Genomic DNA, 115,343 nt, shown 5'->3' with positions numbered 1-115,343 from the left:
CAGAGCTCGGTTTTCTTCTTTCTAATGCAGATATCGACGTTCTACCCCACTTAGATTTTTATCTTATCGGCCCGTAAACAATATAAATCCGTAATCTCATTCTTTACGTAAAAATACAGAGATACAGCATTTATTCAGGCATCTGTAGCCCGTCAAAAACGCGCAAAAAGCGTAGCTCGATTTGCTAATGCTTAGGAAAACAGGCTGAACCGGTTTGGGATTAGGCACTGATTCGACGCTTAAACAACTGAAAAGCACTCTTTAAGGGGTGTTTTTTTGCTATCTAAATCCATTATTCCCTACTCTCTCGGGTATAACTTCTGTTGCTGGCTATACATTTCTTATCCGAAATGAGCAAAAACAGCCCATTAAGTATAGAAAAACAACAAACGATATTTTTTTTGCAATTTAATGTTGACCTCCAAGGCGAAAAGCCTTTTAATACACCTCGTCGCCCGGATAGCTCAGTCGGTAGAGCAGAGGATTGAAAATCCTCGTGTCGGTGGTTCGATTCCGCCTCCGGGCACCACAATTTATTAATTGTTGGTGCTTAGCACGAACAATAGTTAAAGAATAAAGTGTGCCGACTTAGCTCAGTAGGTAGAGCAACTGACTTGTAATCAGTAGGTCACCAGTTCGATTCCGGTAGTCGGCACCATTTATTTAAATGAATAATTCCCCCTTAGTTCAGTTGGTAGAACGGCGGACTGTTAATCCGTATGTCGCAGGTTCGAGTCCCGCAGGGGGAGCCATATTCAATCGATGAGTGAAAACTTGTTGATTAAAAAAGGCGCCGACTTAGCTCAGTAGGTAGAGCAACTGACTTGTAATCAGTAGGTCACCAGTTCGATTCCGGTAGTCGGCACCATTATTCCCCCTTAGTTCAGTTGGTAGAACGGCGGACTGTTAATCCGTATGTCGCAGGTTCGAGTCCCGCAGGGGGAGCCATATTCAAGAAGCCAAGTCGAAAGACTTGGCTTTTTTCGTTTTTAACTGCGACTTACTTGTTCCAAGTAAATGTCTCAGAGCTGGCCGCTCGCGTTGAGTCCCGTGGGGAGAGCTATATTTGAAAAAGCCTCATCACTTGATGAGGCTTTTTCGTATCTGTTGTTTCGGTTTGTCTCAGCTCTGCACGTCACCTCTCTTCACACATGAAAATAGCAAACCGAAAACAAGAACTACGAAACTAAAAAAAGGGCTGGCACGTTAGCGCCAACCCTTTCTAAATAGCGATATTTCTTGCGGCTATTACTCAGTACCACCTACGGTTAGAGAATCCAGCTTCAATGTTGGTTGTCCGACGCCCACAGGCACGCTCTGACCCGCTTTACCGCAAACACCCACACCTCGGTCAATACTAAGGTCATTACCGACCATAGAAACTTGCTGCATCGCTTCAATGCCTGAACCGATCAGAGTCGCACCTTTCACAGGGCGAGTAATCTTACCGTCTTCAATCAGGTACGCTTCTGATGCAGAGAACACGAATTTACCTGAAGTGATATCCACCTGACCACCACCAAAGTTTGGCGCATAAAGGCCTTTCTTCACCGTAGAGATAATCTCTTCAGGTGTATGTTGACCTGGGAGCATGTAGGTGTTGGTCATACGCGGCATTGGAAGGTGCGCATAAGACTCACGACGGCCATTACCTGTCGGTGCTACACCCATCAAACGCGCATTGTGCTTATCCTGCATGTAACCTTTAAGGACACCGTTTTCAATCAAGGTGTTGTATTGGCCTGCCACCCCTTCGTCATCGATGTTAAGAGAACCGCGTAGGTCTTTCAATGTGCCGTCATCAACAATAGTACAAAGCTCAGAGGTGACTTTCTCACCAACCTTGCCGCTAAATACCGAAGATTCCTTACGGTTAAAGTCCCCTTCCAACCCGTGACCTACCGCCTCATGAAGCAGGACACCAGGCCAGCCTGAGCCTAATACAACCGGCATCGCACCCGCTGGTGCAGCTTCAGCTTCAAGGTTAACTAGCGCCATACGAATCGCTTCATCAGCGTAGTGATAGGCGACTTTGATACCCTGCTCGTCAGTCAAGAAGAAGTCATAACCAAATCGGCCACCACCACCAGCACTACCTCGCTCACGACGTTCACCACGCTGAGCCAGTACACTGATAGACAAACGCACTAACGGGCGAATATCACCTGCATAAGTGCCATCTGTTGCCGCGACAAGCATTTGCTCATGCACACCACTCAGGCTAACCGACACTTCTTTGATCAGCGGCTCTTTAGTTCGAATGTAAGAATCCAGTTCTTTAAGCAGCTGAGTCTTTTGTTCTTTCTTCCAGCTTTCGAGCGGATTCACTGCTGCGTAAACCTGCTGGTTGTCACTGCGTTTAAATGCCTGAACCTGAGCACTTTGGCCTTGTTGAGCAATACCACGCGCAGCGATTGCGCTCTGCTTCAGGCCTTCAAGTTGGATTTGATCTGAATACGCGAAACCCGTTTTTTCACCAGCGATTGCACGAACACCAACCCCGCGATCAATGTTAAACGAACCATCTTTGATGATGCTGTCTTCCAGAACCAAAGATTCATGCCAGCTCGACTGAAAATAGATATCTGCGTAGTCAATCTGACGGGTAGCAATGCTCGATAAGGTCTCTGCAATGTCCTGCTCGGTCAGACCTGCCGAGTTTAGCAATGCGTCTTCTACTTGGTTTATTGTCATACTTCGCTCTTAAACATGTAAATGGTTTTGGAACCGGGTGTGGTTGAGAGTCGGCATCGCTGCGCGGATTTCCTTGACTCTGTCTAGGTCAATATCGACCAGCAGGTTTTGCGGTTGTTTGTTCAAGCTGGCCACAACCTCTCCCCATGGAGACACTACCATAGAATGCCCCCAAGTTTCTCGGCCACATGGATGGACGCCTGTCTGGTTCACAGCGATAACCCAGCTTTGAGTTTCAATTGCGCGAGCCCTGAGTAAAGGCTCCCAATGAGCCTCTCCCGTAACCGCAGTAAATGCCGCGGGAACCAGCAATACGTTAGCACCTCTCTGCGCCAGTTCACTGTATAGCTGTGGAAAACGGACATCATAGCAGATTGTCAGCCCCAAATGAGCGACGGGCGTATCGACTGACACAATTTGTCGACCTGGGCGGAAGGTTTCTGATTCACGATAGCGCTGGTGCGCATCTGCTACGTCAACATCAAACATATGCAGCTTGTCATAATGAGCAATCAATTCCCCGTGCCGGTCGAAGACCAGAGAGGTCGTCGTCACACCATCATCACAGCGAATCGGCATACTGCCCACAACAAGAAATACCTGCGCATCTTTTGCAATCTGTGACAGCTGGCTTTGAATTAGCCCTTGATTAAGCGGCTCAGCAAACGTGTGGTAATCGGTTCGACTGCCAAAGACCAAGCTGTTTTCGGGTGTCACTACCAACTGCGCGCCCGCCTCTGCTAGCGTAATGACCTGTTGCTGAATATAGGCCAGATTCTCTTGCGCATCTGGCCCTGATGTCATCTGAATTAGTCCCACTCGCTCCATGAGTGATTCTCCTTATTCAATCGATTCGCGTAAATTTTCCGGCAGTTTAAACTCACCTTTGCTTCGCGACAGCTCTTTAACCACTGGCGCATCCAATGGGCCTTTGACTTCGTAATTAACCTGAGTAAAGACCTCGACCACAGGTGAAATTACCGTGGTGATAGCCAAAACATACAAAGCAGTTTGCGGCGTAACAGCAAAGGCGGTGAGAACTGGAATACCCGATGTGATATCCGGAACAAAGTTTACTTCAGCATCGACTGTTCTTGAGTTGAGGTTTGCCAGGCCTTTGATCGACATGTCCCCTGCAACGGCATCCATCTTGATGTCATTGGTCAGGAAGATGCCGTTTTTGATCTCACCACTGCCGGTGATGGAGTCAAAGGCCATACCGTTATCGAACACATCGCTAAAATCGAGCTGCATTTTGCGAATGATAGAATCGAGACTGAATAAGCCCAGTAGACGCGCCGCTCCACTGACATCTGAGATTTGGCCCTTACCCAGCTTCGTCGAAACATGACCTTGCAGAGTATTCACCTTCATCGACCACGGTGAACCATCCCATTCCACTTTAGAATCAATTTCAAACGGAGCCTGCTGAATACCTGACGTGATGCCAAACCGCTCCATCACATCACTGTTATTGTCACCTGACATCACAATATTAAATCTAGTATGACTCTTATCTTCCGTTAGAAGCCAAGAGCCATTCATATCTACTTTGTTAGCTCCGCTTTGGAAAGACAATTTCTTCCACTCTAAACGGTCCCCTTGACGCTGTAAGTCTAAGTGCGTCTTACCCACTTTGTAGCCCTGCAGCCAGAAATCATCGATAGTTAGAGTGATATTTGGAATTTGCTCATGGAAAGAGCGTTCGAAATCACTGATCAGTTCTTTCTGATCTTTGCCTGCTTCAAACAGGGTCGTGTCTTTGTATTCAGCGTCTAACGCTGGGATATAAACATGCAGCCTATCGAGAGCGACAGAAAGGTCGTAGGGCTCAATATAGCTAGCTTCCCCCGCCGCTTCCTGACTATCTAGACTCATATGCCAGCCAAGGTTTTTACGCTTTGCTGTGAAATCGACGTCATTCCACTCAATGCCCGCAAGAGTCAACTCACCAACATCCAATTCAACTCGATCAGGAGTAGGAATCTGCGGCGTGTTCATACCGTCGAGCACTGCTTTACTGGTACTGGAAGTAGAGCGAGATAACAACTCTGCCCACTGGTCGATATCAAACTTGTCTGTGCGTATCTGAGCCTGATGCCCTGCTACTGGGCTAATTTTGAAGCTGCCCTTACCCAATATTAGGTTGGTTGCCTTCAGGACAGGCGTCTCAGGACGAATATCAATTTCGGTTTGATACTTAAGTCCTGGCAGTTGCAAGCGAGCGGTAATGCTTTCCTGATTGCCAGAAGCTTGCATGCTTGCCTTACCCGATTGGTATAGCTCTTTATTCAACGGATAAGGATAGTGACTACTTACCATCTTCAGGTCGGCACTGGTATCAAGCTGATAGGTGAAGCCAACATCATTAAGTTGAATATCGACCCCCATACGCCACGGCGCATGACCGTCCAAAGGTCCCATCCAACGACCACCAACATATGGGGTCAGTGGTTTCAAATCCCAGTCGCCAACCACATCGATGTTAACGCCGTAACCCTGACCGGCATTTTCGCCGGCAAAGTCTATCGCTACCGGCTGTTTTAATAGGTGTGCAGACAAACCTGCCGCGCTGACGACGTCATTATCAAACTTAACACGACCTGACACCGTTTCCAGCGTCATAGGAGGTGTTTCAATCGTGACCTGATTTTCATCTAGATCCGCATAGCCCCAAGCACGGGCTTCTTCGTCAGAACTGAATGGAATATTAAGCTGAAAGCTCGATGTCACTTTGCCGTCAACCTGGACAGCAGTTAATGCCGCGCCAACTGAATCGACGAGTGGTGAAGCCGTCATATAGTCACGCACCGCATTACCCTGAGCAACGGCGCTGGCTTCAATTTCAATATGACCGCCAGGAGCCAATTCGGGAATGACCCCACTAATTCGCGTCGCTTTGACATCCATTAGAGTAGCGCTACGGGAGTTGAGGTACATGGAGTCATTCTGGAACAACAAATCCAGCTGTAAGTCAGTGATCGGCGGCCAAGCCGTATCAAAACTAAACTTGGCTTTCTTTAGCCCAACCCACGCCTGAAACATGCCATTGTTCTTGCGATATGGGAAATCACCCAGTTCGCCATACCAGAGCAGCTTGGCTGTATTGACCTTACCCGCCTGAATCGCTGTTGAAAGGTAATCTGTTAAATCTCGCCCAAGAGCCAAGGCGGGCAAATAACGCCAGGTTTCCCCTGCGTTATATAAATCGGCTTCTGCGTAAAATGATAAGAATGGGCTTTTATCTTTAGGGAAATCTAGGCGAAATGCGCCCAAAACTTGGAGATCTGGTGTCGCCGCCGTGACTTTATCGGCCCATAGGCTCCAACCATCAGCGCTGTTCTGCCAGACGATGTCTACCTGACCTTGCTTGATGTTCAATGGTGCCTGAAAAACATCACCGTAAGGCAGTACATCATCAATGATCTCCACGCTGGCTTTAGCTTGATGGGCGTTACCAGACACTTTTGCAGAGAGGTGATGTAGACCTGGCAGCAATTCCCATTGCTTCATCGAGCCATCTCTGAGCTGGGCTGAGTATTTCAGAGAGTCTAGGTTATCTTTTTCCATCGACACTCGAATATCTTCCACTAAACCGCCAAGGTCTAACGTTTCTAGCAGCTTAGTGGTTTGCTTCGATTCCGGCGCCAGCTTGACCAACGGAGAGATGGCTTTCAAATCAAGCTGAGAAGCATTGAGCAGCCAGTGTTCAGTTTGCCAATTGAAAGCAATATCAAGTTCTGGCCACGATTGCCCATCCGTTTGCAGCACGAGTGAGTGAGCATTCACTTGCCAGCCTTCCGCTTTGGGCTCCAGTTGTAGTACGCCTGACTCAATCAGTAGTTCATGCTCTTTGCCTTCTTTCCAAGTCAGTTCTGAAGGCTCCAATTCAACATACGCGTTGGTTGGTTTGTTGTGCTCTAACGTGATCCAGCTGTTTAAACTAACCTTGCCTTTTTCAATGCCGGTTTCTGTTTTGAGATACTTAGTCAGCCAAGGCGTAACCAGTACGTTGTCCACCGCTAAGTAAAACTCACCACTCACCTCAGCTAAGGAACCGTGATCGACAAAGTTAGCTTTGACTTGCGCCGAGTTCAGGTTGCTGTGCGCAATGCTGACTTCACCATCGGCGATATGACGTTGGCCTTGGTTCTGCCAAAACAGCTTGGCGATTTCCAGCTCTCGTATAGAGCCGTCAATGCCTTGCAGTATGATCTCAGAGTCAACTAATGAGAAGCTGTCCAGCTGGCGTAGCAATAGCTGATCCAGTTGCTGAACCACATTTTTCTGATCGCCTTGCGGTTGCATCGCCGTTTTTTCACCAGACTGCACCCACTCTATGGTACTCATATCCAGTTTAAGGTTATGAATGCTCAGGTCGGCAATCACAGGTCGCATATCAATCACAGATTGAATCAGGTCAAATTCGACTTCAACGGTTTGAGCAGAAAAGTGAATCCCACTGCTTTCTGGGGTGTTCGCCCGTACATTTTGCAATGAAATAGAAGGGTGAGTATTACGCCAAAAACCACTGATCTGATCGATTTCAAAATCCAGAGTCGAACCCTTGTTAACCCATGTTTGGATTTCATCTTGGAAACGATTGAGCTGTGGCAGCGTAATACGTAGAGTTGTTATGGCAATAGCTAAGGCGACCATCAGAGTCACCAATAGCCACAGTAATACCTGAATTAAGCGTCTAGCGGTTGTGTTCACAAAAAGCCTACATCATGACAACGTCAAATTGCTCTTGAATATAAAGAGGCTCTGCCTGAACTTTGACCTGCTTGCCAATAAAGACTTCGAGTTCTGCCAATGCGTGCGACTCATCGCCTTGCAAGGCATCCGCGACAGAAGGGGAAGCATACACCACAAATTTATCCGCCTCATACGCTCGGTTAACTCTGGTGATTTCACGAAGAATCTCATAACAAACAGATTCAACCGTTTTGACACTTCCGCGCCCCTCACAAGTTGGACAAGTAGAACATAGGATATGTTCAATACTTTCGCGCGTTCGCTTACGTGTCATTTCGACCAAACCCAGCTGGGTGAAGCCGTTAATATTGGTCTTTACTCTGTCTTTGTCGAGGGCCGCTTCTAGTGAAGTAAGCACACGCTTACGGTGCTCTTCTGACAACATGTCAATGAAATCAATAATGATAATACCACCCAGATTACGCAGACGCAGTTGGCGTGCGATAGCCTGAGTTGCTTCAACATTGGTATTGAATATGGTTTCTTCAAGATTTCGACGACCGACGAATGCACCCGTGTTTATGTCGACTGTCGTCATGGCTTCAGTTTGATCGATGATCAAATAGCCACCTGACTTAAGTTCCACTTTACGTTCCAGAGAGCGTTGAATTTCGTTCTCTGTGTCGTACATATCGAAGATTGGCTTATCACCTTCGTATAACTCCAGTTTGCTCGTCAGCTCTGGGACGTATTCTGAGGTGAATTCTTTGAGGTTTTCAAATTCCAAGCGAGAATCAACCAGTATTTTGGTTAGTTCAGTACCGACAAAGTCACGAAGAATGCGTTGTGATAACCCGAGTTCGCCATAAAGTGTCGAGCGTGTTTTGTACTTAGAACGACGCTCATTAACCTTTGACCAGAGTCGTTTTAGAAAAGCAGCATCTTGAGATAGCTCGGTATCATCCGCGCCTTCAGCTGCAGTCCGGATAATAAAACCGCCATCTTCATCACAGTAGTGACCAACGACTTTTTTCAGGCGATTACGTTCTTCTTCGCTCTCAATACGTTGTGAGACACCGACATGACTCGCCCCTGGCATAAAGACCAAGTAGCGGGAAGGTAAGGTGATGTCTGTGGTCAGGCGTGCGCCTTTGGTGCCAAGCGGGTCTTTCACCACCTGGACGACAATGTCTTGTCCTTGGCGAACCAGCTCTGAAATGTCTCTGACTTGAAACTGTTGTTTCTCATTCTCTGCCACACACTCGGTGTGAGGTACAATGTCAGAAGCATGAAGAAATGCCGCTTTGTCTAAGCCAATATCAACAAATGCCGCTTGCATCCCCGGTAGGACTCGGCTGACTTTACCTTTGTATATATTGCCGACAATACCGCGCTTTGCTTCACGTTCCACATGGATCTCTTGTAGGGTTCCCCCTTCAATCATGGCCACGCGAGTTTCACTCGGGGTCACGTTGATTAGCAACTCTGCACTCATCGGCGCACCTCAAAATTTTAAATTATAAGAATTTGTGCAAGAGCTGGTCCGTTTCGAATAATGGGAGGCCTACCACAGCATGATAGCTGCCCTCAATACGCGTTACGAAACGGCCTCCAATACCCTGGATTCCATAGCTACCAGCTTTGTCGCATGGTTCACCCGTATGCCAATATTGTTCTATCTCGTTTTCTGACAAAGGTTTAAACCATACGTCTGTAGTCACCACTACAGTTTCTTGTTGTTCTTTATTGACCACTGTCACTGCTGTCATCACCTGATGGCAGCGATCTGACAGCGACATCAGCATCTGTTTAGCATGTTCCAGATCGTCAGGCTTTTCCAGAACGGTGTTATCACAAACAACGATGGTATCTGAGCCAATAACGACAGCTTCACTTGCAAGCGCTAACCCTGCTAACGCTTTATCTTTAGACAGGCGTGCGACGTACTGCTTTGGATTCTCATCTGACGATTGACTTTCTTCGACATCAGTTCGAATAACAGTAAATGAATGACCCAATTGTGATAGCAGTTCTTTGCGTCTCGGTGAACCTGACGCCAACACCAACTTTTTCATCATCAATTACCTTACATGCCAATGTCGTCTGACTCTACGCATCAATAGGAACAGCCACGGCCACAGAATGCAGTTTATCAAGCCACTCCACAGAGACAGCAGATTAAATGTAATGTCCTGTATCAGATATTCACCTGAGAAAATCAGAACATCCAAAACCATAGACAGTAAGCCGATCAGCATCGCTTGCTGCCAAAGGGCCATATTCCTCAGCACCAAGAAATTAAGTGCCACGAGGTAAACGACAATCGACATCATCATGCCACGGATACCCAAGGTGGAACCAAGCAATAAGTCCCACAGTAAGCCCAGTATCAAAGCAGTACCGACATTGACTCGATGTGGCAATGCCAGCACCCAGTAACAGACCACCAGAAACAGCCAAGAAGGTCTTAGTACATCCAATACACCAGGCCATGGAATGGTCTGAAGGGTCAAGGCTATTAAAAACGAAAAGACAATAACCATCTTGCCTTTGAACACACTATTCGCCATTACCGTTTACCTCTTGCATATTACTTGGTAATGCCTGTTGAATCTTGTCCTGACGAGAGTCATTTGGCCAGATGAGAAGTAGATAACGCAGGCGTTCAAAATCGACGACTGGTTCAGCTTCTATCGCTGCGAATTCACGCGCAGTATCGCGGACAACATTCACTACGTGCGCCACTGGATAGCCTTCTGGGTACACTCCCCCCAATCCGGAAGTAACCAGCAGATCATCTTCCTGAATATCAAGACTGATCGGAATATGATCTAAGTTGATTCTGTCTATCTTGCTGTTGCCTGACGCGATAACACGGATGTCATTACGAATCACCTGAACAGGGATAGCACTCTGGCTATCTGTAAGTAGCAGCACACGGCTGTTGTGGGCGGAAACAAAGGTTACCTGACCAACAATCCCTTTTTCGTTCGCCACAGGCTGGCCGACATAAACGCCATCTATTTGGCCTTTATCAATGACTACTTGCTGACGATATGGTGATGTATCCACGGCCATCACTTCAGTGACTACTTTGCGCTCATCTCGTACAAACGAGGAACCCAGCAGTTTACGCAGGCGCTGGTTTTCTTCGCGATACTGATCCAACAGCAACATATCATTCTTCAGGCGCAAGATTTCACGCTTAAGCTGATGGTTGCTCTCCATAAAGTCTTTGCGAATATTGAAGCGCTCATAGACCCCATCAAACATGGTGCGAGGGACATCAGCCAAATACTGAATCGGGGCGACCATGCTGTTGAGTAAGTAACGTACCTGAGCAAATGCGCCTAAACGACTATCAGCCAGCATAAGGCTGGCTGATATAATGACTGCGAAAAACAGGCGTAATTGAAGTGAAGGTCCTCGGCCAAAAATCGGCTTCATTGAGTATGAGTTCCTTAATCGCTCGAAATAGCCTAGCGATTTGCTAGGCCAATTCGATTATTCTTCGCTGAATAGATCGCCACCGTGCATGTCGATCATTTCTAGAGCTTTACCGCCGCCACGTGCTACACATGTCAGTGGATCTTCCGCGATAACCACTGGAATACCAGTTTCTTCCGTTAGAAGACGATCAAGATCTTTCAATAGCGCGCCGCCACCTGTAAGAACCATACCGTTTTCTGAAATATCAGACGCAAGTTCTGGTGGACATTGTTCCAGCGCAACCATCACAGCTGAAACGATACCAGTCAGTGGCTCTTGCAGCGCTTCAAGGATTTCATTGGAATTTAGGCTAAAGCTACGCGGTACACCTTCAGCAAGGTTACGGCCACGTACTTCAATTTCTTCAACTTCATCACCTGGGTAAGCAGAACCAATCTCGTGTTTGATCTTTTCAGCTGTTGCTTCACCAATCAAACTGCCGTAGTTACGACGAACATAGTTGATGATCGCTTCATCAAAGCGGTCACCACCAATACGTACTGAAGATGAGTAAACCACGCCGTTTAGCGAGATAACCGCGACTTCCGTAGTACCACCACCTATATCAACGACCATAGAACCGGTAGGCTCAGAAACACGTAGGCCAGCACCGATTGCTGCAGCCATTGGCTCATCGATCAAATACACTTCACGCGCACCAGCACCAAGTGCAGACTCACGAATAGCACGACGCTCAACCTGAGTTGAGCCACAAGGTACACATACCAAAACACGAGGGCTTGGCTTAAGAACACTGTTGTCATGCACTTGCTTAATGAAGTGTTGCAGCATTTTTTCGGTAACGTAGAAGTCTGCAATCACACCGTCTTTCATAGGACGAATTGCCGAGATGTTACCTGGAGTACGACCCAGCATTTGTTTTGCGGCATGGCCGACAGCAGCGACACTTTTGCCTGCTCTGTTACGATCCTGACGGATAGCGACTACTGAAGGCTCGTCTAGGACAATACCCTGTCCCTTGACGTAGATAAGAGTGTTGGCAGTACCTAAATCGATTGATAGATCATTAGAAAATATGCCACGAAGTTTTTTGAACATATTCTTCGCTCGTCCTGAAAGAATTAGAAGATAGAAAATTGCACTAAATGTACCAATGCCTTGCCGTATCAGCAAGGCATTGAACTATAAACATGGGCTGAAACCCGCAATTTCTAACAGATTCCTAACGAAAGTCGAAAAAATCTCGTTGTCTCTAATTCTGTTCGCTCCACCAAATGACCCGATCACTCCCTCGGTATAGACCAAATTGTGTCAGTCCTGAAGTGGAATTTTCAAAACCACCATTGCCATCTTCATCATCTCGTAGCCAAGGAAACAAAGAATTCACATTGAGAGAAGTTGTAATCGTTCCAGTACTGCCAGCCCCAGGTGGAGTGAACTCTATCCAAGATTCTCCACTGCTCGCGGTAGCAGAAACTAGTGACGCATTGACCTCTGGCTGAGTAGGGCTACCGTTAGTTACAACCGTATATTCCCCTGATGTGAATACAAAGTTCCCAATAGCCCCAAAGCTGGTGCATGAGTCATCGGTATTGGTTTCAAAGCGATTGCTTTGATAGTGTTGCAATTCCACTCTCTGCCTCACCGTAGCTATCTCAGAGCCATAAGTGTCATTGATAAGCAAACGCCCCCAACGAAGGGCCATCGTTCCGTCCACGTCATCAAAGTTGATACCTTGGCAAGCACCTGAATCATTGGACTTCAAACAAACGCCATCGGAATCAGTCACATCACTCGCAGTTAATACCAGCTGGAAGCTAGCAGTGAAAGGATTGATTGGCGTCGTTTCCTTGGTGTACAAAATCATCTCATTTTCTAACACCATGGTACTGCCTGTCGCAGGTGTTCTTGTCACACTCGGTGAGGCGTCAGTGTCGAGAGCCATCGTCAGACCATTATCTGCAATGTAGTTGCGGCTTCCCCAGTTATTACTGTAGCGCCACCAATCACCGATAACATAGTTAACAATAGGTGAGCCACCAGCGGCTCTAGGATTTAGCGTCAACACAGGGTTAGTTGAATAACCAAAAGATTGGCCAATGTAGCTAAACTTCGGTGATTGAGAACAAGCCCCCAGCAGCACTGGTGTATTCAGAATATCAGTAGACGTCGCCGGAAGCTCAAAATACGCCGGAGTAAAGCGCCCGATATTCCCCGTAGAACCTAAAGTAATGGCCTTAGTAGATTTACCATAGAACGAACTTGGCGGAGTGGCGGTAAAATTAAACACCCCAACTTCAGAGACCGATTGCGTAACACTATTGGTGCCATTCAAAATCGGAACATGGTTGTAAGAGGTGGCGCTGACACTCCCTGCACTACCTGTTGAAGGTTCAACCAGACTATGTCCGAGTGTCATCCCACTGTGCTTGTAGTTAGGTGCCACTTCATCATCTTGATTATAAGCCGTCACCTTAAGAGTAAAGTTCCCTCCTGCTTTGGCGAAAACACTACAGCTAGTGTCAGCGCTGCTACAAATACCTGTTCCACCAGACGTATTTTCAGCCGTTGCGGTCAGGTACTTCGGAAAACTAACAAAATTTGAACTTCCGGTTAGCTCTAATCCTTGCTCATCGCCAGTACCATTAAATTTTGCATTGAGCTGCATGTGCCCCGCATCATCATAATTAAGCGCAACAGAAGCTTGACCGCTGCTATCAAAGGCCAGATTGAAGTTGGTTGACCCAGCCTCACTAGTTCCAATCTCTGTGCTCTCTACGGAAACCTTAGGGTTACCAATCAGATCTACACCAGCGACTGGGTCAAGATATTGACTCCAAAGGTCAACACTCTTGGTCACATTGGCAAAGCTAGGTACACACTGAGTGGCGCTATCACCCTGTTTAACGGCTTTAATCGTAGCAGTGACAGACTCAGCAGCATACTTGTCAGGTACATCAATCACAAAGCCACTATCAGAAAAAACCACATCACAGTTGTCTGCACTGAAACCACTACCGTCGTCACATAAGTTGGTCGAGAATGGTCTCGCAGGAGGTGTAGAGCCCGTCACACCCAAGGTTAAAGTCCCCGGCTGGTTCTTTCTGATAGAGAAAGTCCCTGAGCCGCCAGAGAAAGTTTTCACGTTTCCGCCTACCCATCCCCCTCCTCCAGAGACCGTCGCTGGCGACAACGTTGCCGTGACAGAACCCTGATACTGCTCTGTACAACTTGAGTTTGTACATGCGGTGATGGTGACCTCTTCTGCGTTACAAGTCGGCTCTTGGCCAGAATGCGTCAGACGAAAATGATCGATTTGATCTTCTATAGGGCGTGATTGCAGCGCACAAACCTGGAAGTTATCAATCTCGTGGATATTGGTCACACTGCCGGTAGAACCTGTAATTGAGAGCAAGAAGTCATCTGGCACCGCAGCTTGGTTGTATTGACTATCTAAGACATTGATTGGCCCGACAATAGACTGCCAGCTACCGTTACCGATCTTACGTGAAATTTCCACCTGCGATTCATTTGTGATCCGAGAATCCACCACGATCTTATAACGATGCACCGCACCAGAATTATTGTTATCAACTGTTGGCGACAAACAGTTACCATTCTGGTTAGTTTGGCCATTGTTACACGCACCAGCTAGATAACGATAGCCCGTTTCATCCACGCCGGAACCACGCAATGCTACCGACTGGCGTCGCCGTCCTGGGTCACTACCCTGCCCGCCTTCATTGGAGAAGTTACCATATTCATCAATACCCACACCGAGCCAACCACCAGCAAATCCGGACTCATTAGGTTTAAAGCCATAACCTAGAGGCCCACCAAATGCGCCTGCTCTTGGAGTAACCAATGCGTCTGAAAGCACAACACCAATACCATCCGCACCTGAACCGTTGTAGGCAAAATGATCAAACTCTATTTCAACCAAGTTGTCTTTGGCGGGGAATAGACGCTGATAAGTTGACGAAGTCGCCTGATTTTGCACCGCTTGGGTAAAGCGTAAGCGACTACTGACAATGCCTGGTTGGAAAGACCCGCTACTGGTCGACGTCACCCAGAGGTTAGAAAGGGAACCTGAGCTAAAATCATCACTAAAACACTGCAATGTTGGTGTATTGCTACAGGTATGACGCTGACGATAGAGCTGGCGTATCTGTTGAGGCGTTAAATACTGATCAAAAATCTGAACTTCATCGATAGCGCCATCAAATGCTCGGCCAGATACGTTTTGATCCTGACCAATCTGTAGTGGGTTTGAATTTGTACGGAGTTGGCGATTTAAATTGGAGCTGTAAGCTCCTTTGCGTTCACCATTGATATAAATCTGCGCGCGTGTATTTTGATTTCGATAACGAATAGTAACGAAAGTCCATTCGTTCAAAGGAATTTGTACAGTACTCGTTAATGTGCGCGTGGTACCATTGCTTTCTTGCCACCACCAGAACAAGCGACGATTACTATCCAAGTGGAATTCAAAATTGGTGTCTTTAGAAATAATGCTGTGCAGGCCTCCTGAGTTTGGAGAGCTGGTTGGATATATCCAAGCTGACACGGTCAACCTACTGCCAATATCCAGTAAACTGTTGTCAGCTACTTCAACATATTGGTTGTTGTCATGTTCAAAATAGCCATAGCCACAAGTACCTAGGCTATCAATCGCAGGTAGAGCTGGCGTTGATGTCGCCGTTAAAGCACCGTTAATCGCCCGGCCGTGTAAATTGTTACCCGACTCATCTTTGACTTCGTTAGCGGTACCACTCCAAGTAGATTCCTCAAGATGATATTTAGCCACAGGGTCAGGCAAAGGGTCGACTCCACAAGAATTCGCTGGAGATTCTTGGTACAAACAGGTGCCTTCTACTGTACTGCCATCATTGACAAATACTGTTCCCCAGTTGGGTTGCCCAGCTGTCACGTCCCCGACAATTTCCGATCCGTCTTCGAGCTTAATATGGTTGTTGGTGCTAGTCAGGTCACCAATAACAACAGAATCTTCAATCGTAATTTCACCATTAGCGCTCACATCACCATAAACGTCTGAATCCTTAACGATGACTTTATTGTTAGGTGTGGTTAAGTCACCGACGATACTGGAATCTTCAATGGTAATATCACCATTAGAAGTTATATCGCCAGTAACTTCAGAATCCTTTACTGTCACTTTATTATTTGGAGTCGTCACGCTGCCTGTGACTTTAGAAGATTCTTCAATATTGATATCACCATTGGCATAAACACTGCCCGTGACTTCTGTCCCTTTAAGCTCAACTTTATTGTTATTCGAACGAACTGCACCACCGATGTTACTGTCTTCAAGAACCACATCACCGCCAGTGATAATCCCACCGGTCATTTCAACATCTTTAAGCGACACTGCACTGCTGTTGGCATCAAAGCGCCCATAAAGCTTATTGTTACTTTCTGACCAATCGAATGAGCCATAGCTTGCTTCAAGGTCAATGGTATAAGTAGCATTACCGACCGTGTTACCACCATCGAAACTAAAGCCATCATCGGCGTCTAATATCGAATTATCGGTAGCGCGAATGGTGTCATTAGAAGATAAAGTGACTTTACCGCTTTGACACGTATATGTATCCGTGCCAGAGCCAAATGTCGCAGACCAACTCCCCGAACACGGGGGGAAGATACGCTCAGAGGGAGTCTCAGATAGGACATACTCTTGAGCAAAAGTTGGAGTAGCCAACACGGCTACTAAGATTAAAATCAACCTAGGCATCATTTCGCACTCCAACTTCTATCACTCTTTGCAATTGCCAATCTCCAACCACGCAACTTCCAGTGGAAACTAATTGAAACACCTCAACATTGTTATCCAATGTACCCAAAGAGGTACAGGTAACCGACGCCGAACATTGAGATAAACCGACTCCGTTAAAGTTAATAGTTTGTTGAGCACCAAGCTGACAGCTGCCATCTGTATCGGTTTGATAGAAGCGACTGATCTCTATCTGAGCTGCAGAGCGTGCGGCCATTTCCGCTCTTGTTCCAATCACCGCAGCAATCAGTTGATCACTACTGCGTTCTTGGTTTCGATTGGCAATCGCCGCGATAAACCCCACCACTACAACAATGATGAAAATGACCAGCAGCAAACCGCTCCCTTGCTGCCTACGGCGTGTTGTAGATAAGTGCGTCATGATCAAATCTAACCTGCTCTCCATTACCGACGAAGGTCAGCTCCATTTTGACCAGGCCATTACGTTGCAACTGTGGATCTGCGACAACAAAATTGACCTGATTAAGGTTTCCAGCCACCCTAACACCAGTACCTAATAATGCTGGAGTTAAAGTCGCTCTATCTAGATCATAGCCGGAATACCGCAGTAGCTCATTACCAACTAAGCAAAATGCGACTGGCTCTCGGTAGAAATAAAGACGGTCTGCTGGGCTCAATGTCGTAAAACCGGTGCTCACTGTCAGGTCAACATCCACCATAGACGTCATCGCACCACTGGCAGCGAAATCGACAGTGGTACTGACTTGAGCGGTTTGGCCTGAACCATCTACATCTTCTCTCAGTTCAGTACTATCGGTTGGGTACACCACAATACGTTCGCCCGCAGCAATACTTTTCACCACTGGGAGCACTCTGATTGACGAAGAAGCCGATGAAGCCGTAGGAAGATCCATATATATGGCACTGTTCGTTATCGGTAGAATTTCAATGCAGTTATTCGCTACCACTACGCTATTTGGAATCGCTTCACGAATTTCTCGACGTAACCTTTCAGTGGCAAAGCGCCCTTGCTGAATTAAGGCTTCACGATTTGATGAATCTGAGTACAGCACCAATGATTGACGCACCACTTCGCCGACAAACAGTCCAACAATACCTAACAAAGTAATGGAAACAACCATTTCAATCAGAGTAAAACCGCGCATCAAAAATTTCCTTTTGTCGCTGCAAATGGATATGTGTTTCCCTGTCGATCAGTAATTGTGACGGTAATTCGCTTATAGTGTGTCATGGTGGACGATTCTATGCCTTGCATGGTTCCACTGACGTCCTGCTCATAGAAGACAATGATGGCGACGTTATAACCTTGATATTCAGCACTGATATCCGCCCCCAGCACATCTTGGACGGCACCGTTGAGACCATCAAAGTCATCCACATCGTTGTACAGCGTTTTACTTGTCTCTCCAGAGTCTGGGCCGAGGCTAGCAGCATCAGTACATAAATCTCGGCCGACGGCGGCAACGATGACACATTCGGGTAAACCGCCATTCGGCCCCGAGTTCTGATCAAAATTACGACCTAATACTTCGTCCAATACCGCACGACCTAACTCCGCCGCTTTAACCGACGATACCTGCTCTGCACTTTGCTTACCTTTAGGAAATAGCGCAATCGACACACCACTAATCGCGATGCCAATAAGCACAATCACAATCACCATCTCCAATAACGAAAAACCGTTATGTTTAGCAGCTTGTCGGGTTCGCAAAAATTCCACCTTCTGAATTGATACAGATAAATCGACTGGTTCCGGATTGGCCTTGAATAGTCACAGTACAAGCATTAGCTGAACACTGCGAAGGGCGACCTAGACTGTCAAAGTCAATAAAATCACCCGAACTAATCGTTAAGGATACGCCGTCTTCATTAGCATCAACAAAACTACTGTCGTTAGTATTAGCAGGAAACGTTGTTGTACAAGCGCCAGACATTATAGATGCCGCCATATCAATCGCTTGATTTCCACTAACAATCCAACGACCGCATAAACTGTTTCGATTCATTGCTCTAAGCTGAGTTAACCGCAAAGACGATAAAACGGCTTCTTCCATTAATTGTGCATCAAAGCTACTTTTTCCCACGTAGCGACTAGCGGCATAGACTGAGACTACCGCAAGCAACACAATAACCATAATGAGTTCAATTAACGTAAAGCCTCGACAAGGCTTAGCATTCATAAGATACCTAAGTAGTTAATTTTTCTCATTTGATTATAAATTAGAAAAACTATCAGTGAGGGTTATTTGTGTGGGTTTTGAGAAGAATTTAGATGTTGGTTAGGTATGAGCATAGCAAAGAAAAGGCCAGCAAAGCTGGCCTCAAAAATTTAACAACCTGTAGAAGTAGTAGAAGTCGCATAAGTTGCGGCAGAGCTAGCAGCCTCTGTGTATGTAACATAACAATTCGTCGCTGCAATTCCGGCGGCATTAGTGATGGTACTATCTTCAAATGTTACCAATAACTGTCTAGAGCCTACCGTAGAACCTGATACAAATGAGTCCCAATCAGAGCTCAGGCCCGTAACTGCTGCTACAATGCCAGTGGTTGCCGCAGCAGGGTACCCGTATACAGTATCAATACCATTGGTAGTCTGTGCCGATGAAGTCGTTTCTTCACCTTCTATTGCAGACTTGCCGTATACGATACCAGCTGCACCATCGATGGCTCCTTTTAGTCCTTGTAAAGAAGCAGAACGCGCATCTCCCTGCAAGTTAAGAAAACGAGGTGCTGCAGTTACTGCCAGAATACCTAGAATAACAATCACCACCACTAATTCGATTAGGGTGAAACCGCCTTGTTTTTTCATAGTCTCTATCTCTCTATGTTAATCCGCAGTATTACTGCAATGTCACGGTCACACGACCGGTTTTAATCTCATATACAAACTGATGATTCGTACCACCTTCTTTCTGGATGTAAGTACAAGTGTCATTAGAATCATCAGCCTGAGCTGAATACTTTATATTCGTGTTGGTGTTGGCATTCGACACCGTATCCACACTCGGTGGGTTTTGTAATAGATTCCCCATCAAGTCGATACAAATCTGATCAGTCAAACTCGCCGGAAAACTCGTGTTATCTGTATTTAACCCAAACGGGTAGCCATCTCGAAAGCCAGTGTCAGCATTACTGCTGTTCTTGGAACGAGTTAACCAAAAATCCACACCATCATAATTGACAGTATTATAGGTTTCTGCGCTCACCGTCACTGAAGGACGAGCTTCCGCCTCCCACTGAGCGCGTGCTGATAGCACTCCAGTCGCGAAACCACCAGCAACGCCTTCAACGCTGGCTTTCTTCGCTTCGTCAGTCACATCTAAAAAGCGTGGCAAAGCCGCAACGGCCAGTAAACCGACGACGACAATGACAACAACAAGCTCAACTAACGAAAAACCGAACTGCTTATTATGCATAATTATAAACTCGCTATTTAGTACAACGTATTATACGAGATATCCACGATATAGCCATCACAAATATGTCAATAAAATCACTTTGCCGAGAAACCGACACTCACTGTAAATTTATTATCTACTAGTTGTATATGAATCGATTTTTCCTGATTGTAAATATAGTCACATCGATAATTATTTAATTCAGAGCGATTAACTACCTTGAGTGGAATTGAATCCATAATCCGCTGCTCTGGATATAATATCGCAAGCCATGAGTCACACTGATTACTATTTCCAGAATGCTCAGGCAAAACCCAACCAGTCTTTGAAAACGTTAAGTTTTCTTCTCCAATGGCCAACCTTTCTTGCTGACCTTTGAGCATCCACTGCTGTTTATAAAAACTCGCTCTTTCTATAATCCTCTTACTGGCAAGTAAAAAGGCCGCATCATCGACATCCTTTTCCAATTTCTCCAGCACCAAAACAAAACTCATCATTAAAATAATAATAGCCAACAGCCAGAGTACCAATCTTGAACGCTCTATATTGTTCGCCATATTAACCTTGAATAGCGTCTAACATGCCCCACATTGGCAGGAAAATACCCAATGCCAGTATTAACACCATGCCTGCAACCACTACTAATAATATAGGCTCTATTCGTGCTGTCAGCGTCTTCAAATCGTAATCGACTTCACGATCATAAAAATCAGCCGCTTCAAGTAATAGCTCATCAATTCGTCCAGTTTCCTCACCCACAGACAGCATTTGCAGTACTAAGGGGGTAAACACTTGGCTATTACTCGCCGTCGTTGAAATGGTTCCCCCAGCTTCAATCGAAGATTTCATTTCCAGCAAACGATTCTCAAGGTACTTGTTTTCTAGCGCTTCTGCTGAGAGTGCCAATGACTGATTCAAAGGCACGCCAGCTTTCAACATTAAGGCAAAGGTGCGAGAAAAACGGGAAAGCTGTGCTCGATTAACAAGATCACCAATAATCGGCATGCGTAAACGGAACTTATCCCACTTTTCTTGGCCTTTTTCCGTTCTCACCCAAGCTTTGAACGCAAAGATCAGGCTCACAATACCCGCCAACATAAACGCCCAGTAGTTGACGAAAAACTCGGAGGTCGCGATGAGAATACGCGTTGGTAATGGTAAGTCGACACCAAAACGGTCAAACATACTCGCAAACTGCGGAATAACTTTCACGTTGAGGACGAACAAAGCCACAACGATAAAACTGATAACAAAGGTGGGGTATCGCATTGCTGTCTTGATGCGCTTGCGAGTTTCCACTTCCTGCTCATAATAATTGGCCAGTTGCATCAGAGCCTGATCCAATCGACCAGTGTTTTCCCCAACATTGATCATGGAAACAAACAGCGGGCTAAAGACCTTAGAATGCATCTGCATAGACGCAGATAAGCTGCGTCCGTTGGTTAGTTCTTGGGTAACCTCTTCCAGGGCCTGTTTTAGCTGTTTGTTGGCGCTGTTTTGGGTCAAGCCTTTCATGGAACGCAGTAAAGGGACACCCGCTTTCGTCAGGCTATACAACTGACGGCAAAAGATCACCAGCACTTCCAGCGGAATTGAAGGTGTAAGCAATGATCTGATATCAAACTCAAAGGCGCGACCACCACCGCCTAAAGTAATAGAGGTCGGAATGACACCTTTATTGATCAGAGACTCAGCAGCCGCTTCTTCATTAGGCGCATCAACCTGCCCAGTAGCGGCAGTACCGTCTAAATTTCGTCCCTGATAGCTAAATACTGGCATGATTCATCCTATAAGTAGATGGCTTCAACCGAGCCGGAAGCATCCCCTTCACCAAGGTTCATGACTTCGTCCAAACTCACCACACCTTGCAAAGCCAGTTCCATGGCTGAAGCCAGTAACGGCTTATAGCTTTTAGACTGGCGGGCTACCATTGAAAAACCTACCGCATCGTTGGCGCGAAGCTTATCCATCATGTCCTGTTCCAATTCGAGCATTTCAAACACACCTATTCGCCCTTGATAGCCCGTCAGGTTGCAGTTCTGACACCCACGACCTTTGACAAAATCGGCATGTTCTTGGTTAGGAAAACGCTGAGCTAACCATTGTCTACGCGAATCATCTACCTCATCTTTGGTCTTACAATCTGGGCAAACTTTACGTACCAAGCGCTGAGCAACAACAGCTCGTACTGCACTGGCCACAAGGTAACCTGGTGCGCCCATATCCATCATCCTCAGAGCGCTATCCACCGCATCGTTAGTGTGTAATGTGCTCAAAACTAAGTGACCCGTCAGTGCAGCACGCAGACCAATTTCTACCGTTTCTTGGTCACGCATCTCACCAACCAGAATAATATCCGGGTCTTGACGCAGGAAGGTTCTGAGAATGGTTGAAAAATCGAGATCAATTTTCGAATTTACTTGGACTTGGTTAACACGAGGTAAACGATATTCCACCGGATCTTCTGCGGTAATGATTTTCTTACCGGGTTCATTAAGCTCACTCAACGCGCCATAAAGAGTGGTGGTTTTACCCGAACCTGTAGGTCCGGTGACCAGTATCATGCCGTGAGGACGGCGAAGTTGGCGCCTGAGACGAAGCAGCAGATGCTCAGGAATCCCGGAATGCTCCAATTTCCGTACGCCGGTTGACTGATTCAATAGACGCATCACTACAGATTCGCCGTGCTGGACTGGCATCGTCGACATACGAATATCGACTGATTGGCCCTTAGCACGAATGTTAAAGCGTCCATCCTGTGGCAAACGTTTTTCCGAGATATCAAGATTCGCCATTAACTTTAAGCGCAGCACCAAGGCCGGAGCGACATTGACTTCATTCAGTAGGGTTTCATGCAGGACCCCATCGATACGTTGACGTAAGCGCAATACATTGGCATCAGGCTCAATATGGATATCTGAGGCACCAACCTGAATAGCGTCTTCAAACAATGAGTTAATTAACTTAACAACGGTAACTTCGTCGCTGTCTTCGTCTTCAATATTAAAATCAAATGCTTCGGTAACCTGATGCTCTGCCTGCAACTGCTCTGCAAATGAGGCGATCTCCTTGGTACGTCGATAATAGCGATCGAAGCCGTCAACCAGTTGTTTCTCTGGCGCGATGACAAATTCAATACCGTATTGAGGCAATTGTCCAAGCAGTGCTTCCTGAGCAAACAAGTCTGCAGGGTCGCTCATTGCCACCCTCAATGTGTCACCTTGACGACCGATCACTAAGGTTCTCAGACGACGAGCATGAACTTCAGGCAAGAGCTGTACAGCGTCAACGTCAACGTTCGCTCGGCTAAGATCAATCAAAGGGACATCAAGCTGCTGAGATAAGAAGGTCAGCATCTGGTGCTCAGTTAAGAAGCCTAACTCAATCAGAGTGGCACCCAGCTTTCGACCCGTGCTTTTTTGCGCGGCTAGTGCCTCTTCGACCTGAGAGTCGGTAATAATGCCTTCTTCGACAAGTAAGTCACCAAGACGCTTTCTCAGTTTAATTTGCATCTGGTTGCTCCTCTAATCGACTAATCAGCGATAAACGATCGCGAATAAATTGTTGCGATTGACTGGATAAACCTAATTTTGTGAGTGCCTGCTGATAAGCTTTTTCGGCCTCTGGTAAGTTCAAAGCACGCTCCTGTTGGATGCCTAATCCAAGCCACCAGCGACCACTGTCTGGTTCCATTGACACTAAATTCTGGTAGCTGCTGAGCGCAATGTCGTCTTGCTTAGATTTCTGTGCTAGCGCTGCTCTCAACGACAAGTATTCCACCGGCACTTGCTGCGGGAGGTGGACTAAAGCCGTTAGCGCCGCTTCGTTTTGCTTCTCTTTCATCAGCAATTTCGCTAGAGACATTCTTAGCGCGGTATCATCTTTATCAAGTTGAATGCCTTTGCGCAGGATATCCACCGCCTTTCTTGCTTCACCTTTACCGTAATACAACGCCGACAGTTTCTGGCGAATCTTAACGCTGTTGGGCGCGTAGCGAAGCGCTTCCTGATAATGACCGAGCGCTTCTTTCAGGTTGTTATCATCAAGCGCTTTCTTGGCTCTTGTTTCCGCCTTTTCTGCTAACTGAGCCGGTGACAGTTCAATTTGCTGAATAACAACCTCACCTTGCGCAACTTGAGTTGGTTTCTGTGAAACGTTGGCCACAGCTATTGGCAAAGGCTGAGGTAGATGATCCTGAGCATCTTCCTCGATGACAGGCGCAGGTTTGGTAGGCTTATTCACGGTGCGAGATTGAGGATTATAAATAACGCCACTACTCTCAGAGGGTTTAGACGTCGGGGAGGCTATTTGGATAGCTGGCTCAACAACAGTGACGGAGACTGGCTGTTGCGACAGTTCTGGAGACTGCGAAGAAAGAGCCCACCCGCCAACAGCAAGACTTAACCCAAAGCTGCCGATCACCCAAGGCAAGACTTTGAGCTGTTTAACTGGCTTGACTTGCGCTTTGACAACTTGCTCTGGCTTATGCGAATGGTTACTAGCCAGCTCAGACAGCGCATTGTTAATCGCACTCATGATAAACTCCAGCCCCAAATTAACGGGCTTTTAAATTTCGGTTTACAGCTGTCATACGTATCGTGAATGGCGCTAAACAGCTGTTCATTATTGACGCTCAAGTTACGTTGGCTACACGCTAACACTAGGCACTTGTGACAGATTTGATTCACTAGCCTTGGAATCCCGCGGCTGGCTTTCCAAATCGCTTTTTTCTGGCTGACAGTAAAGATTCCATCCTCCCCGCCCGACTTTTCTAATCGATTGTCAATGTAGGCGACCACCTCGGCTATCGTCAGCGTTCTTAATCGAGCACTGAAGGTTATACGCTGGCGGAACTGGCGAAGGTGATGTTGCTCTAATCTCTCATCCAGTTCAGGCTGACCAAACAAAACGATCTGTATTAGCTTGTTGTATTCAGTTTCTAAGTTGCCAAACAAGCGCAGTACTTCCAGAGCTTCATCACTCAGCGCCTGAGCTTCATCAACAAACAGCACAACCTGTAATCCACGCCGAGCTAATTCAATAAGTTTAGCTTGGATCTCTTCAACTAAGTTGGTCGCATTCACTGAGTCAACGGCTAACTCGGTCGCGATGGCTCGTCTTAACTCATCACCATTAAGGGCTGGATTTGGCAAATAAACCAGCTGTACATCTTGTTCAAGTTGATTGACCAGAATCCGGCATACCATGGTTTTTCCAGTGCCTACTTCACCAGTCACCTTTATCAGCCCCTCTCCCATTTCAATTGCCGTCTGAACGGTTTGAATAGCCTCGTAGTGAGGCTCCAACCCCAGAAACAACTCGGTGTTTGGGGTCAGATGGAAAGGAAATTGAGTTAAACCAAAATGCTCCAAATACATCTACTACTGCTCATCAGGGAACCATTCCTGAAGTAAATCTCGTGAACGTTCAATTTCTTTCTGCCACGTATTCACACCAACGACTGTCGGCTTCAGTAGAATGACTAATTCTGTTTTTTCAGTATATTGCGTGGTGTTACGGAACAGGTGCCCCAAGGCGGGAACATCGCCTAAAAATGGAACTTTGGATGTTCTATCCAACGTATTGGATTTCATTAATCCACCAATAACTACCACATCACCATCTTGTGCACGAATGACCGAGTCCGATTCACGAATTGAGCTGGTCGCTAGAGGCAACGAAACGGTAGATGAGCCATTAGTGATCTCTTTATTTTCTTCCGTGACGTCAATCACCGCTGGGTGGACATGTAATAGAACACTGCCGTCATTATCAATTTGCGGCGTGACATCAAGGGATATGCCCGAAAAGAATGGCGTCAACTCAATATCAGTACTCGTGGTAGATGTTGTGCTGCTTGTATCAACATTGGTCGAGAAATCGGTCACGAAGTAGCTGTCGGTACCGACTTTGATTACTGCTTTCTGATTGTTTGACGCCGTCACACGGGGACTAGAAAGTACATTTAAGTCACCTTGAGTGGCCATAAAACTGATCACCGCATCAAAACTGCCACTGGAAATCACTAAATTTGTCTGACCGCCCAGCAACGTACCAATAGTATCCAAACCTGGCAGTGTTGCTGGCGTACCGGTTGTCGTCGGTGTTCCCTGACCTATGGTGTAATTGGTCCCGTTCGATGTGAAGGCTTTTGACCAATCGATACCTTGTTGATATCCGTCACTCAAAGTAACTTCGAGAATCTTGGCTTCCAAAATCACTTGGCGATGTAACCGTTGCTGAGAGACACCAATAAAGCTTCGCACTTCACGAATTTCATCAGGGAATGCGCGAACCGTAATCACACCCGCTTGTGGCGTAATCACGACACTCTGTCCTTGGCCTGAACCAATTAGCTGACTCACTGCTTGTTCCAGTTGTGGCCAAAAATCACTTTCACTAGTGGTCTCAATTTCCGTACCACCCTTAGATGAACTGGTATTCGAACTGCCAGTGCCGGACGTATCTGAATCGGAGCTAGAAGATGACGAGCTCGATGAACTGCTGTTAGTGATGGTCCCTGTAGTAATCGAGGTTAATGAGCGACCACTACGCTTGAACTGCAAATAATCGACCGGAATGGTTACTGTTCTTAGCCCTGCAGGATAAACCTGAATCACTTTGCCGGTTTTTTCAATTTGGTAGCCGTATAAATCACGTACGACAGATAGGACTTCATCTAAAGTCACATCCGTCAAATTAACGGTAATGTTGCCGGACACCTCTGGATGCAGTGCGACACTAAATTCAGTGCCTCTTACCAAACTGGCAAAAAAGGCTTTGGCTTCAACATCATTCGCTTGAATTCGAAAACGCTTTACGGTTTCTAGGGCAGCGAGACCACCATCCAACTCTGGCATTAGGTCTGCCTCGACAGAAGGCGGAAGCTCATCCAGACTGCGACTGCCTGACTGATTTATCGCTTCATTCAGCGCATCTTTAGCTTCAACAGGCTCTCGATGGCCCATTGAACAACCCACTAATGATGCAACAGTCATTGCTACAACGAGTTTACGCATACGATTCCAATAACCTTATTGTTTTATATCCAGAGTAAAAAGCTCTAATTCCCACTGCTTGCCTGCTCGAGAGAGCCTGACCAGTTCCGGCTCAATACTATTCACTTTATAACCATTCACCGTTTCACCGACTAAAGCGACCTGATTGTTTAACACCGCTCGACAGTGCCCAGCATCTCGACAAACAATACTTTGCAGCATAGGTACTGGTTGTTGAACAATCTTAGTTGCCGGCTTAGCCTCCCGAGGCTTTTGCCAACCAAGTGGAGCCGTTGGATCCTGAGATGCACTGGCCACAGCTGAAAAGCTCACGACAATCACAAGTAATAATCTAACCACCGATGAACTCCTGTCTTGTGCCCAATGTGTACACTTCCAGCACCAGCCGTGCGGTAGGGTATGTTTCGACGGTATAACTGAAACTCCTCCAGTAATAATTGACAGGTAGAGACTCTAGTGTGTTGAGGTAAGTGAGAATGGAGAAATAGCTCCCCGTTAATTCTAGCCTCACTGGGTGCAAGTAATACCCAGTCCGCGTCTGATTGTCGGCTCCCCCCGTAATGGGTTCCGCAGTCATAGATTCCAATGAAACTAGTTTGAGGCCTTTTGTGCCTGCTAATACATCTTCCAGTAAACGCGCCATTTGACTTGGGGAAATCAGGCTTTCAATGATCTGCGCTAATTGCTCTGACAGTTGCTGGCTTTCCGTCAGCAGCTTCTCATATTCAAGGTTAATATTTTGATTAGGATCTTTATTCAGTTTTGCCGTAGCAACTAAAACATCGCCTTCTAAGCGTTGAACCGTCTGCTTAGTTGAGCTGAGCTGGCCAGATAATGCATGATTTGCTTTCATCGACGGCTCGATCAACCAAATTAGAAGTGCGATGCTGAGAACCACCAAGCCACAAAGTGTAAGCAGCCATTTCTCTCGCAAGCTCAGAGTTTGAAATTTATCGTTTAGTTGAAGCCATAGCTGTTGCATTATTTCGGCTCCTGCTTAGTGATAAGTTCAAACGTCACAATGTCGTCATCGTTGCGACCAATACGTAGCTTTTCAAATGTCCGCCCAACTAAATTGACTTCCGACTGGAATTGATTGACCCAGTTTGGGATGGCTTTTGCTTCTCGCGCTAGCCCCTGTAAATCCATGGTATTCGCATCAATAAAGATATGATTTAGCGAGATGTCTTCCCGGCCTAATTCAGCTAGCGCACGCATCACTCCTGAGTATCCCATCTGTTGGGAGTCATCAAATTCATCAACAGCTTTTAATGAAGCGCGTTTAGCCTGAATATCCAGTTTTAGTCTCGCCACTGCGGCAACTTTGGCTGCGGATGGCTTATGCTTGGCCAAACGTTCATTCAAACTTGCCAACTGCTGCTCAAACTCTTTCTGCTGGTTCTGAAAATCTTCAAGCTCTTGCTCGAGTTGGGTTTGCTGAAAATGGAGGTAAGCAAATGAGGTCAGTAAAATAACCGCTACCGCCCCCCAAGCAAACATGACATTAGCAAGGGTAAAGTTTTCCTTCTTCGGCTTAAGTGAATCCGGATAGAGATTGACCGCTTGCTCGCCCAGTTGAGCTGAAAATTCAATCAGAATATCGCCTGATTCTCGGTCATCCTCATTTAACCCAGCGACTTTAACGCTTAGACGTTCGCCTAATGCCTCCACCAGCTCTTGTTGATCTTCTTCATCACAGCAAACCTTCATCTGATGGAGAGAGGCACCACGCAGCTGAGACGATAGGTAGTCAATTGATCGTTGCAGTTCTAATGCAATACCATCAAGCTGAAGAACGCTGGTGGCAACACCTGTTAACGGAGATGCAACCCCTCGAATGGTTCGTTGAAACGCACAGTGATGGTCAACAAAAGCTCTCACTCGGAAGCTACTTTGTTTACTTCTCTGTAGCAGCAGGAAATGAGAAAGCTCACCTGCCGACACACCCCAGACTTCATCTTCAACTAAAACACGATTAAGTTGGATATGATGGGCAGACAACTGCTGCTGTAACCCTATGATCAGGCTTTTAGGCGCGACATAAACTTGAAGTTTATTACCGACAGGAAGCTGGGCCGCATCCGCAACAATGTCCGTCACTTTTTCGCTGATTAGGTCTTTGAGTAAAAACGGTAAAGCACCCGCTAACTCAGCTTCAGGAATATTAGGCTTATCGATTTGATAGGTTTGATAAAACTTAGAATTGAGAACGATATCGAGGTGAATCTCAGGCAATTTAGCCTGCTTCAATGTTTTCAGTAGCGTCTCTTGCCAAGCACCACCTTCGACCACCACCTTCGACGGCAGCGCGTACTCAGCCAACGCTGAAAAATACAATTCACCGGGCTGAACAACGACGGTCAGTTTATGGCCGACTTTTTTGTTGTGCTTAAGCTTTTCGATCAAAGACTGAATGTTCATTTACTACTAACTTTTCGCCATCGATTACGACGACCGATCTGCACTTTACTGGTCGCCATGACTTTTTTCTCAGTTTCAACTTCAGGTAATAACTGTTGTTCGGACTGAAAATAACGTCCTTGAACACCTTGTACTCCTAAAGCCAGCATCGTTTTATACTCTTGTTTATTGTCGACACCAACGGCAATAACTTGAGTTTTAAGTCCTTCACAAGCACCTAACAGGCTGCGTACAAATAGCTGGTTTTCATCTCGCTGATCTATTTGCTTTACCAAGCTCCTATGCAATTTTAAAAAATCGACAGGTAGATCTTTTAAATAATGTGTACTGACAATTGATCGCCCAGCTTGGCCCACTGAAACCCTACATCCTAATCCGGAAATCATTTTTATTACCGGGCGCATATAATCCAAGTGTTTTACTAATCTTGCTTCTGCAAATTCAAAAATTAATAATTTTCGTTGCTCTGCTGTCAATTGTAGTAGTTCGTAGCGAAACCATTTCAGATAATCTCGGTCAGAAAACGGCACAACGTGAAGATTTACAGAGTAACATATTCTTTTCTTTGAGACTTTCAAAAATTTGACGACCGTCGAAAAAACAGCACGATCAAGAATCGACTCATAACCAACCGATTCTATTGCTGAGTTAAATCGTGACGCTTTTATTAAACCTTTATCAGGATCATTAATACGCACAAACAGCTCAGAATGTTCAAACATTCGATCTCGGTGAGAGTCTAATAAATAACAAGGCTGATGGTATATATAGAGCTTTTCAGGCTTTAGCACTAAATCGAATAGAGTACGCCAACGCACACTGCCTCGCTCATCCTCATGTGTGACAAGCTTGTTAAATTTATTCCAAGTATTGACTCGTTGTAACTGTGCGCTTTTGAGTGCGGTTTCTGCTTCATCTAAAATACGCCCCTGACTTTCACCTTCCCGATACATACTAATACCAATATGCACCCAGTTTTCTTTATCTAATGGATTGGGTGGAGACAATTTCGTCAGTTGCTTTAAGCTATTCACTGCTATTTGTGAAATATCTTTACTGCTTAAATGAGGAGCAAAAATGGCAAAATCTGATTCGTAATAGCGTGAAAGAATAACGTCAGGGTAGCGCTGAATAATATTATTCAGGTTGTCACCAATGTCGACCACAAAATCATCAGCGACAGACTTACCCGACTCTTCTTGTAGCTGATCCCAGTCATCAATTCTCAGTAGCAATACACCGCCATGCGAGCCATGCTCTGACAATGCAGCTTCAAGCTTACTGTCAAACAAAACGCGGTTTGCTGTGCCAGTCAATTGGTCGAGAAAGGTTTGTGTGCGAATGAAGGTATCAAAACGACTTCGTTCTTGGCGAGCGTCCTGCAGCTCCTCTATCAGGCAATCCAACGCTTCGCTGGCTGTGTATGGCCATTCTTTGACATCGCCCTTGGCGTATTCTTCCACTCTTCCAGCCAAGATCATTCGTCCTCGCTCCTCAAGGAGCTCAGACCCTGCCAACTGCTCTTTTAGCCATTTCACACCTCGCATCAAGCAAAAGATGATCAATGCCACCGCCAAAGTGATCGACCACAAAGCTTCAAGGGAATAGCCATAGCCAATATAGGGAGGTACCGCTTTAAACTGCAGGCGATAACCAACATTACGCTCAAGTTGATATTCCACATCATAAAGAAGCGCTTTGTCGACTTTCGACGAAGTATCCTTATAACGGTATATCACCCCGCTATCTGACAGCAGTTTCATCTCAACAATATTGGAAGCCTGAAGCATCTTAGGCATCCAACGTTGCAAGGAATAGGCGGCATCAGGGTCTTCCATCTCTTTATCCAGTACCTCAACAATTCCTTGGAGAGAATGATCGAGATACTCTTGCCCTAAGCGCTTGAAAGACAGTGTCCCACCCAAAAATAGGATGAACATCGCACTGGTCACTATAACGGTGACAAACGCAACTAGGCGAGTGCTCAGTTTTAAGGTGGGCGTATACCTCATATAAGCAGAATTCCTTTCTTGAAATAGATTGTGCTGTATCCATGCTCAGCCAGAGTACCTAGGTCGAGATACTACTAACTGATTAGTCTGTTTTTTTAACTATATAAAAAAGCCGCGAAATTCGCGGCTTTTTTCAGGATTCAATGAGTTAGAATGGGATATCGTCATCAAAATCCATCGGTGGCTCATTATACTGAGGCTGATTCTGGTTCTGCTGTTGAGGCTGAGAGTAAGGTTGCTGAGCCTGAGCAGGTTGGCTTTGTTGCATTGCTGGCTGCTGAGGTTGACCCCAACCACCTTGCTGCTGAGGTTGGCCCATCGATTGACCCGGTGCGCCGCCTTGAGCACGACCACCTAGCATCTGCATAACACCATTGAACCCTTGTACCACAACTTCAGTGCTATAACGGTCCTGACCATTCTGGTCTTGCCATTTACGGGTCTGTAGTTGACCTTCGATATAAACCTGAGAACCTTTGCGCAGGTACTCACCCGCAACTTCAGCCAGCTTGCCAAACAGAGACACACGGTGCCATTCTGTTTTTTCGCGCTGCTCACCTGTTGCTTTATCACGCCAGCTTTCAGACGTCGCAATCGTGATGTTTGCTACGGCGCCACCGCTTGGCATATAACGTACTTCCGGATCTGATCCCAGATTACCGACTAAAATAACTTTGTTGACTCCACGGCTCGCCATGATTCGCTCCGTCTAAAATTCTGTATTGATCTAAAAATAGCGCATTAGGATAACACGCTTTAGTCTGTGAACAAATTGCAATCCACACAATGAGTTCACAAACTCGTTCCCCCCACTCAAAGCAAAATTATTTTCGAGTAAATTCAACCTATTGATTGAGTGATAGATTTAATAGTTACCAGCTAATATGAAATTGAACGCAATCCTGTAAACCAAACTCGCACCCGTCAGAATTCTCATTCAATCTGCCAGCATTCCTAATTAAACCGAATGAAGAACCTTATGACTAAAAACATCTACACCAGAACCATATACTTCCTCTGTGAAGACAGCTCTAAAAGCAACCACTTTATCCACCAAATCGAGAAACAGCTTGGCATTGATATTCCCCATATTGAGCCGAACGAGCTGATGCTTGCCATGCAGCAACATAAGCATAAGATTTTGATGATTGATCATGACAACTACAAAAAGCTTAATAATCAAATCCGTGACTTGCCTTTATCGAACAAAATGTTTGAAACCATCATCTTTAATGTAGAAAAAAGGCTCACAACAGAAGAGCTATTGTGCTTCGGCAACTTAAAAGGATTGTTTTATCAAGATGACTCTATTGACGCCATCGCCAAAGGTTGTGGTGAGATCATCAACAGTCAAAACTGGTTACCCCGCAAAGTCGCGGCTCAGCTACTGCATTATTATCGTCACGTCGTACTTAGCCAGACGGCGCCAGCCACCGTGGACTTAACCTCGCGTGAAATTCAGATTCTACGATGTTTAAAAACTGGGGCATCCAATATGCAGATCGCAGAAGATCTGTTTATTAGTGAGTTTACCGTTAAGTCCCACCTTTATCAGATCTTCAAAAAACTGTCGGTTAAGAATCGTGTCCAAGCCATTGCTTGGGCTAATCAGCATATGCTGTCTTAAATCTAATCCGATGTGCAAAAACTCACGTTTTGCCTTCAACATTCATTATCCATTCACGCAAAAAGTGATAAGGTTGCGCCAGCTATAATAGATTAATTAAAGATATAGGGTTTTAACATGATCAAAAAGTGCCTTTTCCCGGCTGCTGGCTACGGAACTCGCTTTCTTCCTGCAACCAAATCTATGCCTAAAGAGATGATGCCCGTCGTCAACAAACCACTTATTGAGTACGGTGTTGAAGAAGCCATTCAGGCAGGCATGGATGGCATGTGCATTGTCACTGGTCGCGGTAAGCACTCGATCATGGACCATTTCGACAAGAACTACGAATTGGAGCATCAAATCAGCGGGACGAATAAAGAACAACTGCTGGTCGATATTCGTGACATCATCGAAAGCGCTAATTTCACTTACATTCGTCAACGTGAAATGAAAGGGTTAGGCCATGCAATTTTGACAGGGCGTGAGCTAATCGGTGATGAACCGTTTGCAGTAGTACTTGCTGACGACCTATGTGTCAACGAGCAAGAAGGTGTACTGGCTCAAATGGTCGCTTTGTTTAAGCAGTTCCGCTGCTCTATTGTGGCAGTACAAGAGGTGCCTGCTGACGAGACGCATAAATACGGTGTGATTTCTGGTGAGATGATCAAAGACGACATTTATCGCGTCGATGACATGGTTGAAAAACCAGAACCTGGCACCGCGCCAAGCAATCTAGCTATCATTGGCCGCTACATCTTAACTCCAGATATTTTTGAGTTGATCGAAAATACTGAGCCGGGTAAAGGTGGTGAAATCCAGATCACCGATGCACTTCTGAAGCAGGCCAAAGCTGGATGCGTACTGGCATACAAATTCAAAGGTAAACGTTTTGATTGTGGTAGTGTTGAAGGCTACATCGAAGCAACCAACTACTGCTTTGAAAACCTTTACCTAACAGATAGCAAAAAGTCAGAGCTTGATAAGCAAAAGACGACGAAAGAAGCTTAATCGTTTGACGTTAACCATGCTTCAAAGGCCGCTCAATTGAGCGGTCTTTTTGTTACTGTTTTTTTATCCAGTATTTTCTTTGAACATTTATCACTCTATGTAATACTTAGCCCACTTGTTTTTACATTGAGCGAGAGCAATGGATCAGATCGAAGTTCGCGGCGCACGCACCCATAACTTAAAAAATGTGAACCTAACCATTCCACGAGATAAACTCATCGTGATTACAGGATTATCAGGTTCAGGTAAATCATCACTTGCCTTCGACACCCTGTATGCGGAAGGTCAACGCCGTTATGTTGAATCGCTGTCAGCGTACGCTCGCCAGTTTTTATCTTTGATGGAAAAGCCTGATGTCGATCATATTGAAGGCTTATCACCCGCCATCTCCATTGAACAAAAATCAACGTCACACAACCCTCGCTCGACCGTTGGCACCATTACGGAAGTGTATGACTACCTGCGTCTGTTGTACGCACGTGTCGGAGAACCGCGTTGTCCTGAACATCATGTACCATTGACAGCTCAAACCATCTCACAAATGGTCGACAAAGTTTTGGAGCTTCCCGAAGGATCCAAAATGATGCTCCTTGCGCCAATTGTTAAAGAGCGTAAAGGCGAGCACGTTAAAACATTGGAGAACCTTGCTGCACAAGGCTTTATTCGCGCTCGTATCGATGGTGAAACTTGCGATCTATCCGATCCACCAACCTTAGAATTGCATAAAAAGCACACCATTGAAGTCGTAGTCGATCGCTTTAAGGTGCGCGATGATTTACAACAGAGGCTGGCGGAATCCTTTGAGACGACTCTCGAATTGTCCGGCGGTATCGCGGTCGTGGCTCCGATGGATGGAGATGGCGCAGAAGTCATCTTCTCTGCCAATTTTGCCTGTCCACATTGTGGTTACAGCATGCAGGAGCTAGAGCCTCGGCTCTTTTCCTTCAATAATCCGGCAGGCGCCTGCCACACCTGTGACGGCCTTGGCGTACAACAATACTTTGATCCCGATAGAGTTATTCTCGATGATTCTTTAAGCCTGGCTGAAGGTGCGATCCGAGGTTGGGATCAGAAAAACTATTATTACTTCCAAATGCTTTCATCTTTGGCAGAGCACTATGACTTCGATCTAAAAGCGCCATTTAAGTCTTTATCGAAGAAAATGCAAGATGTGGTACTCACAGGGTCCGGACGCACAGAGGTCGAGTTTAAGTACATCAACGATCGCGGCGATATCCGCGTCAAACGTCACCCATTTGAAGGCATACTCAATACCCTTGAGCGTCGCTATCGTGATACCGAGTCCAATGCTGTACGTGAAGATTTAGCTAAGTACATTTCAACTCGTACCTGTTCTAGCTGTGAAGGCAGTCGCTTGCGTTTAGAAGCTCGCAATGTATTCATAGGCGACACAACCTTGCCTGAGATTGTTGAGCTCAGTATCGCGGATGCGCTTAGCTTCTTTGCATCATTGGAGCTAGAAGGTCAGAGAGCGCAAATCGCTGAAAAGGTGATGAAAGAAATCAACGATCGTCTCCAATTCTTGGTCAACGTCGGTCTCAATTACTTGAATCTTTCTCGTAGTGCAGAAACGCTATCTGGCGGTGAAGCACAACGTATTCGACTGGCGAGCCAGATTGGCGCAGGCCTAGTCGGTGTGATGTATGTACTGGATGAACCGTCAATCGGACTGCATCAGCGAGACAATGAGAGGCTGCTAAAGACACTGACTCACCTGCGTGATTTGGGCAATACTGTTTTGGTCGTTGAACATGACGAAGATGCGATTCGCATCGCCGATCATGTGATCGATATTGGCCCGGGAGCCGGTGTTCACGGCGGAAGTGTGGTCGCTGAAGGAACAATGGAAGACATCATCGCTACACCTGAATCCCTGACGGGCCAGTATCTCAGTGGTGTTAAACAAATTGCGATACCTGAGCAACGCACACCTATCGACAAGAAAAAAGTGGTGCAGCTGATTGGGGCAACTGGCAACAACCTTAAAGATGTCAGCTTAACCATACCTGTCGGTTTGTTCACCTGTGTGACAGGGGTTTCAGGCTCAGGTAAATCCACTCTGATCAACGATACTTTTTTCAAGATTGCACACACTCAGCTAAACGGTGCGACGACAGCGACTCCATCTCCTTACCAGAAAATTAAAGGGTTGGAACACTTTGATAAAGTCATCGATATTGACCAGAGCCCAATTGGGCGTACACCACGTTCTAACCCAGCGACTTACACAGGCATCTTTACGCCAATCCGAGAACTATTTGCCGGCACTCAGGAAGCCCGCTCTCGAGGCTATAAACCGGGTCGCTTCAGCTTCAACGTACGTGGCGGTCGCTGTGAAGCCTGTCAGGGCGATGGGGTTATTAAAGTCGAGATGCACTTCCTACCGGATGTCTACGTCCCGTGTGATGTGTGTAAAGGCAAACGCTACAACCGTGAAACACTCGAAGTCCACTACAAAGGCAAGACCATTGATGAAGTGCTGGGTATGACGGTTGAAGATGCCCGTGAGTTCTTCGACCCTGTGCCAGTCATAGCCCGTAAGCTGCAAACGCTTATGGACGTCGGACTTTCTTATATTCGCCTTGGTCAAGCTGCGACCACCTTATCTGGTGGTGAAGCGCAACGTGTCAAACTTGCCCGAGAACTATCCAAGCGAGATACCGGTAAAACGCTCTATATTCTAGATGAGCCAACCACTGGCCTGCACTTCCATGATATTCAGCAGTTACTTACTGTACTGCATCGACTACGTGATCACGGTAATACCGTGGTGGTAATCGAACATAACCTTGATGTGATAAAAACCTCAGACTGGATTGTCGATTTGGGCCCTGAAGGCGGTCAAGGTGGCGGTGAAATTATTGCCGAAGGAACACCGGAAGAAGTTTCCAAGGTAAAAGGTTCACACACCGCGCGCTTCCTCAAGCCTATGTTAAAATAAAGAAAAGTAGTAAATTAAGCAGACCATAACATGGTCTGTTTTCTTTTGAAGGACGCAATAATCAATGGCAACCATCCATTTGGCAGGGACAAGTTTAGAGCCGCAAGCCCCCAAACTACCGCTCATTAAGCCGTTTCTTGTTTCTCTAGCGGTCGTATTTTTGCTCGCGATGCACATTTTTACGCCTAATCCGGGCGGTGCCGGGCTCGCGCTCACTTTTAACACGACGACTTGGATGGCGGTCAGTTTCTCTCTGGCGATAGGGTTGTATCAAATCGGCACCCAAGGTGTAGTCAGATACAACAAACTGACTATTGGGCTGTTTCTTTGCTGTGTATTACTCACAATCCCGGTATTTTTCCCTCACTCAGACTTTTCCCTATCTCAAGGTAAACTATTCGGCTTATGGGCAGGCTACGGGCTGTTTTTTGTCCTTCAACAGTTTCGCTTCAGCAACAAGCAGAAACAGCGTTTATTATGGTTCATCACTATCGCGGTCTTTATGCAGGCACTGTTTGGCTGGTTTCAATACCTAGTCCTACAACCTGACAACTTATTTGGCTACGATACATTACAGAATCGCCCTTACGGTATTTTTCAGCAGCCAAATGTCATGGCCAGCTTTCTCGCCACAGGATTGGCTCTGTCAGGCTATCTACTCACTCGTCATCCAAAGAAATACAACCGTCACCTCAGCGAAGTTTCGTTGCTTTATCTGATGCCAGTGGTCACCGTTCCTCTCTTGATCATCATCGCTTCTCGAACGGGCTGGCTCGGTGCATTTCTCGCCGTTGTATTGCTGCTGTCATATCTGTATCGCTTTGCGACTAAAAAACGTTTTTGGGGCTGGCTTATCGCCATCATCGTCGGTTTGGCAATAGGTTTCAGCTCAAACCTGTTCACCGATGGTGAGTCTCTAGCAACCAAGCGGGTTAACCTTGAAAGCGCGAGACAATACACCTTTCCTCAAACACTCGATATGTTAATTGAGAAGCCCTTTACCGGTTATGGTTACGGGCGCTTTGAGCCAGAATACATTGTCTATACCGCCCGTCAGCATCAGTTGAACCCCGGCTATCATCCGGGGCTTGCTTCGATGGATCACCCTCACAATGAGTTGCTTTATTGGGGAGCTGAAGGAGGATTGCTTCCGGTTGTAGCTATAGTGCTCGCTGCGGTGATGGTTTTAGTGAGGATCTACAACGCTAAAAAAGGCACTCGCCTCGCGATGTTTGCCTTATTTGTGCCAATAGTGCTTCATAGTCAGCTGGAATATCCGTTCTACCACTCTGCGATTCACTGGATAACTTTTGTGGTTCTGCTTTTCTGGATTGATCAACGCGCTCGCTCGTATCGTTTTGCATCATTCAGCATTGTGACTAAAACACTGTTCCGAGTGATGAGCTTAGTCGTGCCAATCATAACCAGCTTCTATATGCTGACAGCGCTGCACACTAACTACGTACTCACTCAGTTTGAAACATCGAATCCAAAAAATCCTGATTTACTCAGTCAAGTCAGCAACCCAATAGTTTGGAAAGACAGGTACGACTGGGATATTTATAGCACCTATCTCAATATTGGCCTTTATCGTCAGGAGGCGAAATTCATCCAGCCATACATTGACTGGTCACTGAAAATTATTAAAGAGAAGCCAAGACCCGCGTTTTATAACAACCTGATCCTAGCTTACCAAGGGCTTGGGGATAGTGAACGTGCCGAGCAAATTCGCAGTGAAGCGCAATACTTGTTCCCTGAGCGAGATTTCTCACAGGTGCAATACATTGCCCCAGATATCGATGCGCTAAAAGCGGATAATGAAAAAGTAGCCAAATAAAAAAGGCGACGCTTTGTACGTCGCCTTTCGACTCAATTTTGATGGTGTTTACTGCGTCAATGACTCTTCCAGCGCTCTCAAACAAAGCGCCACATTTTCTGCACGAGCGCCGTAACCCATAATGCCGATACGCCATGCCTTACCCGCTAATGCCCCCAAACCAGCACCAATTTCGAGATTGTAGTTTTCCAGTAAATGGTTACGAACCCCTGCGTCATCAACACCTTGAGGAATGTAGACCGCATTAAGCTGAGGTAAGCGTGACTCTGCTGCAACAACAAACTCAAAACCCAACTTTTCGAGACCCAACTTCAGCTTTTCGTGCATATCACTATGACGCTGCCAAGCATTCTCTAACCCTTCATTCTTAAGGATTAATAGAGACTCATGCAGCGCATAAAGGCTGTTTACAGGCGCAGTATGATGGTAGCTACGTTTTCCTTCTCCGCTCCAATAGCCTAATACTAGGCTTTGATCTAAAAACCAGCTCTGAATGGGTGTTTGTCGAGCCTGAATCTTCTCAATGGCCAGAGGTGAGAACGTCACTGGTGATAAACCCGGAACACAAGATAAACATTTCTGGCTGCCTGAATACACCGCATCCAGCTGCCATTCATCGACTTTCAGTGGTACACCACCCAAAGAGGTCACTGCATCAACAATCGTTAGCACACCGTGAGCTTTTGCAAGCTTACCTAATGCTTCTGCATCGCTGCATGCGCCTGTCGATGTTTCTGCGTGAACGAATGACAGAATTTTAGCATCAGGGTGGTCTTTCAGCGCTTGCTCAACTTTGTCGACCGAAACAGGAGTGCCCCATTCATCATCAACAACTATTGCAACACCACCCGCTCGAACTACATTTTCGCGCATGCGCTCACCAAACACGCCATTGCGACAAACGATCACCTTCTCACCCGGTTCAATCAGGTTAACAAAACAGGTTTCCATACCTGCACTGCCCGGTGCTGAAACAGCAATAGTGAATTCATTTTCGGTTTGAAAAGCGTATTTGAGTAGCTGTTTTAGTTCATCCATCATTTTAATGAACAAGGGGTCAAGGTGGCCTACGGTAGGGCGACTCAAAGCCTGCAAAACTTGAGGAGAAATATCCGAAGGGCCAGGGCCCATAAGAATACGGTGAGGGGGGATAAAGCTTTGAATCGTCATTGTTCGCTCCTTGAAACGGGTCTACTTTCTACTTATTTGTCTTTACATTAAAACAAATCGACACAGGCAGCAATTGGCCGAAAGTTCTCAGGTAAAACCACTGTCACAAGTTTGTTAATTAATAAACCGATTAAAGTGACACTTTCCCGTTGACAAAGGTCACATAAAAACGTTCAATGCAGACTGTATGGTGAATTTTTATGCCGCCATATGAATGCATTTTGCAGAAGAGGAGCACTACCCAGGTAGGTGTTTTGTGGAGCCACAACTCCGATACAAATCACTGAGGGGGAGTAGTGCCGAGGTAGATCAACGTTGTGGTTTTGATCTGTCGGTTGACTTGGGTTGACTCCCATCAACTGTCATCAGCTCAGTCTGGTGAAGAGCTTCTGAGGTAAACCTTACACAATAAAACCTCTCTATACGCTCACTCTCTCTTCAAGCAAGGATTACTTATTTACTTTCAGGAAGTTGTGGGAGAAATGCCGTGGGCAATTTTAACGTTGCTAAATTTGGTGGAACCAGTGTCGCTAACTTTGAAGCCATGAGTCGCTGTGCTGCGATCATTGAACAAAACCCAAACACAAAGTTAGTCGTCAGTAGTGCCTGTTCAGGCGTGACAAACTTATTAGTCGAACTCGCGAATGGAGTTCAAGATCAGACAGAACGCAGTGCGATTCTAACCAAGCTCGCCAGTATTCATGATGCGGTACTCAATCAACTAGAAGATGCGACTCAAGCGGCCAGCGAGGTCTATTCCATTCTAGATACCGTCACAAGTTTGGCAGAAGCCGCCTCGATTCAGTCAAGTACCAAGCTGACCGATCACCTTGTCGCCTGTGGTGAACTGATGTCTACACACCTGCTGGCCCAGTTAATGAGGGAACGTGGTATCAATGCGGTACGCTTTGATATTCGTGACGTACTACGCACAGATGGTAACTTTGGTAAAGCAGAACCTGAACTGGCCACTATTCGCCAACAAGCGCAAGCTTCACTTATCCCGTTATGCCAACAACAAGTCGTAGTAACTCAAGGTTTTATCGGTGCCGATGCAGATGGCAATACCACGACACTCGGTCGAGGTGGCAGCGATTACAGTGCCGCACTTATTGCAGAAGCAGTTGAAGCTCAGGGGCTGGAGATTTGGACCGATGTACCGGGCATTTATACCACTGACCCACGCATTGCACCAAAAGCCTCTCCCATCTCAGAGATCAGCTTCAGTGAAGCCTCTGAAATGGCCAATTTTGGCGCCAAGATCCTTCACCCTTCGACGCTAATCCCTGCCCTTCGCCATGATATTCCGGTGTTTGTCGGCTCCTCAAAACAACCTGAAAAAGGCGGTACTTGGATTCGCCATCAAGTCGAGAGCTCACCTCTCTTCCGTGCTCTGGCTTTACGATGCAACCAGACCATGGTGACGCTGCGCAGCGCGCAGATGTTCCACGCTTACGGCTTTCTCGCCAAGGTGTTTGAAATTCTGGCGAAGCACAAGATCTCGGTGGATTTGATCACCACGTCAGAGATCAGTGTCAGCCTAACGCTTGACCAAACCGACACATCTGGTGGTGCTCCTCAGTTACCTGAAGCTGCACGTCTTGAGCTGGAAGAGCTGTGTACGGTTGAAGTAGAGCATAACCTGTGTCTGGTCGCGCTGATTGGCAACAATATGAGTGAGAGCAAAGGTTATGCAAAACAAGTATTTGGCACATTAGAAGAGTTTAACTTGAGAATGATCTGCTACGGTGCAAGCCCACATAACCTGTGTTTCTTGGTTGATGAAGCCGATGCAAAATTGGCGATTCAGAAGCTGCACACTGAATTGTTTGAGCAGTAATAACAGAGCAGAAAACAAAAAAGGGTTGGCGCTAAAACGCCAACCCTTTCAATTTGTATCAGTGGTAAAACCGAGTGTGTTACTCACCCGCCACTTTCATAGATTCAATCAGAATCGAACCCGTCTGGATTTGTGAGCGGGTTTCAACATCATTACCAACCGCGACAATCTGATTAAACATATCTTTCAGGTTGCTGGCGATGGTCACTTCAGAAACAGGATATTGGATTTGACCATTCTCTACCCAGAAGCCTGCCGCTCCTCTTGAGTAATCACCGGTGACGATATTCACGCCCTGCCCCATCACTTCGGTGACAAGGAAGCCCGTTCCCAGTTCTTTAAGCATCTGCTCAAAGTCTTGCCCTGTCGATTGAACAAACCAGTTATGAATGCCACCAGCATGACCCGTTGGCGTCATGTCCATTTTACGCGCAGCATAACTAGTTAATAGGTATGTTGCGAGCACACCGTCGGTAATGATTTCACGATCTTGGGTTGTAACACCTTCGCTATCAAATGGGCTCGACGCTAAGCCGCGTAGCACATGAGGTTTTTCAGAAACATTAAACCAGTCTGGCAGTACCTGTTGGCCGAGATGATCAAGTAAGAATGACGACTTGCGATACAAGTTACCACCGCTGATTGCCATCACTAGGTGTCCTAATAACCCCGTAGCCACATCGGCTGCGAACATCACAGGGTATTTGCCTGTCTTGAGCTTTTGCGCATCTAGGCGACTGATGGTTTTCTCCGCCGCTTTCAAGCCAACTGACTCAGGCGTCCAAAGATCATCTTTATGGCGTGCGACTGTATAACTGTAATCTCGCTCCATGACACCACTTTCACCCTGACCAATCACACAACAGCTGGTGCTGTGGCGGCTGGAGGCATAACTGGCAAGCAAACCGTGACTATTGCCATAGACCTTCAAACCATAGTGGCTGTCGTAACTTGCACCATCGCTTTGTTTAATTTTGTCACTGAAAGATAACGCTTTTTGCTCAGCAGCAATCGCAATCTCAGCAGCATGATCTGGGTCTGGCGTATCAGGGTGAAACAAATCAAGATCAGGAATTTCTTTTACCATCAGCTCTTTAGGAGCTGGGCCTGCGCATGGATCTTCTGAAGTGTAATTGGCAATATCAAGCGCTGCCATTACCGTCTGTTGAATGGCTTTTTCACTGAGATCGGAGGTAGACGCACTGCCTTTGCGCTGACCACGGTAAACGGTAATCCCCAAAGCGCCATCGCTGTTAAATTCAACGTTTTCCACTTCGCACATGCGTGTTGACACACTCAGGCCAGTGGTTTTGGTGATCGCGACTTCAGCGCCATCGGATTTTTCCGCGGCCATTTCCAGTGCTTTCGCAACGGCGGCCTCAAGCTCAACACGTTGCTGAGCGACTTGCTGTCTTACGTCCATATCTTCTTCATGCTTAAGGTCTGTTGTCCCTAGAATAACAAGAATTTCGCTTTCTCCCCATGATTCTTGTTAAAATAGAGAAATAGATGTTCAAATTAAGGCAGAAAGATGGCCCGTAAGAATCAAAAAGCGCCATGGGAAGAAGAAGAGGAAATCATTTGGGTCAGTAAAACCGAAATGAAACGTGACATGGAAGAGTTACAAAAACTGGGTGAAGAGCTCGCCAGTCTTAAACCTTCGGTGTTAGAAAAATTCCCGTTAAGTGAAGACCTTGCAGAAGCAATTAAAGACGCACAACGCTTTAAAAATGAAGCGCGTCGTCGCCAGTTGCAATACATTGGTAAGCTGATGCGTTTCGAAGAGACTGAACCGCTTCAAGCGGCACTGGACAAAGTGCGTAACAAGCACTCTCAAGCGACTGCTGCACTGCACAAGCTGGAACAGCTGCGTGACCGCGTCGTTGAAGAAGGCGATGACGCCATTGCTGATGTAATGGAGCTATACCCAGAAGCGGATCGTCAGCGCTTGCGCCAATTGGCACGTCAGGCGGCAAAAGAGAAGAAAGCGGGTAAGCCAGCTAAAGCGTTCCGTGAAATCTTCCAAGTGCTCAAAGAGCTCAACGACGAAGAGATTTAAGCAAACCGCTTTAGATAAAAATGGGCTGATGCAAACGCATCAGCCCATTTTTTTGCTCTTAGAAATAGCTATTCACCCGCTTTAACAAACCCGCTGAGTGCAGGGTGGTTATGTTGCTGGGTTAAATGTTTAATCGTATCAGCAACCGCCACCTTTCCTTTGTCAACAAAGGCAAAATGCGAAGCGATAGCTTTAGCGTCACTGATATGATGAGTCACCATCACCACGGTAATATTACGCTCTGCGGCTAACTGCTTGACCAGTCCGAGCATCTCTTCACGTAACACTGGATCAAGTGCAGAGAAAGGTTCATCAAGCAACCAGATTGGATGAGGCTGAACAAAGCAACGAGCTAATGCGACACGCTGACGCTGCCCACCCGATAATTGCTCAGGTAAACGATCCAAATATTCCGCAATACCGACCTGCATCGCTGCATGTTCCACCAGACTGGCTTGCTCAGAGTTGAGCTTCAACCCAGGGTGCAGGCCCAATCCAATGTTTTCGCGCACTGTGAGGTGGGCAAACAGGTTATGCTCCTGAAATAGCATAGCAAAAGGACGCTGGTGAGGCTCTTTGCCCACAATCTCTAATTCACCAGCTTTGATGCTGCCACTTTCAGGTTCGATAAAGCCCGCGACCAAGGCCAGTAACGTTGATTTACCCGCCCCACTCGGCCCCATCAATGCGACCAGACTTCCCTGCTCAATATGTAAATCAAAATGGAATAGGTCCTGATAGTAATAGTAACGAACATCATTGAGGGTCAGCATAAGTCACCTTAGAGTTTGCCTTAAACAGGGTTTCAATCAGTGCAAAACAGCCAACACTGAGCAGTAACAGAGTGACTGACACTACAGCTGCCGCATCCATCTGATAACTGCCCAGCAATTGGAAAAGATACAACGGCAGCGTGCGGAACTCCTGGCTACCAAACAGGGCAATCGCACTTAAATCCCCCACCGCAAACATAAAACTGATCGCGAAAGCATGAGCCATTGGTTTTTTCAGTGCTCGCCATTCTACAACGCGAAAGCGCTGCCAGCCTTTCATCCCTAGACTTGCGCATACGTATTGGTATTGCTGCTCTATGTGCAGCATCGGCTGTGACAAGGTTTTGATCACGTAAGGCAAACCCGTCAAAGCATTCACCGCGACCACAATAAAAAACGCCAGACTAAACACATCTGTAAAAGACCGCAGTAGCAAGAATAACCCTGTAGAAATCACCAAACCGGGCGTAACAAGAATGATCGTACCCAGTAGCTCAATCTGATCCGCATGACGATTTCTTGCATTCAGTCGCAATCGACGGCTGGTCAGCAATATTGCAATCCCTGCCGAGAGCGCGATACCGCTCGCCAATGTTGCCACTTTAAGTGACGACCATAACGCCAGCCAAAATCGTTGATCCGTAAACACCGATAATGCTTCTGCGTTGATGCCACTGAGCACCACCATCAGTAAAGGTGGCAGCACCAGTAGCATACTCAGGCCAATCCAACTCCAATCCCAGATACGTGACCAGATGGAGTCCTTTGCCATATAAAGGTTATGACCTTGTGTACCAGAACTCACAGCCACAGGTTTGGTCAAACGCTGCACTGCCAACGCCATAATGCCGCACAGCAGCATCTGCCATATCGCCAGTAATGCTCCTGCCTGCAAGTCAAAATCGAATTTGATCGCTTGATAAATCGCCAGTTCTATCGTGGTCGATTTCGGCCCGCCACCGAGTGCCATTACCGTCGCAAAACTAGTAAAACACAGCATAAACACCAAGCCACACACGTGCGGCAGCTGTTGACGCAAGCGAGGCCATTCGACCCACTTAAATTTATGCCAATGGCCCATGCCTAGATGCGCACACAGTTTGTGCTGCTCAGCCGGAATAGACTCCAATGATTGCAATAGCAGGCGCGTCGCATAAGGCAGGTTGAAAAACACATGTGCCAGTAAAATACCGTTCAGACCGTAAATCGAAAATGGCAGTCTAGAATCAAACCATGCAAAAGCTGACGATAGCAGACCGCTATTGCCATAAATCGCCAGTAAGCCAAACACCCCAACCAGTACAGGCAGTACTAATGTGGTAGCAAACAGCTTAAGCAGCAAAGATTTACCAGGAAAGGTACGCCGAGATAGTGCGTGTGCAACAGGAATGGCTAAGCCAACACTGAGCAGAGTCGACAGGAACGACTGGTAAAAGCTGAACTTAGTGACATGCCGATAATAAGGATCAGACCATACCTGAGCGATATTCAGGGATGGGGCAGCAACTAACAAAGCACCGAGAGCAGAAACAACAAAGGCCGCGATAGCTATCGCGACCCAGAGTCCCAATTTTGGAATACTACGCAAAGCGTCTCCTTAGAAGGTTAAGGCGCTTTGCCACTCACGTATCCAAGATTTTCGGTTTTGCGCTACTTCTTCTGCGCTAAAGCTCAAGGCTTTTTCAGGTACCGTCAGTGTCTCAAAGCCTTCAGGCAGTGCGACTTCTGTCACTGGGTACATCCAGTTGCCCGTTGGCATCAAAGACTGGAAGTCGTCGCTAAGGATAAACGTCATAAATTCATCCGCTAACTTTTCGTTTTTCGATGCTTTTACTTTAGCCGCAACCTCAACCTGAGTGTAATGGCCTTCGGCAAAATCAGCGGCAGCGTATTTGCTGTCGCTTTCCGCGATCAGGTGATACGCCGGTGAGGTCGTGTAAGACAACACCATGTCCGACTCACCTTCAAGGAACATAGAGTAAGCTTCAGACCAACCTTTGGTCACAGTGACGGTTTTCTTCGCCAATTGTTGCCATGCAGGGGTGACGTCATCGCCATAGACAGATTTCATCCACAGCATCAGACCTTGTCCCGGTGTTGACGTACGTGGATCCTGATAAATCACTTTCAGATCATCGCGTGATTCCACCAATTCTTTAAGACTCTTCGGTGGATTGGTGAGCTTTTCTTTGTTGTAGACAAACGCAAAGTAACCGAAGTCATACGGCACAAAAGTGCTGTCTTCCCAGCCATTAGGCAGATTGACCGATTTGGTATCAACCTTGTGCTCGGCCAGTAGGCCTGTTTTCTGCGCTTCTGCCATCAGGTTATTATCCAAACCTAACACAATATCCGCTTTGCTATTGTCTCCTTCGAGGCGCAGGCGGTTAAGAATAGAAACGCCATCATCAAGAGCGACAAAGTTCACATCACAGCCACATTGCGCTTCAAACGCTTTTTCCACTTTCGGGCCAGGGCCCCAGTCCGCGGCAAAAGAATCATAGGTATAAACGGTAAGGGTGTTATCTGCTGCCAATGCAGAAAAAGATGTCAGTGTGGCAACGGCGATGGTGCTTAAAGTGGTTTTCACTGCTCGCTCTCTCCTTGGTTGAGCGGCACAGGCTTGAGGAAACATTGATAAGGCAAATGTTCAGACTCAATTCCTACGCCAGCATTATCTGGTTCAGGTACACGGGTCCTGGGCTTTGCCCAATCTCAGCTTCATCTGTGCGATGAATAGCTCCCCGATGAGTGTCGGCTGAATTGTAATCGTAATGTTATCAATTAGCCAGAATTAAGCACGCTGGTCATATCCCCAACGTGGGACAAGTCCCTGTTCAACATTAAGATGATCGAGAATTCTCGCCACCATAAAGTCGACCAGATCATCAATAGACTTAGGCTGATGATAGAAGCCCGGTGAGGCGGGCATAATAGTGACGCCCATCTGCGACAATTTATGCATATTCTCTAGATGCAATGTAGAGAACGGTGTTTCGCGCACGACCAGCAATAACTGCCCGCGCTCTTTCATCACCACATCAGCCGCGCGCTCAATGAGATTGTCGGACATTCCATGTGCGATGGCAGCGACACTGCCTGCAGAGCAAGGACACACGACCATCTGTTTTGGCGCCGCAGACCCGGAAGCCACTGGAGAGAACCAATCGTCTTTACCATAGACAACCAACTTCTCGGAGTCACAATTAAGGTGTGCGACCAATGCTTGTTGGGCAGACTCGGGATTCGCCGGCAATTTCATATCATGCTCAGTTGCTAACACAACTCGAGCCGCTGACGATATCAGCAAATGTACCTGATAGCCGGCGGCTAGCAGACACTCAAGCAATCTAAGCCCGTACGGTGCGCCAGAAGCCCCCGTAAAAGCGAGTGTAATTGCCTTGTTTTTCTCATTGTTCATACTACTACATTAATCTATTCGGCGAGTTTAGCCAGCAGCTTGTCGTGGATGCCTTCAAACCCACCATTGCTCATCACCAGAATTTGATCGCCCGGTTGAGCCTGTTCTGTCACCATCTGGACTAACGCATCAACACTATCAGAGGCATAAGCCGATTGCTGACATTGCTGGGCAATGTCCTCGACAGACCATTCAATATTATCTGGTTGATAAAGGAAAACTACATCGGCCTGAGCAAGGGACGCCGCCAATGTTTCTTTGTGCACGCCACGTTTCATCGTCGCACTACGAGGCTCAAGTACAGCTAGGATACGTTGTTTGCCAACCTTATTACGCAATCCACCCACAGTAAGTTCAATCGCCGTAGGGTGATGAGCGAAGTCATCGTAAACCGTAATCTGATTCACTTCACCTTTTAGCTCAAGTCGACGTTTGGTATTGATGAATTTCGCCAGTGACTGACAGGCTAAATCCGGAGTAACACCCACGTGACGAGCCGCTGCGATGGCCATCAAGGCATTGTCGACATTATGATCGCCCACCAGATCCCATTTCACAGTACCAACGGCCTCCCCTTGGAAGAAAACTGTGAATATTGAACCATCGGCGACTTGTTTCTCCGCTCGCCAGTCACCTTGCTCACCGCTGAACTCCGTTTCGCTCCAGCAGCCACGCTGTAATACATCGGCAATTGCATAATCGCCTTGCGGAGCAAGGATTCGACCATTCCCCGGCACGGTTCTGACTAAGTGATGGAATTGGCGCTTGATCGCTTCCAGATCATCGAAGATATCCGCATGATCAAACTCCAAATTGTTCATAACTAACGTGCGAGGATGGTAATGCACGAACTTAGAACGCTTATCGAAAAAAGCACTGTCGTATTCGTCGGCTTCAACGACAAAAAACATACTTTCGCCCAAACGCGCTGAAACCCCAAAGTTGCCCAGCACCCCACCAACAAGGAAGCCAGGTTGATAGCCACAGTCTTCCAAAATCCACGCCAGCATGCTGGAAGTTGTGGTTTTACCATGGGTTCCTGACACAGCCAGCACCCAGCGGTCATGGAGAAGAAACTCCTGCAGCCACTGTGGGCCTGAGGTGTATCTCAGGTTACTGTTGAGTACCTGTTCTACACAGGGGTTGCCTCGACTCATCGCGTTTCCGATCACGACCAGATCAGGTGCAGGATTAAGCTGAGAAGGGTCAAACCCTTCAATGATTTCAATACCTTGAGACTCCAACAATGTACTCATTGGTGGATAAACGTTGGCGTCACTGCCCGTCACTTTATGACCTAATTGACGAGCTAAAATTGCAGCACCTCCCATAAATGTGCCACAAATTCCCAAGATATGAATATGCATAAACAACCTTCTCCAAGGCGAAAACTGAGCTGACATTATGGCGATTATACGCAGAAAAGCGAACTACTTTGCTCACTGTTTTTTCGTCACACGAACGCAAATGATTGCGTGTTATGCGCGTTATTCAATTCGTATGGCTTCAAACAAGCAGATGAAAACCGTTATCAAGTCGACAAATAAAACGAGATCTCAGTCAGTTAGTTCATTACCAATAAAAAGATCTAACTCTTAGACTAGGCTTAGGCGAAATCTAAGATCCGTCAGAGATCACCAACGCCAATCCCCCTATATTGAAGCGACTTAAAGGAAAAATCATGTCTGGAATGCGCACCCTTGGCGAGTTCATTGTTGAGAAACAAGCGGACTTCCCCCACGCTAGCGGTGATCTATCATCCCTACTTTCTTCTATCCGACTTGCTGCAAAAATCGTTAACCGCGAAATCAACGCTGCTGGTCTTGGTGACATTACCGGCGCAGTCGGTACTGAGAACGTACAGGGTGAAGACCAGCAGAAGCTGGATGTTTATGCGAATGAAAAGTTTAAAGCAGCGCTAGAAGCCCGTGATCAGGTTTGTGGTGTTGCCAGTGAAGAAGAAGACGAAGCCGTTGCGTTCAATAAAGAGCTGAACAAAAACGCGAAATACGTGGTTCTGATGGATCCGCTAGATGGGTCTTCAAACATCGATGTTAACGTGTCAGTCGGTACCATCTTCTCGATTTACCGCCGTGTGTCGCCTATTGGTACCCCACCGACACAAGAAGACTTCCTTCAGCCAGGCCACAAACAGGTCGCTGCGGGTTACGTCATTTACGGCTCTTCAACTATGTTGGTCTACACAACCGGTAAAGGCGTGAATGGCTTTACCTACGATCCATCTCTGGGCACATTCTGCCTGTCTCATGAAAACATGATGATTCCTCAAGATGGCACGATTTACTCAATCAACGAAGGTAACTACATCCGCTTCCCTATGGGTGTGAAGAAGTACATCAAATACTGTCAGGAAAATGAGCCGAGCGAACAGCGTCCATACACGTCACGCTATATCGGTTCGCTGGTTGCGGATTTTCATCGCAACCTGCTTAAAGGCGGTATCTACCTTTACCCAAGTACGCAAAGCCATCCCAACGGTAAGCTGCGTTTGCTATACGAATGCAACCCAATGGCTTATATCATTGAGCAAGCTGGCGGTGTAGCGTCTGATGGTAAGACTCGTATCATGGACCTCAAACCAACCGAACTGCACCAGCGTGTGCCTTTCTTTGTTGGCTCAAAAAACATGGTCAAAAAAGTGGAAGAGTTCTTAGAACGCCATCCAGAAGATTAAATGTAAAGGCGCTTTCGAGCGCCTTTTTCACATTTTCTTGAGCAAAATCTCGCCTTAGTTGGTTTACATAAAACCGAGTTTAGCAGTAAGGTATTCCGGTCTTATATTCAGCCCGTGTGCCTCATTGAGGTACAAACTAAAAAAGGAACTTTCTTAATGAGTTTAAACAACGTACCAGCAGGTAAGTCTCTTCCTGATGACCTCTATGTCGTGATTGAAATCCCAGCTAACGCTGATCCAATCAAATATGAAGTAGACAAAGATTCAGGTGCTGTGTTCGTCGACCGCTTTATGTCTGCACCTATGTTCTACCCATGTAACTATGGTTACGTAAACCACACTCTGTCTCTAGACGGTGATCCGGTAGACGTTCTGGTTCCAACACCACATCCTCTGATGCCTGGTTCAGTGATCCGCTGCCGTCCAGTCGGTGTTCTAAAAATGACCGATGAGTCTGGTGAAGATGCGAAAGTAGTGGCGGTACCACACACTAAGCTGTCAAAAGAATACGATCACATCAAAGACGTAAACGACCTTCCTGAGCTGCTAAAAGCACAGATCACGCATTTCTTTGAGCGTTACAAAGAGCTTGAGTCTGGCAAGTGGGTAAAAGTCGACGGTTGGGAAGACGTAGAGTCAGCTCGCAAAGAGATTCTAGAGTCTTACGAACGCGCACAGAAATAATAAAAAAGAGCCAGCAATGCTGGCTCTTTTTCCATAGCTATAGCAGCTAAACACGCTGACACCAATCCCCTGATGAAATAATGGTATCGAGCATGCTACCGTCTTGATACAAGTATATCCAAGCTTCACCAAAAGGTGTCTCTATCTGCTCACGTCGATATTCGACGGGCACGTCTTCGAGTTTATCCACCCTCGCCAGAGTCTCATCATCAATCAGGTACACTTCACCAAGAATCGAATCATGACCTTCGATCACCGCGGGATAGGCACCCAAATCATATAAAGCGTAGTGCGGCGGAGTTTCGAAATGCCCTAAACATTGGCTATCGGCCAAGAAATTATGGTTACTTTCACCCTGACGTAGGGTTCCGTACACAAAGAGTAAATGCTGCATCCTGCCACCTAACTTAATGATTAATTGAACTCAAACTGATACAGCAGATCGACAGCACTGTCCAGACCTGACATTGCCTCCACATACAAATCCTGCATCAGACGATAACGCACCGTGAACTCACCCACTGAGTCAAAGATGCCAACACCATATTTAACCTGCAAGCCCGGTAGAACATAACCACTGACCGTCACTTGCGAGTCATCACCAGAGCCCGCAGTGTCAACTTGCAAGTCCTGAACACCAAACGCTTCACCAATTTGACCCACGACACGACCACTTTGTGCCAGACTCAGTCCAATCAGCGTGGTCGTCATTGAGTTGCCACCTGATTCACCATCAATATTCTGCCCACGTAGCAAGTAAGACAGTGCATTAGCCTGCGGCATCGCCGGTTCAGAGAAGATGGTCACACTTGGCTCATCAGCAGGGCCCGTCACCCTGACGCCAGCCGTTACCTCATCTTGCGTGTTGTCCGGATTTCGGATCGCGGTGATCTGGACATAAGGTTGGTCAACCGGGCCGTTCATCAGGATCTTACCTTGCTTAATCAAAAGGTCCTGACCAAAGGAGCGGTACGAACCGTCAACAATGTTCACTTCTCCGGTCACAAATGGCCCTTTGTCACGCTGAGCTACATTGAGGTTACCTGACAGTCCACCCTCAAGACCAAACGCAGACAGCTTAAAATCATCCCCAATTTTGATATTGATGTTGGTTTGGACACTGAATGGGACACTGGCGGTTTCTTGCTCTGGCTCTAACTGATCGTTAAGAATCACCTGATCTTTAGACACGCCAATCGCACTTGGTGGCAGCTCTTCCACCACTATCCGTCCCCATGGCAGTGAGATGTTACCGTCAATGCGAGCCTGTTTGGGCGAAGCGGATATAGTCATGTCAGGCACCACCTTTATTTTTGCCATAGGTGGTACATCAACCAATAACTCTTCGGCAAACACGCGCACATTGGTTTGCCAATCTTTCAGGTCTCGCCAGTCGGCATCGCCCGCAACTTCTAGTTTGCCATCAGGTGTATCGATCGCAGCGGCCAGAGTGGCATCGTAACCCGAGAAATTAACGGTCAATTTACCCGAATCAATCTCAACGGGAGTAATTTCACCTTTGAGCAAAATATCATCGACCACAAACTGACCTTGCACCTTAGGCTGCATGACTGGTCCTGAGAAAGTCAGTTCAGTGGCAATGTTTGATTTAAGCTTGCTGTAATCACCAAGAATAGGCGCAAGGAAGTCGAGGTTAAATGTGGTTAACCCAAGCCGCCCGTCGATTTGCTTATCTTTCGCTAGCACATCCGGAATATTCAGCTCACCTGAAATGTCTCCATTGTCAGCCACATCGAGCAGCCAATCAGCGTGTAGGGTATTTTCTGCCAGAGAAGCATTGAGCTTAAGTGACTCCCAGCCGAGATGCACAGGTTGCTCACTATTTTGCGTGACCGACCCCTTTGGCATTTCTAGCTTCATCATGACCTGCGGCGCTTGCTCTGGTACCCACTTCGCCATCGCAGTGGCATTAACACCACCCTCTAATTTAATCGCTTGAGGCACAAACGCTTTAACCTGATCAAAATCGAACTGTTTGATGGAGAGATGCGCTTCGCCACTTTGACCCGCACTCACATCCTGATCGAGACAGATCGAAGCATCAGCCTGTAACCAACAATGAGCCGCAACAAAAGCTTGCTGCGAGTCGATGAGAAACTCTAACTGAGTCGGTTGATTCAGATTCCACGTACCTTGCTCTGAGGTCAGCGACATGCGCTCTAACGCACCTTTCCACATCAACTCAGGCTTATCTTGCAACGCACCTTTAATCGCCAATTTCGTTGAGGCGATGTTTGACTCAAGATCCAGAGTCAATGCGTGCTGCTGTTGCTCACCATCAAAATTTAATAACACTTTATCAATCAGATAATCTTGATATTTGGCGTTGGCAACTTTGAGCTGCAATTCACCGGAAGGTAAAGGCAGTGGAGAGATCTGCCCTTGCAGCGAAACATCCTCTACTTGCACATCTTGCTGCCACTTAATAGCTTTCACATTGAGATCAACACCAACCAGAGGTTTATCCAGCTTACCAGTCAGCTTAATCTGACCTTGTGCACTGCCTTTTACATCAGGGACGGACTTAGCGATATCCGGAAAATCAACGGCTAGCTGCATGTTTAGGTTTTGTTCAACATCACCTTTTGCCGTCAGATGATTCGGTCCGTGAGATAAGACTAAGCGTGGCGTATCAATTTTGAGTTCACCAGTGCCCGCTTTATCGGAAGCAGACAGCGCACCTTCTATGTTCAGCGGGTAATCTCGCAAAATGCCGTCAATATCTAATGTTGGTAACTCAACCTGCCAACCACCTTGTTCCGTCAGTGAACCAGTAGTGGCTAATTTACCGCTGATATTCCCTTCTGCCTGCTGCCACTGTAGGCCAGGTTGAATGTCCTTCAGTGAAAGGTTTGCTGCCCAGTTAATCGGCGCTTGCCAATTGGCCATCACCGTACCACTCACCTCCCCACCTAAGGTTTGTATAGAAAGGGATTGAAGATCGATTTGGTTTAAATCCCCTTTGCCGCGCAAAGTCAGGTCAGCATCAGGCAATTGCTTACCTTTCAGAGCCGAATCGAGTTCAACACTGTAGCCGTTTAGCGAGCCTTGAGTATGCAAGTTGCGTATTGTGGCAAAATAATCACCTTGACCTTTCAACGGCCATTGAAGATCACCATCACTCAAAGTCAGTTTAAAAGGAAGTTCAGCATTCAGTGGCTGCAGTGCCGCTTCAAGATGTGCCTTTGCTAAACCGCCGAAGTCTGCCTTTAACGCCAAGTCAGCAACACTTCCCGTCGCATGCAGTTTGACTGTCTGTCCATCCGCTATCTCCTGCTTCACTTTGGCATTCAGTTCCAGATCCAACGGATAGTCGTCTGCTAAGGTCACCGTTGTACTCAGCTGACCTTCGACTTCAGGCATATCCAACTCAAGAGTATCAACTTGAACTTGGGATCGGGCCGCACTTGCCTCCAAACCCAAATGGTGTACGACCACAGGAGTGGGTTGTTGCAGCTCAAAATCATTCACATCCAATCGCACTACATCAATTTGCAGCGGTAAGGTAATGTTTGGTAAGACAATCGGTGCGTTAGCGTCCGCAGAAGGGCTCGCAGCAGGGGCTGGTTCACTAGCATCACTTGGTGCCAGTGCGACGCGAATGGAGTCGAGCGCCGTTTTATTGATTCGTAGACGATTGCCCTGAAACGCTAATCCAGTCGTGAAAGACTGCCAGTCGACCTGATTACCTAGAACATTCAATGAAATGTCGGTTAAGGCAACGCGTTTGACTTTAATGGGTACTGGCGCTGTCACAGGTCCACTTTCGCCAGCCACAGGCTCATCTGACGCTGTGCTGCTCTGCGGTAATTCCGGCATCTCAAACTTGAGGCCGTCTACTGCGAGCTCATCGACACAAACGCTAGGTTCTGTCAGACAAGCGGCATTAACTGCCAGCGTGATTGAGCGAGCTTGCACATCAACGTTAAGTGAGTCGTCTTTAAACACAACACCATTAAGCGTAAAGCGCGGGAAAATCGCCCCTGAATAGGACTCGACTTTCAACTGAGGCACAAACTTTTCAGCTCCCCAGAGCGCTAATTTAAGACCCGGAGTTGTAAACAGTACCACTGCTAAGGCGATGGCAATCGCCACCAATAAGCTGATCAATGAGATAGACAGCCACTTAGACCATTTAAAAACAACCTTGGTCATAGTTCAGGACCTAACGTGAAGTGGATTTTAAATTCATCACCCGGTGTAGCATCAAGGCCCCAGGCAAAATCAAGACGGACTGGACCTACAGGCGAGGCCCAGCGGACACCGAAGCCAGTGCCACGTTTAAAGTCGGGATTATCATTGAAGGCGTCACCATAGTCATAAAACACCGCCCCCCACCAGTTGCCATACACGCGATATTGATATTCTAAAGATGAAGTGGCGATGTATTTGGCACCCGTCAATGCGCCGCTGCTGTCTTTAGGGGAAATAGACTCATAACCATAACCACGCAAATTGTTGTCACCACCAGCGAAAAAGCGCAGTGACGGAGACAACTTATCAAAATCATCCGCTAAGTTCGCGCCTCCATCTAGGCGCAAAATGCCACGATGATTGCGCCCTGCACTACGGATCCATGACGTACCTGCCTGTAGACGAAGTACGCGTGTTTCAGACATCAGGCTATCGTCACCGTATTCGATCGTCAGGCTTTGACGATCACCCCAACGTGGCATCGCTCCGCCACGAATGCGGCTTCGGCTGTATGTGATGCCAGGCAAAAGGAATTGTCCCGAGTCATCTTGCAGACCCTGCTCATAGTTTTCCAATAGGTAGCGAACAAACACGGTTCGATGCCAACCATGGTCTAAAGACCAATGCCGCTCCAGCGCAAGATTGGATTCGAGACTTTTCGTATCACGATTGTCGACGTTTTTCATGCCGTAACGAATGCGATAGTACTCATTTAAGGCATCTTCAAGCGGAATCCGATAGCCCACCGTAATCGTCTGCTCAGGGTTAGAAAGAGAAAAACTGCTGTCAAAACTATGACCGCGAGAATTGACCCAAGGCTTCTTCCATTTCAGAGAACCTCGAACGCCCACATCAGTAGAGTAGCCCAGGCCGGTTTCCAGCTTGTTTTTTGCCTGAGGGGCCAGAGACACTTTCATTGGCAGCTCTCTGCCCTTGCCCAGCATGGACAAATCTGGTTCCACAAATACCGATGAGAACCAATCTGTGTTTGACAGGTTCTGGTTGTAAGCGCCGACCTCTGAAACTTGATAAGGGTCGCCTTGCTGATAAGGCGATAAAGAGTTAACCCGATCTTGTTCGATTTGACTGCCCGTGATCAGGTTCTCGCCAAACGAATAACGTATGCCACTATCAAAATGAAGACGGATAAAGGCTTGATTGAGATCAGGTGCAACCTCAAGACGACTGGCGGTGAAATCGCCCTCAAAGTAGCCTTTCTGCAGAGCCAGATTGCGAATCCCAGACTTCAGACCATCATACTGGCTATGGTTGAGGATTTGGCCTTCCTTAAGGCCACTTTTGCGAATCAAGGCTTTAAATGATCGATCGTCGCTGGCCTCACCACTAATTTGGATATCTACTTCTTTAATCGTGACGGGTTCGCCCGGAGTGACAGTAACAATCAGCTCACTGCCCTCATCAACAATCTGAAAAGAAAAATCAGGATGGTAATAGCCAAGCGCGTTAAGCGCTTCGGTCAGGCTCTTTTCCAATCGCGCTTGAAAGCGCAGGCTGGTGTTATACTCATCGGCAGGTATAGACGAGAGATAAGCGTCAACATTCTTTTCCAGTTCACCTGACAATCCCTCTACGGACAAATCGATCTCCTGTGCAAAAACAGGAAAACTGCTGAGAAGGAGAAGGGCTGGTAATGACTTTCTTATCATGTTCTATTTACTACCTCAAAATCGTAACGGAATAATAACGCCACTCATAAAATAAGTCTGTACGAAAACAGTCAATTAGGCGGTCTACTCTCAAGATTGTTAATTTAAGGATATTCACTATGCTCGACAAACAAACCATGATCACTGCTCAGCAGGCTTTGCCGGGGCGTGAGCAACCACTTGCTGTTGATGACACACACTTTGTCAATCAATCCAGTTTAACCGCACCACCTGCTGAAGGCTGCGAAGAAATCGTGTTCGGCATGGGATGTTTTTGGGGCGCAGAGCGTCTGTTTTGGCAACTTGAGGGAGTGATCAGTACTTCGGTGGGATACGCTGGTGGCTTTACACCTAACCCAACCTACGAAGAAGTCTGCTCAGGTCAGACAGGTCATACTGAAGTGGTGCGGATTGTTTTTGACCCTGCAGTCATCAGCCTTAACCAACTGCTGCAAAAGTTTTGGGAACGCCATAACCCAACTCAAGGAATGCGTCAGGGCAACGACTTAGGCACCCAGTACCGTTCTGCTATTTATGTGTATAGCGATGAACAGTATCAGGCAGCGATACAGTCAAGAGACGAGTATCAGGCACTGCTCGGACAAGAAACCTCATCCATTACCACCGAAGTCCTGCCTGCTGGTCGCTACTATTATGCGGAAAGCTACCATCAGCAGTATTTAGCCAAGAATCCAAATGGCTATTGTGGGCTGGGCGGCACTGGCGTGTGCTTCCCGCCAGAAAACTAAACGCTATAAAGCAAAAAGTCGCCCAATTGGGCGACTTTTCATTTTCCTACACAGGTAACACCGTAATGGCCTGATTGATTTCCTTGAAGGTGTTCATTTTCTTTTTATCTTTTATGTCTGGCATCAGGACTTTACCGTTATCAAATCTAAACTCACCAATTCCTGAAATGACAAACTGTCCCTTGAATAACGTCTTAACAAAGCGTGCCACCTGACGTGGTCGATATTTCGTAAATTCGCGCAGCATAACTACCTCAATATCCATTTGCGATCTGAACCTTTCCTTGGTCCCGCCTCTCTTCCTGATAGGCTTACAATACATCATACACATTAATACAAGACCAACAAGAAGCAAGATCACAAATAGACAACAAATCATTAACATAATTAGTTTTCTTCAGCGACTGAGAATTTTTCGGTATATACTTTTTCCGCTTACTAAAAAGGAACAAAATAATGAAAAACAAGACTCTAATAGCTTTGGCAGTAGCATGCTCTCCCATGTTTGCTCTGGCACATAACATCACTGTCGGCCAGGCAGTTCCGACCGTTGAAGTGGCCAGTTACGGTGAAATTATGGTCAAGGGCAATGATACGACTTATCAACAATGGTCTTCTCAGGACATGTTAGGCAAGGTACGTGTGATCCAAGCCATCGCCGGACGCAGCAGTTCGAAAGAGCTGAATGCCCCCCTAATGTCAGCCATTACTGCGGCTAAATTCCCAGCGGAAAGCTACCAGACCACCTCCATCATTAACCAAGATGACGCGATCTGGGGAACTGGCTCGTTTGTAAAATCCTCAGCAGAAGACAGCAAAAAAGAATTCCCATGGTCTTCAATGGTGCTTGATGAAGAGGGTGTGGTTGCTGGCGCTTGGCAACTTCAGGAAGAATCGTCTGCTATCGTAGTACAAGACAAGCAAGGTAACGTCCTGTTTGTTAAAGAAGGCGCCCTGAATGATGACGAAATTCAACAAGTTCTGACCCTGATTAAAGATAATATCTAATCTCATTTGATCTTAGCGTTTCCCGAAGAGTTGTTATAACATAACAGCTCTTTTTTCGTATTGAATGAAACGCTGTGATTCCAACTCATCCTAATCTAACCAGACGCTCAGCCGCGCTTGCCTTGTGTGGCATTGTGCTGATGCTATGGATGAGTTTCGCCTACATCGACCACCAATACGATATCTCGTCTGCACATCACAGTGATCATCACTGCCAGCTATTCTCTTGCGCGCAATACGGCATGAGCCATGCGTCTCTGACACTCATCGATGCCTCCTTACCAGATGTATTCGTCGTGCAGGATGATTACCACTTCTACCAGCGACCAACCTTTGCCTATCAGGCCCGTTCTCCACCAGTCAAGCTGATTAGTTAACTCAGATTTTTTACGTGCTGATTTATCGCAACAGCCATATATTTTATCAAAACACTTTATTAGGATTCACAATGAACTCAATGACAAAAGTTGCAACACTGGTTGGTCTTGCCCTAAGTACTACCGCTTTCGCTGAAGAAGGATTCCGTCAACACGAAGCTCACGTGCATGGTCACGTTGAGCTAAACATCGCTCAAGATGGTAAAGAGCTACTGATGGAAATCACCGCCCCAGGTGCTGATGTTGTGGGCTTTGAACATGCTCCACAAACGGCTGAACAGGAAAAAGCGCTTGATGATGCCGTCGCGCGTCTAAAGCAATCTGATTCGGTATTTACGCTGGCGTCAGCGGCAGGTTGTAAGGTTAAACACCAGTCAGTGACACACACATTGGGCGCTGACGACCACGACCACGACCACGACCACGACCACGAAAAGCATGACGAACATCATGATGAACACAAGCATCACGATGACCATGGCGAGCATCATGATGAGCACAAACATCACGATGACCATGATGACCACGCAAGTCACGAAGGTCACGACCACCATGATGAACCTCAAGGCGGTCATGGCGAGTTTACTGTCGAATATCACTTCGAATGTGACGACATTAACGCACTTTCTTCCATCGATACGCAATGGTTTAAAGCTTTCCCAACAACAGAATCTATTAGCGTTAACCTACTGACAGATAAAGTGCAAACAGCACTTGAACTGTCCGCAGACAACACTAAGATTTCGCTTTAAGTCTAAAAAAGACCTGATAGCTTGTGGCTATCAGGTCTACTCGTTCAGGTTCATCAGATGGTAGAAAACACAAGTAACAGCGTCGTTGAGCTGGAGCAGGTCACCTTTACCTGGCCCGGGAATCAAACTCCGACACTCGATATCAAACAACTGCATATCACTAAAGGCGAGCACCTCTTTATTAAAGGCCCCAGCGGCTGTGGTAAATCCACCTTACTCGGACTGCTTACTGGTATTAACACCACCAGCAGTGGCCAGTTACGTGTTTTAGGTCAAGACCTTAATCAGATGAAAGGTAGCCAGCGCGACAAGTTCCGTGCCGACCATATTGGCTATATATTCCAGCAGTTCAATTTGTTGCCCTATCTTAACGTGATTGAAAACGTCATTCTGCCCTGCCAGTTCTCCGCACAGCGCAAATCACAGGTCGATACATCGCTGGTTGAAGACGCTACTCGACTTCTGGAAAAGCTTCATCTACCTGCACATCTGCTGGATAAACCTGTCGTAGAACTGAGTATTGGACAACAACAGCGTGTCGCGGCTGCTCGTGCGCTGATTGGCAAACCGGCCCTGATAATTGCCGACGAACCCACTTCTTCGCTCGACTACGACAACCGCACCGCATTTATCGAGTTGCTCCTTGAGCAGGTCAATCAGGCTCAATCAACCCTGTTATTTGTCAGTCATGACCCGACACTGGAAAGCCTGTTCGATCGCACCTTAAACCTTAATCAAATCAATCAGGCAGGAGCTCAACAATGACCCCGACATTTATGCTTGCCTGGAAGAGTGTCCGTAACCGCCGTGTCACTGCCATTCTGACCATATTAACCGTCGCCATTTCGGTCATCCTACTGCTGGGCGTAGAAAGAATCCGTACCCAAGCCAAAAGCAGCTTTGCCAATACCATCTCAGGGACTGACCTGATCGTCGGTGGGCGCTCTGGTCAAGTAAACTTGCTGCTCTACTCAGTGTTTCGCATCGGCAACGCCACCAATAACATTGACTGGAAGAGTTATCAGGAATTCAGCCATCATCGTTCTGTGAAGTGGGCGATCCCTATTTCGCTCGGAGACTCTCATAAAGGTTTCCGCGTGATGGGCACCAACCACAGCTATTTTGAGCACTATCGCTATGGCAAAAAACAAAACATTGCCATCGCTGAGGGACGCGAATTTGACGGTTTGTTTGAGACCGTCATTGGCTCTGATGTCGCCCGCTCTCTCGGGTACAAGATAGGCACAGAAATCATTATTGCCCACGGCATCAGTGACGTTGGATTCAGTCGCCATGACAACCTGCCATTTAAAGTGGTCGGTATCTTATCCCCGACAGGCACCCCAGTTGATAAAACCGTACATGTCTCACTCGAAGCGATTGAAGCGATTCACGTTGGCTGGGAGTCTGGCGCCCACTTAGGTAATACCCCAAGTGCTGAGCACCTTGAAAAGCAAAACTTCCAGCCAAAGCAGATCACGGCCATGCTACTTGGCCTGAATTCCAAAATTCAGACCTTTGCTCTGCAGCGCCAGATCAATACTTATCCTAAAGAACCGCTGAGTGCCATTATGCCGGGTGTTGCCCTGCACGAATTGTGGGGCATGATGTCGGTGGCAGAACAAGCCCTGATGGCAGTGTCGGTATTCGTCGTCATTGCCGGACTGCTGGGGATGTTATCGAGTTTGTTGACCAGCTTGCAGGAGCGGCGCCGAGAGATGGCCATTCTGAGGGCGATGGGAGCGAGGCCACGGCATGTACTGTCACTGTTAGTTCTCGAAGCCAGCGCGTTAACCTTAGTTGGCTTAGCGGTTGGTGTGGTAGGTTTATATGCGCTGTTAGCCGCTGTTGCACCAGTAATTCAACAGCAATATGGGATCAATATTGAGATGATAGCCATATCCCATTATGAGTGGATATTGCTTGCAGCTGTGCAGTTAGCAGGTACTGTAATCGGCTTTATTCCAGCGTTCCGTGCATACAGACAATCCCTTAGTGATGGGATGACAATTCGGGTTTAAACATGAAAAAGATAATCTTAGTCGTCATGCTAGCCATGAGCTTCATGACGCCTTCTCTGGTCAGTGCTAAAGAAGATATTCTCAAACTGGACTGGATCGATCTGATCCCAGAGAGTGAACGCAAGCAATTCGATTCATACGGTATGCCAGTGACTGATCACTCTGGTCAGGCTGCCAAGCAATCATTGGTGGGCAAGGTACGTCAGGAACTCAACGGCAGTAAGGTTAAAATACCTGGTTTTGTGATTCCGTTAGAAGGGGATGAGGACAAAGTCACCGAATTCCTGCTGGTACCATATTTTGGTGCATGTATTCACGTACCACCACCGCCACCAAACCAGATCATCTACGTGAAGTTCCCTAAAGGGGCGCCGGTGCAAGAGCTGTGGGATGTGATTTACGTGGTCGGTACACTGAAAACGGAAACCATCAACCATGAACTGGCTGAAACAGGTTACGTTTTAGAAGGCACCGCTATCGAAGAGTACGATGACTACTAATATTGATTAACATAAAAGCAACCTGTTAATTATCCGCTTTTCTTTATATGTATCTAGAGAGATATACCAAGACGGCTAGATAAACCAGAAATAGTAGGGCAATTGACAGGTGCTTTTTCAGTTTATTCTCATTTAAAAACTTCATAAGCCCCTCAAAAACATCGATAACAATTTTAACAACTTATTATCATTTGGCATAGCGCCAATTTTCAAAGCTTGCTCACATAGTTCCTCTGGCAGCCAATCAGGTTAAGAGGTAAATTTAATAAATACATTTAACACTTTGATGGGCAAGGAATTCACATGTCGGAAAAGCAAAAGCCAGTGGTTATAGAGCACGAGTCCAACGCTGAATCACGGCATGAGAAAAAGAAAACCTATATCAAAGATAGTGCCAGCCGGGTGATGAACATTGCTCAAACCCATGGATTGGATGCCTTATTACAAAAAGACTCACCAGAAAAAACGGCATTAGAGCGCGCCCTCATTCGCGAACGCCGCTACAAAGAGCAGAAACAGAAAAACCTCGAACAAATCCTTAAGCTCGCTCACCTGTCCTGTAAAGATGAAACCGCGGGCGACCCCGATCAAGATTGGTTGCATCGCTTCTTCAATATGGCTCAGGAAGTACACAACTCCTCAATGCAGCGCCTGTGGGCACAAGTGCTAAAGCGCGAAGTCACCAACCCAGGTTCAACGTCAATGAAAGCGTTAAAGGTGCTACAGGATATGTCTCCTAAAGAAGCGCAGACCTTGCAGCGTGCCGCCTCTTTAGCGTGCAGTTTTGGTGGCGACACCAGTCGCAAGCTGTTGATTGGTTATCGGGCACAAGGGGGGATTTTCAGCTTTGGTAAGCGAAATATTACCGGCAATATCAACGTTGGTAATTTCCAGCTTCCCTACTCCAGCCTGTTGGTCTTGTTTGAACTTGGCCTGATGCACGGTACTGAGTTGGAGTCTGGTGAAATTGAGCTCGATTCCCCCTTACCACTAACCTATCAGGGCAAGCAGCTGTCACTTCAAGCGCACAGCAAAGGGGTTAGACTTCTCTACTACCGCTTTAGCCCAACTGGTAATGAATTGTGTAAGCTGCTTGGAAACAAGCCGAACATGCAGTATTACGATCAGATGGTCGCTTTGCTCAGCCAGAAATTCACCGCGAGTACAGATGCCAAATCCAGTATCGATACCACAGTATAAGAATTCAGATTAGTCGACCAATAAGATCGGATGCGATCTGATACCCTTCAGATACAAAAACGCCAACCCGACAGGTTGGCGTTTTTCACTTCATTGAGAACGGCTTATGCTTTGTACGCTTTGAATGCGTTAATCAGACCATTCGTCGAGCTGTCGTGAGAGTTGATTTCCGATTCATCAGCTAGCTCAGGTAGGATTTGGTTAGCTAATTGTTTACCTAACTCAACACCCCATTGATCGAAGCTGAAGATATTCCAGATCACACCTTGGACGAAGATCTTGTGTTCGTACATTGCAATCAGATTACCTAGCGTACGTGGTGTGATTTGCTTGACTAGGATTGAGTTAGTCGGGCGGTTGCCTTCAAACACTTTGAATGGTGCTAGAGTCGCCGCTTCTTCTTCACTCTTACCTGCTTTAGCAAATTCCGCTTTGACTGTCTCTTCCGACTTACCAAAAGCAAGCGCTTCAGTTTGAGCAAAGAAGTTAGACATAAGCTTCTGGTGGTGATCACCTGCTGGGTTGTGGCTGATTGCTGGTGCAATGAAGTCACATGGGATCAGCTTAGTGCCTTGGTGAATCAGCTGATAGAAAGCGTGCTGACCGTTAGTACCAGGCTCACCCCAGATAATTGGTCCCGTTTGGTAAGTCACTGCATTGCCGTCACGGTCAACATACTTACCGTTAGATTCCATGTTGCCTTGCTGGAAGTAAGCAGCAAAACGGTGCATGTACTGATCGTACGGAAGAATCGCTTCAGACTCAGCGCCATGGAAGTTGTTGTACCACAGGCCTACCAGCGCAAGAATCACAGGGATGTTGCTTTCTAGATCAGTAGATGCAAAGTGATTATCCATCTCATGAGCGCCGTCTAGCAGCTCAACGAAGTTGTCGTAACCTACCGCTAGTGCAATTGAAAGACCGATGGCAGACCATAGCGAGTAACGACCGCCAACCCAGTCCCAGAACTCAAACATGTTGTCGGTATCGATACCAAACTCAGACACTGCTGGTGCATTGGTAGAAAGCGCTGCGAAGTGTTTAGCGACGTGTGCTTCATCACCTGCTGACTCTAAGAACCAATCACGCGCACTGTGCGCATTGGTCATGGTCTCTTGGGTCGTAAACGTCTTAGAAGCCACTAGGAACAAGGTCGTTTCTGGGTTGACCTTTTTTAGAGTCTCAACGATGTGTGTACCATCAACGTTAGAGACGAAGTGTAGATTTAGGTGGTTTGTGTACGGAGCCAGAGCTTCAGTCACCATGTAAGGACCAAGGTCAGAACCACCGATACCAATGTTCACGACATCGGTAATCGCTTTACCTGTGTAGCCTTTCCACTCACCGCCGATAACACGCTCAGTGAAAGATTTCATTTTTTCTAGCACTGCATTAACAGCAGGCATCACATCTTCGCCATCGACCATCACAGGTGTGTTACTGCGGTTACGCAGTGCCGTGTGGAGTACAGCGCGGCCTTCAGTTTGGTTGATCGCTTCACCACTGAACATCGCTTCGATTGCCGCTTTAAGCTCAGTTTCGCCAGCTAATGCGAACAGGTGCTTCATGGTCTCTTCGTTGATTAGGTTTTTAGAGTAATCAACAAGAATGTCGCTACCGAAACGGGTAGAGAATTTGTCAAAACGCGCAGCGTCTTGAGCAAACAGCTCTTTAAGATCCATATCTTGTGCCGATTCGAAGTGCGCAGTCAGCGCGTTCCAAGCTGATGTTTGCGTTGGATTGATATTTTTCAACATGGTTACTATCCCGATGTTACAGTAGGTTTTATTCTACGTTGGTTGGCTGGATAATAAGATAAGCGACAGCCAGTAGAATCCCCGATTAAGCAAAAGTAGTTCGGTTCTCGCATTGCAACAAGCAGCCAGAACTTTGTAATAAATTTTCAAGGTGCAATTATGAACCAGTGTGGCTGCACCATCATTGAGTTAAGTCACGTTAAGTGATTTAGTTACACTCAAACCCATGACTAACTATTGGCACTCACCTTACCGCCTTAGGTTGAATTTGCCAAATAGATTATAGAGGATGCCATATGTGGGCTCAGAAGAGTATTCAATTGAGCGCGAGAAAACGCGGATTTCATCTCATCACCGATGAAATAGAACAACAAATTCCACAGATAGAGGATTTTTCTGTCGGAATATTACAGCTATTTATCCAACATACTTCTGCAAGCCTGACCATTAACGAAAACGCAGACCCGACCGTGCGTCATGATATGGAAAAACACTTTAATCAGTTTGTGCCGGAGCGTGCGCCCTATTACAAGCATACCTATGAAGGTGATGACGACATGCCTGCACACATCAAAGCGTCGACCTTGGGGTGCAGTGTGATGATCCCGATTAGCAACGGGCGATTGGCGTTAGGGACATGGCAGGGAATTTACCTCGGCGAGCATCGTGATTATGGCGGTAGCCGAACGATAATTGCCACCCTTCAAGGTGAGTAGTTAGAAAGGCTGGTTGATCATGACACGAAACGTGCCTTCATCTGCTCCTCTCGCCACTTCAGCACGCACGACGATACCTTCAACCTGAAAACGTACTGCCCCACCTACATTCCATTTCATCTCTGAATGGAGTGTTTTCAGGTTGTATTCGTCGGCCACTCTGCCCACCTCAGCAAAAGCGACCCATTGCCACCACGGTAAGTCGTAGTAATTGATCAATGGGATATCATCCAATGGCTGCCACTCAGGAATAACACGATATTCTGCCGAATAGTGAACGGCTGAACGACCATGGAATCGCCCTCCGGTGTAACCACGTAGTCGGTAAAGGCCACCAAGACGAACCTGATCTTGTTCAGGAGGCCTGGCACACTGAGAACCAGAACAGTTATCCCAAGTGGGCGTATCTGCGGTGTAAACATCCAGAGCAAGCACCTGCTGGTCAAACACATCGCCCAATGGGCCAAGTGCATAGTACTGGCTGTTCTGAAACTCCCACTTTGCCCACACATCTTCACTCTGCCAGCTATCCGCACCAAACGTGACATCCAAGGCGGTATGAGAACCCCGCGTCGGGTTGCGCGAGCTATCGCGATTATCCCAATCCAACTTCACTTCCAAACCCGTGGCTTTTTCCGTGTCAGAATACACATCCAGCTCCCGAGAAGAATAGAATGGAGTCAACGCAATTGAACTCACCCCAGATTCCAACGGTGATGCAGTGCTTACCTGACGAGTTGGCTGAAATGCCCCTCTAAGGCCATGCTGTCTGACATTTCCCCACGGTAACAGGTACTTAAATTCAAATTGATAATTCTGCTCAAAGCCATTAGTGATGGTCTTATCTTTGCTGTCTGAATCATTGTCACCTTGCGCGCCCAAGTAGTATGGGTTGTCGTTGAACTGCGCTTGATACATTTGAGTACTGAACAACCACTGTTCAGACAGTGCATAATTAAGTGCCGACAAAAAACCAACATAGCTATCGCGATCAGAATACAGCGCCATACCAAATAGCGCAGCCTGGGGCTGACCGACACCTTTGGCAACGCCGGCAATACCAAAGGTATTACCAAGGGTTTCAGTGCTGAAATAGAAAGGCAGGAACGCAGAGTCTTTTTCTTCACTTAGCGCGGCTCCGGATACAAAAAGGCTGGCAATTAAAGCCAGCACTCGAAGAATTTTTGCATGCATCGTTATTTGGAATATTCCATTTCAACTCGCGAGGTCAGTTTAGTCACCAGTTCGTAAGCAATGGTACCAATGTGGCAAGCCACTTCTTCAGCAGGAAGACTTTGTCCCCAGAGGATAGCCTCATCTCCGACCTTGTCGTTGGCATCCGGGCCGAGATCAACCGTCAGCATGTCCATCGACACTCTTCCCGCAATCGGTACTTTGCGACCATTGACTAACACAGGGGTGCCATTAGGCGCAGTTCTCGGGTAGCCATCACCGTAGCCAATCGCAATAACGCCTACTTTGGTGTCGCGCTGACTGGTCCACATCCCGCCATAGCCGACGCTCTCACCGGCTTTTACTTCACGCACCGCAATCAGATGCGACTTGAGCGTCATGACAGGTTGATAGCCCATCTGCTGTGCCGTTTTATCGTTAAAAGGCGACACACCGTACATTATGATTCCGGGTCTGACCCAATCGAGGTGACTGTTCTGCCACGCCAGTAATCCCGCAGAAGCCGCCAGTGAACGCTCACCTTCACAACCATCGGTGAGGGATAAGAACAATTCAGTTTGTTCTGTCGTGGTGGACTTATCTAGTTCATCAGCACAACCAAAATGACTCATATAACGCAGTGGTTTAGCGACATTGCGACACGCTTTCAGGCGAGCGACAAAATCCGTATATTGCTCCGGTCTGACCCCGAGACGATGCATCCCGCTATCAATTTTAAGCCAAACCACAACAGGGGTATCTAACTCGGCTTGCTCAAGAGCTTCAAGCTGCTCTTCACAATGCACAACGGTTTGAATGTTGTTGGTCACTAAGACAGGTAAATCGCCCGGAGAATAAAAGCCTTCAAGCAACAAAATTGGAGTCACCACACCACAAGCACGAAGTTGTAACGCTTCTTCAATCCGTGCAACGCCAAACGCATCCGCATCCGTAGCATGCTTAGCAATATGTCTCAAACCATGACCGTAACTGTTGGCTTTCACCACCGCCATGATTTTACTGTTTGGTGCTTGAGATTTAATCTGTTTCAGGTTGTGTTGCAACGCATCTAAATCGATAAAGGCGGTTGCCGCTTTCATATAACTCATGCGTTACTCTTCATCCACATCAAACGCTGGGCCAGCATAATTATCAAATCGAGACCACTGACCTTGGAAGGTCAAACGTACCGAACCAATCGGGCCATTACGCTGCTTACCTAGGATGATTTCTGCCGTGCCTTTCATCGGGCTGTCCGGGTGATACACTTCGTCACGGTAGATGAACATAATCAAGTCGGCATCCTGCTCGATCGAGCCTGATTCACGCAAGTCAGAGTTAACTGGACGTTTATCGGCACGTTGCTCCAAGGAACGGTTGAGCTGCGACAGTGCGACCACTGGCACGTTGAGCTCTTTAGCCAGCGCTTTCAGTGAGCGGGAAATTTCAGCGATTTCCAAAGTACGATTGTCAGCAAGGGAAGGGACACGCATCAACTGAAGGTAGTCGACCATGATCATCGACAAGCCACCATGGTCACGCGCAATGCGTCGTGCTCGTGAGCGGACTTCGGTTGGCGTCAGGCCAGAGCTATCATCAATGAAGATATTCTTTTTCTCCATCAACAGTCCCATAGTAGAAGAAATACGCGCCCAATCCTCATCATCCAGCTGACCGGTACGAATCTTGGTTTGGTCAACACGGGAAAGCGATGCTAAGGAACGCATCATCAGCTGTTCAGACGGCATCTCAAGAGAGAATACTAGAACAGGTTTATCATGTGCCATGGCCGCATTTTCTACCAAGTTCATCGCAAAGGTCGTTTTACCCATCGACGGACGCGCGGCAACAATCACCAGATCCGAGCCTTGCAAGCCTGCGGTTTTCTTATTCAGGTCAGTGAAGCCAGTCGTCACCCCTGTGACACCATCTTGCGGTGACTTATACAGGATTTCGATACGCTCAAGCGTCTTTTCCAGAATGTTATCAACGTTCTGTGGGCCTTCGCTTTCAGTAGTGCGTGATTCGGCGATAGCGAAAACCTTACTTTCTGCCATGTCGAGCAAATCTTCCGATGTACGTCCCTGAGGATCGTAACCCGCATCAGCAATCTCGTTCGCGACCCCAATCAGTTCACGCGTCAGAGCACGTTCTGCGACAATGTCCGCATAAGCATTAATGTTCGCCGCACTTGGGGTGTTTTTGACCAAGTCCGCCAAATAGGCAAAGCCCCCGACATCATCAAGCTGCTCACGCTGCTCAAGGAATTCGGAAAGTGTAATAAGATCAAGAGGCTGGCTTTCTTCTAAAATCGCCTGAGACGCTTCAAACATCAAACGGTGGGGGCGACTGTAGAAATCTTTCGCTACCACTCGCTCAGCGACCGTATCCCAGCGCTCATTATCAAGCAACAAACCACCAATAACCGACTGCTCAGCTTCCAACGAATGCGGAGGAACCTTGATTGCGTCCACTTGGGCGTCTGCTGGTTTTTGATTACGATTGTCTGTTCTGGAATCTGCCATGCTCTTGCTCAACAACTTACTTGTGACCGCTCATTATAGCCAGAATGAGACGGATGTCTGTAATAAACAAGGAGTTTGAAAGCTTCTCGTGTAGAATTAACTTAGAACTGACGGAATTAGAGTGAATACCCTCTACTATTCCCCCCAATTTTCCCATCAAATAAGAGGTAATGAGTGGCGAAACTTTGGCTCATGAGTGCAGGCCTGCTGTGCAGTTCCGTGGTCTATGCGGATGAGGCGGTACAAAGTCAAACCGATATTGAGATACCCTCCCCCTGGGACACCGAAGTCGAATTCGGTTATCAGTCGCACACCGGAAACTCAGACTCGCGCTCTCTCAACTCTAGACTCAGTGCTGAATACCTCTCTGGCCGCTACCGAACCAGCGGTGAGTGGAAGTACTACTTACTCTATAAAGATGGGGAAGAAGATAAACGTCAGTCAACCTACACAGCGCAGAGCGACTACAAACTCAGCCCTAAGACTTATCTTTATGGCAGTTTCAAAGGCGTAGATTCTCGCTACAGTGCCTACTTTAAGGACTACACACTTTCGGGTGGTTTGGGTTATCAGTTTTCCAATACTGAGGTGTTTGTACTGGAGTTAGAACTGGGTCCAGGTTTTCGCTATCAAGAACCGAATACCGATGAGATTGGCGACAGTGATATCGTGTTCGAGGAGACGGTGAGAGAAGCGATTTTCCGAGGCAACGTCAATTCAAGCTGGCAGGTACTGAAAAACCTCAGCGTAGCAGCAGGCGTCACTCTCGTCGCCGGTGACAGTAACCTCAGAGCGGATACCGATATCAACGTGACCAACAACATCACAGAAGATATCGCCCTGAAACTCGCCTACACTCGTCAATATCACGACCGAGTGCCAGAAGGGCTGAAAAAAGCAGACAGCATTTTTTCTGTCAACTTGCTGTTCTTATTCTAGTCTTACTCTCCAAACGCCAGACATAAAAAAAGCACCTCTAAGAGGTGCTTTTAAAATACGTCTTGATACTGAATTACTCAGCAGCAACAACTTGTAGGTTAACTGTCGCGAAAACTTCAGAGTGAAGTTGAACGCTGATCTCGAACTCACCAGTGTTACGTAGTGCGCCTTCTGGAAGACGAACTTCGCTCTTCGCAACTTCAACGCCAGCAGCAGTGATTGCTTCAGCGATGTCACGAGTACCGATAGAACCAAATAGTTTACCTTCGTCACCAGCTTTAGAAGCGATAACAACAGCTTCTAGAGCGTTAACTTTCTCAGCGCGAGCTTCTGAAGCAGCTAGTTGCTCAGCAACTTTAGCTTCTAGTTCAGCACGACGAGCTTCGAACATTTCAACGTTAGCTTTAGTTGCCATAACTGCCTTAGCTTGAGGGATAAGGAAGTTACGAGCGTAGCCAGATTTAACGTTTACAGTGTCACCAAGACCACCTAGGTTACCGATTTTATCAAGTAGAATAACTTGCATTGCTTAATCCTCTTTCTTAATAAAACGACCGATTACTGATGCTTGTCAGTGTACGGTAGTAGAGCTAGGTAGCGAGAACGCTTGATAGCGCGAGCTAGTTGACGTTGATACTTAGCGCTTGTACCAGTGATACGGCTAGGTACAATTTTACCAGCTTCAGTGATGTAGTTTTTAAGAGTTGCTACGTCTTTGTAATCAATCTCTTGTACGCCTTCTGCAGTGAAACGGCAGAATTTACGACGACGGAAGAAACGAGCCATGGGCTATCTCCTGATCTTAAATTTGAAAAAAGTTGTCTGCCTAAATAAACACATCCGAGTAAACTCGTGAGTTATCTAGACTGAGTACTAATTCTGAGTAGTAATTACTCAGCAGCTGCTTCTGGCTTAGCTTCAGCACGCTCTTCGCGACGAGGAGCACGCTCTTCTTTCTGCTTAAGCATGATAGATTGCTCAGTGATAGCCGCTTTAGTACGCATGATCATGTTACGTAGAACTGCATCGTTGAAACGGAAAGCAGTTTCTAGCTCATCGATTACAGCTTGGTCAGCTTCAACGTTCATTAGAACGTAGTGAGCTTTGTGAAGCTTGTTGATTGGGTAAGCCAGTTGACGACGACCCCAGTCTTCTAGACGGTGGATAGTACCGCCAGCTTCAGTGATAGAACCAGTGTAACGCTCGATCATGCCAGCAACTTGCTCGCTTTGATCAGGGTGCACCATGAATACGATTTCGTAATGACGCATTGGTTGCTCCTTACGGATTATTCAGCTTCCACAATTGGCCCGGTCGTCCAGAGGAAGCAAGGAACTAAAGATAATTGACCGAGTTTTAAGGAGCACGAATAGTACAGAATGAATGCAATTTAAGCAAGAAAAATGTGATACGAGTGGTGGTAAGCTGGTAGGAATAGAACAGCGTATCGCACGCTGCCCCGAGTTATTCTAATTCTGACTAGTCATCATCTTCATCAACATATTGAGCCTGTAGGTAATTTTGGATACCTGTCATGTCGATCAAGCCAAGTTGTGTTTCAAGCCAGTCTACGTGCTCTTCTTCATCTTCTAATATATCCTGAAACAGATCTCTGGATACATAATCGTGAGTATCTTCTGCGTAAGCGATGGCAGCTTTTAGATCAGGTATCGCAGCCATTTCTAACTTCAGGTCACATTCCAGCATTTCTTTGGTGTCTTCACCGATCATGAGTTTGCCAAGATCTTGCAAGTTAGGGACACCTTCGAGGAACAGAATACGTTCAATCAAATGATCCGCATGATTCATTTCATCGATGGATTCATGATATTCCTTATCAGCCAGATGCTTTAAGCCCCAGTCTTTATACATTCGCGCATGAAGGAAATATTGATTAATGGCAATCAGCTCGTTGCCAAGGATTTTATTGAGATGTTGGATAATGATTGGATCGCCTTTCATGACAAAAACCTCCTCGTTGGCTCCAATTAAACTGTAGAACCAATTGAGAAGGTGTCAAAAAGCCACGAGACGGTTTTAGCTCGCTTTTTGGTACTGTACTACGCCTGTTTCATTAAGGATTTCCTTCGCCATCTTGACACATTTGCCACATTGGCTGCCAAGCGCGGTACATTTCTTTATGCCTCTGATATCAGTTATGCCTTCTTCTAAAGCTAACTTTTTGATTTTCTTATCAGAAACTCCGTGACACAAGCAAACGTACATAAATGAAACCCGTAATACAACCTAGGAGAAAAATATAAACAATAATTGTTCTTATTACCAGTTACGGTTTTGGAGATATTAAGACTGATTTGTTATATCAAAAATAGGAAAGAGGCTGCACAAAACACTTATGCTCTTAACCACAATATTAATAGTGATATTGAATTTGATAACTGTTTGTTTTAATGAGTAAAGAAAAGAGGAATTAGTGGGTGGAAGAATTAGTCGAAGATCTTAGCAACAACACCAGCACCTACTGTACGGCCACCTTCACGGATCGCGAAACGAAGACCTTCGTCCATTGCGATTGGTGCGATTAGCTCTACAGTCATCTTGATGTTATCGCCTGGCATTACCATTTCTACGCCTTCTGGTAGCTCGATGTTACCAGTTACGTCAGTTGTACGGAAGTAGAACTGTGGACGGTAGCCTTTGAAGAACGGAGTATGACGGCCGCCTTCGTCTTTAGAAAGTACGTATACTTCTGACTCGAACTTAGTGTGTGGGTTGATTGACTTAGGAGCCGCTAGTACTTGACCACGCTCTACTTCGTCACGCTTAGTACCACGTAGAAGTGCACCAACGTTCTCACCTGCACGACCTTCGTCTAGAAGCTTACGGAACATCTCAACACCAGTACAAGTAGTTGTTGTAGTCTCTTTAATACCTACGATTTCTACTTCGTCACCTACTGTTAGGATACCACGTTCGATACGACCAGTTACTACTGTACCACGACCTTGGATTGAGAATACGTCTTCGATAGGCATTAGGAATGGCTGATCGATTGCACGCTCTGGCTCTGGGATGTAGTTGTCTAGTGCTTCTGCTAGCTCAACGATTTTCGCTTCCCACTGCTCTTCGCCGTTTAGTGCGCCTAGTGCAGAACCTTGGATAACTGGTAGGTCATCACCTGGGAAATCGTACTCAGATAGAAGTTCACGAACTTCCATTTCTACTAGCTCAAGTAGCTCTTCATCGTCAACCATGTCACATTTGTTCATGAATACGATGATGTATGGGATACCAACCTGACGGCCTAGTAGGATGTGCTCACGAGTTTGTGGCATTGGGCCATCTGTCGCAGCAACAACTAGGATACCACCGTCCATCTGTGCAGCACCTGTGATCATGTTCTTAACATAATCCGCGTGTCCTGGACAGTCTACGTGTGCGTAGTGACGAGTTGGAGTGTCGTACTCAACGTGAGATGTTGCGATTGTGATACGCGAAGTCTTTCGCTTCACCGCCGTACACTTTAGATAGAGTTGTACAGATTGCAGCAGTTAGAGTTGTTTTACCGTGGTCAACGTGGCCGATAGTACCAACGTTTACGTGCGGTTTCGTACGTTCAAATTTTTCTTTAGACATGAGTTGTCCCTCTAGGTACGGATTTAGGTGGCTTTGATGACCACGCAACCAAAAAGTATTGGTGATAAACTTCTCTTAATCACTAAACGTAGTTTAGTTAAAAGAAAGTATCAAAAGGAAAACGTTGCTTAAGAGCTGGTGCTGATAGGCAGACTCGAACTGCCGACCTCATCCTTACCAAGGATGCGCTCTACCACCTGAGCTATATCAGCACTCAAATTAGAGTGGAGCGGGCAGCGGGAATCGAACCCGCATCATCAGCTTGGAAGGCTGAGGTAATAGCCATTATACGATGCCCGCAACACGTAACTCTGTGAGCTATTTCCTTAAGAATATGGTGGAGGGGGACGGATTCGAACCATCGAAGGCAGTGCCAGCAGATTTACAGTCTGATCCCTTTGGCCACTCGGGAACCCCTCCAAATTTTTAATCCATTTCACTCATAAAGGAGAAATGGTGCCGACTACCGGAATCGAACTGGTGACCTACTGATTACAAGTCAGTTGCTCTACCTACTGAGCTAAGTCGGCATAAGTGGTGCGCATTCTATTGAAGGAATCTCTACCTTGCAATAGCTAAATTAAAAAAAAATGCGATTTTAACCAGTTTCTGCTTATTTGCTGAAAAATCGCACAATTTACTCGATAAAAGCGTTTTATCTCCGCCGAGTTATTTGGCAATTTGCGCGGGTTGTTGTATTTTCGCAGCTCTCTATCGCGAATCTCAGTTAGGAAGACTATGACGCCATATCTCTCTTTTAATCGTCAGCAATGGGCCGAATTGCGTAATTCAGTCCCGATGACGCTATCCGAAGAGGATCTCATTGAGCTACAGGGCGTCAATGAAAGCCTAACCATGGAAGAAGCGGTTGAGATCTACCTGCCACTTGCACGCCTACTCAATTTGTATGTTGCCGCCAGACAAAGCCGTAACTCTGTTCTCAACAACTTTCTGGACAATCAGGAAAGTGCGCCACCTTTTATTATTGGCATTGCAGGTAGTGTCGCGGTGGGGAAAAGCACAACGGCTCGTCTACTTAAAGCACTACTTTCGCGCTGGGAGAATCACCCCAAAGTTGAACTGGTGACGACAGACGGTTTTCTTTACCCTAAAAAGGTATTGAACGATCGAGGGATCATGCATCGTAAAGGCTTTCCTGAATCTTATGATATCAAGCGTTTGGTCGAATTTGTTTCGGATGTGAAAGCTGGCAAGCCCAATCTTGAAGTTCCTGTCTACTCACATATCACTTATGACATTACCGACAATGTCAAAGTGGTAGACCGCCCAGATGTGTTGATCATTGAAGGACTCAATGTTCTGCAAAGTGGTATGGACTATCCACACGATCCCCATCGTGTGTTTGTCTCTGATTTCCTCGACTTCTCTTTATATGTCGATGCAGAATGTGATGTTATTGAACAATGGTACGTGGAACGCTTCCTGAAATTCCGCTTAGGTGCCTTCACCAAACCCGGCTCTTACTTTAGTCACTATACCGAACTGACTGAGAAAGCGGCGATAGAGAAAGCGCACTCAATCTGGCAATCAATCAACGGCATCAACCTCACGGCTAATATTTTGCCGACCAAGGGTCGTGCTCACCTTATCTTGAAGAAAGCTCGCGACCACAGAGTCGAAGAAGTGCTGTTGCGAAAATAGCGAGAATCTATCAAGGGTTGATGACATAGCCTCAACCCTTCTCGACGTTCTATTTCAACTCAGCGCCGTACTGGTTTTCACCTTGTGTTCCTTTGAGGAAACCGCACTCAACAAGAATCCAAACACCACATATCAATGCAGCCAATGAACTGACGGCTTGCAACGTGGTTGATTGTGCCATCTGCGTGGGATCACCAGCTGGTACTGTCATGCGCCCTATCACCAAGGGAACATTCAATAGTAGCCACCAGCTCGATTTACCTCTGTCATGCCATCGCTTGGCCGTTATTGCTAAATCTGGGATCAGAACAACAATCAAAAACACGGGCAAAAGCAAATGCGCCTGACTGGGAAACAACACATTCATGCCAGCGGCAAAACCCACAATTAATGTGTAATAGACCACATTCCATATCCAGTAGATCTTTCGCCCTACTCGCCCCTGAAATGAAAACAACAGCTCTTTCATCGACATGATTACTTACCTAAAAATCAAAAATGTTAATTTAGCACTTTTTGAAAACACTCTTTATCCATATCTCGAATATTCACCGTCAAGCTATGAACGTGACTGGCTTGCTCCTGCAACACATCCATCAACTGGCGTGAGAGGTCACGCTTTTGCTCCGCGGTTCTCCCGTCAAGCAGTTCAAAACTAATATGGATAAAGTCAACGTTATCGCCATCTTCTCCAATCAGCCAATTATGGCAGCGTAGCGCTCGGGATTTCACGGAAGGCGCGTCAAAAAGCCCGCATTGAAGCGCCACTTGATGCAGGTCCTCCAATAGACCTTGCACATTCACGCGTTCATCGACGGAGTTAGAGTATTCCATTACTAAATTTGGCATTGTAGTCCTCAAATGTAAGAGAGTTTCAAAAAATCACTAAAAAGACCCCATCACTATTACCAATTTCAGCTGCTATTTCCGAGCGTAAAACCAGCATAATGCATTATGGATCACTACAGAGAACAAAGCTTATACCATTTATGCGCGGCTATAGCGGTAACCATTAAGTCAGAACCGAACAAGACATGATACTAGTCATGATTTGGTCGCTTTAATCTGTTATATTCCTACGAAGATTTTTTACATTAATGAACTTTCTACATTAAATACAAAGGGAGATATTCCTATGCGTCGTCCTGTAGTGATGGGTAACTGGAAACTTAACGGCAGCAAAGCAATGGTAAAAGAGTTGCTAACTGGCCTTAACGCGGAACTTGAAGGTGTTGAAGGTGTTGACGTAGCAGTAGCTCCACCAGCGCTTTACATTGATCTTGCGGAGCGCGTTATCGCAGAAGGCGGTAACAAGATCATCCTAGGTGCTCAGAACACTGACCTGAACAACAGCGGTGCATTCACTGGCGACATGTCTCCAGAAATGCTGAAAGACTTCGGTGCTTCTCACATCATCATCGGCCACTCTGAGCGTCGTGAATACCACAACGAATCTGACGAGTTCATCGCGAAGAAATTTGCTTTCCTAAAAGAGAACGGCCTGAAGCCTGTTTTCTGTATCGGTGAATCAGAAGCTCAAAACGAAGCTGGTCAAACTGAAGCAGTATGTGCTCGTCAAATCAACGCAGTGATCGACGCGTACGGTGTTGAAGCACTAAACGATGCTATCATCGCTTACGAACCAATCTGGGCTATCGGTACTGGTAAAGCAGCAACTGCTGAAGATGCACAGCGCATCCACGCTTCTATCCGCGCACTAATCGCAGCGAAAGACGAAGCAGTAGCAGCGCAAGTTATCATCCAATACGGTGGTTCTGTTAAGCCTGAAAACGCTGAAGCTTACTTCTCACAACCAGACATCGACGGTGCTCTAGTGGGCGGTGCTTCTCTAGACGCTAAGAGCTTTGCAGCAATCGCTAAAGCAGCGGCAGCAGCTAAAGCGTAATTTTTCCTTTAGGAAAACTCTTATTGAGGTCAGCGCAAGCTGGCCTTTTTTGTGTCTCACACATCAATCAAGTATCCTACGCTTTTCCGCCCCAAGAGTAGTTGTACCGAATGCAGGATAAGCACGGCCTTTTGACTGGCCCCATCCCTCTCGTGCTCCGTCAGATGACCATTCCGATGACTTTCGGCATGGTGGCTATTCTGATGTTCAACTTGGTGGATACCTTTTTTATCTCTCTGCTCGGGACTGAAGCCCTTGCTGCCATCAGCTACACTTTCCCGGTGACCTTCGCAGTCAACTGCATCACGATGGGAATTGGCGTTGGGCTGTCAGCCAATATCGGCCGCCTGCTCGGGCAAGGACAATCCGAAGATGCAGCACGCTTCTCAAGTCATGGATTGGTTCTGGCGGTGACGTTAGTCGCGCTAGCATCTGGTTTAGGTTATTTCACCATTGACCCATTGTTTCTTGCTCTTGGAGCAAAGCAAGAACTGCTGCCCCTGATAAATCAGTACATGCACATCTGGTACCTGACGATTCCATTGCTTGTTGTCCCTATGGCAGGCAATAGCGCAATTCGTGCGACCGGGGATACCAAAACACCCGCCAAAATCATGATGCTGGCAGGCTTGATCAATGGCGTGCTCGACCCGTTACTGATTTTTGGTTATGGGCCATTTCCTGAACTTGGCATCCAGGGCGCTGCCATCGCCAGCGCTCTGAGCTGGTTGGGAGCCTTAATCGGTTCACTGTATGTGTTGGTGAAAAGAGAGAAACTCCTAGCTTTGCCATACTTCAAAACGCTGTGGGCAGACTGGCGCCAAATCCTAAAAATCGGCACTCCAGCGGCACTCTCCAACGCAATGAATCCATTATCCGGTGCCATTCTGATGATGCTACTCTCTAGTCACGGCACCGCCGCAGTGGCAGCGTATGGTGCAGCCCAGCGGGTGGAATCCATCCTTATCATTGTTTTGATGTCACTAACCTCAACTTTGACACCATTTATTGCTCAGAATGTGGGGGCGAATAACCCTCAACGTAGCTTCGCCGGGCTATTTCTCAGCATGCGCTTTTCGCTGCTGTTCCAGTTTGGGATTTTTGTCATGATGGTTCCGCTGAGCATTCCACTCGCGGCGCTCTTCTCTCAAGAACAAGCAGTGAAAGACCTGCTGTGGCACTATTTGCTGGTAGTACCATTCAGTTACGGGTTTCAGGGGATCATGATGATGCTGGTATCTAGCCTAAACGCCCTGCATGAGCCACTCAAAGCATTCCAATGGAGCTTTATGCGTTTGTTCGTCTTTACCTTGCCTTGTGCATGGATTGGCAGCTACCTGTACGATATTGAAGGGTTATTTGTAGGTATTGCGCTTGGCAATATACTGGGCGGCGTTCTGGGCTACCTTTGCGCGTTGAGAGTCCGACGCCAATTCTTAGCAGAAGCCACATAGCAAAACACCGACCTTCAAGGTCGGTGTTTTTTTATTTCTTTACCATTTAGTCAGCGATCAGCTCATCTTCTTCGGTGTCGAGCTCAACATTCAATGGCTCTTGGGATAAAATGACACCAGTATTATCGGCGTAGAGGTAATCTTCAGGAATGAAGGTCACCCCCCCAAAATTCACTGCTACATCCACCTCACCCACATTCTGCGATACAGCTCCAACCGGGATTGAAGCCAGAGCCTGAATGCCAACACTCATGTCTTCCAGTTCATCGACCTCACGAACACAGCCATAAACGACCAGGCCTTCCCATTCGTTTTCTTCGGCCAGTGACGCCAGTTCTGCATCAATCAAAGCACGGCGTAATGAGCCGCCACCATCAATCAGCAGCACCCGACCTAAACCATCCTGTTCGAGCACTTCTCGAATCAGACCGTTGTCTTCAAAACACTTCACCGTCGTGATCTGTCCAGCAAATGAGGCGCTGCCACCGAAATTGCTAAACATAGGTTCTACTACATCCACTTGTTCTGAGTAAATGTCACATAAAGCCGACGTATTGTATTCCATAGTGTTCCTTCCCATACGGTTCGTCATCTCCATCGAGTATATAGGGACATTAAGTCATTGCAATGACAAGACTCAATTAACTGGCCAGAGTTTGAGCTATAACCACACCAGCAAACAATAAGTTAGTCACCAGCGAGCACTTCACAATGACTGGCATCATAGGGGCGATTTGCGCAGGCTGCTCTGCCTGCCACACGGCTTTACCATGTTTGTAAATCACCAGCACGCTCAATAAAAACGGCAAGCTCAGCCATACGGGTACCGGCTGAAGCAGCAGGTAGACAATAAACGCAACGACAGCCCCGGCCAACAGCAACGTGTGGTAGTGCTTCGCATTCTTCTGCCCAAGGCGCACCGCAACTGTGCGCTTTCCGCATTCTTCGTCGTTTTCAATATCTCGCATATTGTTAATGTTCAATACAGCGACGGCGAGTAAACCACAACCTATAGCGGGTAAAACCAACAAAGGTGCGACAATACCAGTATGGAGGAAGAAAGTGCCGGCGACGCCAAGCAAACCAAAAAAGATAAAGACGGACACATCACCCAGCCCGACATAACCATAAGGCTTGTTACCTACGGTGTAGGCGATGGCAGCAGCAATAGCCAGCACACCTAAACCAATGAAAGCCAAAATACTTTGTAGACTGTCGAGTGCATAAAACACGAGGGCTAAGCCAGCAAGCATGGTCAACATGATATTAATCACGATCGCCTGCTTCATGTCAGCCTGAGTCACAGCGCCCGACTGGATCGCGCGCATTGGTCCGAGACGTTTGTCGTTGTCTGTGCCTTTTACCGCATCACCATAATCGTTGGCCAAGTTGGACAGGATCTGCAATAACGTCGCTGTGAGAAACGCTAAGATAGCGATCATCCAAGAAAATTGATGAGTAGAATATGCCAGCACACTACCGGTTAAGATCGATACCAGTGCCAATGGCAGTGTTTTGGGTCGAGCAGCGCCGAGCCAGATACGTAAGGACTGTTTCATACTGACTAGTGTAGTCTCATAATCAAGTGCAAGAATTGTGGCACATCAAAGTTAACGTAGAAACAAAAAAAGGCCACCGAAGTGACCTTTTCTAAATCTTGAGTAAGTTTACGCTTACTTAACGCGACCTACGTATTCACCAGAGCGAGTGTCTACTTTGATCACTTCGCCAATTGAGATGAACAGAGGCACTCGTACAACGGCACCCGTTGTTAGTGTTGCTGGCTTACCACCTGTACCTTGAGTATCACCCTTAAGGCCTGGGTCAGTATCCGTTACTTCCAGCTCAACGAAGTTTGGTGGCGTTACAACGATTGGGTTACCGTTCCAAAGAGTTAGCATACAAGAGTCGTTTTCAACCAACCACTTCGCATTTTCGCCAACTGCTTTTACATCCGCTGCAATTTGTTCGAATGTTTCGTTGTTCATGAAGTGGTAGAATTCACCGTCGTTGTACAGGTAGTCCAGATCGATATCCATTACGTCCGCAACTTCTACAGTGTCGCCTGACTTAAATGTCTTCTCTAGAACTTTGCCTGAAAGCAGTTTACGGATTTTAACGCGGTTAAATGCCTGACCTTTGCCTGGTTTTACATACTCGTTTTCGAGAATGACACAAGGCTCATTATCAAGCATAATTTTAAGACCGCCTTTGAATTCATTCGTGCTAACAGTAGCCATTTTTTCCTCTTACCATTCTTCGAGTTAAATTTAATGCCGCACATCATAACCCGAAAAGTCGAATCTGTTGAGCAAAACTGGCTCAAACAGCTAGCGAATGGGATCTCTGATCCTGAAAAACTTCTGCTGCAGCTGGAAATTGATCCTTCCCCGTGGCAGAACGGGTTTGAAGCGCGCAAGCTGTTCGCCCAACGAGTTCCGCAAAGTTTTGTTGATCGAATGGAGAAAGGTAATCCGTTTGATCCCTTGCTGCGTCAGGTCTTGCCGCTCTCAGAAGAGTTCGATGTGCATTCTGGGTATTCAACCGATCCTCTTGATGAACAAGACAATCAAATACCTGGGCTACTGCACAAGTATCGTAACCGGGCGTTGATGATCGTCAAAGGTGGGTGTGCGATCAACTGCCGCTATTGCTTTCGTCGTCATTTCCCATACAACGAAAACAAAGGCAGTAAATCGGTATGGTCGCAAAGCCTAGATTATGTACGCCAGCACCCAGAACTGAATGAGATCATTCTTTCTGGTGGGGACCCTCTGATGGCCAAAGATGAAGAACTTCAATGGCTTATCGAGCAAATTTCGGACATTCAACACATTAAGCGCTTGAGAATTCACTCTCGCCTGCCTGTTGTGATTCCAGCTCGCATCACCACCACCTTCACCAAGCTGCTCGCTGGTACTCGCCTGCAGGTCATTCTCGTTACGCACATTAATCACGCCAATGAAATCAATCAGGAACTGAGAGATGCGTTAAGTTCACTCCACCGTGAGGGTGTTACTCTTCTCAATCAAGGCGTCATGCTTAAAGGCGTCAATGACAGCGTTGAGGCTCAGGTTGCCCTCAGCGAGTCACTATTTGATGCAGGCGTGCTGCCCTACTACATTCATGTATTAGATAAGGTACAAGGCGCAGCGCACTTTTTTATCTCTGATCAGCAAGCCAAACAGATCATGGCAGGCGTCATTGAACGGGTTTCTGGTTATCTGGTGCCGAAACTCACTCGTGAAATCGGCGGCCGAACCAGCAAAACACCACTGGATTTACAGCTAGAATAAAGATGAAAAACAGACAAGGTTTTACTCTAATTGAACTGGTGATCGTGATTGTGGTACTCGGCATTTTGGCCGTGACAGCCCTGCCTCGATTACTCAATTTGCAGTCCAATGCCCGCACTTCGGCTTTGCAGGGTTTGAAAGGAGCCATGCAGGGTGCCAATGAGCAGGTGATTGGTCTGGCATCGGTAGAGAACCTAAATGCACTTTCCAGCGCGACATTAACCATCGAAGGCGATAACGTCGCGATCGTTTATGGTTACCCGAAAGCAGACAATGCTAACGCTTGGTCGCAGTTGTTAGAAACTACCATTGAAGATGCCACGTTTGGATCAGACGGTGCCGATTGGTATTTCAGCAATACCGACCCCAATGACGGCGTGATTCTCTACCTTCCAGCCGACCGCCGTCAGAGCACGCAAAATTGCTATCTGCAATACAGTGAAGCCACCTCTTCGTCAGAGCCGAGCTTTAGCCTGACCACTTCCGGCTGTTAGTCGTTATTTATCCTCAAGATAAATCTCTTTTGTTCGCCTAAACCGAGGCCACTCGGCATACTCCGCGGTTTAGGAGAACACTATGTACATCTTGCCAGATTCGCTGCTCGACCTTGGTCCGTTTGATTGGCCAGCCCTCCTGTGCTGCGCGATCAATGGTCTGCTCATTGGCGTTGAACGTCAGACACGAGGCAAACCTGTTGGTATCAGAACGTCCATTCTGATCATCGCTGGTACTTACCTGTTTATGTCGATGGCGGTCTCTCTTTCACCGAACACCTTAGATCAAGCGCGCGTGCTGGGTCAGATCATTACCGGTGTTGGCTTCTTAGGCGCAGGGGTGATGATGACATTGGACGGCAAAATCCATGGCGTAACGTCAGCTGCCGTGATTTGGCTGCTGGCCGCCCTGGGGCTGATGATTGGTCTCGGCTATTTACAGCAATCTGTTGTCATCACAGTGCTAGCGCTGGTTGTTTTGTTCGGAGTCGATAAAGCCGAAAATCGAATTCAGGCGCTACGTCGTGGCGTGCATCAGAAGATTCAGCGGCGTAGGAGCTCAGGATCCAAAGAGAATCCCCCTTCGCACGAGACATAAAAAAACCACCCGACTGGGTGGTTTTCTTTGATTCATTGCGGCTTAGAATAACTCTTCCGCAACTTTGTAAAGGTCTTCACGTACTGGGCGCTTCATGTTTTCAATCGCGTCGATAATGTCGTGATGAACCAGCTGTTCTTTCTGGATGCCAACACAGCGGCCACCTTTACCATCCATCAGTAGGTGGACAGCGTAGTTACCCATACGAGACGCCAACACACGGTCAAATGCGGTTGGACGACCACCACGTTGGATGTGACCCAATACTGTCGCGCGAGTTTCGCGGCCCGTTGCCGTTTCGATCTCTTTAGCCAGCTCATTGGCGTCCATCATCAGCTCAGTCAGAGCAATGATCGCGTGTTTCTTACCCTTCTTGATGCCATCTTGGATGTTGTTGATCAGCTTCTGCTTATCCAGTCCCGTTTCCGGCGTAATGATGTACTCACAGCCACCAGCAATCGCAGACATCAGAGTCAGATCACCACAATGACGACCCATGATCTCAACAATAGAGATACGCTGGTGAGATGAAGAAGTGTCACGCAGACGGTCAATCGCATCAATCACTGTGTTGAGTGCCGTTAGGTAGCCGATGGTGTAATCGGTGCCGGCGATATCATTATCGATGGTGCCCGGTAGACCGACACATGGGTAACCCATTTCTGTCAGTTTCTTCGCACCCATGTATGAACCGTCACCGCCAACAACAACTAACGCTTCAATACCATGTTTTTTAAGGTTTTCGATTGCTTTTTCACGCACGGCAACATCTTTGAATTCAGGGAAACGTGCAGAGCCTAGGAAAGTACCGCCTTTGTTGATCACATCAGATACGCTTGAACGATCAAGCTTCTTGATACGGTCTTCATACAAGCCCAAGTATCCGTCGTAAACGCCGAAAACTTCTAAACCTTCCGATAGAGCTGTGCGAACCACGCCGCGTACTGCCGCGTTCATGCCTGGTGCGTCACCGCCACTTGTCAAAACACCGATCTTCTTAATCATGCTCACCCTCGATTTTTGGGAATCTTATTTCAATTTTTACGTCAGCAATTTTCAGCCAAATTACTGACAAGATTCTTATAGCTGCGCAATATGTTACCTTGACGGGCAAGGAATACTACTTTTATTTGCACGAAATTATGTAACTTTTCTACTTATGTAAGAGTATTACAGCTTTGCGCTTTCACTGATTTGATACATATCAGGATCACAGTGAATTGTCGTCCCGATGAAAAGATAGTCAATAAGCGCTGTTTTGTCGCTGCGTGCTGTCTTGCTAATCCTGGTTTACCAATCTTGGACTTTTTGCTCTTTCTCAGGCCCGAGAACCACCGAATAAGGATCCTGATGGATCAATACATCGGCATGGGGGAACAGCTCAAGTAGCTGATTCTCAACCTGATCGGAAATGCGATGCGCTTCAATCAAAGGAATCTGATCTTCGAGCTCCAAGTGCAACTGAATAAAGCGCGTTGGGCCCGACATACGGGTCCTTAGTTGGTGTACCCCTAAGACTCCATCGACCGACTGGCAGCACGCTTTGATCGCTTCCAGCTCTTCATCCGGCAACTTGCGGTCCAGTAAGGTCTGAATCGCTTCCCGTACCATCTGCACAGCGCTATAAAGAATGTACAGGCCAATGCCCACTGCGAACACGGCATCCGCTTGCGTCACACCGAACCAACTCAAGCCAAGCGCCAGCATAATCGCAGCGTTCATGTACAAATCAGACTGATAATGCAAAGAGTCTGCAGCAATAGCCTGGCTGCCTGTTTGTCTCACAACATGTTTCTGGAACTGAACCAGGGCGAAAGTAACCGCAATGGCGAACATGCTTACATACACCCCGTACTCGGGAGATTGCAATTCATGAGGCCTGAAGAAGCGCTCAACACCATTGAGAATAAGAAATACCGCAGAGCCTGAAATAAACATCGCCTGAGCCAATGCAGCCAAAGACTCCGCTTTGCCGTGGCCAAAGGTGTGTTCCCTGTCGGCAGGTTGTAATGAATACCTGACGACAAAAAGGTTGACCAGAGACGCGGCAATATCAAGCATAGAGTCAATCAATGAGGCGAGTAGACTGACTGAGCCCGTTACCCACCACGCCGCCAGTTTTACCACCAGCAGCAACGTCGCGACAATCGTAGCTGTCCAAGCAGCCAGTGTCACCAAGCGCGCATATTCGTGTTTCATAAAGTAAAGCGTTTGAAAAACATTACCTTAAGTATAACCCGCAAATTATTGAATAAAAATGATACAAAAAAGGCGGCCAATTGGCCGCCTGAATCTGTACACAAAGATCAGCTGTCGCTAAAACGCTCCTGCATCTTCTCTAAACGCTTTTCAGAGCGCTCTTTCTGTAGCTCAACATATTTGGTTTTCTGCTCCGGTGTCAGAATGCTCAGCATCTGATGTTGCTTTTCAAGCATCTTCACTCTGCGCTCAGTCTGCTTCTCAACCATTTGCTTAGCCAGTTCGTTGGCCGCCGCTTCATCGAATGTATCAGCGAGTAGCAACGCCTGTACCTTTTCTTTATTCGCCTGCATCTCAGCATGGTGACTTTCAAAGTTGTCTTTGAACTTCGCTTTCATTTCCGTTTTGCTGGCTTGGCGCATTTCTTTCAGTTGATCTTTTTGCGCATCGGTCAAGTCCAGCTGGCGCATAATGCCGCGGTCAAAGCCAAATTCACCATGTGGGCCTTTCTTGTGGTCTTTACCACCGTAAGCAAATGCGCTCGCGGTACCTAGTGTGAGGGGAAGAACAACAGCAGCCAATACCAGTTTCTTTGCAGTTTTCATAATCGTACCTTTCATATCCAGAGGGATGGAATCAAGCTGTCTCGACAGCGCTTGAGTGTAGATTACGAACTGCAACGTAAAGTGACGTCTAGAGAGCGTAAAGAATCGTAAAGAGCAAAAATTAAACTAAAGCTCTCGACGAATAATCAGTAATATTAGTGTAACCGATAAGATTGAGAGACGTATTCCATGGCCAACATCCTATTGATTGACGATGACACCGAACTGACCAGCCTGCTTAAAGAAGTACTGACATTTGAAGGTTATCTCGTATCTGAAGCCAATGACGGAGAAGCAGGGCTTGAAGCCATTAACGACAGCATAGATTTAGTGCTGCTCGATGTCATGATGCCTAAGCTGAATGGAATGGAAACCCTCAAACGCTTGCGTGAGCACTGGGAAACCCCTGTCTTGATGCTGACTGCGAAAGGCGAAGAAATTGACCGTGTCATTGGCTTGGAGCTAGGTGCTGACGATTATCTACCAAAACCTTTCAGTGACCGAGAATTACTGGCCCGAATCCGCGCTATTTTGCGTCGCACTCAATCGAAAGGCGGCAACAAAAACAGTGATTGCATTCAGTATCAGGACATTAAAATCTATCCGGGTAAGCAGGAAGCCTACTGCCAAGAACAGTACCTAGATCTGACCACTACAGAGTTCGCACTGCTGAGCCACTTTGTTCAGCATCCGGGGGAAACGCTGACCAAGGAAACGCTCAGCTTAGATGTGCTAGGTAAGCGCTTAGCGGCATTTGACCGCGCCATCGATATGCACGTATCCAACCTACGCAAAAAACTGCCAGAGCGCGAAGATGGCAAGTCTCGTATTAAAACACTGCGCGGACGCGGCTATCTACTGGTTGAGGAAAATTGATGCGTCTGCCTAAGATCACCAGCTTGTATGGGCGTATCTTTGCCATCTTCTGGTTTACCATGTTTCTGGTGCTGATCGCCGTACTGTCGTTACCTCATTTGGATCCACGAAAATCGAGGGATATTCCGGCCGATCATTATAAAAAGCTCATCGGAATCAAACAGAAGATAGAGAAGAACTTTGCGCGCGAACAGGATCTTCGCCGGATTATATTTCAGCTTGAAGGGCCAAAGCGTTCGCCGCGCGATCCCCGCCCGCGTTTTGTTCTGACCGATCTGGAAGGCAATATTCTGACCACGCGTGACCGCAAAGATTTCAAGCTTAAAGCCGTGCAGAACTTTATCACCAGTATCGAAAACCCAGAGCATCCTAAGCAGAGATTGTATGGCCACTACATGGTGGCGGGCCCGCTGCCCGTTACTCTGGCCCAGAAAGACCTTTTGCTCTACGTCGGCATGAAGTGGAATCAACCGTCACCGTTTTTGATTCGCCTGTTTGATAAACCATTTCAGCTGCTTTTCGCTGTGATGCTGGTCAGCACTCCTCTACTGCTTTGGTTAGCGTGGGCGCTAAGTCAACCCGCTCGTAAGTTGGAGCGCGCCGCTAAACGGGTTGCGAAAGGCGAATTTTTTGTCGACCCACAACTGGAAAAAGGCACGTCTGAATTCCGTCAGGCCGGTAAAAGCTTTAACCAGATGGTTGAAGCGGTCAACCAGATGATTTCTGGTCAGCAGCGCTTGTTATCCGACATTTCGCATGAGTTGCGCTCTCCCTTGACTCGATTGAGAATGGCCACGGCCTTGGCATCACGTAAACAAGGAGAAAGCCCTGAACTCAATCGTATCGATACCGAAGCACAGCGTTTAGAACAGATGATCGGCGAACTTCTCGAGCTGTCTCGAATGCAGGTCGACAGCCATGTAGAACGAGAACAGCAACCCATTGGTAGTTTGTGGGAAGCGATTCTCTCGGATGCGCAATTTGAAGCCGAGCAGATGAACAAAACACTCCGCTACGATGCCATTCCAGAGCGCACCATTTCGGGCAATCCGAAATTGCTCATGAGTGCCGTCGACAATATTGTGCGTAACGCCATCTATTACGGAAAAGACGTCATTCAGGTGTCACTCCGCATTCATGCCGATCAGCTCACGATTGCTGTCGACGACAATGGTGAAGGTGTACCCGAGCAAGAACTGGAAGCCATTTTCCGGCCTTTCTATCGTGTCTCGACCGCACGAGATCGCCACAGCGGCGGTACAGGTTTAGGATTAGCGATCACCGAAAACGCAATTCGACAGCACAGCGGCTCTATACAAGCACTGCGCAGTGAGCTCGGAGGCTTGAGAGTAGAAATCCGCCTACCACTCGTACCAGTGCAATAACCTTATAAAAACACAGTTGATAATGGATCTCATTATCATTTAAAGTAAATCCTTCAATTATGGAGGATTTACTATGTCTCACATTTTCCCAGAGTTGCCTTACGCATACGACTCACTCGAACCTTACATTGATGCTAAAACCATGGAAGTCCATTACAGCAAGCATCACCGCACTTACTTCGACAAATTCGTTGCTGCGGTCAAAGGGACGGAGCTGGAACATGCCTCACTGAGCGACATCTTCGCCAACATTTCTCAGCACGCTCCGGCAGTACGTAACAATGGTGGTGGCTACTACAACCATATCCTTTACTGGAATTGCATGGCACCCGGTGCAGGTGGCGAACCTCAAGGTGAATTAGCCAAGGAAATTGACGCGACTTTCGGTGACTTCGAGCAGTTTAAATCTCTGTTTGCCGAAGCTGCCATCAATACATTTGGCTCCGGCTTTGCCTGGTTAGTTGTCAAAGACGGCAAACTGCACATTGCCTCCACCAGCAATCAGGACAATCCTTTGATGGATGTTGCTAGCGTTCAAGGTGAGCCTATTTTAGCGCTAGATGTATGGGAACACGCTTACTACATCAGTTATCAAAACCGTCGCCCTGAGTACATTGACGCTTGGTGGAATGTGGTTAACTGGGATGCGGTAAGCGAGAACTATGCAGCAGCACTAGCGCAAAACGCATAGCAAAAACTCACCACTTCAGGCTTGGCGGCATTTTAAAGCCGCCTTATACTGCTTAGCTTCCCAGCAGATGATAAGAAATTAACACTATGTTCGATATCGCCCTTTATGAGCCTGAAATTGCCCCAAATACAGGAAACATCATTCGCCTGTGTGCCAACTGTGGTGCAAACCTGCATTTAATTGAGCCATTAGGGTTTGATTTAGAAGAGAAAAAAGTCCGCCGTGCTGGGCTTGACTACCATGATCTGGCACGTGTTACTCGCCATAAAAACTATCAGGCGTTTGTTGAGTACCTAGAAAAAGAGCGCGAAACCTTCCGCATTTTTGCTTGTACGACAAAAACAACCGGTCATCACGTCGACGCTAACTTTCAACAAGGCGATGTTTTATTGTTTGGCCCAGAAACCCGCGGCCTACCAGCAGAGCTGATTGAGAGCATGCCAATGGAACAGCGTATTCGCATCCCAATGATGCCTGATGCTCGCAGCCTGAATTTATCTAACGCAGTCGCCATTATTGCTTTTGAAGCTTGGCGTCAGATGGGATTTGAAGGTGCTCAATAGCATCACAAATTGGATATAAAAAAACGGACTCAAAATGAGTCCGTTTTTTATATTTACCGAAATTAGCCAGGTCTATGGGCGAGCCACAAAACCTACCGCTTCGTATGCTTTCTTCAGCGTCTCTGCTGCGCGAGCTGAGGCTTTTTCAGCACCCTGCTTCATCACTTGATCCATGTATGCGCGATCTGCACGGATACGGTGATATTCAGCTTGGATAGGCTCGAGCATAGCCACAACCGCTTCGCCCACATCTTTCTTAAATGGACCATACATCTCAACGCCTTGGTATTGCGCTTCGATCTCTTCAAAGCTCTTACCTGTCGCTGCCGAGTACAGACCCATTAAGTTAGAGATACCCGCTTTGTTGTCCCAATCATGGGCAATACGTGGCGGCGTTTCTGCATCTGTCTGAGCTTTGTTGATCTTCTTGATGATCGATTTAGGCTCTTCTAGCAGAGTAATCACATTCTTACGGTTATCGTCTGATTTCGACATCTTCTTCGTCGCATCCTGAAGGCTCATAACACGTGCATTCACCGTCGGAATGTACGGTTCTGGGACTTGGAAGATTGGCTGCTCTGGCGAGTAGATGTTGTTGAAACGAGTCGCAACATCACGAGCTAGTTCAAGGTGCTGCTTCTGATCGCTACCCACTGGTACTTGGTGTGCGCCGTACAGCAGGATATCCGCCGCCATTAGTACAGGGTAATCAAACAGGCCAACGTTCACATCGCCAAACTGGCTTGAGCTGTCTTTCGAATAACGCGCCGATTTGTCTTTAAACTGAGTCATACGGCTCAGCTCGCCCATTTGGGTGTAGCAGTTAAGAAGCCAACCAAGTTGAGCATGCTCTGGTACGTGTGACTGAACAAATAGCGTGCTCTTTTGTGGATCAACACCAACTGCCAGACAGATCGCTAATGCGTCTAGAGTCGCTTCATGCAGCGCTTTCGGGTCCTGACGAACCGTGATCGCATGAAGGTCTACAACACAATATTGGCAATCGTAATCGTCTTGCATCTGTTGCCATTGACGTAGAGCACCCAAGTAGTTACCGATACTTAGTTCACCTGATGGTTGAACACCACTCAATACAATGGGTTTGCTCATGGGAATAGTTCCTTTGACTTCTTATCTAAAAAATGAAAAAAACCGTGTGGATTCTAGCCACACGGTTTACTCAGTGTACTCATTAACGAGTATTTTGGAAGATCTTTTGTTGCTACTAAGCGGAAACCGCTACCACATCCACTAGATCTGCGATTGTGTCTGCAACAAAATCCGGTTGAGACTGCGAAATCGGCTCACCATGATTGTATCCGTAAGTCAAACCGAACGAAGCGCAACCCGCATTTTTCGCTGCCAGAATGTCATTCTTAGAATCACCCACCATCAACATTTCTCGTGGCTGACAACCATGTTTCTCAAGCAACCAGTTCAATGCCATTGGGTTCGGTTTTTTCTCTGGGAAAGTGTCACCACCAATCACATCAACAAAGTACTTATCAATGCCGTGCTTTGCCAACACATCAGGTACGAACTTCGAAGGCTTGTTGGTCACCAGCGCCATTGTAAAACCCGCTTTGTGCAACTCGGCCAAGGTTTCTTTAACCGCAGGGTAAAGGTGGCTTAGCTTGTGTCCGCTTTGTTCATAATAATCATCGAAAAGAACACGAGCTTTGGCATGCAGTTCTGGATCCAAATCAGGCGATACCGTTAGACTGCGACTCAGCGAGCGCCCAATAAGCACATCAGCGCCGTTACCTACGTAGTCACGAACTTGCTCTTCCGTTACTGCTGGGTAACCAAGTGCTTGTACAGCCTGGTCGGCAGCCACTGCTAGGTCAGGCACGCTATCCAGTAAAGTACCATCCAAGTCAAACGCGATAAGTTTAATATTGCTCATTCAATTACTCTGCCTTTGCTAATTCAGCACGCATCTGGTCGATGACTTCTTTGTAGTCAGGTTGGTTGAAGATCGCGGAACCTGCGACAAACATATCAGCACCCGCTTCAGCGATTTCTCGAATATTGTCGACTTTGACACCACCATCAATTTCCAGACGGATGTCGCGGCCAGATTCATCGATCATCTTGCGTACTGCACGCAGCTTATCCAGTGTTTTAGGAATGAAAGACTGACCACCAAAGCCTGGGTTCACTGACATCAAAAGAATCATATCGATCTTATCCATGATGTATTCAAGGTGAGAAAGTGGCGTTGCTGGGTTGAGTACCACACCCGCTTTACAACCATGTTCTTTGATCAGTTGCAGTGTGCGATCAACGTGTTCAGACGCTTCAATGTGGAAGGTAATCATTGACGCACCGGCTTTGGCAAAATCCGGAATAATACGATCGACTGGCTTCACCATCAGATGCACATCAATCGGTGCTGTAATACCGTAATCACGCAGTGCCTGACAGATAGGAGCACCAAAAGTCAGGTTAGGAACGTAATGGTTATCCATAACGTCGAAGTGAACCACATCCGCACCCGCTGCGAGCACTTTTTCAACATCTTCACCAAGACGAGCCATGTCTGCAGACAAAATGGATGGAGCGATAAGGAAATCTTTCATACCTGACCTCTAGAATTTATTGGGCAAAACCATTGAATACAAGTTGAGCGCAATTCTACCGAAGCTAAAGGTCAGAAGATAGATGAGATAAGAGAAATGTCGTTAGTGCTGATCGTCTGGCTTAAACAATGCCAGTAGCTCATCCACTTTATTGCGCCCAGCGCCATTGCGACTGATGGTGCGCTTCACCTTAACCACGTTGAGTTCCGCCCCATGGTACAAGCGACGAGTAAGCGTGGTATCGTGATTAGAAATCAACACCGGAATGTGACGCTCTTTTGCCGCTCTTTCCGCTACATCCGCTAAGGCAGCCTGATCGTCTAACGTAAATCCGTTACCGGCATAGGAGGTAAAATTGGCGGTATTAGACAGTGGCGCATACGGCGGGTCGCAATACACAACACTGCCTTTACGAGCACGTTTAAAGGTATCCGTATAGCTTTCGCATACAAAAGTCGCTTTCTTGGCTTTTTTGGCAAAGAATTCCAGCTCAGCTTCAGGGAAGTACGGCTTTTTATATGAGCCAAAAGGAACGTTAAAGCCACCTTTCTTGTTGTAGCGACATAGGCCGTTAAAACCGAAACGGTTCATATACAGAAAAGCCAATGAACGGTACATCACGTCTTCCGTCGCATTGAACTGCGCTCGGATCGACAAGTAAGCTTCTTTGCGATTATTCTCAGGCACAAACCAACGCTTTGCTTCGGAAATGTACGCTTCCGGGCTCTCTTTGAGTAAGTTGTAGAGATTAATCAAATCTGGGTTGATGTCTGCAAGCAGGTACTGCTCATAGTCAGTATTCAGGAAAACCGAACCAGCGCCAACGAACGGTTCAACCAGCTTACGCCCTTCGGGCAAGTATCGCTGGATATCTTCGACAAGTCCGTATTTTCCACCTGCCCATTTCAGGAAGGCACGCTGCTTCTTCATCTACTGCTCTATCTATCAACCACAAATTAAGGCTGCGGAATGTAACATATTTTCCCGCTAAGCTCAGCGTTATTTCACTCGATCAATTTCTCGGTGGACCTGACTGAGGGATTTAGCCCAAGGATCCAGCTGCTGTAAATCAGCTGGAAGCGCTTCAACGGCATCTCTCGCCACCTGAATGGTTGGATAGTTTTGATAAGTGATGATAAACCACTCTACTTCGTTGCGAACGGTCGGGTATATATACACGTTGGCAGCCAAATTGTGCTTATCTAGGAAAACTTGCACATCTTCCAGAGAACGCACAGCGGCCAGTTGAAGGGTATAACTGCGAGGAGAGAAGCTCTTCAGCTCATCTTTCGTGAAAGAAAACTTCACAATTGGCTTTTCTACCTGAGTGGCAACCTCAGTTTGCGCGGCAGGTTCAGCCACCGCACTCGATGCTGTGTCAGGTACATCCGATTTAGGGACCGATTGCTCAACCACTTCCTGTATCGCTGTCGTATCGACTTTTTCAGGTTTACCTTCCAACAAAGCGTCCACGACTTCTGAAGTAATCACAACGCGCTGATGATCATCCGAAGCATTACCTACACTCGAAGTTTGCTCCGTCACTGCCGGAGGAAGAGATTCCGAATCATCTTCTGCCGAAGACAACATAGGATCAGAAGCCTGATCGTCACTCATTGAGCCTTGCTGTTCAGTATCTTGGGCATCAACAGGTAACGTTGGAATCACAGTCTGCTCGATAGAGTCTGTCATCTGCTGCGCTTTGTCATCCGGCGAAGGCTGGCTCATCATCCACCAGTAACCACCACCTATCAGTACCAGCAACGTAATCACCACCAAAGCAATATTGATTGGTGAGCCAATGATTGAGCGGATAATGATCCTTTTTTCCACTTTATGATCCCCTAAAGCCATAATCTCACCCGGACGACGGGCAACAGTTCGGTATGCGTTACGTACGCGCTTCTCTCTTTCATCTTCGACAAAGCGAATCACCAGGTGTTCAAAAAATCGATCCGCTTCGTCCTGAGTCAACGGTTCAATCTCTAAATCGATCGGCTTGTGATCCTGACCATAGCTAAGGCGGGTCAGTAGTACATCGAGGCTGTTGGACTGAGCGAACAAGACCACGTTGATTGTCCACGCTGGATTTTCCTGCGCTTCCAGAATCAACATCCACAATTCAGAAACAAAGGATTCCTGCAGCAAATGCGCATCATCAACAACGATAACAGCATCGCAGCTTTCCCCTTCTATCTGGCGAGCAAAACTTTCGGCTAATGGGTCGGCAGGATTGAACATCGGCTCAGAAAAGAGCTGGGTCAGAATCATGGTGCGGCGTTGTTGGTCATCCTGGCTTGGATGACACATCAGGAGCGATTGGTTTTTATCTGACGCCCACGCTTCAAGGTAGCGTTGGGCCAGCCAAGATTTACCGGCCCCTGATGCTCCACCAACAGTGACTAAGTTTGACCCGAAGTTAGTCAGCAATTGCATTCGCTCAAGCAATTCTACTTGAGAATCTAACTCCAACACACGGGATTCATGCGTCAAACTCATTCAACCATCCTAATGACAGTCCACTGTCTAAAGAAAAGAATTTAGATATCGCGACAAAAATCGATCGCTTGCTTGATGACCGATTCAGGCACACCTTTAACTACTTCTGCGCTGCCGATGCTGGTTGGCAACACTAAACGCAGTTCACCAGAGAGCACTTTTTTATCGCGCATCATGTGTTTCATGAAGTCGTCAAAAGTCATAGTGTCTGGTGTATGCACGGGCAATTGTGCTCTCTTCAGTATAGAGAGAATTCTCTCTACTTGCTGCTCTGTGATAAGCCCTTGAAGCTGCGCAGTTTTTGCTGCCATCACAGTGCCGGAAGAAACCGCTTCGCCATGTAGCCATTTACCATAACCTAACTCAGCTTCGATCGCATGACCAAATGTATGACCTAGGTTCAGTAATGCACGAATGCCGGACTCTTTTTCATCCTGAGCCACCACTTCCGCCTTTATTTGGCAGCAGCGCGCAATGGCATAAGTCAATGCTTGCTCATCGAGTTCGTACAGCTTGTTAAGGTTCTCTTCTAACCAGACAAAAAAGTCCTGATCATAGATGATGCCGTACTTGATCACCTCGGCAATGCCAGCAGCAAATTCGCGCTCAGGCAGTGTCGCAAGGCAGTCGGTATCAATGATCACTGACTTTGGCTGGTAGAAGGCACCAATCATGTTCTTACCCAGCTTGTGGTTCACCGCCGTTTTACCGCCAACCGACGAATCCACCTGAGACAACAAAGTGGTCGGAATTTGGATAAAGTCGACGCCACGCTGATAACACGCCGCAGAGAAGCCAACCAAATCACCAATTACGCCACCGCCTAGGGCAATGACAACAACATCGCGAGCGAAATTACCTTCGAGAAGGTAACTCATCACGGTATTGAAAGTATCCAGCGATTTGTACTGTTCGCCATCTGGTAGCTCAAGAACTGAGGCTTCACAGCCCACTTGCTCAAGAAGAGATAAGATTTTATCGGCATACAAAGGCGCTACCGTGACATTGGTAATCACAACAACTTTTTGTTTCGCTGATAAAAATGAAAGGTGGGCCGGATCATTGAATAATCCGGCACCAATTGAGATTGGATAGCTACGCTCACCTAAACTGACCGTAATCCGTTCCATGGGTATTCTCCAGTTGCTAAAATTTAACGTCTTAACGTTCTTCTAGCATTTTTACGATCTGGTTGGCTACCACTTTTGCACTTTGATCGTCAGTACGTACTGTGTAATCCGCGATTTCTTCGTAAAGAGGGTTGCGTTCACCAGCCAGTGACTCCAACACATCACGAGGGTTATCCGTCTGTAGCAGAGGACGTTTCTTGTCACGGTTGGTACGTGCAAGTTGCTTTTCAATCGTTGTTTCTAAATAAACGACGATACCGCGAGCCGATAAACGGTTGCGGTTTTCTTTACTCTTGATAGAACCACCGCCTGTTGCCAGAACAATACCATGTTCTTCTGTCAGATCGTTGATCACCCTTTCTTCACGGACACGGAAGCCTTCTTCGCCTTCTACGTCAAATACCCAAGCGATATCTGCGCCAGTGCGCTCTTCAATCACAGTGTCCGAGTCAACAAACTCCATATGAAGTTGTTGAGCCAAGTGTCTACCAATTGTACTTTTGCCGGCACCCATTGGGCCAACAAGAAAAATATTGCGTTTTTCAGCCATGTTCAGCAGTAATTTACAACGTTAATTCAATGACATCGCCACAAGAAAACCAAGATTTCTCTGGTCAAAGATATGCTTGTGGCACCTATTCCTCACAGATAATTCGTGATAAGACCCGAAATTATCTAGATAAGGTGACACTAATGCAAATTTATTTTTGCCTGTTTGTTGATTGATTAAGGCACAACCACTGTTGGCGTTACAAAAATCAACAACTCGCTCTTACCCATTTGCTGATAAGTTCGTCGAAAAAGCGCACCTAGCAAAGGAATGTCGCCTAACAACGGAACCTGATCGACCGTATCCGAAACACTGTGCTGATAAATGCCTCCCAGAACAATGGTTTCGCCATTATTGACCAGTACCTGAGTACCGATACGTTGCGTGTCTATCGCAACGGCTTCCCCAGTGCCGGTTTTGACCACTTGACCCGGCCTATCTTGGGTGACATTCAGATCGAGAATCAAACGGTTATCCGATGTGATTTGCGGAGTAACTTTTAAACTTAACACTGCTTTTTTAAAATTCACACTGGTTGCACCGCTTGAGGCCGCCTCTAAATAAGGAATTTCAGTCCCCTGCTCAATGTAAGCCGGTTGCTTGTTGGTGGTAATCAGACGCGGACTGGATATGACTTCTGCTCTCGACTCCCTTTGCAACGCTGACAATTCTAAATCCAGTAAAGTGTCACTGCCCAGCTTAGCGACCTGAAAAGCAATCGTCGAAGCGTTCACGGACGTCGCCGCTAAGTTGACGTTGAGAAAGTCGTCCAGTGACGAGTCCGAATCACCATACAGATTGAGATTGGCTAAGTTATTTTCTATCGAGCCTCCCACACTGTGACTGCCGTTGGTCGAACTAAACCCCCAACGCACACCCAACTCTTGTAAATCGCCTTCATTCAAGCTGACTATGCGTGCTTCAATTTGTACTTGTTTCACCGGTACATCTAATTTCGCAATGATCGCCTTGATCGCTTGAATGTTGATAGCTACATCGCGAATTAACAGGCTATTGGTTCGAGAATCGATTGAAATCGCCCCTCGTTCAGACAACATCCGCGTTGCAGCACTATCGCTTAGCAAAGCCGCAATATCTGCCGCTTTGGCAAATCTCACAGCGATAATCTCAGACTCTAACGGTTGAAGCTCAGCCGTGACTTTCTCCTGCTCCAACTTCTGTTGTCTGAGCTGAGCAATTTCAGCCGCCGTTGCCACCAGCAACACACTGCCATCCATGCGCTTCTCTAATCCCTTCATACGCAAAATGATATCGAGTAACTGTGGCCACGGAACCTCCTTCACTCTCAGGGTCAGATTGCCAGACACGGCATCTGACACAACCAGATTAAAATCGTTGTAATCCGCAATCTGCTGTAATACCTGGCGCACCGGAATATCCTGAAAATTGACGGAAAGCGTGTCTGCCCCGCTTTCTTCTGCCTCAAGCTCAGGCCTCATCTCATCATTGCTTGCTGCATTAAACGCAGTCCCCACGCCAATCAGCAGCACACTGAGCCACCTTGCTCCCTTAAAAACCATTTTCGATATCACCTAGTTCATCGCTAGCCTGACACTTCTGGTAGTCCAGCACCCTTGATGATCTTTCACCATCTCGCGAATTTGAATCACATCTGAGGAAATGCTGGTGATGGTGCCTTTATTGACACCTATTGATTGCCCGAGCTTAGATTTAATAATGTTCCCAGAAGGAAGCTCGATCAGTGCAGTCTGCTCACGCTCTTTACCCATCGTACCGGCCAGCCGCAGCTGCTGAAGAGGATAGCCTGCCAGCTCACCCTTTGAGGCGACGTTAGGGTTCGACTGACAAAGTGGCTTCTCAGGGCGAGCGTGTGAAATGCTTTCTGGCAATGCAAAAGGATCTCGTTCTGATTGAAAATCGGAAACCGTTCGCAGATGAGCTTGACCAATAGCAGGGATAAAGTCCGAGCTCTCGTCCTGTTGATGCTGAGCGGCTTTAGGCACCAGCAATTCAAGAGGTTGCTGATTTGCTCTACATCCGAGCAATATCAGTATTATGAATGGCATGACGAACTTAGTAGGCATCACTCACCTCATGGTTAGATTGAAAGAGATAGATGTGGCCTTTGACATACAGCTTATTGCTTCCAGCCTGTACTCTTCGCCAGTGCAAGGCATCAAAGTGAACCGGATAAGATAGCGTTAAGATTGACTGAAAGAAGGCCGTAATTTGATGGTAACGCCCTGTGAGCTCAAATTGCAGCGAGCATTGTAGGTAGGAATCAGCATGTGTTTGGCTTCCCTGAACTATGCGTGGAAACACCAAACCATGTTGCTCCGCAATCCGATGAAGATCACTCAATACTTGGGTCAATTCCATCGGCTGCAGTACTTGTTTTTCCAGCAAGTTATTTCTTTTCCGCAGCGACTCGAGCTCACTTTTACGTTGTTCTAGAGACGATACATTGTGGCTTTTAGACTGAATAGCACTTAGTCGCTGTTTCTCCTTAGCCAGTTGCGAATCCAATCGCGCGAGTTGCGGGGACAGGAAAAGGGCATAGCCCAATAACAACAATACCAGTAGATAAGCACCTAGCATGATATGTTGCTGGAACTTGGGTAGCTGAGCTAGCGTCACCAGTTCAATATCACGTAGATCAATCATGTTCTGGTTCCACTAGCTCAAAGGTCAATGTGAAAACCTGATAGTTTTGCTGACTTTGTGACTGATGGTGTAACACCGATTGCATGGCGACCGACTCAGCCATGGGTGTCCGATTAAGTTGCGCTAACAGCGTAGACAGCTGCTCTGTTGAGGATGCCTTGCCATGTAGCCTGACTTGTCTGCCTGTGGTGTGTATCTGCTCTAGATAGACGTGGTCTGGAAGTACGCTAGGCAATAGGCTCCCTAGCTGGGCAATTAGATAGCGTCTAGCATCCAGGTTGTGCAAAGCAGCAAACTCACTGTTCAATTCCTCTATCTCTTTTTCGATGGCACTTAACTGAGCGTATTGCTGCCCTAGCTTGCTATCCCACCTTGTCAGTTGATCGACTCTCCCCTGTTGAATATCCAGTTGTAACTGCAAATATCGGCTCACGCCCGCGATACTAAACACAGCAACAACACTCACCGCAAAAAGACTCAGCAGGAATCGACGGATTTGCATCTGACGTTGCCTTTCCCGCCAAGGCAGCAGATTAATATTAAGCTGCATCATGCCTCTCCAACCAAGAAGCACCACTTAACGCCAGCCCAAGTGCTTGGGAGAATTGAGGGCCGAAATCTGCTCTCGTTTCTAGCTTGCAGCGGAACAAATCACCCAGCTTAAGCGGAATACACGCCAGTCCTGCATCGGATTTCATTGTTTGGATAAACGAAGAAAAGAAATGTATTTCACCACTTAGCCAAACCCCATTGAGTTTGATATCCAGTAGCTGAATATGGAGAACTAACTTTTCTAATGTCTTTCGAATGACATCATGTTCCAGACTTTCCAAGCTGAACGTTTTGTCTATCAGGCGTAGTGGCTCAGCTTCACAATATAACGCGATTCCGTGCCAGTTGAAGTCAATCAGTAACCAATTTGACTGTTGATATTGTTTTGCAGCACGTCGCCATAACTGAGCAAGGTTATGTGAATAGGGGTTGATCAGAACAGGCTCCATGCCCACTTTAAGGCATGGCGCAACCCGACTATCCACACACCCTTTTCTCACCGCGTAGACTTGATAGTCTTGCGCCTTATTGTGGGACAATAAGGTAAAATCCAAATACAGCGCTTCCACATCTACAGACGACTGCCTCGCAAAAGCTTGAGTAATCGCAAACTGGCATTCGGCGTCACTCAAATTGCTATCTATTTGTAATTGCTTACTTATTACTGAACTATCAGGAACACTCAGACACACTTTGCGACTAAATAGTGGCAAAGCCTTTCTTAGTTCTTTGAGTTTCTTTACAATTTTCTGATAATTTAACCTGTAGTTATCAGTGAAAATGTCCGCTTCGACTGGCATTTGGTGATAACCAACAAGTGCAAAAGTGTCTTTTTCAGGTTTTAAGACCACCGCTTTGATACTCTGGTGGCTGATATCTATGCCTGTAATTAGTGATTTACCCATATAGCTCAGCTCCATAAACTTGCTTAGCGCTTAGGCTTAAATCGTTGATTTAGTAAGCACATAAACAGATTTGAGCTACGTTTTAGCTTAAACTACCTAGGTTTGCATAACGTAAGCTTAATTAATCAGGGATTCTCCGGTGAAGTTCATAAAGCGATTGTTTATTTTCGTATTGGTTTGCACGGTACTTGGGGTCGGGACCATTGTTGGTTTCTACTTCTACGTAAAACCAGAGTTGCCCGATGTGGCGACTTTAAAAGATGTCAAACTGCAGACACCAATGCAGATATTCACTCAAGATGGCAAGCTGATCTCACAATTTGGTGAGAAGCGACGCATTCCGGTCACCTATGATGAAATTCCCCCGCACCTGATTGAAGCGCTGATCGCAACAGAAGACAGCCGTTTCTACGATCACCCCGGTATCGACCCTATTGGTATCGCACGTGCCGCCGTTGTAGTTGCCCTTTCAGGCTCAGCCAAGCAAGGTGCGAGCACGATCACTCAGCAGCTGGCGCGTAACTTCTTCTTGTCCAATGACAAAAAGATCATGCGAAAAATCAAAGAGATCTTTATCGCTATTCACATTGAACAACTGCTGAGTAAAGAAGAGATCCTTGAGCTGTACGTGAATAAAATTTTCTTAGGTTACCGTTCGTATGGCTTTGGCGCAGCAGCGCAGACTTATTTTGGCAAAGATCTACAGAACCTAACGTTGAGTGAAATTGCCACCTTAGCAGGCATGCCAAAAGCCCCGTCAACCATGAATCCTATCTACTCGCTTCAGCGTGCCACCAGCCGCCGCAACGTTGTACTTAAGCGTATGCTGGATGAAAAGTACATCACCGAGGATGAATATCAACAGGCTCGTGCTGAAGAGATCATGTCGCGCTACCATGGCGCAGAGATTGAACTGAGTGCGCCTTATGTGGCAGAGCTGGCTCGTGCATGGATGGTCGCGCGTTACGGTGAAGAAGCTTATAGCTCAGGAATGAATGTCTACACTACGGTGGACTCTAAACTGCAGTCTGCAGCCAATGAAGCGGCGATCAATAACCTGCTAGCGTACGATGAACGTCACGGTTACCGCGGCGCTGAAAAAGTCCTGTGGAAAGCAGGTCAGACAGCATTCGATGAACAAAAAATTGACGACACTTTGGATCGAGTGCCAACTTACGGCTCCCTTCTCCCTGCGGTCGTCACACAAGTCACAGCCCAACAAGCGACTGTCTGGGTGAAAAACCAAGGCGTAAAAACGCTCGAATGGGATGGTATCAAGTGGGCGCGTAAATTCCTCACCGATGACCGCCAAGGCCCAGCACCAAAAGCTGCCACGGATGTACTGGAAGAAGGTGAACAAATATGGGTCCGTCAGGTAGAGACACCTGTTGAAGATGGCGAAACACAAACAGCTTGGCACTTAAGTCAGGTGCCGAACGCCAATACAGCGTTTGTTGCCATGGATCCAGAAAATGGCGCAGTCTTGTCTCTGGTTGGCGGTTTCAACTTCGTTCACAATAAATTCAACCGTGCTACGCAATCTGTGCGTCAGGTTGGTTCCAGTATCAAACCGTTTATTTACTCGGCGGCTATCGATAAAGGTCTGACTCTGGCAACATTGGTAAATGATGCGCCAATCAACCAGTGGGATAAGAGCCAAGGGACAGCATGGCGCCCGAAAAACTCGCCTCCAACTTATATCGGCCCAACTCGATTAAGAATCGGCTTAGCGCAATCTAAAAACGTCATGGCAGTGCGCGTGCTGCGTGAAGTGGGCTTAGATGAAACGCGCCAGTATCTGACTCGATTTGGCTTCAATATTGATCAGGTGCCTCGCTCTGAGACGATTGCTCTTGGTGCTGGCAGTCTGACACCAATGAAGATGGCACAAGGCTACTCAGTGTTTGCTAATGGTGGCTACTACGTCGAACCGCATTACATCAGCAAAGTGGAAGGCCCGTTTGGTGATGTAGAGTTTGAAGCGACACCGAAGTCCATCTGTCGTCAAGACTGTGAACAAACGGCGACGGAAACCGTCACTAACGAGTTCCAAGAACAAGACGTTGAGCCTCAAGATGGTCAAACACCTCAATACGCGCCGCAGGTGATCTCTGAACAAACCGCCTTCCTTGTGCGTGAGATGATGTACAGCAACATTTGGGGTGGTGGTAACTGGCGCGATGGTACTGGCTGGAATGGTACCGGCTGGCGAGCACAAGCCCTGAAACGTCGTGACGTTGGCGGTAAAACGGGTACCACCAATGACTCAAAAGATGCATGGTACAACGGCTACGGGCCGGGCATGGTCGCAGTATCCTGGGTCGGTTTTGATGACCACAACCGTAAGCTCGGCCGCACCAAGCCAAACAGCAATTTGGGCAAAGCGCAAATTTCCGGCGCCGAAGCCGGCGCGAAAACTGCTCAGCCAGCTTGGGTTGACTTCATGCACACCGCCCTAGCGGGTGTACCTGCTCAGCAGAAAGTCATACCGCCGAATATTGTTCGCGTAAGAATTGACCGTGACTCAGGGCTACTGACCAACAAGTTCGACTCAAGTTCGATGTTTGAGTACTTCCTTGAAGGGACGGAGCCGACTGAATACGTCACTGATGAAATTACTGACAGCATCTACACCTCTGCAGAAAGTGAAGAGTTGTTCTAACCAGCATCAAAACAGAAAGGGCGGATGTCATGACATCCGCCCTTTTTTATTCGCTGTGATTTACTTGGCTTCAAGCTGTTGCTTTATAGCTTCAGCCAGCTGTTCGAAACGCGCCCGCAGCGGCGAACCAGGGCGGTATGCCAGAACAATGCTTCGAGAAGGCACTGGGTTAGTCGCTCGGACATAGCACACACCATCTTTTTGCTTTTCTTTCGGTAGCGATAGCTCGGGTAACAGAGTGATACCGGCACCTGCAGCGACCATGTTACGCAGAGTTTCAAGACTCGTCGCTTTAAAACGCTCATCATCTTTTGCCCCAGCGGCAAAACAAAAGCCTAGCGCCTGATCGCGCAGGCAGTGCCCATCACCCAGTGCAAGCACGGTTTTGCCATTCAGTTCCAGCATATCGATCTCTTCAAGACCAGACCATTCGTGATCGCAAGGCACGGCCACGCTCAATGGCTCCTCATATACTGCAATTTCTTTGAATGGGGCCGTTTCTGCCACCGATGCTAAAACCAGACAATCGAGCTTGCCATCTTCCAACTGACGCACCAACTGGTGAGTCTGTGCTTCATGCAAGAACAGTTCTAGCTCTGGGAACTGTTCCTTCAACGTCGGTACGATTTTCGGCAATAGATAAGGACCAACTGTTGGAATAAAACCTATGTGCATTGGCCCGGTCATGGCTTCACCTTGACCATTCGCCATATCACGAAAGGTTTTTACTTCTGACAGAATACGTTTGGCCTGATCCACCAGCTGCAAGCCAGCATCGGTAAACAATACTCTTCGGCTGCTACGTTCCAGTAAGGCTGTACCCAATTCATCTTCCAATTTACGGATCTGCCCGCTCAACGTCGGCTGGCTGACAAAGCAGGCTTCAGCGGCCTTACGGAAGTGGTTGTGCTCAGCGAGCGCTACCAGATACTCAAAATCACGGATATTCATCTTGCTAATTTACCTATCTCGATACGATAGAAAACATCTATCAAAACCATAGCATTAAACGATTAGAACTATCAAAGGAAATCTTGAATAATAACCTCATCAAAACAAAGCCACTTAGCAAAAGCACGCTAAGCTCTAATACGAATTAATCAGAATCTACCAAAGGACACTACTATGTTTGCGTCAAAAGAAGGTCAAAACGTTCCACAAGTTACATTCCCAACTCGTCAAGGTGATGCTTGGGTCAATGTCACCAGCGATGAGCTGTTTAAAGGCAAGACAGTGATCCTGTTCAGCCTGCCAGGTGCATTTACACCAACCTGTTCATCGAGTCACCTGCCTCGCTACAACGAGTTGTTCCCAGTCTTTCAAGACCACGGCGTTGACGAAATTATCTGTGTCTCTGTGAATGACACTTTTGTGATGAACGCTTGGAAAAATGACCAGGAAGCAGACAACATCACTTTCCTACCAGATGGTAACGGTGAATTCACTGATGGTATGGGTCTACTGGTTGACAAGAACGACCTTGGTTTTGGCAAACGCTCATGGCGCTACAGCATGCTGGTTAAAGACGGCGTGGTTGAGAAAATGTTCATTGAACCAAACGAGCCAGGCGACCCGTTCAAAGTGTCTGATGCTGATACTATGCTGAATTACATCGCACCTAACTACAAAACGCAGGAATCGATCACTGTATTCACTAAACCAGGCTGTCCTTTCTGTGCCAAGGCGAAACAAAATCTTATTGACCACGGTCTTCAGTATGAGGAAGTGATTCTGGGTAAAGATGCAACAACAGTAAGTTTACGTGCCATCTCAGGCCGTACAACGGTACCTCAGGTCTTCATTGGTGGTAAGCATATTGGTGGCAGCGAAGAGCTTGAATCTTACCTAGGCTAATTATATCGCTCCCTCGATTCTCCGGCCTTACCTAAGGTCGGGGAATCTATTGCAGAACCCAGCCACTATCTGAGTTTTACTCAGGTAGTGGACTCAAATTCATCTCCCCAGGTTGGCTAGGAAGCCTGGACAGACAAAGCGAGAACCCAAAATGAAACAGCTCAATGTCGATGTTGCCATTATTGGTGGTGGTACAGCCGGTCTAGGCGCCTATCGTTCAGCCAAAGCGCATACCTCTAGTGTCGTTATGATTGAAGGTGGACCATACGGTACAACCTGTGCTCGAGTAGGGTGTATGCCTTCCAAGCTGCTGATCGCAGCAGCAGAAAGCGTGCACCAGATAGAAAAGGCACCGGGGTTTGGTGTCCATCCGCAAGGTGAGATTGTCATCAATGGTCGTGAAGTCATGGATCGCGTCAAGAGAGAGCGTGATCGATTCGTTGGCTTTGTACTGGAAGGGGTAGATGAAATCCCGGCTGAAGACAAAATCTCTGGCTACGCTAAGTTTGTCGACAACAACACATTGATGGTGGATGACCATACCCAAATCACGGCCAAACGCATTGTGATTGCAACCGGCTCTCGCCCGGCTTATCCGAGTGTCTGGAATGAGCTAGGAGATCGTCTGATTATCAATGATGATGTGTTTGATTGGGATGATCTGCCTGAATCGGTGGCCGTATTTGGACCGGGGGTGATCGGCCTTGAACTGGGGCAAGCACTGCATCGGCTCGGCGTTAAGGTCAAACTGTTCGGCCTCGGCGGTCAGGTAGGGCCGCTAACAGATCCTAAAGTAATGGCCTATGCCGACAAAGCGTTTAAAGAAGAGTTCTATCTTGATGCTGACGTGAAAGTCGAAAGCATGCAACGCATAGAAGGTGAAGATAAAGTCGAGATCCAATTCATCAATCACGATGGCGAATTGGAAACCTTCATTGTTGACTATGTACTTGCTGCGACGGGTCGCCGTCCAAACGTCGATCAGTTGGCAATCGAAAATACCCAAGTTGCCCTTGATGAACGCGGCGTACCAACAGCGGATCATTACACGCTGCAAACATCGGTAGACAATATTTTTATCGCCGGCGATGCCAGTAACCAGATTCCGTTGCTCCATGAGGCGGCAGATCAAGGCCGAATTGCCGGTGACAATGCAGGCCGCTATCCTGATATCCGAGCAGGATTGCGTCGTTCGTCAATCTCAGCGGTATTCTCTGACCCTCAGATTGCAATGGTAGGTGAATCCTTTAAGCAGCTTGAAACTCGTCTAGGCAACTGTGGTTGCTTTGCGACAGGTGAGGTGTCATTTGAAGGTCAGGGCCGTTCACGAGTTATGCTACGCAACAAAGGCGTCTTGCATGTCTATGGTGAACAAGGGACCGGGCGTTTCCTAGGAGCCGAAATGATAGGACCTAATGCTGAACATCTTGCACACTTACTGGCTTGGGCACATCAAAATAAGATGACCGTTTCAGAAATGCTCGATATGCCTTTCTATCACCCGGTGATTGAAGAAGGGGTTCGCACTGCTCTACGCGACCTGAATGCGAAACTGCATTTAGGCCCAGAGATGATTAAACACTGTCTTGATTGTGGACCGGGTTGCTAATCCTAAATAGAAAATAAAAACGAGCCAATTGGCTCGTTTTTTTCATATAGACTCGTTATTTCTCTGCTGCAATCACAGAGATCTCCACCAACAAGGCTTCACGCGCCATATCAGCAGTAACACATGCTCGAGCTGGAGCGTGACCTTCAGGAACCCATGCATCCCATACCGCATTCATTTCCTGGAAGTCTTTCATGTCCTTCAAATAAATCGTCGCAGACAACATATGCTCCTTGTCACTGCCCGCTTCAAGCAGCAGCTCTTCAACTTTGTCGAGCATGGTTTGCGTCTGTTCAGTAATGCCTTTAGTCGCATCCGCACACACTTGTCCACATAGGTAAATCGTACCGTTATGCTTCACGATACGGCTCATACGTTGTTTAGTTTGTTGACGTTCGATCATTTTTATCACTTTCACGTTAGCTTGAGATATTATCAAAGCACATGTTACCCAATAAACGATGCTCATGACATGCAACTACTGTAAAAACAGCAACTGGTTCTGGAAAAAAATAGGCCGTTGTCAACGATGTATGGATCAGCTTACTGTGCTATCGGTATTGTGCTGGGTTATCTGGTGGTTTGCCTTCAGAGATAACCCTCAAAGCATAGAGTCCATCGCTTTGATCATCGCAGGGTTCGCATTTAACGGCTTGTTATTCCTTCACCTCTGGATGCGCTTTGTCATTTTGCCGTGGCGGCGCAGAAACAAAAAAGGTTAGAGGTAATGGGTTTAGGGGATACATTCTCGGTACGAGAAAAGAAAAAAGCCCCAAAATCAACGTCGATTCTGGGGCTCTCTTAGATTCTTCTAAGAAAAAGCAGTGGTACTTTAATAGACCCTGCCTTTTGAATAAGGTTCCCAAAAACATTCGATCTTTTTTGATCTTTCTTCGAAAACCTTAACCATCAATGCGTTAAGCAACATTTGCTCGCGCGATGGATTTCTCAACCAGATTCACTTCTAGCGCCACTTCGTCACAAGCGTGCTGACGAGGGCACTGATCACAATCTTTAAGCACTTTCTCCGGTAATAGCGACTTCGATGTCGGTAGAAAACTTTGCTTCATAAAAAACTCAGGCGTACGAGTCAGGACGAACACTTTCTTGATCGCCATCTGGCGCGCTTTTTCCACCAAGTATTGTACAATCGCGCTTCCCTGACCTTGCCCTTGCCAGCCCGCTTCGACACCCAGTGAACGAATCTCGGCCAGCCCAGAGTCATAGACATAGAGCGACGCACATCCAGTCACCTCGCCATGGTGCTCTGCAACAGCGAAAGAGCCAATATCTCTCACCAACTCACTGCGTGAACGAGGTAAGTTCTCCCCCATATTCGCCCAGTAGGTCACCATACCTTCTAGCGCTTCAATATCCGTTAAACGCGCAGGACGAACATTTACCGCAGAGGTATCCCGCTTGATAAGGCGTCCTTCCGCTTGCTCGACCGCATGAGCGACTTGCTTTGGAGAGACCCCACCCAGAGCACTACGCTTCTCAAGGCATGATTCTATCGTCAGTATGCTGTAAACATCTTCTTCTATGACTGAGGAGAACTCTTTCAGTTCCCCAATCGACAGTTCTTCTAACGCACAACCTTTCGCAATGGCCCCCACTACTGCAACACCCACAATATGGTGTGCTTCACGGAATGGGATGCCTTTAGCCACCAGATAATCTGCCAACTCAGTGGCATTGGCATAGCCTTGTTTCGCGGCTTCCAATGTGCGCTCGCCGTTTACTTTGATGCCATCAAAACAAAGCGCTGCCATTTCCATACAGTCGTTCCAGGTGTCTAGTGCGTCGAACAGCCCTTCTTTGTCTTCCTGCATGTCTTTGTTGTAAGCGAGCGGCAATGCTTTCACCGTCATCATCATGCCAGCCAATGAACCGTAGACCCGCCCTGTCTTACCACGTATCAGCTCCAGCGCATCTGGGTTTTTCTTTTGTGGCATCAACGACGATCCCGAGGTCACGGTATCCGCCAGTTCGATAAAGTTAGACTCACCCGAGTTGTAGAAAATCATATCTTCTGCCAAACGCGATAAGTGAAGCATAGAGATAGAGGCTACCGACATCAGTTCCATGACATGATCACGGTCAGACACCGAATCCAGTGAGTTACGTGTCGCACGGCGAAAGCCAAGGTTATGTGCCAGTTGCTCCCGGTCGATAGGGTAAGCCGTTCCCGCCAAAGCACCGGAGCCAAGCGGGCAGGTATCTAAACGCTCGATGGCGTCATGAAGGCGCGAGTAGTCCCGTTCAAACATTTCCACATAAGCCAAACACCAATGAGCAAACGTCACCGGCTGGGCACGCTGCAAGTGTGTGTAGCCCGGCAGAACCGTTGCCTGATGCTCTTTCGCGACCGATACCATTTGAGATTGCAGACGATCCAATGCCATCAGTAGCTGTTGACCTTGCTGACGACACCAGAGTTTAAGGTCAGTCGCGACCTGATCGTTTCTAGAACGGCCTGTGTGAAGTTTTTTGCCTAGATCACCCACTTTGCCAATCAGTTGTTGCTCAACCCATGAATGGATATCTTCCGCGTCAGAACGAAGGATCTGATGAGGATCTTCCATCACTTCTAGCTTAAGTTCATTCAACGCCAGTTCTAGCTTCTGTTGCTCTTCTTCATTAAGCACATCCACTGATAACAACGCTTTCGACCAAGCGATTGAGCCCACAATATCTTGTTCTGCCAATCGGTAATCAAAGCGCAATGAATCATTAAATTCTTTGAATCTCGTGTCTGCTGCTTGGGTAAATCTTCCGCCCCATAATGCCATTGCGTATCTCCTGATTACCGGTGCTCACTGTCAGTGCGAACAGTTTTTGATCTATTGCTATTTCTGGGTGAAACCCAGTATTTTTCTGATGGTTCAAACTTACGGCAATTCAAACTAAAAATAAAGTATTAATTCATTGTTTCTACATATTTATTCATTGTAATTTTAAGCGCTGTTGTTTTGGTTACCAAAAAACAACGAGCCCATTGGCTAAGCAAATGGGCTCGTCAGCTAGATAAGTTAAGGGCTACTTTTTCTGACTATTCAGCGCACGAATACGGCTAGACAGTGAGTAAAGGCGAATGAAGCCTTCTGCATGGCTTTGATCGTAAACTTCATCTTCACCAAAAGTAGCAAACTCTTCACAATAAAGGCTGTTCACTGAGCGCTTCTGGGTCACCGTAGCTTGACCTTTATACAACTTAATCACGACTTCACCGTTTACATCTTGAGCCAGTTCTTCTGACGCTGCGAGAATGGATTTACACAATGGTGTGAACCAACGGCCGTCGTATACAAGATGAGAAGCCTTAACGCCTAGTTCTTCACGGAATTCAAATGCGGTCTTATCCAGTACCAGCTGCTCAACAGCACGCAGCGCTTCCATCATAATCGTGCCACCCGGAGTTTCATAACAACCACGAGACTTCATACCAACCAGACGGTTTTCTACAATATCGATACGGCCAACACCATGCTTAGCACCTTTTTCATTCAGGTAAACAAGTGCGTTGTATGGCGTCATGTTTTCACCATCTACGCCCACCACTTCGCCTTTTTCGACTTTCAGCGTCACGTATTCAGCTTCATTGGGAGCTTGCTCAGGATCGACTGTCCACACCCAGCAATCTTCGTTAGGCGCATTCCACGTATTTTCCAGAACACCGCCCTCTGTTGAGATGTGCCACGCATTGGCATCACGTGAATAAATTTTCGTTAGTGAAGCCGTACAAGGAATGTTGCGCTCAGCAAGGTAGTCCAGACACTCTTCACGGCTAACCAGATCCCATTCGCGCCAAGGGGCAATCACATGAAGATCAGGGGCCAAAGCGGCAAAAGCGCCTTCAAAACGTACTTGGTCGTTACCTTTACCTGTACAGCCATGACAAAGGGCATCGGCGCCTACTTTACGCGCAACCTCAACCTGAGCTTTCGCAATGATTGGGCGAGCCATCGATGTACCCAACAAGTATTTGCCTTCGTAGTAAGCACCTGTTTTCAGCGTCGGGTAGATGTAGTCTGCGACCATTTCTTCTTTCAGGTCAGCGACATAACACTCAGATGCACCTGAAGCCTTCGCTTTTGCTTCGATGCCTTCTAATTCTTCTGCACCTTGACCAACATCGGCCACAAACGCGACCACTTCACAATCATAGTTTTCTTTCAACCAAGGGATAATCACTGAAGTATCCAGACCGCCAGAATATGCGACTACTACTTTATTTACTTTTAACTTGCTCATTTTCTTTTCTCCAAAATCCCGGCTCTGCGCGTGGCGGTCAGTGCTACGGGTGACTTTTTCGTTCTTTTTGTTGTGCTCGTGCCTTAACACAAGCGACTAATTCTTAGGTAAAAATTGTGTCCCGATGCTTTGCCCAGCAAACAGCTCGGCGAGCTTTTCTGGATAACGCCAGGTAGCCACTTCTATTGGTCGGCCTAAATCGTTAGCCGCTTCCAGTGCTGCATTGACTTTGACGATCATGCCGTCAGTGATTACCTGCCCATTGATCAGACTTTGTGCTTCTTGCTCATCTAAGCTTTTGATCAGATGGCCTTTGCCATCCAAAACACCACTGACGTCCGACAATAGAACGAGTTCGGCATCCAAGGCACCTGCAACGGCAACCGCCGCTTGGTCAGCATTGACGTTCATCATCTGACCTTCTGCAGTCAGGCCAATTGAGCTAATTATTGGTAATGTATCAGCAGCTAGAGTCGCCTGTAACACGGTAGAGTTACCTGGTGTCGCTTTACCAACAGCGCCTAGTTCTGGATCCAACTCTTCAACCTGACACAACCCACCATCAGCAAGGGATAACCCGACAGCATTCAAACCATCTTTGATCGCCTGCCCCTGCAGCATCTTGTTCGCCGTACCGGCTAAAGCACCTACTATTAAGGGAATTTGCTCATAGGGAGTGACACGAAGTCCGTCTTTTTTCAGCGTTTCAATCTGAAGCTGGGCCATAAGATCGTCCACTAGATAACCTCCTCCATGGACGATCACGATTCGTCGCTGAGCCTGCTTCTGATAGTCAGCAATTGCACTAAAAACCTGACTTAACGTCTCAGTACACGAAAGGGCAGCACCGCCCAATTTGATCACTAATGGAGTTGGTTTGTTATCTGTCATTACTTTTCCCTTTACCGACTTGCTTATACAAGGGCAGTTAACTCTGGAAATCCGTAGTGGATATTTAAGCACTGCACCGCTTGACTCGATGCGCCTTTAAGCAAGTTATCAATCGCAGAAACGACAATGATATGCTCGCCTTGTACCTTCCAACCAATATCGCAGAAAGGTGTATTTTCAACATGTTGAATACTTGGTAACGTCGCTTGGTGCAGGCGCACCGCAGGTTTATTCTCATATGCCGTATTAAATGCTTTTGAGATCTGCTGCTCACTCACTCCGCTAGCTAACTTCATAGTGATGGTCGCAAGGATCCCGCGCTTAAAGTTACCTAAGTGAGGGGTGAAAATTACCTCAGTCCCCAGATGAGTCGCGATCTCAGGTTGGTGCCTGTGGCTGAACACACCATAAGGCTGCAAACTCACTTCACAGAAACTGTTGGTCATCGATGCTTTTCGACCAGCTCCCGAGACACCGCTGGTTGCGTTGATTACTGGCCACTGAACAGAATCCAGCAAACCCGCCTCGACCAAAGGTCTAATCGCAAGCTGTGAGGCTGTTGGGTAACAGCCTGGTACAGCAATGAGCTGACTCTGTTTAATAGCGCTGTGGTTCCATTCAACAAGACCGTAAGCTGCGCTATCTAGCCAATCTTCATGTTGATGCTCAAAGCCATAAAATTCGTTATAGAAGCCGTGTTTCTTAACTCGGAAAGCGCCCGACAAGTCGAATACCTGACAACCTTGTTTCAAAAACGTAGGCGCAATGTCGTGGCTGACCTCATGGGCAGTAGCAAGAAAAACTACATCGCTTTCTTCCGCTACAGCATTGATATCTTTCAAAGGCTCTACAGGCTGACTGATAATACCCGCCAGCTTTCCATGTAGCTCAGAGATACATTTACCAGCATCAACACTATTGGCGGAGACATATAAACCTGATAGCGTAAGTTGTGGGTGTTTATGCACCATAAGTGCTAACTCAGCTCCGGTATAACCGCTGGCGCCAATAATTGTAGTTTTGAGCATCTCAGACATCCATTAAGACCTTAAAATCGTCACCTAACCAGTGACTATAAATTTAATAAACTTAGCTTTTAATGGTTTTTTATTCATTAAAACTGATTTATTATGTGTTTTACCTTCATTATTGATTTATGTCAACAGGCAAAGCGAACTTAATATGCAAATACCCAGTTTTCTTGAGGTCTACAAAGGCCTGATTTCTACCTCTTCCATCAGTTCAACCGATCCGAGTTGGGATGAAGGGAATGCAAAAGTCATTGAAAAGCTTGCCAGTTGGATGCAAGACATAGGTTTTGAAGTCGACATTATCGAAGTCGAACCCGGGAAGTTTAATCTGCTAGGTAAAATAGGAAGCGGTGAAGGTGGGCTGTTGCTGGCTGGTCACAGCGATACAGTACCTTTCGATGAAGGCCGCTGGAATTACGAACCTCATGCCCTCACAGAAGCGAATAACCGCTTCTACGGTCTAGGAACGGCTGATATGAAAGGTTTCTTTGCCTTCATTCTTGAAGCAGTAAAGAAGGTTGACTGGAGTAAACAAAGTAAGCCGTTATATGTCTTAGCGACGTGTGATGAAGAAACGACCATGCTCGGTGCGCGCCATTTTACCGATAACGCACCATTCAAGCCTGACTATTGCATTATCGGAGAACCCACGAGCTTGGTTCCGATACGAGGCCATAAAGGGCATGTTGCCAATGCCATTCGAGTCACAGGCAAATCTGGTCATTCGTCAGATCCGGCTTTAGGGGTTAACGCCATTGAAATTATGCATGAAATCCTTTTTGCCATGATGCAGTTGCGTGACAAGTTCATCAAAGAATATCACCATCCTGGGTTCGCGATTCCAAGTCCAACACTTAACCTTGGCCACATTCACGGCGGAGACAGCGCTAACCGCATCTGTGGTTGTTGTGAGCTTCATTATGACGTACGCCCTCTGCCTGGGATAAGCCTTGATGGCTTGGATAACATGCTTCGTGGCGCCTTAAAAGAAATCGAAGCCAAATGGCCTGGCCGTATTGATATAACACCTCTACACGAACCGATTCCTGGTTACGAATGTCAGCATGATCATCCTTTTATAGGAGGAGTGGAAGAGATATGCGGTACCAACTCAGAAACTGTCAATTACTGTACTGAAGCGCCCTTCCTTCAACAGCTGTGTCCAACACTGGTACTTGGCCCAGGTTCTATTGACCAAGCTCACCAACCGGATGAATTTTTGGCGTTTGAGTTTATCGACCCTACTGTCGAGATACTTTCCAAGGCTATGTATAAATATTGCTTCTAGCCAACCTTAGATGAGCACTTCACCACTCATCTCCAGATACAAACAAGCCCGTTGCGCCAGCAGCGGGCTTTAGATTTCATATTCTAGAAACTACGAAGCCCGATCTGGAGATTGGGCTTCTATATAAACGTCGGTTCGATTGAGTTTGTAGATTCCTACAACCAAACGCAAGTTGGATTTGTTCCCTTGAGGGGAATAGCTTTGCTCCTAAACGACAAAACCCAGTCCTTAGACTAGGCTTCTCAATAAATGACTAGCAGTAGTGGAGAGAGTTAGTTAAGGGTTATGGGTAACCGGGACCCGTTGGTCGTAGGCCAAAATAATACCGCAGATACGAAAAAGCCCTAACATCGCTGTTAGGGCTTTTTCTGAATAAGTGGCGGAGCGGACGGGACTCGAACCCGCGACCCCCGGCGTGACAGGCCGGTATTCTAACCAA

General features: G+C 47.0%; 105 protein-coding genes, 9 tRNA genes, 1 pseudogene and 2 riboswitches. Of the genes and pseudogenes, 38 read left to right on the top strand and 77 right to left on the bottom strand.

Translation table 11 applies throughout. From position 1 onward, the window contains the following. Nucleotides 1-453: 453 nt before the first annotated feature. The 5 genes from F0265_RS22190 to F0265_RS22170 all read left to right on the top strand — a co-directional run bounded on the left by F0265_RS22190 (nt 454) and on the right by F0265_RS22170 (nt 948). Nucleotides 454-529, top strand: a tRNA-Phe gene (locus F0265_RS22190). 53 nt (nt 530-582) lie between these two features. Next, nucleotides 583-658: transfer RNA gene (locus tag F0265_RS22185), tRNA-Thr, on the top strand. A gap of 18 nt (nt 659-676) precedes the next feature. Further along, nucleotides 677-752: transfer RNA gene (locus F0265_RS22180), tRNA-Asn, on the top strand. Between the two features lie 40 nt (nt 753-792). Then, a tRNA-Thr gene (locus F0265_RS22175) sits at nt 793-868 on the top strand. Nucleotides 869-872: 4 nt separating this feature from the next. Beyond that, a tRNA-Asn gene (locus F0265_RS22170) sits at nt 873-948 on the top strand. A 300-nt stretch (nt 949-1,248) separates the two neighbouring features. Here the strand turns inward: F0265_RS22170 and tldD are convergent. From tldD to F0265_RS22040, 26 genes are all read right to left on the bottom strand, one after another. Next, nucleotides 1,249-2,694 (bottom strand): metalloprotease TldD, encoded by a 1,446-nt coding sequence (tldD, locus tag F0265_RS22165; RefSeq protein WP_171750389.1) that lies wholly within the window; start codon nt 2,692-2,694, stop codon nt 1,249-1,251. Between the two features lie 9 nt (nt 2,695-2,703). Next, nucleotides 2,704-3,522 carry a carbon-nitrogen hydrolase family protein gene (locus F0265_RS22160; protein WP_171750388.1) on the bottom strand — a complete coding sequence of 273 codons (819 nt, stop codon included), beginning with the start codon at nt 3,520-3,522 and terminating at the stop codon, nt 2,704-2,706. A gap of 12 nt (nt 3,523-3,534) precedes the next feature. Beyond that, on the bottom strand, nt 3,535-7,410 hold the full coding sequence (locus F0265_RS22155; protein WP_171750387.1) for a YhdP family protein: 3,876 nt from the start codon (nt 7,408-7,410) through the stop codon (nt 3,535-3,537). A gap of 7 nt (nt 7,411-7,417) precedes the next feature. Next, on the bottom strand, nt 7,418-8,887 hold the full coding sequence (rng, locus tag F0265_RS22150) for a ribonuclease G (protein ID WP_006958278.1): 1,470 nt from the start codon (nt 8,885-8,887) through the stop codon (nt 7,418-7,420). Between the two features lie 22 nt (nt 8,888-8,909). Beyond that, nucleotides 8,910-9,470, bottom strand: coding sequence for a Maf family protein (locus tag F0265_RS22145; protein WP_301338246.1), 561 nt, complete (start codon nt 9,468-9,470; stop codon nt 8,910-8,912). 3 nt (nt 9,471-9,473) lie between these two features. Then, nucleotides 9,474-9,962 carry a rod shape-determining protein MreD gene (mreD, locus tag F0265_RS22140; protein WP_021456107.1) on the bottom strand — a complete coding sequence of 163 codons (489 nt, stop codon included), beginning with the start codon at nt 9,960-9,962 and terminating at the stop codon, nt 9,474-9,476. After that, entirely contained in the window at nt 9,952-10,839 is an 888-nt protein-coding gene (gene mreC / locus F0265_RS22135) for a rod shape-determining protein MreC (protein WP_095561756.1), read from the bottom strand. Before mreC ends, mreD begins: the two co-directional genes overlap by 11 nt. Before the next feature lie 57 nt (nt 10,840-10,896). Continuing rightward, nucleotides 10,897-11,940, bottom strand: coding sequence for a rod shape-determining protein (locus F0265_RS22130; RefSeq protein WP_004747218.1), 1,044 nt, complete (start codon nt 11,938-11,940; stop codon nt 10,897-10,899). 154 nt (nt 11,941-12,094) lie between these two features. Next, entirely contained in the window at nt 12,095-16,600 is a 4,506-nt protein-coding gene (locus F0265_RS22125) for a DUF6701 domain-containing protein (protein ID WP_171750386.1), read from the bottom strand. Further along, complete coding sequence (locus F0265_RS22120) at nt 16,590-17,018, bottom strand: MSHA biogenesis protein MshP (RefSeq protein WP_171750385.1); 429 nt, start codon at nt 17,016-17,018, stop codon at nt 16,590-16,592. Before F0265_RS22120 ends, F0265_RS22125 begins: the two co-directional genes overlap by 11 nt. Continuing rightward, nucleotides 16,990-17,766, bottom strand: coding sequence for a prepilin-type N-terminal cleavage/methylation domain-containing protein (locus F0265_RS22115; protein ID WP_171750384.1), 777 nt, complete (start codon nt 17,764-17,766; stop codon nt 16,990-16,992). Before F0265_RS22115 ends, F0265_RS22120 begins: the two co-directional genes overlap by 29 nt. Beyond that, nucleotides 17,763-18,329 (bottom strand): type II secretion system protein, encoded by a 567-nt coding sequence (locus F0265_RS22110; protein WP_171750383.1) that lies wholly within the window; start codon nt 18,327-18,329, stop codon nt 17,763-17,765. The genes F0265_RS22115 and F0265_RS22110 overlap by 4 nt, the downstream gene beginning before the upstream one ends. After that, entirely contained in the window at nt 18,307-18,798 is a 492-nt protein-coding gene (locus F0265_RS22105) for a type II secretion system protein (RefSeq protein WP_171750382.1), read from the bottom strand. The genes F0265_RS22110 and F0265_RS22105 overlap by 23 nt, the downstream gene beginning before the upstream one ends. Before the next feature lie 149 nt (nt 18,799-18,947). Further along, nucleotides 18,948-19,427, bottom strand: a complete 480-nt coding sequence (locus tag F0265_RS22100; protein WP_171750381.1) for a prepilin-type N-terminal cleavage/methylation domain-containing protein — start codon at nt 19,425-19,427, stop codon at nt 18,948-18,950. A 31-nt stretch (nt 19,428-19,458) separates the two neighbouring features. Beyond that, nucleotides 19,459-20,034 (bottom strand): prepilin-type N-terminal cleavage/methylation domain-containing protein, encoded by a 576-nt coding sequence (locus F0265_RS22095; protein ID WP_171750380.1) that lies wholly within the window; start codon nt 20,032-20,034, stop codon nt 19,459-19,461. A 77-nt stretch (nt 20,035-20,111) separates the two neighbouring features. Continuing rightward, nucleotides 20,112-20,573: an MSHA biogenesis protein MshF gene (locus F0265_RS22090; protein ID WP_171750379.1), complete on the bottom strand. Its 462-nt coding sequence runs from the start codon at nt 20,571-20,573 to the stop codon at nt 20,112-20,114. Between the two features lies 1 nt (nt 20,574). Further along, on the bottom strand, nt 20,575-21,795 hold the full coding sequence (locus F0265_RS22085) for a type II secretion system F family protein (protein ID WP_171750378.1): 1,221 nt from the start codon (nt 21,793-21,795) through the stop codon (nt 20,575-20,577). An 8-nt stretch (nt 21,796-21,803) separates the two neighbouring features. Then, the gene (locus tag F0265_RS22080; protein ID WP_171750377.1) at nt 21,804-23,528 is read right to left on the bottom strand and encodes a GspE/PulE family protein; all 1,725 of its coding nucleotides are present in this window, start codon (nt 23,526-23,528) and stop codon (nt 21,804-21,806) included. Continuing rightward, nucleotides 23,518-24,552, bottom strand: a complete 1,035-nt coding sequence (locus tag F0265_RS22075; protein WP_171750376.1) for a tetratricopeptide repeat protein — start codon at nt 24,550-24,552, stop codon at nt 23,518-23,520. Before F0265_RS22075 ends, F0265_RS22080 begins: the two co-directional genes overlap by 11 nt. Then, entirely contained in the window at nt 24,549-25,394 is an 846-nt protein-coding gene (locus F0265_RS22070; RefSeq protein WP_171750375.1) for an AAA family ATPase, read from the bottom strand. The genes F0265_RS22075 and F0265_RS22070 overlap by 4 nt, the downstream gene beginning before the upstream one ends. Nucleotides 25,395-25,397: 3 nt before the next feature. Then, entirely contained in the window at nt 25,398-27,035 is a 1,638-nt protein-coding gene (mshL, locus tag F0265_RS22065; protein WP_171750374.1) for a pilus (MSHA type) biogenesis protein MshL, read from the bottom strand. 15 nt (nt 27,036-27,050) lie between these two features. Next, nucleotides 27,051-27,374: an MSHA biogenesis protein MshK gene (locus F0265_RS22060; protein WP_171750373.1), complete on the bottom strand. Its 324-nt coding sequence runs from the start codon at nt 27,372-27,374 to the stop codon at nt 27,051-27,053. Continuing rightward, nucleotides 27,367-28,017, bottom strand: coding sequence for a type 4a pilus biogenesis protein PilO (pilO, locus tag F0265_RS22055; protein WP_171750372.1), 651 nt, complete (start codon nt 28,015-28,017; stop codon nt 27,367-27,369). Before pilO (F0265_RS22055) ends, F0265_RS22060 begins: the two co-directional genes overlap by 8 nt. Then, nucleotides 28,017-29,456 carry an MSHA biogenesis protein MshI gene (locus F0265_RS22050; RefSeq protein ID WP_171750371.1) on the bottom strand — a complete coding sequence of 480 codons (1,440 nt, stop codon included), beginning with the start codon at nt 29,454-29,456 and terminating at the stop codon, nt 28,017-28,019. The genes pilO (F0265_RS22055) and F0265_RS22050 overlap by 1 nt, the downstream gene beginning before the upstream one ends. Then, complete coding sequence (gene csrD / locus F0265_RS22045; RefSeq protein ID WP_171750370.1) at nt 29,453-31,468, bottom strand: RNase E specificity factor CsrD; 2,016 nt, start codon at nt 31,466-31,468, stop codon at nt 29,453-29,455. Before csrD ends, F0265_RS22050 begins: the two co-directional genes overlap by 4 nt. A gap of 148 nt (nt 31,469-31,616) precedes the next feature. Beyond that, nucleotides 31,617-32,165 carry a single-stranded DNA-binding protein gene (locus F0265_RS22040; protein WP_006958299.1) on the bottom strand — a complete coding sequence of 183 codons (549 nt, stop codon included), beginning with the start codon at nt 32,163-32,165 and terminating at the stop codon, nt 31,617-31,619. A gap of 282 nt (nt 32,166-32,447) precedes the next feature. Between F0265_RS22040 and F0265_RS22035 the strand changes: the two genes are divergently transcribed. From F0265_RS22035 to F0265_RS22020, 4 genes are all read left to right on the top strand, one after another. After that, nucleotides 32,448-33,095 carry a LuxR C-terminal-related transcriptional regulator gene (locus F0265_RS22035; RefSeq protein ID WP_171750369.1) on the top strand — a complete coding sequence of 216 codons (648 nt, stop codon included), beginning with the start codon at nt 32,448-32,450 and terminating at the stop codon, nt 33,093-33,095. Between the two features lie 117 nt (nt 33,096-33,212). Next, nucleotides 33,213-34,085, top strand: a complete 873-nt coding sequence (gene galU / locus F0265_RS22030) for a UTP--glucose-1-phosphate uridylyltransferase GalU (protein WP_171750368.1) — start codon at nt 33,213-33,215, stop codon at nt 34,083-34,085. A 139-nt stretch (nt 34,086-34,224) separates the two neighbouring features. Further along, nucleotides 34,225-37,047: an excinuclease ABC subunit UvrA gene (gene uvrA / locus F0265_RS22025; protein WP_171750367.1), complete on the top strand. Its 2,823-nt coding sequence runs from the start codon at nt 34,225-34,227 to the stop codon at nt 37,045-37,047. 64 nt (nt 37,048-37,111) lie between these two features. Continuing rightward, entirely contained in the window at nt 37,112-38,884 is a 1,773-nt protein-coding gene (locus F0265_RS22020; protein ID WP_171750366.1) for a PglL family O-oligosaccharyltransferase, read from the top strand. 48 nt (nt 38,885-38,932) lie between these two features. Here the strand turns inward: F0265_RS22020 and F0265_RS22015 are convergent, their stop codons facing one another. After that, nucleotides 38,933-40,054, bottom strand: coding sequence for an alanine--glyoxylate aminotransferase family protein (locus F0265_RS22015; RefSeq protein ID WP_171750365.1), 1,122 nt, complete (start codon nt 40,052-40,054; stop codon nt 38,933-38,935). Nucleotides 40,055-40,273: 219 nt separating this feature from the next. Beyond that, a riboswitch (Lysine riboswitch) is annotated at nt 40,274-40,451 on the top strand. Nucleotides 40,452-40,541: 90 nt separating this feature from the next. On the opposite strand from F0265_RS22015, the gene lysC reads away from it, so the two are divergent. Further along, nucleotides 40,542-41,894 carry a lysine-sensitive aspartokinase 3 gene (lysC, locus tag F0265_RS22010; protein WP_171750364.1) on the top strand — a complete coding sequence of 451 codons (1,353 nt, stop codon included), beginning with the start codon at nt 40,542-40,544 and terminating at the stop codon, nt 41,892-41,894. A 79-nt stretch (nt 41,895-41,973) separates the two neighbouring features. On the opposite strand, the gene pmbA is transcribed toward lysC, so the two are convergent. Then, the gene (gene pmbA / locus F0265_RS22005; RefSeq protein ID WP_171750363.1) at nt 41,974-43,317 is read right to left on the bottom strand and encodes a metalloprotease PmbA; all 1,344 of its coding nucleotides are present in this window, start codon (nt 43,315-43,317) and stop codon (nt 41,974-41,976) included. 108 nt (nt 43,318-43,425) lie between these two features. Between pmbA and yjgA the strand changes: the two genes are divergently transcribed. Continuing rightward, nucleotides 43,426-43,953: a ribosome biogenesis factor YjgA gene (gene yjgA / locus F0265_RS22000; RefSeq protein ID WP_171750362.1), complete on the top strand. Its 528-nt coding sequence runs from the start codon at nt 43,426-43,428 to the stop codon at nt 43,951-43,953. 68 nt (nt 43,954-44,021) lie between these two features. On the opposite strand, the gene thiQ is transcribed toward yjgA, so the two are convergent. From thiQ to mpl, 5 genes are all read right to left on the bottom strand, one after another. Continuing rightward, the gene (thiQ, locus tag F0265_RS21995; RefSeq protein WP_171750361.1) at nt 44,022-44,726 is read right to left on the bottom strand and encodes a thiamine ABC transporter ATP-binding protein; all 705 of its coding nucleotides are present in this window, start codon (nt 44,724-44,726) and stop codon (nt 44,022-44,024) included. Further along, nucleotides 44,710-46,314, bottom strand: coding sequence for a thiamine/thiamine pyrophosphate ABC transporter permease ThiP (thiP, locus tag F0265_RS21990; protein ID WP_171750360.1), 1,605 nt, complete (start codon nt 46,312-46,314; stop codon nt 44,710-44,712). Before thiP ends, thiQ begins: the two co-directional genes overlap by 17 nt. 9 nt (nt 46,315-46,323) lie before the next feature. Further along, nucleotides 46,324-47,316 carry a thiamine ABC transporter substrate binding subunit gene (gene thiB, locus F0265_RS21985; RefSeq protein WP_045985643.1) on the bottom strand — a complete coding sequence of 331 codons (993 nt, stop codon included), beginning with the start codon at nt 47,314-47,316 and terminating at the stop codon, nt 46,324-46,326. Between the two features lie 53 nt (nt 47,317-47,369). Continuing rightward, nucleotides 47,370-47,483: riboswitch (TPP riboswitch) on the bottom strand. A 37-nt stretch (nt 47,484-47,520) separates the two neighbouring features. After that, nucleotides 47,521-48,147 carry a flavin prenyltransferase UbiX gene (locus tag F0265_RS21980; protein ID WP_171750359.1) on the bottom strand — a complete coding sequence of 209 codons (627 nt, stop codon included), beginning with the start codon at nt 48,145-48,147 and terminating at the stop codon, nt 47,521-47,523. A gap of 14 nt (nt 48,148-48,161) precedes the next feature. Beyond that, complete coding sequence (mpl, locus tag F0265_RS21975; RefSeq protein ID WP_171750358.1) at nt 48,162-49,514, bottom strand: UDP-N-acetylmuramate:L-alanyl-gamma-D-glutamyl-meso-diaminopimelate ligase; 1,353 nt, start codon at nt 49,512-49,514, stop codon at nt 48,162-48,164. Nucleotides 49,515-49,828: 314 nt separating this feature from the next. On the opposite strand from mpl, the gene fbp reads away from it, so the two are divergent. Further along, nucleotides 49,829-50,842, top strand: coding sequence for a class 1 fructose-bisphosphatase (gene fbp, locus F0265_RS21970; protein ID WP_065741099.1), 1,014 nt, complete (start codon nt 49,829-49,831; stop codon nt 50,840-50,842). 156 nt (nt 50,843-50,998) lie between these two features. After that, nucleotides 50,999-51,526, top strand: coding sequence for an inorganic diphosphatase (gene ppa, locus F0265_RS21965; RefSeq protein ID WP_006958318.1), 528 nt, complete (start codon nt 50,999-51,001; stop codon nt 51,524-51,526). A 46-nt stretch (nt 51,527-51,572) separates the two neighbouring features. On the opposite strand, the gene F0265_RS21960 is transcribed toward ppa, so the two are convergent. Genes F0265_RS21960 through F0265_RS21950 form a run of 3 tightly spaced genes read right to left on the bottom strand, consistent with a single transcriptional unit; the run spans nt 51,573 to nt 57,408 of the window. Then, the gene (locus tag F0265_RS21960) at nt 51,573-51,920 is read right to left on the bottom strand and encodes a gamma-glutamylcyclotransferase (protein ID WP_171348952.1); all 348 of its coding nucleotides are present in this window, start codon (nt 51,918-51,920) and stop codon (nt 51,573-51,575) included. 20 nt (nt 51,921-51,940) lie between these two features. Then, nucleotides 51,941-55,702 carry a translocation/assembly module TamB domain-containing protein gene (locus tag F0265_RS21955; protein WP_171750357.1) on the bottom strand — a complete coding sequence of 1,254 codons (3,762 nt, stop codon included), beginning with the start codon at nt 55,700-55,702 and terminating at the stop codon, nt 51,941-51,943. Further along, a complete protein-coding gene (locus F0265_RS21950) occupies nt 55,699-57,408 on the bottom strand; it encodes an autotransporter assembly complex family protein (protein ID WP_171750356.1) in 1,710 nt (569 codons plus the stop codon). The genes F0265_RS21955 and F0265_RS21950 overlap by 4 nt, the downstream gene beginning before the upstream one ends. A 119-nt stretch (nt 57,409-57,527) precedes the next feature. Here F0265_RS21950 and msrA point away from each other — a divergent pair, with 119 nt between their 5' ends. Then, the gene (gene msrA, locus F0265_RS21945; protein ID WP_171750355.1) at nt 57,528-58,157 is read left to right on the top strand and encodes a peptide-methionine (S)-S-oxide reductase MsrA; all 630 of its coding nucleotides are present in this window, start codon (nt 57,528-57,530) and stop codon (nt 58,155-58,157) included. Nucleotides 58,158-58,203: 46 nt separating this feature from the next. Here msrA and F0265_RS21940 read toward each other — a convergent pair whose 3' ends face one another. After that, nucleotides 58,204-58,404, bottom strand: coding sequence for a DUF1107 domain-containing protein (locus tag F0265_RS21940; RefSeq protein WP_029236268.1), 201 nt, complete (start codon nt 58,402-58,404; stop codon nt 58,204-58,206). Between the two features lie 209 nt (nt 58,405-58,613). Between F0265_RS21940 and F0265_RS21935 the strand changes: the two genes are divergently transcribed. The 7 genes from F0265_RS21935 (at nt 58,614) to F0265_RS21905 (ending at nt 64,015) form a co-directional block, all read left to right on the top strand. Further along, entirely contained in the window at nt 58,614-59,165 is a 552-nt protein-coding gene (locus tag F0265_RS21935) for a YtfJ family protein (RefSeq protein ID WP_171750354.1), read from the top strand. 74 nt (nt 59,166-59,239) lie between these two features. Next, on the top strand, nt 59,240-59,542 hold the full coding sequence (locus F0265_RS21930) for a DUF2607 family protein (protein ID WP_171750353.1): 303 nt from the start codon (nt 59,240-59,242) through the stop codon (nt 59,540-59,542). Nucleotides 59,543-59,613: 71 nt separating this feature from the next. Next, nucleotides 59,614-60,294 (top strand): DUF2796 domain-containing protein, encoded by a 681-nt coding sequence (locus F0265_RS21925; protein ID WP_171750352.1) that lies wholly within the window; start codon nt 59,614-59,616, stop codon nt 60,292-60,294. A gap of 57 nt (nt 60,295-60,351) precedes the next feature. Next, complete coding sequence (locus F0265_RS21920; protein WP_171750351.1) at nt 60,352-61,059, top strand: ABC transporter ATP-binding protein; 708 nt, start codon at nt 60,352-60,354, stop codon at nt 61,057-61,059. Next, nucleotides 61,056-62,315, top strand: a complete 1,260-nt coding sequence (locus F0265_RS21915) for an ABC transporter permease (protein WP_171750350.1) — start codon at nt 61,056-61,058, stop codon at nt 62,313-62,315. Before F0265_RS21920 ends, F0265_RS21915 begins: the two co-directional genes overlap by 4 nt. Nucleotides 62,316-62,317: 2 nt before the next feature. Beyond that, complete coding sequence (locus tag F0265_RS21910; protein ID WP_171750349.1) at nt 62,318-62,815, top strand: DUF3299 domain-containing protein; 498 nt, start codon at nt 62,318-62,320, stop codon at nt 62,813-62,815. Nucleotides 62,816-63,118: 303 nt separating this feature from the next. Beyond that, nucleotides 63,119-64,015, top strand: a complete 897-nt coding sequence (locus tag F0265_RS21905; RefSeq protein WP_095666361.1) for a TIGR03899 family protein — start codon at nt 63,119-63,121, stop codon at nt 64,013-64,015. Nucleotides 64,016-64,119: 104 nt separating this feature from the next. On the opposite strand, the gene pgi is transcribed toward F0265_RS21905, so the two are convergent. Beyond that, nucleotides 64,120-65,772: a glucose-6-phosphate isomerase gene (gene pgi, locus F0265_RS21900; protein ID WP_171750348.1), complete on the bottom strand. Its 1,653-nt coding sequence runs from the start codon at nt 65,770-65,772 to the stop codon at nt 64,120-64,122. A 296-nt stretch (nt 65,773-66,068) separates the two neighbouring features. Here pgi and F0265_RS21895 point away from each other — a divergent pair, with 296 nt between their 5' ends. Beyond that, nucleotides 66,069-66,488, top strand: a complete 420-nt coding sequence (locus F0265_RS21895) for a secondary thiamine-phosphate synthase enzyme YjbQ (RefSeq protein ID WP_171750347.1) — start codon at nt 66,069-66,071, stop codon at nt 66,486-66,488. On the opposite strand, the gene F0265_RS21890 is transcribed toward F0265_RS21895, so the two are convergent. The 3 genes from F0265_RS21890 to F0265_RS21880 are packed head-to-tail and all read right to left on the bottom strand — an operon-like array spanning nt 66,489 to nt 70,186. Then, nucleotides 66,489-67,682, bottom strand: coding sequence for a BamA/TamA family outer membrane protein (locus F0265_RS21890; protein ID WP_171750346.1), 1,194 nt, complete (start codon nt 67,680-67,682; stop codon nt 66,489-66,491). It abuts the gene before it with no gap. A gap of 2 nt (nt 67,683-67,684) precedes the next feature. Beyond that, nucleotides 67,685-68,770, bottom strand: coding sequence for an alanine racemase (alr, locus tag F0265_RS21885; protein ID WP_171354852.1), 1,086 nt, complete (start codon nt 68,768-68,770; stop codon nt 67,685-67,687). 3 nt (nt 68,771-68,773) lie between these two features. Continuing rightward, complete coding sequence (locus F0265_RS21880; protein ID WP_006958349.1) at nt 68,774-70,186, bottom strand: replicative DNA helicase; 1,413 nt, start codon at nt 70,184-70,186, stop codon at nt 68,774-68,776. Nucleotides 70,187-70,360: 174 nt separating this feature from the next. Here F0265_RS21880 and F0265_RS21875 point away from each other — a divergent pair, with 174 nt between their 5' ends. Continuing rightward, complete coding sequence (locus F0265_RS21875; RefSeq protein WP_171750345.1) at nt 70,361-71,125, top strand: DUF481 domain-containing protein; 765 nt, start codon at nt 70,361-70,363, stop codon at nt 71,123-71,125. Nucleotides 71,126-71,198: 73 nt separating this feature from the next. Here F0265_RS21875 and rplI read toward each other — a convergent pair whose 3' ends face one another. The 10 genes and pseudogenes from rplI to F0265_RS21825 all read right to left on the bottom strand — a co-directional run bounded on the left by rplI (nt 71,199) and on the right by F0265_RS21825 (nt 75,252). Continuing rightward, nucleotides 71,199-71,651 carry a 50S ribosomal protein L9 gene (gene rplI, locus F0265_RS21870; RefSeq protein WP_006958354.1) on the bottom strand — a complete coding sequence of 151 codons (453 nt, stop codon included), beginning with the start codon at nt 71,649-71,651 and terminating at the stop codon, nt 71,199-71,201. 32 nt (nt 71,652-71,683) lie between these two features. Next, the gene (gene rpsR, locus F0265_RS21865) at nt 71,684-71,911 is read right to left on the bottom strand and encodes a 30S ribosomal protein S18 (protein WP_000090472.1); all 228 of its coding nucleotides are present in this window, start codon (nt 71,909-71,911) and stop codon (nt 71,684-71,686) included. Between the two features lie 104 nt (nt 71,912-72,015). Next, nucleotides 72,016-72,396, bottom strand: a complete 381-nt coding sequence (gene rpsF / locus F0265_RS21860) for a 30S ribosomal protein S6 (protein WP_004747103.1) — start codon at nt 72,394-72,396, stop codon at nt 72,016-72,018. A gap of 208 nt (nt 72,397-72,604) precedes the next feature. Beyond that, the gene (gene bfr / locus F0265_RS21855) at nt 72,605-73,087 is read right to left on the bottom strand and encodes a bacterioferritin (RefSeq protein WP_038509373.1); all 483 of its coding nucleotides are present in this window, start codon (nt 73,085-73,087) and stop codon (nt 72,605-72,607) included. 75 nt (nt 73,088-73,162) lie between these two features. After that, a complete protein-coding gene (locus tag F0265_RS21850; RefSeq protein WP_006958359.1) occupies nt 73,163-73,351 on the bottom strand; it encodes a (2Fe-2S)-binding protein in 189 nt (62 codons plus the stop codon). A 221-nt stretch (nt 73,352-73,572) separates the two neighbouring features. Further along, nucleotides 73,573-74,722, bottom strand: a pseudogene (tuf, locus tag F0265_RS21845) (elongation factor Tu). A 136-nt stretch (nt 74,723-74,858) separates the two neighbouring features. Then, a tRNA-Thr gene (locus F0265_RS21840) sits at nt 74,859-74,934 on the bottom strand. Nucleotides 74,935-74,947: 13 nt separating this feature from the next. Then, nucleotides 74,948-75,022, bottom strand: a tRNA-Gly gene (locus tag F0265_RS21835). Between the two features lie 35 nt (nt 75,023-75,057). Then, a tRNA-Tyr gene (locus F0265_RS21830) sits at nt 75,058-75,142 on the bottom strand. A gap of 34 nt (nt 75,143-75,176) precedes the next feature. Further along, nucleotides 75,177-75,252, bottom strand: a tRNA-Thr gene (locus tag F0265_RS21825). Between the two features lie 208 nt (nt 75,253-75,460). Between F0265_RS21825 and coaA the strand changes: the two genes are divergently transcribed. Continuing rightward, complete coding sequence (coaA, locus tag F0265_RS21820; RefSeq protein ID WP_006957118.1) at nt 75,461-76,384, top strand: type I pantothenate kinase; 924 nt, start codon at nt 75,461-75,463, stop codon at nt 76,382-76,384. Between the two features lie 49 nt (nt 76,385-76,433). Here the strand turns inward: coaA and F0265_RS21815 are convergent, their stop codons facing one another. Both F0265_RS21815 and F0265_RS21810 read right to left on the bottom strand, forming a co-directional pair. After that, nucleotides 76,434-76,859 (bottom strand): DUF805 domain-containing protein, encoded by a 426-nt coding sequence (locus F0265_RS21815; RefSeq protein ID WP_038509318.1) that lies wholly within the window; start codon nt 76,857-76,859, stop codon nt 76,434-76,436. 26 nt (nt 76,860-76,885) lie between these two features. After that, nucleotides 76,886-77,233 (bottom strand): 5-carboxymethyl-2-hydroxymuconate Delta-isomerase, encoded by a 348-nt coding sequence (locus F0265_RS21810; protein ID WP_006957120.1) that lies wholly within the window; start codon nt 77,231-77,233, stop codon nt 76,886-76,888. Between the two features lie 286 nt (nt 77,234-77,519). Here F0265_RS21810 and tpiA point away from each other — a divergent pair, with 286 nt between their 5' ends. Together tpiA and F0265_RS21800 are read left to right on the top strand one after the other, a co-directional pair. Further along, a complete protein-coding gene (tpiA, locus tag F0265_RS21805; protein WP_171750344.1) occupies nt 77,520-78,290 on the top strand; it encodes a triose-phosphate isomerase in 771 nt (256 codons plus the stop codon). Between the two features lie 110 nt (nt 78,291-78,400). Beyond that, the gene (locus F0265_RS21800) at nt 78,401-79,744 is read left to right on the top strand and encodes an MATE family efflux transporter (protein ID WP_171750343.1); all 1,344 of its coding nucleotides are present in this window, start codon (nt 78,401-78,403) and stop codon (nt 79,742-79,744) included. A 46-nt stretch (nt 79,745-79,790) separates the two neighbouring features. Here F0265_RS21800 and rraA read toward each other — a convergent pair whose 3' ends face one another. The 3 genes from rraA to efp all read right to left on the bottom strand — a co-directional run bounded on the left by rraA (nt 79,791) and on the right by efp (nt 81,984). After that, nucleotides 79,791-80,309 (bottom strand): ribonuclease E activity regulator RraA, encoded by a 519-nt coding sequence (gene rraA / locus F0265_RS21795; RefSeq protein ID WP_171750342.1) that lies wholly within the window; start codon nt 80,307-80,309, stop codon nt 79,791-79,793. 76 nt (nt 80,310-80,385) lie between these two features. Beyond that, nucleotides 80,386-81,303: a 1,4-dihydroxy-2-naphthoate polyprenyltransferase gene (locus tag F0265_RS21790; protein ID WP_171750341.1), complete on the bottom strand. Its 918-nt coding sequence runs from the start codon at nt 81,301-81,303 to the stop codon at nt 80,386-80,388. Between the two features lie 114 nt (nt 81,304-81,417). Next, complete coding sequence (gene efp / locus F0265_RS21785; RefSeq protein WP_021458016.1) at nt 81,418-81,984, bottom strand: elongation factor P; 567 nt, start codon at nt 81,982-81,984, stop codon at nt 81,418-81,420. Between the two features lie 33 nt (nt 81,985-82,017). Here efp and epmB point away from each other — a divergent pair, with 33 nt between their 5' ends. The 3 genes from epmB to F0265_RS21770 all read left to right on the top strand — a co-directional run bounded on the left by epmB (nt 82,018) and on the right by F0265_RS21770 (nt 84,132). Then, nucleotides 82,018-83,040 (top strand): EF-P beta-lysylation protein EpmB, encoded by a 1,023-nt coding sequence (gene epmB / locus F0265_RS21780; protein WP_171750340.1) that lies wholly within the window; start codon nt 82,018-82,020, stop codon nt 83,038-83,040. A 2-nt stretch (nt 83,041-83,042) separates the two neighbouring features. After that, a complete protein-coding gene (locus F0265_RS21775) occupies nt 83,043-83,534 on the top strand; it encodes a type II secretion system protein (protein ID WP_171750339.1) in 492 nt (163 codons plus the stop codon). Nucleotides 83,535-83,616: 82 nt separating this feature from the next. Continuing rightward, nucleotides 83,617-84,132 carry an MgtC/SapB family protein gene (locus F0265_RS21770; protein ID WP_171750338.1) on the top strand — a complete coding sequence of 172 codons (516 nt, stop codon included), beginning with the start codon at nt 83,617-83,619 and terminating at the stop codon, nt 84,130-84,132. A 42-nt stretch (nt 84,133-84,174) separates the two neighbouring features. Here F0265_RS21770 and pfkA read toward each other — a convergent pair whose 3' ends face one another. The 3 genes from pfkA to F0265_RS21755 form a co-directional block, all read right to left on the bottom strand. Then, nucleotides 84,175-85,137: a 6-phosphofructokinase gene (pfkA, locus tag F0265_RS21765; protein ID WP_006957135.1), complete on the bottom strand. Its 963-nt coding sequence runs from the start codon at nt 85,135-85,137 to the stop codon at nt 84,175-84,177. A 285-nt stretch (nt 85,138-85,422) separates the two neighbouring features. After that, on the bottom strand, nt 85,423-86,331 hold the full coding sequence (gene fieF / locus F0265_RS21760; protein ID WP_171750337.1) for a CDF family cation-efflux transporter FieF: 909 nt from the start codon (nt 86,329-86,331) through the stop codon (nt 85,423-85,425). Between the two features lie 107 nt (nt 86,332-86,438). Beyond that, nucleotides 86,439-86,936: a CpxP family protein gene (locus F0265_RS21755; RefSeq protein WP_038509303.1), complete on the bottom strand. Its 498-nt coding sequence runs from the start codon at nt 86,934-86,936 to the stop codon at nt 86,439-86,441. 189 nt (nt 86,937-87,125) lie between these two features. Here F0265_RS21755 and F0265_RS21750 point away from each other — a divergent pair, with 189 nt between their 5' ends. From F0265_RS21750 to trmL, 4 genes are all read left to right on the top strand, one after another. Then, nucleotides 87,126-87,812 (top strand): response regulator, encoded by a 687-nt coding sequence (locus tag F0265_RS21750; protein WP_038509301.1) that lies wholly within the window; start codon nt 87,126-87,128, stop codon nt 87,810-87,812. After that, complete coding sequence (gene cpxA / locus F0265_RS21745) at nt 87,812-89,197, top strand: envelope stress sensor histidine kinase CpxA (protein WP_171750336.1); 1,386 nt, start codon at nt 87,812-87,814, stop codon at nt 89,195-89,197. The genes F0265_RS21750 and cpxA overlap by 1 nt, the downstream gene beginning before the upstream one ends. Before the next feature lie 73 nt (nt 89,198-89,270). Further along, the gene (locus F0265_RS21740; RefSeq protein ID WP_171750335.1) at nt 89,271-89,888 is read left to right on the top strand and encodes a superoxide dismutase; all 618 of its coding nucleotides are present in this window, start codon (nt 89,271-89,273) and stop codon (nt 89,886-89,888) included. A gap of 86 nt (nt 89,889-89,974) precedes the next feature. Then, the gene (trmL, locus tag F0265_RS21735; protein ID WP_021458024.1) at nt 89,975-90,451 is read left to right on the top strand and encodes a tRNA (uridine(34)/cytosine(34)/5-carboxymethylaminomethyluridine(34)-2'-O)-methyltransferase TrmL; all 477 of its coding nucleotides are present in this window, start codon (nt 89,975-89,977) and stop codon (nt 90,449-90,451) included. A 72-nt stretch (nt 90,452-90,523) separates the two neighbouring features. Here the strand turns inward: trmL and trpS are convergent, their stop codons facing one another. From trpS to pilM, 12 genes are all read right to left on the bottom strand, one after another. After that, on the bottom strand, nt 90,524-91,561 hold the full coding sequence (gene trpS, locus F0265_RS21730) for a tryptophan--tRNA ligase (protein WP_171750334.1): 1,038 nt from the start codon (nt 91,559-91,561) through the stop codon (nt 90,524-90,526). Nucleotides 91,562-91,676: 115 nt separating this feature from the next. Then, nucleotides 91,677-92,357, bottom strand: a complete 681-nt coding sequence (locus F0265_RS21725) for a phosphoglycolate phosphatase (RefSeq protein WP_171750333.1) — start codon at nt 92,355-92,357, stop codon at nt 91,677-91,679. Nucleotides 92,358-92,361: 4 nt separating this feature from the next. Continuing rightward, on the bottom strand, nt 92,362-93,033 hold the full coding sequence (gene rpe, locus F0265_RS21720; protein ID WP_006957145.1) for a ribulose-phosphate 3-epimerase: 672 nt from the start codon (nt 93,031-93,033) through the stop codon (nt 92,362-92,364). 102 nt (nt 93,034-93,135) lie between these two features. Beyond that, nucleotides 93,136-93,963 (bottom strand): Dam family site-specific DNA-(adenine-N6)-methyltransferase, encoded by an 828-nt coding sequence (locus tag F0265_RS21715; RefSeq protein WP_045987327.1) that lies wholly within the window; start codon nt 93,961-93,963, stop codon nt 93,136-93,138. Nucleotides 93,964-94,032: 69 nt separating this feature from the next. Next, nucleotides 94,033-95,532, bottom strand: a complete 1,500-nt coding sequence (locus F0265_RS21710) for an AAA family ATPase (protein ID WP_171750332.1) — start codon at nt 95,530-95,532, stop codon at nt 94,033-94,035. A 41-nt stretch (nt 95,533-95,573) separates the two neighbouring features. Beyond that, complete coding sequence (gene aroB, locus F0265_RS21705; protein ID WP_021458026.1) at nt 95,574-96,662, bottom strand: 3-dehydroquinate synthase; 1,089 nt, start codon at nt 96,660-96,662, stop codon at nt 95,574-95,576. A gap of 31 nt (nt 96,663-96,693) precedes the next feature. After that, the gene (gene aroK, locus F0265_RS21700; RefSeq protein ID WP_006957155.1) at nt 96,694-97,212 is read right to left on the bottom strand and encodes a shikimate kinase AroK; all 519 of its coding nucleotides are present in this window, start codon (nt 97,210-97,212) and stop codon (nt 96,694-96,696) included. Between the two features lie 176 nt (nt 97,213-97,388). After that, on the bottom strand, nt 97,389-98,753 hold the full coding sequence (locus F0265_RS21695; protein WP_171750331.1) for a type IV pilus secretin PilQ family protein: 1,365 nt from the start codon (nt 98,751-98,753) through the stop codon (nt 97,389-97,391). A gap of 12 nt (nt 98,754-98,765) precedes the next feature. Continuing rightward, nucleotides 98,766-99,278 (bottom strand): pilus assembly protein PilP, encoded by a 513-nt coding sequence (locus F0265_RS21690; protein ID WP_171750330.1) that lies wholly within the window; start codon nt 99,276-99,278, stop codon nt 98,766-98,768. Beyond that, nucleotides 99,268-99,858: a type 4a pilus biogenesis protein PilO gene (gene pilO / locus F0265_RS21685; protein WP_171750329.1), complete on the bottom strand. Its 591-nt coding sequence runs from the start codon at nt 99,856-99,858 to the stop codon at nt 99,268-99,270. The genes F0265_RS21690 and pilO (F0265_RS21685) overlap by 11 nt, the downstream gene beginning before the upstream one ends. Then, on the bottom strand, nt 99,851-100,411 hold the full coding sequence (locus tag F0265_RS21680; RefSeq protein ID WP_253809533.1) for a PilN domain-containing protein: 561 nt from the start codon (nt 100,409-100,411) through the stop codon (nt 99,851-99,853). The genes pilO (F0265_RS21685) and F0265_RS21680 overlap by 8 nt, the downstream gene beginning before the upstream one ends. Further along, entirely contained in the window at nt 100,398-101,315 is a 918-nt protein-coding gene (gene pilM, locus F0265_RS21675; protein ID WP_171750328.1) for a pilus assembly protein PilM, read from the bottom strand. The genes F0265_RS21680 and pilM overlap by 14 nt, the downstream gene beginning before the upstream one ends. 139 nt (nt 101,316-101,454) lie before the next feature. Here pilM and F0265_RS21670 point away from each other — a divergent pair, with 139 nt between their 5' ends. Then, entirely contained in the window at nt 101,455-103,977 is a 2,523-nt protein-coding gene (locus tag F0265_RS21670) for a PBP1A family penicillin-binding protein (protein ID WP_171750327.1), read from the top strand. Nucleotides 103,978-104,037: 60 nt separating this feature from the next. On the opposite strand, the gene oxyR is transcribed toward F0265_RS21670, so the two are convergent. Further along, complete coding sequence (gene oxyR, locus F0265_RS21665) at nt 104,038-104,928, bottom strand: DNA-binding transcriptional regulator OxyR (RefSeq protein WP_171354248.1); 891 nt, start codon at nt 104,926-104,928, stop codon at nt 104,038-104,040. A 174-nt stretch (nt 104,929-105,102) separates the two neighbouring features. Here oxyR and F0265_RS21660 point away from each other — a divergent pair, with 174 nt between their 5' ends. Both F0265_RS21660 and F0265_RS21655 read left to right on the top strand, forming a co-directional pair. Further along, a complete protein-coding gene (locus tag F0265_RS21660; protein WP_038509272.1) occupies nt 105,103-105,831 on the top strand; it encodes a redoxin family protein in 729 nt (242 codons plus the stop codon). A 151-nt stretch (nt 105,832-105,982) separates the two neighbouring features. Continuing rightward, nucleotides 105,983-107,440: a dihydrolipoyl dehydrogenase gene (locus F0265_RS21655; RefSeq protein ID WP_171750326.1), complete on the top strand. Its 1,458-nt coding sequence runs from the start codon at nt 105,983-105,985 to the stop codon at nt 107,438-107,440. 55 nt (nt 107,441-107,495) lie between these two features. On the opposite strand, the gene F0265_RS21650 is transcribed toward F0265_RS21655, so the two are convergent. Next, the gene (locus F0265_RS21650) at nt 107,496-107,843 is read right to left on the bottom strand and encodes a RidA family protein (protein ID WP_006957166.1); all 348 of its coding nucleotides are present in this window, start codon (nt 107,841-107,843) and stop codon (nt 107,496-107,498) included. Nucleotides 107,844-107,907: 64 nt separating this feature from the next. Between F0265_RS21650 and F0265_RS21645 the strand changes: the two genes are divergently transcribed. Continuing rightward, nucleotides 107,908-108,162: a DUF3624 domain-containing protein gene (locus F0265_RS21645; protein WP_171750325.1), complete on the top strand. Its 255-nt coding sequence runs from the start codon at nt 107,908-107,910 to the stop codon at nt 108,160-108,162. A 195-nt stretch (nt 108,163-108,357) separates the two neighbouring features. Here F0265_RS21645 and argH read toward each other — a convergent pair whose 3' ends face one another. From argH to argC, 4 genes are all read right to left on the bottom strand, one after another. Beyond that, nucleotides 108,358-110,232: an argininosuccinate lyase gene (gene argH, locus F0265_RS21640; protein WP_171750324.1), complete on the bottom strand. Its 1,875-nt coding sequence runs from the start codon at nt 110,230-110,232 to the stop codon at nt 108,358-108,360. 247 nt (nt 110,233-110,479) lie between these two features. After that, nucleotides 110,480-111,694: an argininosuccinate synthase gene (locus F0265_RS21635; RefSeq protein ID WP_019276996.1), complete on the bottom strand. Its 1,215-nt coding sequence runs from the start codon at nt 111,692-111,694 to the stop codon at nt 110,480-110,482. Nucleotides 111,695-111,790: 96 nt separating this feature from the next. Further along, nucleotides 111,791-112,585, bottom strand: a complete 795-nt coding sequence (argB, locus tag F0265_RS21630; protein WP_082314514.1) for an acetylglutamate kinase — start codon at nt 112,583-112,585, stop codon at nt 111,791-111,793. A 23-nt stretch (nt 112,586-112,608) separates the two neighbouring features. Continuing rightward, nucleotides 112,609-113,613, bottom strand: a complete 1,005-nt coding sequence (argC, locus tag F0265_RS21625) for an N-acetyl-gamma-glutamyl-phosphate reductase (protein WP_171750323.1) — start codon at nt 113,611-113,613, stop codon at nt 112,609-112,611. A gap of 154 nt (nt 113,614-113,767) precedes the next feature. Between argC and argE the strand changes: the two genes are divergently transcribed. Then, entirely contained in the window at nt 113,768-114,904 is a 1,137-nt protein-coding gene (gene argE, locus F0265_RS21620) for an acetylornithine deacetylase (protein ID WP_171750322.1), read from the top strand. The last annotated feature ends 439 nt before the right edge of the window (nt 114,905-115,343 follow it).

It is taken from the genome of Vibrio sp. RE88 (assembly GCF_013113835.1).
GTDB lineage: Bacteria > Pseudomonadota > Gammaproteobacteria > Enterobacterales > Vibrionaceae > Vibrio.
The sequence above is the reverse complement of the archived record's forward strand: the minus strand, read 5'-3'. Positions and strand labels throughout refer to the sequence as shown.

Bases quoted from the DNA above. Each gene is read 5' to 3' on its own strand.
- tldD (WP_171750389.1), bottom strand. From the start codon at position 2,694: ATGACAATAAACCAAGTAGAAGACGCATTGCTAAACTCGGCAGGTCTG.
- F0265_RS22160 (WP_171750388.1), bottom strand. From the start codon at position 3,522: ATGGAGCGAGTGGGACTAATTCAGATGACATCAGGGCCAGATGCGCAA.
- rng (WP_006958278.1), bottom strand. From the start codon at position 8,887: ATGAGTGCAGAGTTGCTAATCAACGTGACCCCGAGTGAAACTCGCGTG.
- F0265_RS22145 (WP_301338246.1), bottom strand. From the start codon at position 9,470: ATGATGAAAAAGTTGGTGTTGGCGTCAGGTTCACCGAGACGCAAAGAA.
- mreD (WP_021456107.1), bottom strand. From the start codon at position 9,962: ATGGCGAATAGTGTGTTCAAAGGCAAGATGGTTATTGTCTTTTCGTTT.
- mreC (WP_095561756.1), bottom strand. From the start codon at position 10,839: ATGAAGCCGATTTTTGGCCGAGGACCTTCACTTCAATTACGCCTGTTT.
- F0265_RS22130 (WP_004747218.1), bottom strand. From the start codon at position 11,940: ATGTTCAAAAAACTTCGTGGCATATTTTCTAATGATCTATCAATCGAT.
- F0265_RS22125 (WP_171750386.1), bottom strand. From the start codon at position 16,600: ATGATGCCTAGGTTGATTTTAATCTTAGTAGCCGTGTTGGCTACTCCA.
- F0265_RS22120 (WP_171750385.1), bottom strand. From the start codon at position 17,018: ATGACGCACTTATCTACAACACGCCGTAGGCAGCAAGGGAGCGGTTTG.
- F0265_RS22105 (WP_171750382.1), bottom strand. From the start codon at position 18,798: ATGAATGCTAAGCCTTGTCGAGGCTTTACGTTAATTGAACTCATTATG.
- F0265_RS22100 (WP_171750381.1), bottom strand. From the start codon at position 19,427: ATGAAAAAACAAGGCGGTTTCACCCTAATCGAATTAGTGGTGGTGATT.
- F0265_RS22095 (WP_171750380.1), bottom strand. From the start codon at position 20,034: ATGCATAATAAGCAGTTCGGTTTTTCGTTAGTTGAGCTTGTTGTTGTC.
- F0265_RS22090 (WP_171750379.1), bottom strand. From the start codon at position 20,573: ATGGCGAACAATATAGAGCGTTCAAGATTGGTACTCTGGCTGTTGGCT.
- F0265_RS22085 (WP_171750378.1), bottom strand. From the start codon at position 21,795: ATGCCAGTATTTAGCTATCAGGGACGAAATTTAGACGGTACTGCCGCT.
- F0265_RS22080 (WP_171750377.1), bottom strand. From the start codon at position 23,528: ATGCAAATTAAACTGAGAAAGCGTCTTGGTGACTTACTTGTCGAAGAA.
- F0265_RS22075 (WP_171750376.1), bottom strand. From the start codon at position 24,552: ATGAGTGCGATTAACAATGCGCTGTCTGAGCTGGCTAGTAACCATTCG.
- F0265_RS22070 (WP_171750375.1), bottom strand. From the start codon at position 25,394: ATGTATTTGGAGCATTTTGGTTTAACTCAATTTCCTTTCCATCTGACC.
- mshL (WP_171750374.1), bottom strand. From the start codon at position 27,035: ATGCGTAAACTCGTTGTAGCAATGACTGTTGCATCATTAGTGGGTTGT.
- pilO (WP_171750372.1), bottom strand. From the start codon at position 28,017: ATGCAACAGCTATGGCTTCAACTAAACGATAAATTTCAAACTCTGAGC.
- F0265_RS22050 (WP_171750371.1), bottom strand. From the start codon at position 29,456: ATGAACATTCAGTCTTTGATCGAAAAGCTTAAGCACAACAAAAAAGTC.
- csrD (WP_171750370.1), bottom strand. From the start codon at position 31,468: ATGAGGTATACGCCCACCTTAAAACTGAGCACTCGCCTAGTTGCGTTT.
- F0265_RS22040 (WP_006958299.1), bottom strand. From the start codon at position 32,165: ATGGCGAGCCGTGGAGTCAACAAAGTTATTTTAGTCGGTAATCTGGGA.
- F0265_RS22035 (WP_171750369.1), top strand. From the start codon at position 32,448: ATGACTAAAAACATCTACACCAGAACCATATACTTCCTCTGTGAAGAC.
- galU (WP_171750368.1), top strand. From the start codon at position 33,213: ATGATCAAAAAGTGCCTTTTCCCGGCTGCTGGCTACGGAACTCGCTTT.
- uvrA (WP_171750367.1), top strand. From the start codon at position 34,225: ATGGATCAGATCGAAGTTCGCGGCGCACGCACCCATAACTTAAAAAAT.
- F0265_RS22020 (WP_171750366.1), top strand. From the start codon at position 37,112: ATGGCAACCATCCATTTGGCAGGGACAAGTTTAGAGCCGCAAGCCCCC.
- F0265_RS22015 (WP_171750365.1), bottom strand. From the start codon at position 40,054: ATGACGATTCAAAGCTTTATCCCCCCTCACCGTATTCTTATGGGCCCT.
- pmbA (WP_171750363.1), bottom strand. From the start codon at position 43,317: ATGGACGTAAGACAGCAAGTCGCTCAGCAACGTGTTGAGCTTGAGGCC.
- yjgA (WP_171750362.1), top strand. From the start codon at position 43,426: ATGGCCCGTAAGAATCAAAAAGCGCCATGGGAAGAAGAAGAGGAAATC.
- thiQ (WP_171750361.1), bottom strand. From the start codon at position 44,726: ATGCTGACCCTCAATGATGTTCGTTACTATTACTATCAGGACCTATTC.
- F0265_RS21980 (WP_171750359.1), bottom strand. From the start codon at position 48,147: ATGAACAATGAGAAAAACAAGGCAATTACACTCGCTTTTACGGGGGCT.
- mpl (WP_171750358.1), bottom strand. From the start codon at position 49,514: ATGCATATTCATATCTTGGGAATTTGTGGCACATTTATGGGAGGTGCT.
- fbp (WP_065741099.1), top strand. From the start codon at position 49,829: ATGTCTGGAATGCGCACCCTTGGCGAGTTCATTGTTGAGAAACAAGCG.
- ppa (WP_006958318.1), top strand. From the start codon at position 50,999: ATGAGTTTAAACAACGTACCAGCAGGTAAGTCTCTTCCTGATGACCTC.
- F0265_RS21960 (WP_171348952.1), bottom strand. From the start codon at position 51,920: ATGCAGCATTTACTCTTTGTGTACGGAACCCTACGTCAGGGTGAAAGT.
- F0265_RS21955 (WP_171750357.1), bottom strand. From the start codon at position 55,702: ATGACCAAGGTTGTTTTTAAATGGTCTAAGTGGCTGTCTATCTCATTG.
- F0265_RS21950 (WP_171750356.1), bottom strand. From the start codon at position 57,408: ATGATAAGAAAGTCATTACCAGCCCTTCTCCTTCTCAGCAGTTTTCCT.
- msrA (WP_171750355.1), top strand. From the start codon at position 57,528: ATGCTCGACAAACAAACCATGATCACTGCTCAGCAGGCTTTGCCGGGG.
- F0265_RS21940 (WP_029236268.1), bottom strand. From the start codon at position 58,404: ATGCTGCGCGAATTTACGAAATATCGACCACGTCAGGTGGCACGCTTT.
- F0265_RS21935 (WP_171750354.1), top strand. From the start codon at position 58,614: ATGAAAAACAAGACTCTAATAGCTTTGGCAGTAGCATGCTCTCCCATG.
- F0265_RS21925 (WP_171750352.1), top strand. From the start codon at position 59,614: ATGAACTCAATGACAAAAGTTGCAACACTGGTTGGTCTTGCCCTAAGT.
- F0265_RS21920 (WP_171750351.1), top strand. From the start codon at position 60,352: ATGGTAGAAAACACAAGTAACAGCGTCGTTGAGCTGGAGCAGGTCACC.
- F0265_RS21915 (WP_171750350.1), top strand. From the start codon at position 61,056: ATGACCCCGACATTTATGCTTGCCTGGAAGAGTGTCCGTAACCGCCGT.
- F0265_RS21910 (WP_171750349.1), top strand. From the start codon at position 62,318: ATGAAAAAGATAATCTTAGTCGTCATGCTAGCCATGAGCTTCATGACG.
- F0265_RS21905 (WP_095666361.1), top strand. From the start codon at position 63,119: ATGTCGGAAAAGCAAAAGCCAGTGGTTATAGAGCACGAGTCCAACGCT.
- pgi (WP_171750348.1), bottom strand. From the start codon at position 65,772: ATGTTGAAAAATATCAATCCAACGCAAACATCAGCTTGGAACGCGCTG.
- F0265_RS21895 (WP_171750347.1), top strand. From the start codon at position 66,069: ATGTGGGCTCAGAAGAGTATTCAATTGAGCGCGAGAAAACGCGGATTT.
- F0265_RS21890 (WP_171750346.1), bottom strand. From the start codon at position 67,682: ATGCATGCAAAAATTCTTCGAGTGCTGGCTTTAATTGCCAGCCTTTTT.
- alr (WP_171354852.1), bottom strand. From the start codon at position 68,770: ATGAGTTATATGAAAGCGGCAACCGCCTTTATCGATTTAGATGCGTTG.
- F0265_RS21880 (WP_006958349.1), bottom strand. From the start codon at position 70,186: ATGGCAGATTCCAGAACAGACAATCGTAATCAAAAACCAGCAGACGCC.
- rplI (WP_006958354.1), bottom strand. From the start codon at position 71,651: ATGCAAGTTATTCTACTTGATAAAATCGGTAACCTAGGTGGTCTTGGT.
- rpsR (WP_000090472.1), bottom strand. From the start codon at position 71,911: ATGGCTCGTTTCTTCCGTCGTCGTAAATTCTGCCGTTTCACTGCAGAA.
- rpsF (WP_004747103.1), bottom strand. From the start codon at position 72,396: ATGCGTCATTACGAAATCGTATTCATGGTGCACCCTGATCAAAGCGAG.
- bfr (WP_038509373.1), bottom strand. From the start codon at position 73,087: ATGAAAGGCGATCCAATCATTATCCAACATCTCAATAAAATCCTTGGC.
- F0265_RS21850 (WP_006958359.1), bottom strand. From the start codon at position 73,351: ATGTACGTTTGCTTGTGTCACGGAGTTTCTGATAAGAAAATCAAAAAG.
- coaA (WP_006957118.1), top strand. From the start codon at position 75,461: ATGACGCCATATCTCTCTTTTAATCGTCAGCAATGGGCCGAATTGCGT.
- F0265_RS21815 (WP_038509318.1), bottom strand. From the start codon at position 76,859: ATGTCGATGAAAGAGCTGTTGTTTTCATTTCAGGGGCGAGTAGGGCGA.
- F0265_RS21810 (WP_006957120.1), bottom strand. From the start codon at position 77,233: ATGCCAAATTTAGTAATGGAATACTCTAACTCCGTCGATGAACGCGTG.
- tpiA (WP_171750344.1), top strand. From the start codon at position 77,520: ATGCGTCGTCCTGTAGTGATGGGTAACTGGAAACTTAACGGCAGCAAA.
- F0265_RS21800 (WP_171750343.1), top strand. From the start codon at position 78,401: ATGCAGGATAAGCACGGCCTTTTGACTGGCCCCATCCCTCTCGTGCTC.
- rraA (WP_171750342.1), bottom strand. From the start codon at position 80,309: ATGGAATACAATACGTCGGCTTTATGTGACATTTACTCAGAACAAGTG.
- F0265_RS21790 (WP_171750341.1), bottom strand. From the start codon at position 81,303: ATGAAACAGTCCTTACGTATCTGGCTCGGCGCTGCTCGACCCAAAACA.
- efp (WP_021458016.1), bottom strand. From the start codon at position 81,984: ATGGCTACTGTTAGCACGAATGAATTCAAAGGCGGTCTTAAAATTATG.
- epmB (WP_171750340.1), top strand. From the start codon at position 82,018: ATGCCGCACATCATAACCCGAAAAGTCGAATCTGTTGAGCAAAACTGG.
- F0265_RS21775 (WP_171750339.1), top strand. From the start codon at position 83,043: ATGAAAAACAGACAAGGTTTTACTCTAATTGAACTGGTGATCGTGATT.
- F0265_RS21770 (WP_171750338.1), top strand. From the start codon at position 83,617: ATGTACATCTTGCCAGATTCGCTGCTCGACCTTGGTCCGTTTGATTGG.
- pfkA (WP_006957135.1), bottom strand. From the start codon at position 85,137: ATGATTAAGAAGATCGGTGTTTTGACAAGTGGCGGTGACGCACCAGGC.
- fieF (WP_171750337.1), bottom strand. From the start codon at position 86,331: ATGAAACACGAATATGCGCGCTTGGTGACACTGGCTGCTTGGACAGCT.
- F0265_RS21755 (WP_038509303.1), bottom strand. From the start codon at position 86,936: ATGAAAACTGCAAAGAAACTGGTATTGGCTGCTGTTGTTCTTCCCCTC.
- F0265_RS21750 (WP_038509301.1), top strand. From the start codon at position 87,126: ATGGCCAACATCCTATTGATTGACGATGACACCGAACTGACCAGCCTG.
- cpxA (WP_171750336.1), top strand. From the start codon at position 87,812: ATGCGTCTGCCTAAGATCACCAGCTTGTATGGGCGTATCTTTGCCATC.
- F0265_RS21740 (WP_171750335.1), top strand. From the start codon at position 89,271: ATGTCTCACATTTTCCCAGAGTTGCCTTACGCATACGACTCACTCGAA.
- trmL (WP_021458024.1), top strand. From the start codon at position 89,975: ATGTTCGATATCGCCCTTTATGAGCCTGAAATTGCCCCAAATACAGGA.
- trpS (WP_171750334.1), bottom strand. From the start codon at position 91,561: ATGAGCAAACCCATTGTATTGAGTGGTGTTCAACCATCAGGTGAACTA.
- F0265_RS21725 (WP_171750333.1), bottom strand. From the start codon at position 92,357: ATGAGCAATATTAAACTTATCGCGTTTGACTTGGATGGTACTTTACTG.
- rpe (WP_006957145.1), bottom strand. From the start codon at position 93,033: ATGAAAGATTTCCTTATCGCTCCATCCATTTTGTCTGCAGACATGGCT.
- F0265_RS21715 (WP_045987327.1), bottom strand. From the start codon at position 93,963: ATGAAGAAGCAGCGTGCCTTCCTGAAATGGGCAGGTGGAAAATACGGA.
- F0265_RS21710 (WP_171750332.1), bottom strand. From the start codon at position 95,532: ATGAGTTTGACGCATGAATCCCGTGTGTTGGAGTTAGATTCTCAAGTA.
- aroB (WP_021458026.1), bottom strand. From the start codon at position 96,662: ATGGAACGGATTACGGTCAGTTTAGGTGAGCGTAGCTATCCAATCTCA.
- aroK (WP_006957155.1), bottom strand. From the start codon at position 97,212: ATGGCTGAAAAACGCAATATTTTTCTTGTTGGCCCAATGGGTGCCGGC.
- F0265_RS21695 (WP_171750331.1), bottom strand. From the start codon at position 98,753: ATGGTTTTTAAGGGAGCAAGGTGGCTCAGTGTGCTGCTGATTGGCGTG.
- F0265_RS21690 (WP_171750330.1), bottom strand. From the start codon at position 99,278: ATGCCTACTAAGTTCGTCATGCCATTCATAATACTGATATTGCTCGGA.
- pilO (WP_171750329.1), bottom strand. From the start codon at position 99,858: ATGATTGATCTACGTGATATTGAACTGGTGACGCTAGCTCAGCTACCC.
- F0265_RS21680 (WP_253809533.1), bottom strand. From the start codon at position 100,411: ATGATGCAGCTTAATATTAATCTGCTGCCTTGGCGGGAAAGGCAACGT.
- pilM (WP_171750328.1), bottom strand. From the start codon at position 101,315: ATGGGTAAATCACTAATTACAGGCATAGATATCAGCCACCAGAGTATC.
- oxyR (WP_171354248.1), bottom strand. From the start codon at position 104,928: ATGAATATCCGTGATTTTGAGTATCTGGTAGCGCTCGCTGAGCACAAC.
- F0265_RS21660 (WP_038509272.1), top strand. From the start codon at position 105,103: ATGTTTGCGTCAAAAGAAGGTCAAAACGTTCCACAAGTTACATTCCCA.
- F0265_RS21655 (WP_171750326.1), top strand. From the start codon at position 105,983: ATGAAACAGCTCAATGTCGATGTTGCCATTATTGGTGGTGGTACAGCC.
- F0265_RS21650 (WP_006957166.1), bottom strand. From the start codon at position 107,843: ATGATCGAACGTCAACAAACTAAACAACGTATGAGCCGTATCGTGAAG.
- F0265_RS21645 (WP_171750325.1), top strand. From the start codon at position 107,908: ATGACATGCAACTACTGTAAAAACAGCAACTGGTTCTGGAAAAAAATA.
- argH (WP_171750324.1), bottom strand. From the start codon at position 110,232: ATGGCATTATGGGGCGGAAGATTTACCCAAGCAGCAGACACGAGATTC.
- F0265_RS21635 (WP_019276996.1), bottom strand. From the start codon at position 111,694: ATGAGCAAGTTAAAAGTAAATAAAGTAGTAGTCGCATATTCTGGCGGT.
- argB (WP_082314514.1), bottom strand. From the start codon at position 112,585: ATGACAGATAACAAACCAACTCCATTAGTGATCAAATTGGGCGGTGCT.
- argC (WP_171750323.1), bottom strand. From the start codon at position 113,613: ATGCTCAAAACTACAATTATTGGCGCCAGCGGTTATACCGGAGCTGAG.
- argE (WP_171750322.1), top strand. From the start codon at position 113,768: ATGCAAATACCCAGTTTTCTTGAGGTCTACAAAGGCCTGATTTCTACC.